Annotated in this window: 114 protein-coding genes, 1 other RNA gene, 1 riboswitch and 1 other annotated feature (1 of these 117 only partly in view); of the genes, 9 read left to right on the top strand and 106 right to left on the bottom strand. The window is 52.2% G+C overall.

The window, feature by feature from the left end:
- Positions 1–295: 295 nt before the first annotated feature.
- The 37 genes from DEALDRAFT_RS16855 to ssrS form a co-directional block, all read right to left on the bottom strand.
- A complete protein-coding gene (locus tag DEALDRAFT_RS16855; protein WP_153246590.1) occupies positions 296–442 on the bottom strand; it encodes a hypothetical protein in 147 nt (48 codons plus the stop codon).
- Positions 439–1,398 (bottom strand): HlyD family efflux transporter periplasmic adaptor subunit, encoded by a 960-nt coding sequence (locus DEALDRAFT_RS06540; protein ID WP_008515996.1) that lies wholly within the window; start codon positions 1,396–1,398, stop codon positions 439–441. Before DEALDRAFT_RS06540 ends, DEALDRAFT_RS16855 begins: the two co-directional genes overlap by 4 nt.
- Before the next feature lie 8 nt (positions 1,399–1,406).
- Positions 1,407–2,213 (bottom strand): peptidoglycan editing factor PgeF, encoded by an 807-nt coding sequence (pgeF, locus tag DEALDRAFT_RS06545; protein ID WP_008515998.1) that lies wholly within the window; start codon positions 2,211–2,213, stop codon positions 1,407–1,409.
- Positions 2,206–2,778 carry an anaerobic ribonucleoside-triphosphate reductase activating protein gene (gene nrdG / locus DEALDRAFT_RS06550; RefSeq protein ID WP_008515999.1) on the bottom strand — a complete coding sequence of 191 codons (573 nt, stop codon included), beginning with the start codon at positions 2,776–2,778 and terminating at the stop codon, positions 2,206–2,208. Before nrdG ends, pgeF begins: the two co-directional genes overlap by 8 nt.
- 11 nt (positions 2,779–2,789) lie before the next feature.
- A complete protein-coding gene (nrdD, locus tag DEALDRAFT_RS06555) occupies positions 2,790–4,811 on the bottom strand; it encodes an anaerobic ribonucleoside-triphosphate reductase (RefSeq protein ID WP_008516003.1) in 2,022 nt (673 codons plus the stop codon).
- A gap of 79 nt (positions 4,812–4,890) precedes the next feature.
- A complete protein-coding gene (gene nrdR / locus DEALDRAFT_RS06560) occupies positions 4,891–5,337 on the bottom strand; it encodes a transcriptional regulator NrdR (RefSeq protein ID WP_008516005.1) in 447 nt (148 codons plus the stop codon).
- An 80-nt stretch (positions 5,338–5,417) separates the two neighbouring features.
- Positions 5,418–5,672, bottom strand: a complete 255-nt coding sequence (locus tag DEALDRAFT_RS06565; protein WP_008516006.1) for a YlmC/YmxH family sporulation protein — start codon at positions 5,670–5,672, stop codon at positions 5,418–5,420.
- Positions 5,673–5,877: 205 nt separating this feature from the next.
- Complete coding sequence (locus tag DEALDRAFT_RS06570) at positions 5,878–6,075, bottom strand: hypothetical protein (protein WP_008516007.1); 198 nt, start codon at positions 6,073–6,075, stop codon at positions 5,878–5,880.
- 13 nt (positions 6,076–6,088) lie between these two features.
- The gene (gene sigG, locus DEALDRAFT_RS06575) at positions 6,089–6,922 is read right to left on the bottom strand and encodes an RNA polymerase sporulation sigma factor SigG (protein WP_008516008.1); all 834 of its coding nucleotides are present in this window, start codon (positions 6,920–6,922) and stop codon (positions 6,089–6,091) included.
- 60 nt (positions 6,923–6,982) lie between these two features.
- Positions 6,983–7,714: an RNA polymerase sporulation sigma factor SigE gene (gene sigE / locus DEALDRAFT_RS06580; protein WP_008516009.1), complete on the bottom strand. Its 732-nt coding sequence runs from the start codon at positions 7,712–7,714 to the stop codon at positions 6,983–6,985.
- Positions 7,711–8,607 (bottom strand): sigma-E processing peptidase SpoIIGA, encoded by an 897-nt coding sequence (locus DEALDRAFT_RS06585; protein WP_008516010.1) that lies wholly within the window; start codon positions 8,605–8,607, stop codon positions 7,711–7,713. Before DEALDRAFT_RS06585 ends, sigE begins: the two co-directional genes overlap by 4 nt.
- Positions 8,608–8,878: 271 nt before the next feature.
- Positions 8,879–9,529 (bottom strand): ABC transporter ATP-binding protein, encoded by a 651-nt coding sequence (locus DEALDRAFT_RS06590; RefSeq protein ID WP_008516011.1) that lies wholly within the window; start codon positions 9,527–9,529, stop codon positions 8,879–8,881.
- A complete protein-coding gene (locus DEALDRAFT_RS06595; RefSeq protein ID WP_008516012.1) occupies positions 9,519–10,529 on the bottom strand; it encodes an ABC transporter ATP-binding protein in 1,011 nt (336 codons plus the stop codon). The genes DEALDRAFT_RS06590 and DEALDRAFT_RS06595 overlap by 11 nt, the downstream gene beginning before the upstream one ends.
- Before the next feature lie 21 nt (positions 10,530–10,550).
- A complete protein-coding gene (locus DEALDRAFT_RS06600) occupies positions 10,551–11,417 on the bottom strand; it encodes an ABC transporter permease (RefSeq protein ID WP_008516013.1) in 867 nt (288 codons plus the stop codon).
- Positions 11,414–12,409 carry an ABC transporter permease gene (locus tag DEALDRAFT_RS06605; RefSeq protein ID WP_008516014.1) on the bottom strand — a complete coding sequence of 332 codons (996 nt, stop codon included), beginning with the start codon at positions 12,407–12,409 and terminating at the stop codon, positions 11,414–11,416. The genes DEALDRAFT_RS06600 and DEALDRAFT_RS06605 overlap by 4 nt, the downstream gene beginning before the upstream one ends.
- 18 nt (positions 12,410–12,427) lie before the next feature.
- On the bottom strand, positions 12,428–14,029 hold the full coding sequence (locus tag DEALDRAFT_RS06610) for an ABC transporter substrate-binding protein (protein ID WP_008516015.1): 1,602 nt from the start codon (positions 14,027–14,029) through the stop codon (positions 12,428–12,430).
- A 306-nt stretch (positions 14,030–14,335) separates the two neighbouring features.
- Entirely contained in the window at positions 14,336–15,367 is a 1,032-nt protein-coding gene (gene ftsZ / locus DEALDRAFT_RS06615) for a cell division protein FtsZ (RefSeq protein WP_276557945.1), read from the bottom strand.
- A gap of 47 nt (positions 15,368–15,414) precedes the next feature.
- Positions 15,415–16,638 (bottom strand): cell division protein FtsA, encoded by a 1,224-nt coding sequence (ftsA, locus tag DEALDRAFT_RS06620; protein ID WP_008516018.1) that lies wholly within the window; start codon positions 16,636–16,638, stop codon positions 15,415–15,417.
- Between the two features lie 74 nt (positions 16,639–16,712).
- Positions 16,713–17,510 carry a cell division protein FtsQ/DivIB gene (locus DEALDRAFT_RS06625; RefSeq protein WP_008516020.1) on the bottom strand — a complete coding sequence of 266 codons (798 nt, stop codon included), beginning with the start codon at positions 17,508–17,510 and terminating at the stop codon, positions 16,713–16,715.
- A gap of 53 nt (positions 17,511–17,563) precedes the next feature.
- Entirely contained in the window at positions 17,564–18,835 is a 1,272-nt protein-coding gene (gene murA, locus DEALDRAFT_RS06630; RefSeq protein ID WP_008516023.1) for a UDP-N-acetylglucosamine 1-carboxyvinyltransferase, read from the bottom strand.
- A 14-nt stretch (positions 18,836–18,849) separates the two neighbouring features.
- Positions 18,850–19,746: a UDP-N-acetylmuramate dehydrogenase gene (gene murB, locus DEALDRAFT_RS06635; RefSeq protein WP_008516025.1), complete on the bottom strand. Its 897-nt coding sequence runs from the start codon at positions 19,744–19,746 to the stop codon at positions 18,850–18,852.
- A gap of 59 nt (positions 19,747–19,805) precedes the next feature.
- Positions 19,806–20,906 carry an undecaprenyldiphospho-muramoylpentapeptide beta-N-acetylglucosaminyltransferase gene (murG, locus tag DEALDRAFT_RS06640; protein ID WP_008516027.1) on the bottom strand — a complete coding sequence of 367 codons (1,101 nt, stop codon included), beginning with the start codon at positions 20,904–20,906 and terminating at the stop codon, positions 19,806–19,808.
- A gap of 13 nt (positions 20,907–20,919) precedes the next feature.
- Positions 20,920–22,038, bottom strand: a complete 1,119-nt coding sequence (gene spoVE / locus DEALDRAFT_RS06645; protein WP_008516028.1) for a stage V sporulation protein E — start codon at positions 22,036–22,038, stop codon at positions 20,920–20,922.
- A 1-nt stretch (position 22,039) separates the two neighbouring features.
- Positions 22,040–23,404 carry a UDP-N-acetylmuramoyl-L-alanine--D-glutamate ligase gene (gene murD / locus DEALDRAFT_RS06650; RefSeq protein ID WP_008516030.1) on the bottom strand — a complete coding sequence of 455 codons (1,365 nt, stop codon included), beginning with the start codon at positions 23,402–23,404 and terminating at the stop codon, positions 22,040–22,042.
- Between the two features lie 22 nt (positions 23,405–23,426).
- On the bottom strand, positions 23,427–24,386 hold the full coding sequence (mraY, locus tag DEALDRAFT_RS06655) for a phospho-N-acetylmuramoyl-pentapeptide-transferase (RefSeq protein ID WP_008516031.1): 960 nt from the start codon (positions 24,384–24,386) through the stop codon (positions 23,427–23,429).
- Positions 24,383–25,774 carry a UDP-N-acetylmuramoyl-tripeptide--D-alanyl-D-alanine ligase gene (locus DEALDRAFT_RS06660; protein WP_040378636.1) on the bottom strand — a complete coding sequence of 464 codons (1,392 nt, stop codon included), beginning with the start codon at positions 25,772–25,774 and terminating at the stop codon, positions 24,383–24,385. Before DEALDRAFT_RS06660 ends, mraY begins: the two co-directional genes overlap by 4 nt.
- Entirely contained in the window at positions 25,755–27,263 is a 1,509-nt protein-coding gene (locus tag DEALDRAFT_RS06665; protein ID WP_008516036.1) for a UDP-N-acetylmuramoyl-L-alanyl-D-glutamate--2,6-diaminopimelate ligase, read from the bottom strand. Before DEALDRAFT_RS06665 ends, DEALDRAFT_RS06660 begins: the two co-directional genes overlap by 20 nt.
- Before the next feature lie 115 nt (positions 27,264–27,378).
- Positions 27,379–29,496: a PASTA domain-containing penicillin-binding protein gene (locus tag DEALDRAFT_RS06670; RefSeq protein WP_008516037.1), complete on the bottom strand. Its 2,118-nt coding sequence runs from the start codon at positions 29,494–29,496 to the stop codon at positions 27,379–27,381.
- Positions 29,497–29,550: 54 nt separating this feature from the next.
- Positions 29,551–29,931, bottom strand: a complete 381-nt coding sequence (locus tag DEALDRAFT_RS06675; RefSeq protein WP_040378638.1) for a septum formation initiator family protein — start codon at positions 29,929–29,931, stop codon at positions 29,551–29,553.
- Positions 29,931–30,893, bottom strand: a complete 963-nt coding sequence (gene rsmH, locus DEALDRAFT_RS06680) for a 16S rRNA (cytosine(1402)-N(4))-methyltransferase RsmH (protein WP_008516040.1) — start codon at positions 30,891–30,893, stop codon at positions 29,931–29,933. The genes DEALDRAFT_RS06675 and rsmH overlap by 1 nt, the downstream gene beginning before the upstream one ends.
- Positions 30,894–30,939: 46 nt before the next feature.
- Complete coding sequence (gene mraZ, locus DEALDRAFT_RS06685) at positions 30,940–31,371, bottom strand: division/cell wall cluster transcriptional repressor MraZ (RefSeq protein WP_008516042.1); 432 nt, start codon at positions 31,369–31,371, stop codon at positions 30,940–30,942.
- A gap of 255 nt (positions 31,372–31,626) precedes the next feature.
- Positions 31,627–31,806 carry a hypothetical protein gene (locus tag DEALDRAFT_RS06690; protein WP_008516044.1) on the bottom strand — a complete coding sequence of 60 codons (180 nt, stop codon included), beginning with the start codon at positions 31,804–31,806 and terminating at the stop codon, positions 31,627–31,629.
- Positions 31,807–31,982: 176 nt separating this feature from the next.
- Positions 31,983–32,483, bottom strand: coding sequence for a peroxiredoxin family protein (locus tag DEALDRAFT_RS06695; RefSeq protein ID WP_008516046.1), 501 nt, complete (start codon positions 32,481–32,483; stop codon positions 31,983–31,985).
- A 15-nt stretch (positions 32,484–32,498) separates the two neighbouring features.
- Positions 32,499–33,185 carry a cytochrome c biogenesis CcdA family protein gene (locus DEALDRAFT_RS06700; protein WP_008516048.1) on the bottom strand — a complete coding sequence of 229 codons (687 nt, stop codon included), beginning with the start codon at positions 33,183–33,185 and terminating at the stop codon, positions 32,499–32,501.
- A 66-nt stretch (positions 33,186–33,251) separates the two neighbouring features.
- The gene (gene mgtE, locus DEALDRAFT_RS06705) at positions 33,252–34,607 is read right to left on the bottom strand and encodes a magnesium transporter (protein ID WP_008516050.1); all 1,356 of its coding nucleotides are present in this window, start codon (positions 34,605–34,607) and stop codon (positions 33,252–33,254) included.
- Positions 34,608–34,627: 20 nt separating this feature from the next.
- Complete coding sequence (locus DEALDRAFT_RS06710; protein WP_008516051.1) at positions 34,628–34,891, bottom strand: metal-sensitive transcriptional regulator; 264 nt, start codon at positions 34,889–34,891, stop codon at positions 34,628–34,630.
- Between the two features lie 335 nt (positions 34,892–35,226).
- A non-coding RNA gene (gene ssrS, locus DEALDRAFT_RS16440) (6S RNA) lies at positions 35,227–35,412 on the bottom strand.
- Positions 35,413–35,539: 127 nt separating this feature from the next.
- Here ssrS and DEALDRAFT_RS06715 point away from each other — a divergent pair.
- Complete coding sequence (locus DEALDRAFT_RS06715; protein WP_008516053.1) at positions 35,540–35,833, top strand: hypothetical protein; 294 nt, start codon at positions 35,540–35,542, stop codon at positions 35,831–35,833.
- Here DEALDRAFT_RS06715 and aspS read toward each other — a convergent pair.
- Positions 35,830–37,602: an aspartate--tRNA ligase gene (gene aspS / locus DEALDRAFT_RS06720; protein ID WP_008516054.1), complete on the bottom strand. Its 1,773-nt coding sequence runs from the start codon at positions 37,600–37,602 to the stop codon at positions 35,830–35,832. The genes DEALDRAFT_RS06715 and aspS overlap by 4 nt on opposite strands.
- Complete coding sequence (gene hisS, locus DEALDRAFT_RS06725) at positions 37,603–38,874, bottom strand: histidine--tRNA ligase (RefSeq protein WP_040378676.1); 1,272 nt, start codon at positions 38,872–38,874, stop codon at positions 37,603–37,605.
- A 292-nt stretch (positions 38,875–39,166) separates the two neighbouring features.
- Between hisS and DEALDRAFT_RS06730 the strand changes: the two genes are divergently transcribed.
- Entirely contained in the window at positions 39,167–41,059 is a 1,893-nt protein-coding gene (locus DEALDRAFT_RS06730) for a methyl-accepting chemotaxis protein (RefSeq protein ID WP_243441145.1), read from the top strand.
- Here DEALDRAFT_RS06730 and tatC read toward each other — a convergent pair.
- The 3 genes from tatC to DEALDRAFT_RS06745 form a co-directional block, all read right to left on the bottom strand.
- On the bottom strand, positions 41,049–41,837 hold the full coding sequence (gene tatC, locus DEALDRAFT_RS06735; RefSeq protein WP_008516060.1) for a twin-arginine translocase subunit TatC: 789 nt from the start codon (positions 41,835–41,837) through the stop codon (positions 41,049–41,051). The genes DEALDRAFT_RS06730 and tatC overlap by 11 nt on opposite strands.
- Positions 41,838–41,860: 23 nt before the next feature.
- The gene (tatA, locus tag DEALDRAFT_RS06740; RefSeq protein WP_008516062.1) at positions 41,861–42,049 is read right to left on the bottom strand and encodes a twin-arginine translocase TatA/TatE family subunit; all 189 of its coding nucleotides are present in this window, start codon (positions 42,047–42,049) and stop codon (positions 41,861–41,863) included.
- A gap of 202 nt (positions 42,050–42,251) precedes the next feature.
- A complete protein-coding gene (locus DEALDRAFT_RS06745) occupies positions 42,252–43,421 on the bottom strand; it encodes a YeeE/YedE family protein (RefSeq protein ID WP_008516063.1) in 1,170 nt (389 codons plus the stop codon).
- 93 nt (positions 43,422–43,514) lie between these two features.
- Here DEALDRAFT_RS06745 and DEALDRAFT_RS06750 point away from each other — a divergent pair, with 93 nt between their 5' ends.
- A complete protein-coding gene (locus DEALDRAFT_RS06750; protein WP_008516065.1) occupies positions 43,515–44,441 on the top strand; it encodes a LysR family transcriptional regulator in 927 nt (308 codons plus the stop codon).
- Here the strand turns inward: DEALDRAFT_RS06750 and DEALDRAFT_RS06755 are convergent.
- The 14 genes from DEALDRAFT_RS06755 to DEALDRAFT_RS06820 form a co-directional block, all read right to left on the bottom strand.
- On the bottom strand, positions 44,438–44,665 hold the full coding sequence (locus tag DEALDRAFT_RS06755) for a sulfurtransferase TusA family protein (protein ID WP_008516067.1): 228 nt from the start codon (positions 44,663–44,665) through the stop codon (positions 44,438–44,440). The two genes, DEALDRAFT_RS06750 and DEALDRAFT_RS06755, sit on opposite strands and share 4 nt — an antisense overlap.
- Positions 44,666–44,787: 122 nt before the next feature.
- A complete protein-coding gene (locus tag DEALDRAFT_RS06760) occupies positions 44,788–44,970 on the bottom strand; it encodes a hypothetical protein (RefSeq protein ID WP_008516068.1) in 183 nt (60 codons plus the stop codon).
- 11 nt (positions 44,971–44,981) lie between these two features.
- A complete protein-coding gene (locus DEALDRAFT_RS06765) occupies positions 44,982–46,304 on the bottom strand; it encodes a YeiH family protein (RefSeq protein ID WP_008516069.1) in 1,323 nt (440 codons plus the stop codon).
- A gap of 216 nt (positions 46,305–46,520) precedes the next feature.
- Complete coding sequence (locus DEALDRAFT_RS06770; protein WP_008516071.1) at positions 46,521–46,760, bottom strand: sulfurtransferase TusA family protein; 240 nt, start codon at positions 46,758–46,760, stop codon at positions 46,521–46,523.
- Between the two features lie 23 nt (positions 46,761–46,783).
- Positions 46,784–47,710 (bottom strand): cysteine synthase A, encoded by a 927-nt coding sequence (gene cysK / locus DEALDRAFT_RS06775; RefSeq protein ID WP_008516072.1) that lies wholly within the window; start codon positions 47,708–47,710, stop codon positions 46,784–46,786.
- On the bottom strand, positions 47,710–47,988 hold the full coding sequence (locus DEALDRAFT_RS06780) for a MoaD/ThiS family protein (RefSeq protein WP_008516074.1): 279 nt from the start codon (positions 47,986–47,988) through the stop codon (positions 47,710–47,712). The genes cysK and DEALDRAFT_RS06780 overlap by 1 nt, the downstream gene beginning before the upstream one ends.
- 16 nt (positions 47,989–48,004) lie before the next feature.
- Positions 48,005–48,823: a HesA/MoeB/ThiF family protein gene (locus DEALDRAFT_RS06785; protein ID WP_008516076.1), complete on the bottom strand. Its 819-nt coding sequence runs from the start codon at positions 48,821–48,823 to the stop codon at positions 48,005–48,007.
- Positions 48,813–49,244: a M67 family metallopeptidase gene (locus tag DEALDRAFT_RS06790; protein ID WP_008516079.1), complete on the bottom strand. Its 432-nt coding sequence runs from the start codon at positions 49,242–49,244 to the stop codon at positions 48,813–48,815. Before DEALDRAFT_RS06790 ends, DEALDRAFT_RS06785 begins: the two co-directional genes overlap by 11 nt.
- Positions 49,241–49,480, bottom strand: a complete 240-nt coding sequence (locus DEALDRAFT_RS06795) for a sulfurtransferase TusA family protein (protein ID WP_008516081.1) — start codon at positions 49,478–49,480, stop codon at positions 49,241–49,243. The genes DEALDRAFT_RS06790 and DEALDRAFT_RS06795 overlap by 4 nt, the downstream gene beginning before the upstream one ends.
- Complete coding sequence (locus DEALDRAFT_RS06800; protein WP_008516083.1) at positions 49,467–50,324, bottom strand: 4Fe-4S binding protein; 858 nt, start codon at positions 50,322–50,324, stop codon at positions 49,467–49,469. The genes DEALDRAFT_RS06795 and DEALDRAFT_RS06800 overlap by 14 nt, the downstream gene beginning before the upstream one ends.
- 365 nt (positions 50,325–50,689) lie before the next feature.
- The gene (locus DEALDRAFT_RS06805) at positions 50,690–51,013 is read right to left on the bottom strand and encodes a 4Fe-4S dicluster domain-containing protein (RefSeq protein ID WP_008516085.1); all 324 of its coding nucleotides are present in this window, start codon (positions 51,011–51,013) and stop codon (positions 50,690–50,692) included.
- Positions 50,997–52,703, bottom strand: a complete 1,707-nt coding sequence (locus DEALDRAFT_RS06810; RefSeq protein WP_040378643.1) for an adenylyl-sulfate reductase subunit alpha — start codon at positions 52,701–52,703, stop codon at positions 50,997–50,999. The genes DEALDRAFT_RS06805 and DEALDRAFT_RS06810 overlap by 17 nt, the downstream gene beginning before the upstream one ends.
- A gap of 74 nt (positions 52,704–52,777) precedes the next feature.
- Positions 52,778–54,208 carry an SLC13 family permease gene (locus DEALDRAFT_RS06815; RefSeq protein WP_008516089.1) on the bottom strand — a complete coding sequence of 477 codons (1,431 nt, stop codon included), beginning with the start codon at positions 54,206–54,208 and terminating at the stop codon, positions 52,778–52,780.
- A 9-nt stretch (positions 54,209–54,217) separates the two neighbouring features.
- Complete coding sequence (locus DEALDRAFT_RS06820; protein WP_008516090.1) at positions 54,218–54,829, bottom strand: hypothetical protein; 612 nt, start codon at positions 54,827–54,829, stop codon at positions 54,218–54,220.
- A 221-nt stretch (positions 54,830–55,050) separates the two neighbouring features.
- Between DEALDRAFT_RS06820 and DEALDRAFT_RS06825 the strand changes: the two genes are divergently transcribed.
- Complete coding sequence (locus DEALDRAFT_RS06825; protein ID WP_008516092.1) at positions 55,051–55,794, top strand: cytochrome c biogenesis CcdA family protein; 744 nt, start codon at positions 55,051–55,053, stop codon at positions 55,792–55,794.
- Here the strand turns inward: DEALDRAFT_RS06825 and phnC are convergent.
- From phnC to phnD, 3 genes are read right to left on the bottom strand one after another with little or no spacing between them, the layout of a single operon-like run.
- Complete coding sequence (gene phnC, locus DEALDRAFT_RS06830; protein ID WP_008516094.1) at positions 55,754–56,500, bottom strand: phosphonate ABC transporter ATP-binding protein; 747 nt, start codon at positions 56,498–56,500, stop codon at positions 55,754–55,756. The two genes, DEALDRAFT_RS06825 and phnC, sit on opposite strands and share 41 nt — an antisense overlap.
- An 8-nt stretch (positions 56,501–56,508) precedes the next feature.
- Complete coding sequence (phnE, locus tag DEALDRAFT_RS06835) at positions 56,509–57,264, bottom strand: phosphonate ABC transporter, permease protein PhnE (RefSeq protein WP_008516096.1); 756 nt, start codon at positions 57,262–57,264, stop codon at positions 56,509–56,511.
- Positions 57,251–58,126 (bottom strand): phosphate/phosphite/phosphonate ABC transporter substrate-binding protein, encoded by an 876-nt coding sequence (phnD, locus tag DEALDRAFT_RS06840; protein ID WP_008516098.1) that lies wholly within the window; start codon positions 58,124–58,126, stop codon positions 57,251–57,253. Before phnD ends, phnE begins: the two co-directional genes overlap by 14 nt.
- Positions 58,127–58,416: 290 nt before the next feature.
- On the opposite strand from phnD, the gene DEALDRAFT_RS06845 reads away from it, so the two are divergent.
- Positions 58,417–59,571, top strand: coding sequence for an N-acetylmuramoyl-L-alanine amidase (locus tag DEALDRAFT_RS06845; RefSeq protein WP_008516100.1), 1,155 nt, complete (start codon positions 58,417–58,419; stop codon positions 59,569–59,571).
- A gap of 84 nt (positions 59,572–59,655) precedes the next feature.
- Here DEALDRAFT_RS06845 and DEALDRAFT_RS06850 read toward each other — a convergent pair whose 3' ends face one another.
- The 26 genes from DEALDRAFT_RS06850 to bshC all read right to left on the bottom strand — a co-directional run bounded on the left by DEALDRAFT_RS06850 (position 59,656) and on the right by bshC (position 85,855).
- Complete coding sequence (locus DEALDRAFT_RS06850) at positions 59,656–60,411, bottom strand: transposase (RefSeq protein ID WP_008516102.1); 756 nt, start codon at positions 60,409–60,411, stop codon at positions 59,656–59,658.
- 215 nt (positions 60,412–60,626) lie between these two features.
- Positions 60,627–61,079 (bottom strand): D-aminoacyl-tRNA deacylase, encoded by a 453-nt coding sequence (dtd, locus tag DEALDRAFT_RS06855; protein WP_008516104.1) that lies wholly within the window; start codon positions 61,077–61,079, stop codon positions 60,627–60,629.
- Between the two features lie 216 nt (positions 61,080–61,295).
- Positions 61,296–63,461, bottom strand: coding sequence for a RelA/SpoT family protein (locus tag DEALDRAFT_RS06860; RefSeq protein ID WP_008516106.1), 2,166 nt, complete (start codon positions 63,459–63,461; stop codon positions 61,296–61,298).
- The gene (recJ, locus tag DEALDRAFT_RS06865) at positions 63,458–65,824 is read right to left on the bottom strand and encodes a single-stranded-DNA-specific exonuclease RecJ (RefSeq protein WP_008516108.1); all 2,367 of its coding nucleotides are present in this window, start codon (positions 65,822–65,824) and stop codon (positions 63,458–63,460) included. The genes DEALDRAFT_RS06860 and recJ overlap by 4 nt, the downstream gene beginning before the upstream one ends.
- Complete coding sequence (locus DEALDRAFT_RS06870; protein ID WP_008516111.1) at positions 65,814–66,254, bottom strand: LapA family protein; 441 nt, start codon at positions 66,252–66,254, stop codon at positions 65,814–65,816. The genes recJ and DEALDRAFT_RS06870 overlap by 11 nt, the downstream gene beginning before the upstream one ends.
- Positions 66,255–66,292: 38 nt before the next feature.
- Positions 66,293–67,219, bottom strand: coding sequence for a cation diffusion facilitator family transporter (locus DEALDRAFT_RS06875; protein WP_008516113.1), 927 nt, complete (start codon positions 67,217–67,219; stop codon positions 66,293–66,295).
- Positions 67,220–67,276: 57 nt separating this feature from the next.
- Positions 67,277–69,409, bottom strand: a complete 2,133-nt coding sequence (locus DEALDRAFT_RS06880) for a protein translocase subunit SecDF (protein WP_008516114.1) — start codon at positions 69,407–69,409, stop codon at positions 67,277–67,279.
- A gap of 118 nt (positions 69,410–69,527) precedes the next feature.
- On the bottom strand, positions 69,528–69,899 hold the full coding sequence (locus DEALDRAFT_RS06885) for a hypothetical protein (RefSeq protein WP_008516116.1): 372 nt from the start codon (positions 69,897–69,899) through the stop codon (positions 69,528–69,530).
- 13 nt (positions 69,900–69,912) lie between these two features.
- On the bottom strand, positions 69,913–70,614 hold the full coding sequence (locus tag DEALDRAFT_RS06890; RefSeq protein ID WP_040378645.1) for a PP2C family protein-serine/threonine phosphatase: 702 nt from the start codon (positions 70,612–70,614) through the stop codon (positions 69,913–69,915).
- A complete protein-coding gene (gene aroB / locus DEALDRAFT_RS06895; protein WP_008516120.1) occupies positions 70,604–71,719 on the bottom strand; it encodes a 3-dehydroquinate synthase in 1,116 nt (371 codons plus the stop codon). The genes DEALDRAFT_RS06890 and aroB overlap by 11 nt, the downstream gene beginning before the upstream one ends.
- Before the next feature lie 12 nt (positions 71,720–71,731).
- Positions 71,732–72,895, bottom strand: coding sequence for a chorismate synthase (aroC, locus tag DEALDRAFT_RS06900; RefSeq protein ID WP_008516122.1), 1,164 nt, complete (start codon positions 72,893–72,895; stop codon positions 71,732–71,734).
- A complete protein-coding gene (gene lgt / locus DEALDRAFT_RS06905) occupies positions 72,892–73,665 on the bottom strand; it encodes a prolipoprotein diacylglyceryl transferase (RefSeq protein WP_008516124.1) in 774 nt (257 codons plus the stop codon). Before lgt ends, aroC begins: the two co-directional genes overlap by 4 nt.
- 11 nt (positions 73,666–73,676) lie before the next feature.
- Positions 73,677–74,144, bottom strand: a complete 468-nt coding sequence (locus tag DEALDRAFT_RS06910) for a methylated-DNA--[protein]-cysteine S-methyltransferase (protein ID WP_008516126.1) — start codon at positions 74,142–74,144, stop codon at positions 73,677–73,679.
- 249 nt (positions 74,145–74,393) lie between these two features.
- A complete protein-coding gene (locus DEALDRAFT_RS06915; RefSeq protein WP_008516128.1) occupies positions 74,394–74,843 on the bottom strand; it encodes an RrF2 family transcriptional regulator in 450 nt (149 codons plus the stop codon).
- 35 nt (positions 74,844–74,878) lie between these two features.
- Positions 74,879–75,706, bottom strand: a complete 828-nt coding sequence (locus DEALDRAFT_RS06920; RefSeq protein ID WP_008516130.1) for a histidinol-phosphatase HisJ family protein — start codon at positions 75,704–75,706, stop codon at positions 74,879–74,881.
- A gap of 5 nt (positions 75,707–75,711) precedes the next feature.
- Positions 75,712–76,344 (bottom strand): bifunctional phosphoribosyl-AMP cyclohydrolase/phosphoribosyl-ATP diphosphatase HisIE, encoded by a 633-nt coding sequence (gene hisIE / locus DEALDRAFT_RS06925; protein ID WP_008516132.1) that lies wholly within the window; start codon positions 76,342–76,344, stop codon positions 75,712–75,714.
- A complete protein-coding gene (hisF, locus tag DEALDRAFT_RS06930; RefSeq protein ID WP_008516134.1) occupies positions 76,322–77,101 on the bottom strand; it encodes an imidazole glycerol phosphate synthase subunit HisF in 780 nt (259 codons plus the stop codon). The genes hisIE and hisF overlap by 23 nt, the downstream gene beginning before the upstream one ends.
- Positions 77,102–77,830: a 1-(5-phosphoribosyl)-5-[(5-phosphoribosylamino)methylideneamino]imidazole-4-carboxamide isomerase gene (hisA, locus tag DEALDRAFT_RS06935; RefSeq protein ID WP_008516135.1), complete on the bottom strand. Its 729-nt coding sequence runs from the start codon at positions 77,828–77,830 to the stop codon at positions 77,102–77,104.
- Positions 77,824–78,432, bottom strand: coding sequence for an imidazole glycerol phosphate synthase subunit HisH (gene hisH / locus DEALDRAFT_RS06940; protein ID WP_008516136.1), 609 nt, complete (start codon positions 78,430–78,432; stop codon positions 77,824–77,826). The genes hisA and hisH overlap by 7 nt, the downstream gene beginning before the upstream one ends.
- 73 nt (positions 78,433–78,505) lie before the next feature.
- On the bottom strand, positions 78,506–79,096 hold the full coding sequence (gene hisB / locus DEALDRAFT_RS06945; protein WP_008516137.1) for an imidazoleglycerol-phosphate dehydratase HisB: 591 nt from the start codon (positions 79,094–79,096) through the stop codon (positions 78,506–78,508).
- Positions 79,071–80,369, bottom strand: a complete 1,299-nt coding sequence (hisD, locus tag DEALDRAFT_RS06950) for a histidinol dehydrogenase (protein ID WP_008516138.1) — start codon at positions 80,367–80,369, stop codon at positions 79,071–79,073. The genes hisB and hisD overlap by 26 nt, the downstream gene beginning before the upstream one ends.
- Positions 80,363–81,016: an ATP phosphoribosyltransferase gene (hisG, locus tag DEALDRAFT_RS06955; protein WP_008516139.1), complete on the bottom strand. Its 654-nt coding sequence runs from the start codon at positions 81,014–81,016 to the stop codon at positions 80,363–80,365. The genes hisD and hisG overlap by 7 nt, the downstream gene beginning before the upstream one ends.
- Positions 81,010–82,245 carry an ATP phosphoribosyltransferase regulatory subunit gene (gene hisZ / locus DEALDRAFT_RS06960; RefSeq protein ID WP_008516140.1) on the bottom strand — a complete coding sequence of 412 codons (1,236 nt, stop codon included), beginning with the start codon at positions 82,243–82,245 and terminating at the stop codon, positions 81,010–81,012. Before hisZ ends, hisG begins: the two co-directional genes overlap by 7 nt.
- Before the next feature lie 87 nt (positions 82,246–82,332).
- Entirely contained in the window at positions 82,333–83,469 is a 1,137-nt protein-coding gene (bshA, locus tag DEALDRAFT_RS06965; RefSeq protein WP_008516141.1) for an N-acetyl-alpha-D-glucosaminyl L-malate synthase BshA, read from the bottom strand.
- Positions 83,469–84,218, bottom strand: coding sequence for a bacillithiol biosynthesis deacetylase BshB1 (gene bshB1, locus DEALDRAFT_RS06970; RefSeq protein WP_008516142.1), 750 nt, complete (start codon positions 84,216–84,218; stop codon positions 83,469–83,471). The genes bshA and bshB1 overlap by 1 nt, the downstream gene beginning before the upstream one ends.
- Before the next feature lie 11 nt (positions 84,219–84,229).
- Complete coding sequence (gene bshC / locus DEALDRAFT_RS06975; protein ID WP_008516143.1) at positions 84,230–85,855, bottom strand: bacillithiol biosynthesis cysteine-adding enzyme BshC; 1,626 nt, start codon at positions 85,853–85,855, stop codon at positions 84,230–84,232.
- Positions 85,856–86,003: 148 nt separating this feature from the next.
- Here bshC and DEALDRAFT_RS06980 point away from each other — a divergent pair, with 148 nt between their 5' ends.
- Both DEALDRAFT_RS06980 and DEALDRAFT_RS06985 read left to right on the top strand, forming a co-directional pair.
- Entirely contained in the window at positions 86,004–86,282 is a 279-nt protein-coding gene (locus DEALDRAFT_RS06980; RefSeq protein ID WP_008516144.1) for an AbrB/MazE/SpoVT family DNA-binding domain-containing protein, read from the top strand.
- The gene (locus DEALDRAFT_RS06985; RefSeq protein ID WP_008516146.1) at positions 86,282–86,740 is read left to right on the top strand and encodes a type II toxin-antitoxin system VapC family toxin; all 459 of its coding nucleotides are present in this window, start codon (positions 86,282–86,284) and stop codon (positions 86,738–86,740) included. Before DEALDRAFT_RS06980 ends, DEALDRAFT_RS06985 begins: the two co-directional genes overlap by 1 nt.
- 50 nt (positions 86,741–86,790) lie before the next feature.
- Here the strand turns inward: DEALDRAFT_RS06985 and DEALDRAFT_RS06990 are convergent, their stop codons facing one another.
- The 19 genes from DEALDRAFT_RS06990 to DEALDRAFT_RS07080 form a co-directional block, all read right to left on the bottom strand.
- Positions 86,791–88,734, bottom strand: a complete 1,944-nt coding sequence (locus tag DEALDRAFT_RS06990) for a cytochrome c3 family protein (protein WP_008516147.1) — start codon at positions 88,732–88,734, stop codon at positions 86,791–86,793.
- A gap of 237 nt (positions 88,735–88,971) precedes the next feature.
- Entirely contained in the window at positions 88,972–90,270 is a 1,299-nt protein-coding gene (aroA, locus tag DEALDRAFT_RS06995) for a 3-phosphoshikimate 1-carboxyvinyltransferase (RefSeq protein WP_008516148.1), read from the bottom strand.
- A 2-nt stretch (positions 90,271–90,272) separates the two neighbouring features.
- A complete protein-coding gene (locus tag DEALDRAFT_RS07000; protein WP_008516150.1) occupies positions 90,273–91,373 on the bottom strand; it encodes a prephenate dehydrogenase in 1,101 nt (366 codons plus the stop codon).
- Positions 91,373–92,398, bottom strand: coding sequence for a 3-deoxy-7-phosphoheptulonate synthase (aroF, locus tag DEALDRAFT_RS07005; protein ID WP_008516151.1), 1,026 nt, complete (start codon positions 92,396–92,398; stop codon positions 91,373–91,375). The genes DEALDRAFT_RS07000 and aroF overlap by 1 nt, the downstream gene beginning before the upstream one ends.
- Positions 92,399–92,570: 172 nt before the next feature.
- Positions 92,571–92,817, bottom strand: a binding site (T-box leader).
- 114 nt (positions 92,818–92,931) lie between these two features.
- On the bottom strand, positions 92,932–94,191 hold the full coding sequence (gene dapG, locus DEALDRAFT_RS07010) for an aspartate kinase (RefSeq protein WP_008516153.1): 1,260 nt from the start codon (positions 94,189–94,191) through the stop codon (positions 92,932–92,934).
- A gap of 11 nt (positions 94,192–94,202) precedes the next feature.
- Positions 94,203–95,240 (bottom strand): aspartate-semialdehyde dehydrogenase, encoded by a 1,038-nt coding sequence (locus tag DEALDRAFT_RS07015; RefSeq protein ID WP_008516154.1) that lies wholly within the window; start codon positions 95,238–95,240, stop codon positions 94,203–94,205.
- A 371-nt stretch (positions 95,241–95,611) separates the two neighbouring features.
- Positions 95,612–96,799 (bottom strand): LL-diaminopimelate aminotransferase, encoded by a 1,188-nt coding sequence (locus tag DEALDRAFT_RS07020; RefSeq protein WP_040378648.1) that lies wholly within the window; start codon positions 96,797–96,799, stop codon positions 95,612–95,614.
- A 1-nt stretch (position 96,800) separates the two neighbouring features.
- A complete protein-coding gene (gene dapF / locus DEALDRAFT_RS07025) occupies positions 96,801–97,673 on the bottom strand; it encodes a diaminopimelate epimerase (RefSeq protein WP_008516156.1) in 873 nt (290 codons plus the stop codon).
- Between the two features lie 12 nt (positions 97,674–97,685).
- Complete coding sequence (gene lysA / locus DEALDRAFT_RS07030) at positions 97,686–99,026, bottom strand: diaminopimelate decarboxylase (RefSeq protein WP_008516157.1); 1,341 nt, start codon at positions 99,024–99,026, stop codon at positions 97,686–97,688.
- A gap of 138 nt (positions 99,027–99,164) precedes the next feature.
- Positions 99,165–99,350: riboswitch (Lysine riboswitch) on the bottom strand.
- 229 nt (positions 99,351–99,579) lie between these two features.
- Positions 99,580–100,146 carry a flavodoxin family protein gene (locus tag DEALDRAFT_RS07035; protein WP_008516158.1) on the bottom strand — a complete coding sequence of 189 codons (567 nt, stop codon included), beginning with the start codon at positions 100,144–100,146 and terminating at the stop codon, positions 99,580–99,582.
- Entirely contained in the window at positions 100,140–100,589 is a 450-nt protein-coding gene (locus DEALDRAFT_RS07040) for a SoxR reducing system RseC family protein (RefSeq protein ID WP_008516159.1), read from the bottom strand. Before DEALDRAFT_RS07040 ends, DEALDRAFT_RS07035 begins: the two co-directional genes overlap by 7 nt.
- A 216-nt stretch (positions 100,590–100,805) precedes the next feature.
- Positions 100,806–102,209 (bottom strand): cytochrome c3 family protein, encoded by a 1,404-nt coding sequence (locus tag DEALDRAFT_RS07045; RefSeq protein WP_008516160.1) that lies wholly within the window; start codon positions 102,207–102,209, stop codon positions 100,806–100,808.
- A gap of 5 nt (positions 102,210–102,214) precedes the next feature.
- On the bottom strand, positions 102,215–103,222 hold the full coding sequence (locus DEALDRAFT_RS07050; protein ID WP_008516161.1) for an NHL repeat-containing protein: 1,008 nt from the start codon (positions 103,220–103,222) through the stop codon (positions 102,215–102,217).
- Positions 103,223–103,234: 12 nt separating this feature from the next.
- Positions 103,235–103,864 (bottom strand): tetratricopeptide repeat protein, encoded by a 630-nt coding sequence (locus DEALDRAFT_RS07055; RefSeq protein WP_008516163.1) that lies wholly within the window; start codon positions 103,862–103,864, stop codon positions 103,235–103,237.
- Between the two features lie 179 nt (positions 103,865–104,043).
- Positions 104,044–104,697 (bottom strand): hypothetical protein, encoded by a 654-nt coding sequence (locus DEALDRAFT_RS07060; protein WP_008516165.1) that lies wholly within the window; start codon positions 104,695–104,697, stop codon positions 104,044–104,046.
- 190 nt (positions 104,698–104,887) lie between these two features.
- The gene (locus tag DEALDRAFT_RS07065) at positions 104,888–106,090 is read right to left on the bottom strand and encodes an FAD-binding protein (RefSeq protein WP_008516167.1); all 1,203 of its coding nucleotides are present in this window, start codon (positions 106,088–106,090) and stop codon (positions 104,888–104,890) included.
- A 13-nt stretch (positions 106,091–106,103) separates the two neighbouring features.
- Positions 106,104–106,892 (bottom strand): electron transfer flavoprotein subunit beta/FixA family protein, encoded by a 789-nt coding sequence (locus DEALDRAFT_RS07070; protein ID WP_008516168.1) that lies wholly within the window; start codon positions 106,890–106,892, stop codon positions 106,104–106,106.
- A 212-nt stretch (positions 106,893–107,104) separates the two neighbouring features.
- A complete protein-coding gene (locus tag DEALDRAFT_RS07075) occupies positions 107,105–108,232 on the bottom strand; it encodes a M20 metallopeptidase family protein (RefSeq protein ID WP_008516170.1) in 1,128 nt (375 codons plus the stop codon).
- Between the two features lie 581 nt (positions 108,233–108,813).
- Complete coding sequence (locus DEALDRAFT_RS07080; protein ID WP_040378650.1) at positions 108,814–110,559, bottom strand: cytochrome c3 family protein; 1,746 nt, start codon at positions 110,557–110,559, stop codon at positions 108,814–108,816.
- Positions 110,560–110,955: 396 nt separating this feature from the next.
- On the opposite strand from DEALDRAFT_RS07080, the gene DEALDRAFT_RS15945 reads away from it, so the two are divergent.
- Positions 110,956–111,321 (top strand): helix-turn-helix domain-containing protein, encoded by a 366-nt coding sequence (locus tag DEALDRAFT_RS15945; RefSeq protein ID WP_008516173.1) that lies wholly within the window; start codon positions 110,956–110,958, stop codon positions 111,319–111,321.
- Between the two features lie 129 nt (positions 111,322–111,450).
- A complete protein-coding gene (locus DEALDRAFT_RS16865) occupies positions 111,451–111,606 on the top strand; it encodes a hypothetical protein (RefSeq protein ID WP_008516177.1) in 156 nt (51 codons plus the stop codon).
- Between the two features lie 496 nt (positions 111,607–112,102).
- Here the strand turns inward: DEALDRAFT_RS16865 and DEALDRAFT_RS07090 are convergent, their stop codons facing one another.
- Positions 112,103–113,203, bottom strand: coding sequence for an ABC transporter substrate-binding protein (locus DEALDRAFT_RS07090; RefSeq protein ID WP_008516179.1), 1,101 nt, complete (start codon positions 113,201–113,203; stop codon positions 112,103–112,105).
- Between the two features lie 95 nt (positions 113,204–113,298).
- Positions 113,299–114,888 carry the 3' portion of a hypothetical protein gene (locus DEALDRAFT_RS07095; protein ID WP_008516181.1) on the bottom strand. Its footprint extends 1,518 nt past the window's final position, so the window shows 1,590 of its 3,108 coding nt (coding positions 1,519–3,108); the start codon falls outside the window, past its right edge — the gene reads right to left on this strand; the stop codon is at positions 113,299–113,301.

Here is a 114,888-nt window from a genome sequence, read left to right on the forward strand (position 1 = left end):
AGAAAATTCCTGCAGTTCGGTGGGGGGAAATACCGCCCTTTTGCCCTTCTCCCCCCCACATTGACCAGAATCAGAGCCCTTGACCACCGTTTTCCTGCTCCCTGGGACCTGTTTTTTGCAAAGCCTGAACCAGCCGCCAGCCGTTCCACCGAATGAACCAGGGCAAAGTGCCCCCACCCCTTTCTTGGGCCTTTATTGGTTTTGCAGCCTTCCCGATAAAAAGCCCACTGGGCTCCGGGAAAAAGCGGCAACTTTGGGGCAGAGCCTCCTGAACGCGGTTTTTCACCGAATGTGTTCAGGCCCAACTCCAGAGCCTGGCCCGCCACCTCTGGGAGACCGTTTTTGTCACCGCAATGAGCCTGACATCGCTGCGGCCGGCCTTTGCTGAAGCCTGCTTCAGCCTGTTTTGGACTTTTATAATTCGTTGTTGCAAATTACTCATAAGCGCTGTCCTTCCCTGACCAGGCCGGGATTGGTGATAATGGGAAAACCGGGGCGGAGCCCGTCTACCACCACCTGGTCTCCCGCCACATCCAAGACATCCACACTGCGATAGCGGACAACGGACTTCTCCACAACATAGACGCCCGTTTCATCACCACGCAAAAGCAACGCCGAAGACGGCAGCACGATGCCGCTTGTTCCCCGCATAATGACGTCGGCCTCGGCAAAACGCTCGGTAAAACCGCCGTCAATATCCTGCTGCAGCGTAAACGCCACCGTTACCGTTTCATCGGTTTCACTGAGCTTAGCACTCTGAGAGCGCACCTCTTCCTTTGGAGCAAAACTGAAACGGAGGCGGGCTGACGCGGAGAATTCCCTGAAATCATTATACTCCTGGCGGGACATCCCGGCAACAAAGTACCAGGTATAATTATCCACCAGTTTAAAAATTATGGATCCCTGCTGCACATCCTCACCGGATTCGGCCTGCTGCGGTTTAACATCGTTTATTTTCTCCGGTCTGATATCCGCCAGCGCCTTGGGCTGCAATTCTCCTTCCAGCCCGTCTAACTGCTTAATCAGCATGCCTGGGACCGGCGCAGTCACCTTTTGCTGGATTCCGCCGGCGGTGGTGATGGTGGCAACCGTTGCTCCCAGGGGAACCCGCTCGCCCTGGGGCACCAGCCAGTGCAGTGTGCCCGTCAGCGGCGCCGCCACCACATGTTCATCACGAACCAGCACACCACTGGCGCTTACAGTATGCTCCAACACACTGTTTTCACTGGTTACGGTATCCACAAACAGGGAGGCAAATACACTGCGGCCCAGGGAGTAAGTAACCTGCAATACCAACAGGCCTAAAGCCAACATCAGCAGTATGTAGACGATTTTTTCCCCGGAACTCTTTTTTTTCTGCTTACCGGAAATTACTGCAAAGGGCCTTCTTTTACGCATTAGCTCACCTACTCCACAATGGACATCACACCGGCCATGCGGCCGGTTTTCCCCCCGGACGCCCGGTAGGAGAAAAATATGTTTGAATTACAATTGGTACAGTATTCACTTTGTATCAGATTATGCTCACTGATGCCTGCCCCAACAAGCTGCCGTGCCTGCAGGCCCGGCAAATCAAAATAAAGCTCGCCTTCACGCTTTGTCAGCACATGAGGGCGCATGCCGGGTTCAATTTCTTCTGCCACGTTATCGCCCACGCGGTAACAACAGGGCCTGATGCAGGGTGAAAGGGCGGCGCGGATATTTTCCCTCCGGCAGCCCGCCTCTTCCATGGCCTCCACCATTACAGGCCCCATACCCGCCACCGCACCGCGCCAGCCGGCATGGGCCAGGCCGATGCAGCGGGCCTTGGGGTCGTAGAAAAAAAGCAGTGTACAGTCGGCACAATGGGACATTAAAACGATGTTGGGTTCGGTGCAGAGCAGTCCGTCGGTCCGGGGAAAAGCATCTTCATAACTTAGACTTCCCCGCCCGGATAGCTTTGGCGTAACCCGGACAACATTGGTGGTGTGCACCTGCTGGGCCGTTGTGACCATTTCATTTTTATATCCCAGGGCTGCGGCCAGACGCCTGCGGTTTTCCAGGACAGCGGCAGGGGGGTCCCCTACGTGCAGTCCCATGTTCAGTGTATCGAAGGGCTGAGGGCTAACACCGCCGCTGCGCAGGGTAAAACCGTGCAGCACTCCGCTTTCTGTCAGATTATTAAAGACAAGATAGCGGATGCCGCCGGTTTCCCGAATCTCTTCACTAAGCATAGGCCTGCTCCTGGCCACGGAAATGAAGGGGAGAGAGAATCACACGCCCCTCTTCCAATGTAGCCTGCACATCAATGATACGTTGATTGTGCGAGCCGCGGTACAGCAGGGATAAGTCGCGCTGTGCCAGTATAAACGGTCCGTCAATGAGCAAATCGGTGAGGGACAACAAAGCTGCCACCGCCGAATCGCTTATGGCTTTTCTTTGCAGTTCTTCAAAGGTATATCCGCTATAAACCATAATGTGCATCTTTCTGGTCTTCAGACCCGCCGCCAACTGCGCCAAAGCCCGGGCCTGGGCAAAGGGTTCTCCGCCGGAAAAGGTGACGCCGCGCACACCGGTATCGGCACAAATGTCTGCCATCAGGTCAGACACATCCTCCCACCGGCCGCCGGCAGGATCCAGCGTCTGGGGGTTGTGACAGCCCGGGCAGTGATGGGGGCACCCCTGAGTAAAGATAACTGTACGCAGACCGGGACCGTCCACCACACTGTTATTTTGTACACCTGCCAGTTTCAGCTTCACACCGTCACCCCCTGAATCATTATATTCACCATGCTGCATACCGCAACCGCCTAGCAGTGCGGTTTGCGGTCACGCAGCTCCGCCTGTTTGGCGCCGTTGAACCGTTCTTCGGTGGAAAGATAACCGGTAATCCGGCGGATACGGCGCACATCAACTCCTCCGCATCCGGGGCAGCAGTCGTGCATAATGCCGCTGTACCCGCAGCTGCGGCACTCATCGATGGGATAATTGATGCCGCCATAGCCCACATCGGAGTCAGACATAATACGCACGATTTCCTCCACCGCCTCAAAGTTTTCCCCCGGCGGTGATTCCAGTTCCACATAGGCAATATGCCCGGCGTTACAGTATTTATGGTATTCACCTTCCACTGCCAGCTTTTCTGCCAGCGACATGCGGTAATTTACCGGCACATGGACGGAATTTGTGTAATATTCCTTATCGGTCACATTGGGAATGGCTCCGTAAATATCACGGTCCATGCGGATAAAGCGGCCGGAGAGGCCTTCTGCCGGCGTGGCCACCAGGGTAAAGTTCAGGTCGAACTCATCGGAAAACTGCTCCATACGTTTGGCCATATGGGAAACAATTTTCAGTCCCAGCTCCTGAGCTTCCCGGTCCTCGCCATGATGTTTACCAATCAGAGTTTGCAGCGTTTCCGCCAGCCCGATAAAGCCCACCGTCAGCGTGCCGTTTTTGATGGCCTCCTTAATGGTATCATCGGGAGCCAGCTCCGCCGAACCCATATAGAGCTTCTGTCCCATTAAGAACGGCAAATCACGCACGCGCAGGTTGCCTAAAATTTCAAAGCGGTGCAAAAGCTGCCGGGCAGACAGACGCAGCAGCCTGTCCAGCTCCACAAAAAACAGGTTCACATCCCGGGTCTGCAAAGCAAGCCGCGGTAAGTTCAGGGAAACAGGGGCGATATTGCCGCGTCCCACCGAAACCTCCTCGCCGTGGCGGTTGGCAATAACCCGGGTCCGGCAGCCCATATAAGCCACTTCATCGCCGAACTTACTGTTAAAGGTGGTATCCATGAAGCTGAAGGTGGGGTTGAGCCTTTTGGCTGCCACTTTCAGCGCATGCTGGAACAAATCGTAGTTGGGATCACCGGGCTCCAGGTTAACACCTTTTTTAGTTCTAAACACCAGGTTGGGGAAAATGGGGCTCTCACCGTTACCCAGACCCCGTTCAAAGGCCCGCAGAATGGAACGGGTCACAGCCCGGCCCATCTTTGAAGTATCGGTGCCCACATTAAGAGAGGAGAAAGGAACCTGGGCACCGGCACGGGAATGCATGGTATTTAAGTTATAAACCAAACCTTCCATGGCCTGAAACACTTCTTCTTCCGAAGGTTCGGAGGGCATGGTGGCGATTATATCCGACATAGAGCGGTCAAAATGGGGAAAGCTCTGGCCGCCAAACATATCGTTTTGGTTACTCTGCAAAATAATGGCCGCCTGTGCCGCAGCAGACGCTACCCGCTTGGGTGGACGGATAAAACCGTACCCTGTATTAAACCCTTCCGTTAACATGCGGGTTAAGTCAATTTGCAGACAGTTTAGCGTTTTGCCGTAATAATCCAGGTCGTGAATGTGAAAAGCACCGCTTGTATGCGCCTGAGCAAAATCTTCGGGCAGTAAATTGGTCAGATAGTAGCGCTTACTGGCGGCACTGGCAATCTGCAGCATCTTGGCGGACGGGGAATTGGAAACATTGGCATTCTCCCGGCTGGTTTCCACCAGAATGTCTTTAACCGAATCCATCAGATCGGATTTGCCTTCACGGATACGGCTGCGTCTGTGTCGATAAAGTATGTATGCTTTGGCAGTGCGGGCATGTCCGTTTTCAATCAGAACTTTTTCCACCGTATCCTGCACATCTTCAACAGCAGGGATAATACCGTTGTAACCCATCTTGGTCAACTCGGAAACTACCTGATTTGTCAGGCTCACGGCAATCTTTTTGTTCTCCCCGCCCACAGCCTTGGCAGCCTTTAAAATAGCATCGGTAATTTTTTCTGCATCAAACGGCACAACCCGTCCGTCACGCTTTTTAATCTCGATAAACATGTTTTGCTTTCCCTCCGGTTCTTAGGTCACTTAATTCTGCTTGGTCCATTCAATGGAAAACTGAGCCCTTTTGTCTTTATCAGGGCATCTCCGCCAAGGCTTTTCTGAAATCATCAATATCTCTGAACTTGTAGTACACCGACGCAAAGCGCACATAAGCCACCTCGTCTATGTCGCGAAGCTTGGCCAATACACGCTGCCCCACTTCATCCGAGGAAACTTCATGATTGTTGGCACTGCGCAACTCCCTTTCCAAATCATCCACCAGATTCTCAAAAACTTCCAACGGGATTTTGCGCTTGCCACCGGCATAAATCAGGCCGTTTAAAATTTTGGTCCTGTCAAACATCTGTCTGCTGCCGTCACGTTTCACCACAATCACCGGGGTCTCGTCCACTTTTTCGTACGTGGTAAACCGTTTTTCACACACCGTACATTCGCGGCGCCTGCGAATTGCGCCCCCCTCATCGGTGGAACGGGAATCGATAACCCGGCTTTCCACACAGCCGCAGTAAGGGCATTTCATTAAAAACAACCCCCTTTCAAATGAACACCATATCTAGTGTTGGTATAATTATACAACACCAGATATGGTATGTCAAAGGGTTATCGGCTGCGATATGACGGGACGGCCAGCTCCACCAAAATGGTATCAACACCGATTTTTATTATGTTTTCCCAGGGGATCACGTAGTCCTGCCCCCCACTAAAAAAGCTAAAAAATTTTGAACCTCCGGGAACAATAATGGCGCAGATCCGTCCCTGTTCCAGATCCAGATCCAAATCACAGATTACGCCCAGCCGTTTTCCGTCTACCACATTTACCACATCTCTGTTCCTCAGATCGGAAATTTTAATCATGCTGCACCTCGCTCTTTTCCCTTTTCCTACAGTATATGATAAACAGTTTGTCCGGCAGGACAAAAACAGGCAAAAAAAAAGACAGCCTTCGCTGCCTTTCTTGTACTGCCAGAATTATAACGCTTCGCAGATAGCGAAGCTGCTAATGTATACTGAAAAGCGCGCGCTGAGGAAACCGAAAGAGCGCGCTTTTCTTGTCTTAGCTTTAAGGATGAAAATCGTATACCGGAGCAACCCGCCTAAACAGGAATTCGCCGTCCACTTCATGTACTTCCGCTACCCGAATCAGGTTGGTTTTGTTAAACGCCTGGACTGTTTCACCGGCGGGAGACAGGAACACGGTTAACAGTGCAAGCATCATCAACAGGCCGGCCCCTGAGGTGATTATTCTTTTCTTGTGCACCTTCCCCACCTCCTTACTGTACATGTTTGCGTAAATGACTTAGCGCCGCTTTTTCCAGGCGGGAAACCTGGGCCTGTGAAATGCCGATCTCATCGGCCACTTCCATCTGTGTCTTGCCACGGTAAAACCGAAGCGTTAGAATCAGTTTTTCCCGTTCATTTAATTTATGCAGGGCCTCGTTTATAGCCAGTACTTCCAACCACTTATTATCATGGTTTTTATCATCGGAAATCTGATCCATGACAAAGATGGGATCTCCACCATCATGGTAGATGGGCTCAAAGAGCGACACCGGCTCCTGGATGGCATCTAAGGCAAAGACGATATCTTCCCGCTTGAGATTTAGCTCTTTGGCAATCTCGCTGATGGTTGGCTCACGGGCAAAACGGTTGGCTAAAGAATCCCGCACCTGCAGAACCTTGTAGGCAATGTCCCGCAAAGAACGGGATACCCGGATGGGATTATTGTCCCGCAGGTAACGCCGGATTTCACCGATAATCATTGGCACGGCGTAAGTTGAAAATTTAACATTCTGACCCAAATCAAAATTATCAATAGCTTTAATCAGCCCGATGCACCCTACCTGAAAGAGATCATCAACATATTCTCCCCGGTTATTAAAACGCTGAATCACACTGAGTACAAGACGCAGGTTTCCATTGACCAGCTTTTCCCGGGCAGATTCATCTCCCTCACGAAGTCGGGCAAACAGGCGACGCATTTCATCGTTTTTTAAGACCGGCAATTTGGCAGTGTTGACACCACAAATTTCTACTTTGTTAATCACGCCGTCCCCTCCCAGATCATAATGCAAGGAACAAAATTCCGCGTCCCCTATATTCTGCATTATTTCCTGAGCCGGGGTTTTTATACAGCTAATGATTGTCCGCCCTGCCAACTGTTGCATTTACTCCAGCTTGCGGATTTCCTTTTGTAACCTTTTAATAATCCGTTTTTCCAGGCGGGAAATGTAGGACTGTGAGATGCCAAGCATCACCGCCACTTCTTTTTGCGTTTTCTCCTCCTGGCCCAACAGCCCGAAGCGCAATTCCATAATCCTTTTTTCCCGACGGTTTAGTTTTTCAATGGCGTTGTATAAAAGTTTGCGCTCCACTTCCGCTTCAATACCTTTAATAACCAGGTCATTTTCCGTACCCAGCACATCGGAGAGCAGCAGCTCATTACCGTCCCAATCCACATTCAGCGGCTCATCAAAGGAAACTTCCGCCTTTACTTTATTATTCCTGCGTAAAAACATTAATATTTCATTTTCAATACATTTGGAAGCATAAGTGGCCAGCTTAATATTCTTGTGCGGGTCAAATGTATTCACCGCTTTAATAAGTCCGATGGTTCCGATAGAAACCAGATCATCAATAAGAATACCGGTATTTTCAAACTTTCTGGCAATATAAACCACCAGGCGAAGATTGCGCTCAATCAAAACCGCCTTAACGGCATAATCCCCTGTTTTCAGTTTTTCCAGCAAAAACCCTTCCTCGTCCTGCGACAGCGGGGGAGGCAGTGTTTCCGAACTGCCAACATAATAGACTTCCGGCAGAAACTCTATCCCCAAACGCCGCATGGACCGGATGATAAGTAAACGCAGCCTCAACCTCCAGTGGGACAGTACCTTCAAACACCCACACCTCCTATATTTTCTAAAACAGATGGATGAAGCAAAATTTCCGCGTCATTGTCCAAAGACAGCCCTTTGGCAGTGATGGCAAAGGCCAACCCGGAAAGCTCGCCACATGTGGCTCCCTCCTCCACAGTCACCGCGTCGGGGCGAAAGGTAACCAGCATTCCCGAATTCTCCAGAGAGCGAAAAGGCACAACGCCAAACCTTTCCGCCTCATCGCCGGACAATTCACCTAAGGCACAGACCGGGTCTTCTCCTGCCAGATATGCCTCCTGCAAAGCCTGTGGCAAGAGGTCACGGATGGCACGGAAACTGGCCACATTGAGGGGACGGCCGGAAACCGGATCGCGCAATTGGTTTCCCGTATCCACCAGCGCCCGGGCGGTGGCCCGGCGGTTCCCGCTGCGAAGCGTCAGGCGGTAACGCAAACCTTTGTTACGCCGCTGCCGTTCACTGAAGTGCCAGACACCTACCATCAGGATAAATGCGATTAGTACACCGGTAAAGAGCATGCCGGGACGGGGCGGTGTGATATAAAACACTCCGCCCTGTACCACTGCCGGTGTACTGCCAAAAAAGTATAGTGCAAATACAGTTCCAGCCAAAAAAAATGATGCCAGAAAAAATGCTCCGCACAGCCTGAGCAGCTCCATGATTCGCCCGGGGCGGAAAGTAAAGGCCACAATCAGCACACTGGCCACAACTTTTCCAACCCAGGAAAAGACAAAATAAGCCACCGGTAAAAATATTACCAGACTGTACAACGCCGCCAAAAACCCTCCCGACGCCAGTCGGAACATTTTCAGCTCCCTGCCTGTAAGACGTGCTGTCAGATAAAGCAGGGCTGTGTTCATCATAAAATTTAAGGCCAGGAGGTCTTCAATATACATCTTCTCACCTGCCCGGCAATTTGGACAAACCGCTAAATTATATGCAGGCCCATATGCATCTATGACTGATTATACTAAACTACTCCTGTAAAATTTGTCACAACCTTGTGTCGAATCAAGATTTTCTGAAGGGGGGGGGAGACCCGTGGACAGAGGGACAGGTTTATTTGTCCACACTTTATGTCAACCTAAGCAGGAATCTTCAGGTGTTTGCATCTCTCACTAAAAGAAGTGGGAGTCTTCTCCACTGGAATGAAAAAAGCGATGTCCGCTACTGACAGCAGACATCGCTTGGATGGTGGTGTTTTGTTGAATGATCACGAAAAGCCTCCAGGTCGATAACCCGGCTGCATAAACGTTCCAGCAGGGTCTGTTCGTGGCTGACCACCAAAACCCCCAGGTTTTGCTCTTTAACGGCGTCCAGCACCACATGCCAGATCTGCGCCTGGGTTATGGCATCAAGCATGGTGGTCATCTCATCGGCGATAAGAAAACGGGTCTGGGGTCCAAGAGCCCGGGCCACGCAAAAGCGCTGCAGTTCACCGCCGGAGAGCTCTTTGGGCCAGCGGGTCAGCCAGTCCGGCTCAATCCCCAAAGGGGTGAGTACCTTTTGTTGGTACCACCTGTTTTCCCGCAGGGTGTATTCCATGCGCCACCGGTCATTTACCGCTTTCTCCGGATGCTGAAAGACCAGCTGCACCGGATTGTAGCCTTTTTTAGGCAGCGGTTTACCGTCAAGGGTCACACTGCCTTCCAATGGCGGCTCATACCCGGCCAGAACACGGGCCAGGGTGGTCTTTCCGCAGCCGCTGTGGCCGGATAAGCCCACCACTTCCCCTGGTTTTAGGGAGAGGGAGACACCCCGCAGGACCCAGGGGCCCTCGCCGTAGCGAAAGCCGATGTTTTTGGCTTCAAGTAGCATGGATACACCTCACATTCCCACCGCGCAGGAGACGTGCCGGAGGACGCTCTGCTTCACACTCCGGTGTTTTATGTTCGCAGCGGGGAGCAAACAAACATCCTGAAGGCAGGTTGCCCGGAGTGGGTTGGAAACCGGCAATGGGTTTGAAATCATTTTGCGGCAGTGCCTGCCACAGTGCTTTACTGTAAGGGTGGCGCAGCGCCTGGCCTTTACCGTAAAAGTCAACAGACGGTGCTGTCTCCACCGTACTGCCGGCATAAAAAACGGCAATACGGTCAGCCATCTGCAAAGCAGAGGTGATGTCATGGGTAATAAGCATCACCGCACAACCCTCGTCTGCTAATTGACGCAAATGCCCCAAAGCTTCAGCCACCACCGCCGGATGCAGGCCCGGGGTGGGCTCATCAGCTATTACCAGTCGGGCACCGCTGACCACGGCGGTGGAAACCAGCACACGGCGTGCCATACCTCCGGAGAGTTGGAAGGGATACAAATCCTCTACTTTTTTCTCCAGGCCATAGCGGGCAAATACCTGGCGTACAATTGCATTTTTATCGCCGTTGTGCACAGAGATACCCACCTGCGGGCCTACCCGCATTAAGGGATCAAGGTAGTTTACAGACTGCGGGATGATGGCTATTTCCCGGCCGCGCAGCTTGGCCTGGCGCCTGGGAGTTAAAGCTTCACCTCCGTAGTGCATGGTGCCGCTTACTTTGGCGTTTTTGGGCAGGATACCAAGGATGGCATGGGCCAGCAGGCTCTTGCCCGAACCGCTGGAGCCTACCACTGCCAGCACCTCTCCCTTTTTTATGGACACATCCAGTCCGCTGATTACTTTCAGGTTTGTCTGGCGCAGGCCCCCGGCATACTGCACAAATGATACGGAAAGGTCCTTTACCTCCAGGACCGGTTTATCCCCGGCGGTGGAGGCGCCAGCAAAAACCTCTTCCTTGTCAGCAAATTCCGGCGCTCTTTTTTTCAGGGGTAAGGCGGGGCTCATCTGATGCACTCCCTTCTTGCTTTATTCATGCGCACTGTGCGGATCAACCAGCATCCGCAAATTGTCGCCTAAAATATCAAAGATACGCACCATTATCAACAGGGCAAGCCCTGGGAAAAAAGCCAACCACCACATACCGGTGGATAAATAACGCATGGATTCTGAGAGAATCACGCCAATGGCCGGCTGATGCGGTGAGAGGCCAAAGCCCAAAAAAGTAACGGCGGCCTCATGAAGCACGGCGTGGGGAAACAGTAAAATCATCCCCACAAAGAACTGGGGTACTAAATGGGGAAGAATATGGCGGGTGGCTATCCACCAACGGGAACGCCCCAAGCTGCCGGATACCTGCACAAATTCAGCAGAGCGGATCTGCATCACCTCGGCCCGGATTACCCTGGTTAAGCTGGGCCAGTGTGTTAGCGCCACCCCGATAATAACTCCCCGGGCCCCTCCTCCCAAAGCAAAGGAAATGAGAATGAGAGCCACCAGATGGGGGACGCCGAGAAACAGGTCCACAAGCCAGGTAACAGCAGCATCCACCACTTTACCCAGCGTAGCCGAAGCCATACCCAACACCAGGGCGATTAAAACACTGACCGATGTGGCCAGCATTCCTACCCCCATGCTAAGCATCAGCCCTTTAATGGTGCGGGTAAACATATCCCGCCCCATCCAGTCTGTACCGAACGGGTGGCTAAGGGAAGGGGCTAAATTACGGGCATCAAAGTTTGTGGCCAGGCCCACATCACTTATAAGAAAGCCTCCGGCCACAATGGCCAGCAAAAAGGAGGCGGCAAAGCCGGTCACCAAAAGAGTGCGCTGCCGACGGTTCATACTGGGCCTTACCCGTTTTATGTTTGTTCTCAGCACATGTATGGCACTCATGCAGACCCTCCTCTTAGCCGGATTCGCGGATCAACCACCTGATAGAGCAAATCGGCCACTAAATTACCGGTGAAGACAAACAAGGCGGAGAAGATCACAATACCTAACAGCAGCGGCACATCTCCACGCAAACCTGCTTCCACCGTGGCCTGCCCCAGTCCGGGATAAGAAAATACCTGCTCTGCTAAAACAGAGCCGCCAAACAGCTCACTAAAAACTGCAAATTGCAGTGTAATTGCCGGCAAAGCCACATTCCTCAAACCGTGCCGCCATAAAAGGCCCATGCTGCCCTCTCCCCGGGCCCGGGCAAAAAGCACATAGTCACTGGAGAGAACATCCACCATTTTCTGTCTGGTATGCAGCGCCAGATTGGCCACGCCAAAGAGACTTAAGGTCAGTGCAGGCAAGATCAAATGATACAGCCTGTTTGCCAGGGTGACCTGTTCTGCCAGCACCCCGGCGGGCACACCCAGGCCCACCGGAAACCAGCCCAAGTTAACAGCAAAAATTATCAGAAACAAAAGCCCAAGCCAAAATGTGGGCGTGGAGGCCAGTGTGAGACAGTACCACTTGATAATTTTATCTATCCAGGTACCCTGTTTCATGGCAGCCCAAATTCCCAAGGCAAAGCCCAGTATACCCGAGAGGATCCAGGCCACACCCATTAACATCATGGAGGCAAAGAACCTCTCCCGGATCACATCCACCACCGGGCGGCGAAAAATCATGGAGGTGCCCAGATCACCCCGCATCACAGCCTGGGCCCAGCGGCCAAACTGAACCAGGGGCGGTTGATCCAGTCCCCAGTATTCCACAATTTGCGCCTGCTGCTCCGGCCCGACCCGCATCATATCGGCACCCACATAGGCGCGGACCGGATCAACCGGCGAATAGTGAACAAGCAGAAACGATAGTACGCACAGAGCGGTAAGAAGTGTGAGAAACTTTATTCCTTTGTAGGCAAAAAACTTAAGCAGTTTTTTAGTACGCAATTGTATTGCCCCTTTGACTTAGTCGTCCCAGCGCCAGTCCACAATATTGTCGGTTACAGGCCAGCCGTGCCCGTGAGGGTGAATACGCTGCCGGCCGATATTTAGGCCCTCGCGGACCAAGTAGGTATGCTGCAGGTTAACAAGCCAGGCCCAGGGAGCATCGCCTAAGGCGCTTAAGCCGGTTTCCCCGTCCCACTGTGCCAACTGCCAGTAATTCATAGCTTCTTCCACAGTGGTGGCAGCCAGAGCCAACTCCATATACTCATCAACCTTTTCGTTACTGTAATAACCGGTGTTATACCAGCCAATCCCTGCGGTTTGGCTGCTGTAGAGATTGTAAAGCTCCTGCGGGTCATGGCTGCCCCAGCCAAACATTACCGCATTGGAGTACATATTGGCCTGAATCTCATCCCAACTTTTACCTTCCACTATAATATTGATGCCCAAAGGCTTTAACATATCGGCCACAGCAATGGCAAGAGACTGGCGAACCTGGTCAGAGGCGGGATAATACAGGCTAAACTCAGCTGTCAGTTCCCCTTTTTGCCAGATTCCGTCCACTTCAGTCCAGCCGCCCTCTTCCAGGATGTCCCGCGCCGCGTCAAAATCTCCGTCGGCAAACACAGTGTCCGGATTCCACCAGGGCATACCGTCACTGGCCGAATAGGCCGGTGTGCCAAAACCGTTTAATACGCCATCCACCAAAGCCTGCCGGTCCACCGCCACATTGATGGCCTGGCGCAGGGCTAAATCCGCAGTCACATCATTGCCCACAGGATACCCGTCATCGGTCTGGCCGCCCGCTTCCACAAAGGGAAACATGATGCCACGGTTATCAATACTTTCGATGGCCTTCAGGCTCATACCTGTCACATTCTGCTGTGCTAAGGCAGCGGGAACAGCAACCAGGTCCAAATCGCCCGCATTGGCGGCAGCAAAAGCGCCATCTTCAGACAAAAACAGGAATGTAATCTTTTGGAAATAAGGCTTTTGTCCATAATACTCCGGGTTGGCCTCCACAATCAGCTGCTGCCCGCGGTCCCACTGCACAAATTTATAGGGCCCGGACCCCACCGGGTCTTCAGCATATCCGGCACCGTGTGCGTGCGCCGGCACAATTCCTGTGGTAATCAGGTTATTAATAAAGGTAGACTGGGGGCGCGTCAAAGTAAATTCCACCGTTGTCTCATCAAGCGCCACCGCATCTGAAAGGACATTTAAGTCCACCACCGAGCCGCTCTCTTTGGCGGTCAGGAAGGTATAAACCACATCATCGGCAGTTAGCGGCTCCCCATCGGAGAACACCACATCATCCCGAATACTTACAGTCCACACCAGCCCATCCTCACTAACTTCATAATCTGTTGCCAGGTCGTTTTCCACGTTTAAATCATCATCACGACGCAAAAGGGTGCTTTGAAACAGCGGGGAGCCGTAACGCCCCCACCCAATAGTGGGATCAAAACCATCATCCGGTTCACCGCCAATAGCTAACACCAACTGGTCACTCTGCTCAAATTCAGCATCGGCGCCATTATTCTGCGGCTGCCCACACCCGGATGCCACCAAAGCAACCAAAACAACCAACAACACCAGTACAAACCCTCGTCTTTTCAACATGTTGTCCCTCTCCTCCGCCCAAGTGTTACTATTTATCTATTAGTAACACAGCAATGGCAAAAATAAATCGTATTACCAATATTTTTTCGGTAACACTACCAGTTCTATAATTATTCGCTAACAGCCCCAAATATCCTTTTTAAAACTAAAAGTTTTACAATTTATTCGGTACCGGGAAAATGGCATACTGAACTTACATTTTATGTATGGACAAATAAACCTGCCTGTCCTCGCAGAGGGTCCCTCTGTCCATAAAAAAACCAGACAAAGGGTTCCTTTGTCTGGTTTTGGTTAATTTTGCTTAGCTTAGCTCCGTTTGCGGCGGAGAAAAGCGGGTATATCAAGGTCGTCGGAGGAGAAAGACTTTTGGGTGAGTTCTTCGATCATTTGCTTGCGCTCGGAGACCTGATGGTCGAAACCGGTGGCAATTACGGTGACGCGCACTTCATCCTGCAGAGCTTCGTCGATGACCGCACCGAAGATGATATTGGCATCGGGGTCCGCCGCTTCGGCCACAATGTCGGCTGCTTCGTTTACCTCAAAGAGGCCCAGGTCGGATCCGCCGGTGATATTTAAGAGCACGCCGCGGGCGCCGTCAATGGATGTTTCAAGAAGCGGGCTGGCAATGGCCGCTTTAGCCGCTTCCACGGTACGGTTGTCGCCGTTGCCCACGCCAATTCCCATCAGCGCCGCACCGGTTTCCTTCATAATGGTCTTCACATCGGCAAAGTCCAGGTTAATAAGGCCCGGTACCGCAATCAAATCGGAAATACCCTGCACGCCCTGCCGGAGAACGTCATCGGCAATGCGAAACGCCTCCAGAATGGGAGTACGCTTTTCCACCACCTGCAGCAGGCGGTCATTGGGAATGGTAATTAAGGTATCCACTTTATCTTTTAGCTCAATAATGCCCTTGTCGGCAGAAGAGGAACGGCGCCGACCCTCAAAGGTGAACGGCTTGGTAACCACCCCCACGGTCAGGGCTCCCAGTTCCCGGGCAACTTCGGCAATAACCGGAGCGGCCCCGGTTCCCGTTCCGCCGCCCATGCCGGCGGTGACAAATACCATATCGGCGCCTTTTAGCGCCTGCATTATTTCGTCTCTGCTTTCTTCTGCTGCCTGATGTCCGATTTCCGGATTAGCACCGGCTCCCAGGCCTTTGGTCAGCTTTTCGCCGATTTGCAGCTTACATTCGGAGTCGGCCAAGTACAGGGCCTGTGCATCTGTATTTACGGATATAAATTCCACACCGCGCAGACCGGCGGCAATCATGCGGTTAACGGCGTTACTGCCACCCCCGCCCACACCAATGACTTTTATCTGGGCAAATTGCTCCATCTCAATATCAAACTCGATCACCGAAAAGTCTCCCCTTCCTCATACAATTAGTCAAACATTTCCACAAACCAGGATTTAACTTTGTTAAAGATTCCCGGCAGCGCAACGCGTCCTCCCCGGTACTCCTTAGGTGTAAACATATGCGCATGCTGCACATAATGAATAATTCCCACCGCAGTAGAATAGATGGGGCTTTTTACACCCACATAGGCCGGCTGGGCAATCCGCACCGAAGAGTCAAATATCTGTTCGGCCAAATCCACCAGGCCCGGCATCATGGACACGCCTCCGGTAAGCACCACACCTGCCGGCAGAGGCTCACGGAAACCCATTTTATTCAGTTCCTGCGCCGCCAACTGCAGCATTTCCACCAAACGGGGTTCAATAATCATGGCTAATTCCTGAGCCTTTATGGTTTGGGGTTCCTTGCCGGCCAGCATAGGCAGATTGATGGAGTCCCCTTCAGCAGCCATTGAGGGAAGCGCCACACCATGTTCCCGTTTTAACTTTTCTGCAGTTTCTATAGATGTTCTCAGCCCTACGGCTATATCGTTGGTTATGTAATCTCCGCCCACCGGAAGAACGGCAATATCTTTGATGTGTCCGTTTTGAAAAACAGAGACTTCCGTGGTACCGCCGCCGATATCAATGAGCACCGTGCCCAGTTCCTTTTCATCCCGGGAAAGTGCTATTTCCGAATTGGCCAGGGAATTGAGTACCATGCCGTCAATCTCCAGTCCGGCACGTTCCACACAGCGGACCAAATTACGAATAGAGGTGACCATGCCGGTGATAATCATGGCGTCCACCTCCAGGCGAACTCCCACCATGCCCACCGGGTCACGGATACCATCATATCCATCCACGATAAATTCCCGTGGAATAACATCAATTATTTCCCGATCCGGAGGCAGGGCAATGACCCGCGCCGCCTGCAGCACCCGTTCCACATCATCTTCGGTGATTTCCTTATCTTCTGCGGAAACAGCCACCACACCACGGTTATTTACCAGGCCTACCTGAGAGCCCACAATGCCCAGAAAAGCAGAGGGAATGGTAGTCCCCACCATTCGTTCCGCTTCTTCCACAGCCTGCGTAATTGCATCCACCGTTTTGTCCAGATCAACAATTACACCCTTCTTCAGGCCGTCCGACGGGCTTGTCCCTACTCCGATAATATTTATTGTGCCATCATTATTTATTTCTCCGACAATGGAACGGACGTGTGACGTGCCGATATCCATGCCGCAGACCAGATTCCTTTTTACCACGACTGCACCCCCTCGCCCGTGTTGTTCACATTATTTCTTAATTCAACGTATCTTACCATTTCCCTTTTTTTACTCTAATTGTTTTTTTGTGTTTTGTCATCATCCAAAACATGGAAGTTTGGGGCCCGTGTCACTCGCAAGTCCAGATATCCTTCCGCCGGATCAACAGGCAATTGTCCCATTATTTCTTTGAGCAGGCTGGCCTTTTGTGAAAATTCACCGCGGCCCAGCCAAACGGTCATGCCGTCCAGCGTAACCACCACAACGTTTTCCTCATCACCCAGATTCACTTCGGAGAGGGCAATTGCTTCCTCTTCCATGGACCTCATCACTTCCGCCGTTGCTTCCAGCTTAGAGTCCGACAATAACTCATTTCCCACAGCAAGCTCCACCGGGCCCAACCCGGTTAGAAGCGGGCGCCCGTAATCTTTGGGATCCTGTGTGGTGCCCAGCACCATGCCGTCATAGCCGATTTCCAGCAGATAATCCCGATAGGGGACAAGGGCCATGGCTTCCTTTTCCAGGATGTCCACCTCCAGACCGCGGGGCAGCCTGCGGGAGACCTCAGCTTCGGCAATACGGGGGATGGCCGCCACCTTTTCCTGCAGCCGGGCAGGATTAAGCTGCCAGATATTGATCCCTTCGGCCACAACCAGAGCATCCCGGATTTCCGACTCAGTGGTATGGGTGTTGCCGGAAATAATAATCTCCTCCAGCTGAAAAAAATCGGAGCGCACAAAACCTAAAATTAACCAGATCATCATTAATAAGAGCAAAAAACCAAGGAGGCGGCGTCTGACTTTTTTCACCTTTTCCGGCGAGACGGCCTGTTTTGCATTAAAAGTCCGTCTCTTGCGCAGCTGCTTGTCCATTACAATACGTCCTCCAAGTAACACGGAGTTGAAGCGGGCATAAGTGGCCCGCTTTATTCAACAATCCGTTTAATGTTTGCACCAAGTCGGATGAGGTCGCCGTCCAGATTTTCATATCCCCGGGAAATATGCTGCAGCTCCTCAACCCGGGTCTCCCCTTCAGCGCCAAGTCCTGCCAACACCAGCGCCGCGCCGGCCCTTAAATCAGTGGCAGCTACGGTGGCTCCGGTCAGCTTTTTTACACCATGCACAATGGCGGTGCGGTTATCTGAGGTTACCACAATATTGGCACCCATCCGCAAGAGCTCACCCACGTGCTTAAACCGTGACTCAAAGACATTTTCCACAACCATACTGCTGCCTGAGGCACAGGTCAATACCGCCATCATCTGCGCCTGTAAATCCGTGGGGAAGCCGGGGTAGGGCAAGGTACGCACCACTTCCACTGCTTTGGGACGACGGGGTGACAGAACATGAATCCGGTCATTATCTTCTCTGATCTGAATTTCTGCCTCCCGCATTTTGGCAATGACCGCATCAAGATGGCCGGCAATAACGCCTTCCAGCGTCACATTGCCACCGGTGGCTGCCGCAGCCAGCATCATGGTACCCGCCACTATTCTGTCGGGCATCACACGATGCTCCACACTGTGCAGCTGTGTTACCCCTTCTATGCGGATCTGATCTGTCCCGGCACCGCGGATACGGGCGCCCATTTTATTGAGGAAGTTTTGTAAATCAACAATTTCCGGCTCCTTGGCGGCGTTGTTGATGGTGGTCACTCCACGTGCATACACGGCGGCCAGCATGATGTTTTCAGTGGCGCCCACGCTGGGATAGTCCAGATGGATATCGGCGCCGGTGAGACGGGAACAGCTGGCAAAGAGATATCCTTGCTCCGTTGGCCGGATCTGAGCGCCCAATGCTTCCAGCCCTTTAAGGTGCAGCTCTATGGGGCGGTTGCCGATGGCACACCCGCCGGGGCGGGAGATACTGACCTGGCCACAACGGCCCAACAGCGCACCCATCAAAAATACGGTGGAGCGCATTTCCCGCATAAGTTTTTCATCCACCATGTAACTATGTACATTCTTGGTGGAAATGGCCATATCGCTGCCGCTCCAGTTAACTTCCGCTCCTAAACTGACCAGAATCTCTACCATTTTCACCACATCGTTAATGCGCGGCACATTGGTCAGGATCGTTTCTTCGCTGCTGTTGTTAAGCAGGACAGCGGCGAGTATAGGCAAAACCGAGTTCTTAGCTCCCCCGATACGGACATTGCCTTCCAGGCGGTTTCCTCCGCGAATTAAGTATTTCTCCATACTCCCACCTTCCGTTAGTAGCCGAGCAGCCGAACCTCCAGTTTGAGTTCCATGCCAAACTGCTCTGCCACTGCGGTTTTTGCCATGTTAATCAGAGTACACACGTCCTCCGCTGTGGCATTGCCGCAGTTGACAATGAAATTAGCATGAACTTCGGAGATCATCGCTCCACCCGCCCGGCGGCCTTTTAGCCCGGCCGCATCAATCAAACGGCCTGCTGCATCCTCCGGCGGGTTCTTAAAAATACTACCGGCATTGGGTAAGCGGGGTTGGCGTTCACGACGAACCTGCAAATTGTGGTGGCATTTGGCCAACAGTGCTTCCGATTCTCCCGGTTCCAGCTCCAGCCTCACACGGCAGACCACCGCCCCCGGGGCTAAATTGCTTCTGCGGTAGGACAGGCCAAGATCTTTGTGCCTTAAAGTGTGAACCTTCAAGTCTGTATCCAGAATCTCAGCTTCGGCAATCACACCACCGATTTCACAGCCGTGGGCACCGGCATTCATCATTAGCGCCCCGCCAATGGTGGCGGGGATACCGGCGGCAAACTCCAAGCCGCCAAGACCGCGTGCACTGGCTTCCCTGGCCAGCTTTGGCAGAGAAACGGCTGCTCCTGCGTCAACTGTGGTGGGTCCATAGTCTGTGCGCAAAAATTCTCCCGCCAGACGAATAACCGCACCCCGGTATCCGCTGTCACTGACCAAAAGATTAGAACCATTACCCATCACAAATACGGGGATACTTTGCCCGCGCAGAAATTCAAGGGACCTGATTAAATCCTCCGTTGTCTGGGGCTCCACAAACAAATCAGCAGGACCGCCGATTTTGAAAGTTGTGTGCTTAGACATTGGTTCTGCGGTTTTTACATCCCCCGTAATTTCTGCGGCCAACCTTTGGGCAATGTCTTTCATAAAACCTCCTGCGCTACCCTTTGCCGTATTTTATAGTATGCAAAGGGTGCGGTTGTGTGTTATTCAGAAATTATTTCACCAATCACCTTGGACATCCGTTCTGCGGCGTCAACCACGCCCAGAGAGCGGCAGGCATCCTGCATTTGCGCAAGTTTTTCTTTTTTGGTGAGCAGTGTAATTAATAATTCTGTAAGGTTCGGCTCACTAAGCTCACTTTCCCGCAGCAATACCGCAGCACCATTGTCGGACAGCGCCCGGGCATTATGCTCCTGATGGTTGTTTGTCACATTGGGAGAAGGAACAAGGACCGAAGGCACTCCCAAAGCAGTAATTTCTGCCAGCGTGGTTGCTCCAGCCCGGCTCACCATCAGATTGGTTTTGCCCATTAAAGCAGGCAGGGCCGGATGATAGGGCAATAGATGCAGCCTGTCAGGATAACTCTTTGCCACGCTCTGCAGCTTTTCTTCAATCTCAGGAAAGTAGCGCCTGCCGGTTACATAGACAATCTGCGCGTCGCAGCCGGCCAGAACCTGCTTCACACTGGCACTAAAAGCCTCATTTAGCTTCAGCGCCCCGTGACTTCCTCCCACACAGAGCAGCACCGGCACATCGGGCAAAAGCGCCACATCGTCTGCTTCCGCCCCACTGGCTGTCACCGCTTCGGTGGCCCGGGGATTACCGGTAAGCACGGTGCGCTCCGGCCGCGGGAAATAGGACTCACTGCCGGCAAAGCTCAGGCAGACCCGGGTGGCAAACCGGGAAAGAAGAACATTGGTTAAGCCGGGAATGGCGTTTTGTTCATGAATAACGGTGGGAATCCCGGACATGCGGGCAGCCAGAACCACCGGTCCCGCCACATAGCCACCGGTACCAACCACCACATCCGGACGAAAGTTTTTAATAATCCGTTTTGCCGCCCCCACACTGGAGGCAGCCAGGTACAAGGCTCGTCCAGTTTGCAGGGAAAGACGTCTTTGCAGCCCTACCACTGCAATCTTTTCCAGAGGGAAACCGGCGGCCGGCACTATTTCGCTTTCCATGCCGTGGGCCGTTCCCACAAACAAAATCTCCGCCCCGGCATGGCCCGAAAGATACCGTGCCAACGCAAGGGCGGGATAAATATGACCTCCGGTGCCTCCACCGGTAAACAGAACACGCATCTAATCCCCCCGCCTAAGTTTTTGTATACTTGGAAATGTTCAAAAGCACCCCAATACTGCACATGGTAAACAAAAGTGAGGAACCGCCCGCACTGATCAGGGGCAGGTTAATCCCGGTCACCGGAATAGAACCGGTGACAACCCCGATATTCATTAACGCCTGGATCCCAATCATGGCGGTAATCCCGGTGGCCAGTAAGCTACCGAATGAATCTGGCGCCATCAGGGCAATCTTAAAACCGCGCCACAAAAGCAGGGCAAAAAGGATTACCACACTGGCGGTACCTATAAAGCCCAATTCCTCACCGATGACAGCAAAAATAAAATCGCTGTGAGGCTCCGGCAGATAAAACATTTTCTGACGTCCATGGCCAAGTCCCACTCCAAAAAGACCTCCCGGCCCCAAAGCATAGAGAGACTGAATAATTTGGTAACCGGTGTCCAGCGGATCGGCCCACGGATCGCGAAAGGACAAGAGGCGCCGCAACCGGTAGGGCTCGCTGGCCATCAGATAAAAACCGGCGGGCAGAGCCACTGCGCCGATGGCGGCCATCTGCTTTAAGGGCATACCCGCCACAAAAACCACTACCATCACCGCGGCGGCCATGGCCACCGCCGTCCCTAAATCCGGTTGTCGCAAAATCAACAGAAAAAAGAATCCGGTAATGGCCAAAACGGGAAAAGCCCCCCGGAAGAAATCTTTTATCTGAATATCCTTGCGGGACAGATAAGCGGCAGCAAACAATATCAGCGCAACTTTAGCCAAATCAGAAGGCTGAGCGGTTAGACCGCCAACCCCGATCCAGCGGCGCGCGCCGTAAATTTCCATGCCCACTCCCGGGATAAACACGGCCAGCAGCAAAATTACGCTTAGTAGTAACGACAGATTAATCCAGCGCTTTAGCTTCCAGTAGCTGTAATTGCTAAAGAAAATCAGGCCACCCAAACCCAAAACTGCCCAGAATGCCTGGCGGCGTAAATGAAAGTATACGTCCCCCCGACTGGAGCTGACCATATACCAGCTGGCACTGAAAACCATCACCAGGCCAATGGCCAGCAAAGTCATGGTGGCAAACAACACAATGAAGTCCGCCTCATTCTTTTTCAGATTCCGGTTCCCCTTCACGGCCAAACTAAGCCCTCCCCAGTTCCCAGACTGCCTCTTTGAACGTGTTGCCCCGTTGTTCGAAATCCTCAAACATATCCCAGGAGGCACATCCCGGTGACAACAGGACCACCTCACCGCTTTGTGCCGTGTCCGACGCAATTTTCACCGCATCTTCCAATGAATCTGCAGTTGAGTACGCATGATAATCCACTTCATCCAACGCCTGAGCCAGTCTGCCGGCCACTTCTCCCAACAGCACCACATAGCGCGCATGTTTCTTAATGGCCGCAGCAAAGGAAGAAAAATCTCCACCCTTGTCGTAGCCGCCGGCAATGAGTAATTTAGGCGCGGCAAACGCTTCCAGCGCTTTGATGGCCGCATCGGAATTGGTGCCTTTGGAGTCATTTATATAAGTTACGCCGCCAAACTCGCGTACATGCTCAAGACGATGAGAAACTCCGGGAAAATTTTTGAGAGTCTTGGCAATAACTTCCACCGCCACCCCGCCAAGCCAGGCCAAAAGAGCTGCGGCCAGAGCATTTTCCAGATTATGAGCACCGGGGATACGGATTTCATCAACCCCACAGACCGTCTCTTCATTTTCTCCGTCCCGCACCACCACATGGCCGTTGCGCACAAAGGCGCCGCGCTCCACTTGACGGCGGCGGCTAAATAAGTATACCCGGCACCGAGGGCGCCCCCGCAGAGCATAAGTCCTGGGATCATCGGCGTTTAAAACCGTCACGTCCGAGGCTTTCTGGTTAGCAAAAATCTTTTCCTTGGCTTCCACATAAGCTTCCATGGTTTTGTGGCGGTCCATATGGTCCGGTGTGAGATTCAAGATGGCCGATATTTGCGGCCGGAAATCTATGGTAGCTTCCAGCTGAAAACTGCTTAACTCCGCCACCACCGCTTCATACTTTGTATCTTCCACCGCCACCGCAGAAAGGGGCAGGCCAATGTTACCCGCCACCGCCGTTTTCTTGCCTGCGGCCTGAAAAATCTCCCCGGTCAACGCTGTGGTGGTGGTTTTTCCGTTGGTTCCGGTAATGGCCACCATGGGCACAGAAAGAAACCCGGCGGCCACTTCCACCTCGGTTACCACCGGAATTCCCAGCTCAAGAGCCTTCTGTATGGGCTCCAGGTCCATGGGGACTCCCGGATTCTTTATGACCAGTGCCACATCCGGTGTAATCATCTCAGCAGGGTGCCCGCCGCCCACCAGGTGGGGCACCTCGATATTGTGTTTTTGTAGTTCAGCGGCCATTTCCGCCACAGGTTTGCGATCATTTAGCAGTACGCCGGCCCCTTCCCTGGACACCAACTGTGCTGCTGCCAGGCCGCTGCGGGCCAGACCGATGATCACCACCTGTTTTCCCATCAGGTCCATTGAAAATATTCTCCCTTTCTTTCTACAAAGCGCCTAACTGCAGCAGGCCGATGACGGCAAAGAGAAAGCCCAGGCCCCAAAAGCCGGTGACTACCCGCCATTCACTGTGCCCGCCCAACTCATAATGGTGATGCAGGGGGCTCATGCGAAACACCCTGTTGCCCGTCAGTTTAAAGACAATCACCTGAATAATCACCGACAGCGTTTCTATCACAAAGACGCCGCCAATGATGACCAGGTACAGTTCAGCTTTAGTTAATATTGCCATGGCTGCCAAAGCCCCTCCCAGGGCCAGCGAACCCACATCGCCCATAAAGACGCGCGCCGGGTGAAAATTATAAATTAAGAATGCAAAAACAGCCCCGATCATCGCTGCGCCAAACTGGGCCAGGCCGGCAAGACCCATAACGGTGGCCAGAATAGTATAAGAGAATAAGGCCAAAATTGCAGTGCCGGAGGCCAATCCGTCAATACCGTCGGTGAGGTTAACCGCATTGGTGGTGCCGATGACAAAAAAGATCAGAAAAGGCAGATACCAGGCCCCCAATTCCACGTAGAAGTCGGTGAAGGGGACGGACAAAGCGGTACTTTCCCCCAATCCCTGCCATAACAGGTAAAAAACCACCACCGTCAATAGCTGTCCCAACAGCTTACTGCGAGCCTTTAAGCCCAGGGATTGTTTACGGATTACCTTAAGATAGTCATCAATAAAACCCACCAGGCCGTTGCCCAGGGTAAGAATCAAAGCCAGATACAGAGGCATTCCCGCCGGAGCAAACAAAATCAGGGCAGGCACAATAGCCAACAGGAAGACAACGCCGCCCATGGTGGGCGTCCCCGCTTTTTTCAGGTGCTTGCGGGGCCCGTCTTCCCGGATTTGCTGCCCCAGCTGCAACCGGCGAAACATATTAATAAACAGCGGCCCTAAAATAATACCGGCCACAAAAGCAATTAATGCGGTTTGAAACAACGCCTGATTCATTTTTTCCCCTCCAACAATACAGCCAAGACATCTTCCATGCGCATTCCCCGCGACCCTTTTAAAAGTACCCAGTCACCGGCACGGGCAATCTTTGCAATAACTTGCGCCGCCTGGGCATGGCTTTCACAACGGTACACCCTCTGCGGCGGATAACCGGCGGCCACTGCGCCGTCGGCAATCAGCTGTGCCCGCTCTCCCAGCACCAAAAGGCCGGACAAATTATGCCGGGCCACCTGTCTGCCGGTTTGGCGGTGTCCTTCTTCCTCCCAGTCGCCCAACTCCAACATATCTCCCAAAACAGCAAAACGTGCCGCATCTTTGGCCAATTCCGCCAATACATCAAACGCCGCCGACACCGCAGTGGGACTGGCATTGTAAGCATCGTTTATCACCTGAATACCGGCCGGTGTGGTGACTGTCTCCAGCCGCATTCCGCTTAAGCGAACCCGGGAAAACCCTTCTGTCAATACACTGTCGTCTACTCCCAGCAGCCGGCCCACCGCCAGCGCCGCCATCAGGTTGTAAATATTGTGGCGGCCGGGAAGCGGCGGCACCACTTCCAGCGGTGCAAATCCCTCCTGCTCAATAATGGCGCGCTTACCCGCCTCATCATTTATAATGTCTGTACAGCGCACGGTGGCATGTTCGTCAAAACCAAAGGTAATCACCCGACAACCCAGACCTTTGATATGCGGCACCAAAAGCGGCTCGTCTGCGTTAACCACCGCCACACCGTCGGCTGCAAGATGGCCAAGCAGTTCGCATTTGGCCCGGGCAATTCCTTCCCTGCTGCCCAACATTTCCAAATGGGATTCTCCGATATTGGTAATTACCGCCACAGTGGGCAGGGCCAGTTTGGCCAAGAGATCAATTTCGCCATACCCGCTCATCCCCATCTCCAGCACCGCAGCTTCATACGTGGAATCCAGCCGGGTCAGCATCAAAGGCACACCCAGATGGTTATTGAGGTTGCCCTCTGTTTTTAACGTCTTCAGCTCAGGGGAGAGTGCTGCGGCAATCATGTCTTTGGTGGTGGTTTTGCCCACCGAACCGGTCACCGCCACCACCGGCAACTGAAATTTCCGGCGATAAAAGGCCGAGAGATCCTGTAGCGCCTGCTCCGGATCCTCCACGCTGATAACCGTCATGCCCTCTGGATGAGTAACATTCTTGGAGAAAGCGGCAAAACAGCCCGCTGCCCCTTTTTCGGCAGCAGCAGCAATAAATCTATGCCCGTCGGTGTGCTCTCCGGCCAGGGGCACAAAAAAGTCACCGGGGCCGATATCACGGGAATCAATACTTACCCTGCCTATTTTTTTATCCAGATCGCCGGCAGCGGGCAACTTACCGCCCACCGCTTCGGAAATCTCACGTAATGTCATCTCCATCCTGCTTTAACCGCCTCCGGATCAGTTCACCGGCAATCTGCCGGTCGTCAAAGGTAATGGTATGGTCACGAAAAACCTGTGTTGTTTCATGACCTTTGCCGGTGATAATCACCACATCGTCTTTTTGCGCCAATTCCATGGCGCGCCGGATAGCAGCTTTGCGGTCCGGCTCAATTTCATAGGCCGATTTATCAATTTGGTTTTCCAACCCGGGAAGAATCTCGTCAATGATTTTTTCCGGATCCTCACTGCGCGGATTATCCGAGGTCACAATGCAATAATCGCTGTATTTTCCTGCGGCTTCACCCATCAGAGGGCGCTTGGTCCGGTCACGGTCCCCGCCACAGCCAAACACCGTCAGCACCCGGGCCGGAGCAAATTCACGGGCCGCCTGCAACACATTCTCCAGACCGTCGGGAGTATGAGCATAATCCACAATAACGGTAAAGTTCTGCCCTGCATCCACCAGCTCAAAACGTCCCGGGACCCCCGCTACACTCTCCATAACCGCCTTAATGCGGGCCAGATCAATCCCCTCCAACAGGCCCACAGAAATTGCCGCCAGTGAATTATAGACAGAAAACAGACCGGTCATCTTAAGGGTAATTTCTGTACCACCCACAGGAGTCTCCAGCCTGAAATTAACGGCGTCCCGCTCCACTTTAACATCATTTGCCCGCACATGGCAATGGTTAGATAATCCGTAAAGCATAACTTCCCCGGGCGTCTGGTCCGCAAAGTGCTGCCAGTGCTTGTCATCACCGTTAATTACGGCCCGGCGCGGCCTTCCCCCCTTCAGAGGGAACGAACCCTGCCAGGAAAACAGCTTACTTTTGCTGGCCAGATAATGGTCAAAGGTTTGATGAAAATCCAAATGGTCTTCGGTAATATTAGTCAGCACCACCGTGTCAAAGTCACAGCCAATGGTGCGGTGCCAGGCCAGAGCATGGGAAGAAACTTCCATGGTGGTATATGTTACGCCTTCATCTTTCATACGCCGCAAAATTGCCTGCAGCTCACTGGCCTCCGGGGTGGTGGCCAAGGAAGGGAATTCTTCCCCGCGAATATGGTAGCGTACCGTGCCCAACAAGCCCGTTGCGGCACCGCTGTTCTGCAGAAGTGCGTCAATCAGGTAAGTGGTGGTGGTTTTACCGTTTGTGCCGGTAACCCCAATCATGGCCAACTCACGGGAGGGATAATCATAAAAACAGGCGGAAACAAGCGCCAGCGCCATGCGGACATCCGGCACCGTCACCACAGTGGCCGATGTCTCCAGCTCGGCCATATCACTTACCACAGCAACGGCTCCGGCGGCCACCGCTTCCTCCACATACCGCCTGCCGTGGGAACGGGTTCCCGGTAGACAGAAAAACAGGTCGCCCGGACGGACTTTTCCTGAATGGTAGGCAATGCCCGAAATTTCCAGGTCAGGGGACCCTGATATCTTCTTATGCAGCAGCACATCGGTAATTGACCCTAAAGTTTTCATTCTGCTAGTATTCCCCTTTCCATGGCCTCTACATTCTGTAAACTACTAAAAAGTTAGACAGTAATACCAAACCTGGTCTCATACGCGAAAAGGGGGCAGGCCACTGCCCCTTTTTCTAGTCCGTATCTCCAGTTTCACCGGGAGCTGCAAACTCCACATCAATAACGCTGTTGCGGGGAACATGGCTTTCGGCGGCGGGCTGTTGACCCACAGCCACCCCTGAGCCGCTACCGTTCATGCGCAAGCCCAGCCAGCCCAGAATCTCCCCTGCTTCCCGCATAGTTTTCCCAGTTAAATCAGGAACGATAACTTCCTCATCTCCCACGTCCTGCCCACCCAGATAGGCAAGCACCTGGGTCTGCAGCGGAACCTGAGCGCCCGCCTTAGGCGTCTGGTTTAGAATTTCATTGCCGCTACCGATAAAACGCATCATTAGCCCGGAAGTATCAATTACTTCGCTGGCCTGTTCCACCGACAGTCCGGTAAGATTGGGAACCTCCACCACCTGAGGCGGTTCATGCTCCGGCATCTCGGTGGGCGGAATATTCAAGTATTTAAGCATCCTCTCCGCCATCCGCTTAAACAGCGGGGCCGAAACCTGGGAACCCCACTGAGGCACTCCCTGGGGATTATCCACGGCAATGTAGAGGAGAATTTGCGGATCTTCGGCGGGAACAAAGCCGATAAATGACAAAATATACTCACCGGAGATATATACACCGCCGGGACCCACTTTCTGTGCCGTACCGGTTTTTCCGCCGATACGGTAGCCCTCCACATGGGCATTCATCCCGCTACCCTCGGTAACAACCAACTCCATTATGCGCCGCACTTCCTGCGATGTTTCTTCAGACACAACACGGCGCACAACCTGCGGCTCGGTTTTTCTCACCACATTCCCTTCGCTGTCGCGGATTTCATCCACCACGTAAGGGGTCATCAAATAACCGCCGTTTATCATGGCCGCCACCGCCATCAGCTGTTGGATGGGCGTTACGGATACACCCTGCCCAAAGGAGGTGGTGGCCGCTTCCACCGGGCCAAACTGCTCGGGAGTAAACATAATTCCCAGGCCCTCGCCCATCACATCAATACCGGTGCGCCGGCCAAAACCAAATGCTTCCAGGTAATGCATATGTTTCTCGGAGCCTATCCGCTGGCCCAAAGTAATGAAACCGGGGTTGCAGGAACCTAACACCACCTCGGTAAAATTGATGGCGCCATGACCGCCGCGGCTGCGGGTCCAGCAGCCAATGGTGCTGCCGGCCACCTGCATGGAGCCGCTGCAGAAGAAACCCTCTTCCGCATGGAATTCACCCTCTTCAATGGCGGCAGCCAGGGTAACCAGCTTAAAGGTGGAGCCGGGTTCAATGGAACTGGAAACAGGTGTTAACTGCCATTGTTCCGGCGGGTAATCTGCATAATTATTGGGGTCGAAATCGGGCTTGCCGGCAATGCCCAGAATCCCACCCGTATTAGGATCAACCGCTACCGCTATAATCTCTTCAGGCTCCCAGTCCAGCATGGCCCGCTCCATTTCCTGTTCCATGATAAACTGGATATTCTGGTCCACGGTTAAAATCAAATCATGGCCGTCTATGGGCGGATTAAAGGTTTGCACGCCCTGGGGTATCTGGCGGCCCAGGCCGTCGGTCTGAAACTCGGCCCGGCCGTCCCGGCCCTTAAGCTCCTCTTCATAGCGGTACTCCAAACCACTTAATCCTTCATCAATGCCGGAAAAACCCAAAAGCTGCGAGGCCAGCCTTTCATGGGGATAGTAGCGCTTAGGCTCCAGCGAAAAGCGAATGCCCCGTATTTCCAGCTTGCGTATCTCCAACACATCTTCTTCATCCATTTTTCTTTTCAGATAAACCGATGAGCTCTGCCGCTGCAGACGCTCCAGCACCGCTTCTTCCTCCATGTCCAGTACCGGCGCCAGCTTCCGGGCCGCTTCTTCCTTATCCTCAATTTGGGCCGGATAAGCAAGAATAGACACCGAGCTGGCACTCCCCGCCAAAAGCTGCTCATTTCGGTCGAGAATATCGCCTCTCGGTGCCCTGACAGGATCACCCCGCGTCCACTGATCCCATGCTTTTGCCTGAAGCTCGCCTGCCACCACAATCTGCAGCCAGAACAGCCGCAGCAAAAGGGCCACAATGGCCAGCACCATACAAAAGAAAAGGAAGATTAGTCTTTTTTTCACAGTGACATTAGATACGGTATTCCTGCGCAAAAGATAACCTCCCACACTGATGTCGCTATTTTATGTAGTCAAACATTATGTATACTAGTTTCCGGAAGCACCTGCCGTAAGATATACGAACTGGTCCTCACCGGGATACTGCAACCCGATTTCCAAAGCAGCCTGCTCCAGGCGCTGCGGCGACCGCAATGAAGCTATCTCTAATTGTAAATGCTTGTTTTCATCCTGTAAAGCAGCCAATTCCTGCTTTCTGGCACTTATTTGGTGATTTACGTCAACTACGTAGGCAAAATGAGCTACAAGGACGATTGCCGTCATAGCACACAACAACACAGCCCCCATCAAAGTAAGTTTGCGGGCAGCCAAACGCCGGTTGGTCATTTTTTTGTTGGCCACCTTTTGCCTGGCACGCTGTTGGTCGTAAAAAGATTGTTGCGGAACTCTTTTTTTTGCTACTAACAACACTATTCACCCTCTCTCCCATTTAGAACTTTAATCACCGCCCGCAGTTTTGCGCTGCGCGCCCGCGGATTTCTCTCCAGCTCGTCCTCTTTAGCCTGAACAGGCTTTCCTGTCAGAATTTTCACATGTGCCTGATTGCCGCAAGCACATTGAGGCAACCCCGGGGGGCACTGACAACCCGCCGCCCTGTGCTGAAAGATTTTTTTCACCATGCGGTCCTCCAGAGAGTGGAACGTAATTACCGCCAACCGCCCACCTGTCTTCAGACAGTCTATACCGTCGTTTACCGCGCGCTCCAAAACACCCAATTCATCGTTTACCGCAATGCGCAGGGCCTGAAACGTGCGGCGGGCCGGATGGGGACCTCTGCGTCGGGCCCTGGCGGGGATGGCCGCTTTAATTACATCCACCAACTGTCCCGTGGTTTCAATGGGGCCATGGTTTTTTCTTCTGGCAACCATAAACTCCGCAATGCGCCGCGCCCATAATTCCTCTCCGTAATCACGCAGAATCCTGGTCAACTCCTCCGCATCCAGTTCATTGACCAACTGCGCCGCCGTCACGCCTTTATCCCGGTTCATACGCATATCCAGCGGCGCCTCTGTATTAAAGGAGAATCCTCTCTCCCCTTCATCCAACTGATGGCTTGACACTCCGATGTCAAGGAGTATGCCGTCCACTTTCTGCACCCCTTCAGACTCCAGCACATCCTGTAGATTGGCAAAATTATTATGTACAAACGTTACATGCTCCCGCCATGGCGCCAGAGTTTCCTTAGCCGCCGCCAAAGCGTTCTTGTCCTGATCAATGGCAATCAGCCGGCCGTGGGGCGTAATTTTTTCCAGAATAGCCCTGCTGTGGCCGCCGCCACCCACCGTTCCATCCACGAAAACTTCACCCGGCCGGGGGGCCAGCGCAGACAAAGTTTCCTGCAGAAGAACCGGTTCATGGGAAAATTGCATCATTACACATCCTTCAAATAAGTGTTATTTGCTATTATTCCCAACCTGCTTACAACTCTATATCTTCAATTTTTTCAGCGATGTTTTCAAAGGAAAGGCCGGTTTCTTCACTGTATGAATCCCAAACTTCCTGGCTCCAGATTTCAACCCGGTTGGAAACGCCGATTACCACCGCATCTTTTAATAGCTTGGCATGATCCCGCAGGTTGTTTGGAACCAGCACCCTACCCTGCTTGTCCAGCTCGCACTCAGCGGCGCCGGAAAAGAAGAACCGCATAAAAGCCCGGGCATCTGAACGGGTAAAGGGCAGTGCCTTTAATTTTTTCTCCAGGATGGTCCACTCTTCCATGGGATAAACAAAGAGGCAGTTATCAAGCCCACGGGTCACAACAAACCGCTCACCCAGCGCTTCACGGAACTTGGCCGGCATTATAAGCCGCCCCTTTCCATCCACCGAATGTTGGTATTCACCCATGAACATGACATCACCCCCCACTTCCCACCACTTTGAACCACTTTTGGTACAATTCTGCGCATTTTTCTATATTCCTTCCTATCGACAAAAAAAATTACACAATTATTACAGAAAGTGGGACACGGGGACCCTCTGCGAGGACGGACCATAAATTGCATTACTGCAAAAAAAGGTCCGTCCCCAAATTGCACTGCAAAAAAAGGTCCGTCCCCAAATTGCACAAAAAAAAGACCCCATCACGGGGTCTTCTTTTTAAAAAACTTATACAGTTGCTAATACCGGTTCTTTCTTCACTTCCAAATGTAGAGTCGTCATTAAATGGTCACCGCACTTCGGACACAAAACAGCACTCTCACCAACGGAATCGGGTTCAGGGTCACACATACCTTGCAGGCCACATCCCAGACAAAGGAACTCAATTTTACCATCAAGCATCTCCATGAGCCGCCTCCTTAACCGTTGTATTCTGTTATCCTACCATTCGACACACCTGTTAGACGTACCTATATTAAGTTATATTCTTTACCCGCCACACTTTTCCTTGTGTACAAGGTAAAATTTTTCTTTATTTTTCTATATTTTTTGGCTTATAATTCCCTTCTACCTGCAGATTATTACTAAAGCCACTCCTGCACCAGGCTGCGCAGCTGATCTTCTTCCATTGCCCCCACCTGAACATGACGGACAACCCCGTCTCTGTCAATTAGCAATGATTTGGGAATAAACACCACTTCATAGAGCTCACTTACTTCTCCGTCATCCTTTAGCACCGGAAAGGTGAAATTGTTTTCATCAATGTAGGACTTTGCCATGCCGGGGATGTCATTCACATTTACCGCCAGAATAGTAAACCCTTCTTCGCCAAGTTCTTCATACACCCGCTGCATACGAGGCTTTTCTTCGCGGCAGGGCGGACAGGCTGCACTCCAGAAGTTTACCAGAACCACCTGCCCCCGCATATCCGTTAAAGAAATGGTTTCCTCCTCCATTAACACAGGCAGAGTAAAATCCGGTGCGGTCTTCCCTTCTGCCAGCCCTTCGGCCCGCAGCCGACTTAATACGGGTATGGAAACGCCCAACAAAACAATGGCCACAAAAACGAAAATATATTTTTTCATAGCTCCTCCTTGATGTCAGTAGAGAATAATGGCAAAACGCGCCAGAATGCCGGTAAATACAGCGATGCCAAAGAGCACCAGGATAAAACCGAAAATTCGCTGTAGCTTAGGCAGATACACGGCAAAGCGATCTACCCAGCGGCCCACCCGCTCCACCAGCAGGGCCGCCAGCAGAAAAGGCAGGGCCATACCCACTGAAAAAGCAATCAACAGCGACACGCCGGCACCGGTGGCGGCGGCATAAACCAAAATGGAGCCTAACACCGGACCGATACAGGGCGTCCAGCCGGCACCAAAGGCTACACCCATCAGCATGGCTGTGCCGGGCCCGGCGGTCTTAGGCATGTACTGCATTCTTTTCTCCCGCTGCAGCACAGACGGAGATAAAATGCCGGCCAGATGCAGCCCGAAAAGAATTATCAGTACTCCCGCCACCCGCTGCAGAGTCACCTGGTGGGCGGCAAAAAAAGCGGCAAACCAGCTGGCCAAAAGGCCAAGGAAAATAAAGACCACACTAAAACCAACCACAAAGTTCAAACTGTTAACAAACGCCTTGTTTTTCTGGGGCTTTCCATCCTCATCCGTCATGGAGCCGGCCAGAAAACCCAGATAAATAGGCAGGAGCGGCAGCTGACAGGGCGAGAAAAAAGAAATAACCCCGGCAAAAAAGGCGATCATGAGAGACATGGTTCCCTGCTCCATCAGATACCTCCTCGGGGTATTTTGCGTCTATTCTATTATCCTCATTTTCACCACTTCTGTCAACCGTCAAAGATTTACGAGCTCGGGCAATAATCTGATGGCAATGGAAAAATAGATTAAAAGCCCGGTAGCGTCTTTGATGGTGGTTACCAAAGGACCGGAGGCATAAGCAGGGTCAATCCCGAACTGACTAAACACCAGGGGAATCAGCGTGCCGATAATAGCTGCCACCGTCACCGTACCCGACATTGCTATACCCACAACCAAGCCCAACATAGGATCTCCCTGCCAGAAACTGGCGGCAACAGCCACCGTGCTTCCGCAAATGACACCCATCAAAACTCCGATTCTGATTTCCCGCATAAAATACCCCCACCGCTCTTCAACACTGATTTCCCCGGTTGCTACCCCGCGGACAAAAACGGTGGAAGACTGGGTGGCAACGTTTCCCCCCATGTCCATAATAACTGGGATAAAAAAGACCAGCGCAGCTACGGCCTCCAGCGCTTCTTCAAATACGGCAATCACACTACCTACAAATAAACCGCCGATAAGCGTAATAATCAGCCAGGGCAAGCGCCGCCCCAGGATACTGGGAACCGACGCCGAGACCAAATCCACACTTTCCAGTTCCGCCGCACCAACGCGCCGGTACATGTCTTCTGTGGCCTCTTCTTCCAAAACGTCAAGAATATCGTCAACGGTGACAATACCCAGCAACCGCTGACGTTCGTCCACAACCGGTACGGCCAGCAGGTCATACTTGGAGACCAGGCGCGCCACTTCTTCCTGGTCCATATCCACCGGCACACTGATTAGGCTTTTGCGCATAATTTCAGCAAGCTTGGTACCGTCTGCCGAGGCAATCAACTCCCGCAGCGATAATACACCGCTGACCTGCATTTCCTCGGTCACCACATACACATAATAGACAGTTTCCGCTTCCGGGGCAATTTCCCGCAAACGGCGAATGGCTTCCTCCACCGTCATGTTTTCAGGAAAGGCTATGTATTCGGTGGTCATAATGCCGCCGGCGGTATCTTCGGGGTACTTCATCAATCCGCGCAGCTCTTCGGCATCTTCATCAATGAGAGTGAGAAGCTCCCTGGCTTCATTTTCCGGCAGCTCAGACAAAAGGTCCGCTGCATCGTCGGAGGCCATCTCTTTTAATATAGCAGAAGCCCGTTTTTTGGTGAGCAGCTGAAACAGAACCACCTGATCCAGCTCTTCCATTTCCTGAATAACCATGGCCGCTTCTTCATCGCTGAGCAAATCAAAAAGCTCCGCTTTCTGCTCATCGGTTAAGTCGTCCACGATTTCCGCAAAGTCGCTGGGATGGAGATTCTGAAAAAACTCCTCCAGGTTGGTATCCCGCTCCTTGATCATCTTGATGATTTTTTGCAGTGATTTTTGGATGGACATTGGGGTACCTCCTTCAACTGCTAGCTAATATACTTAGAAAGCATTTTCATCACATCATCCACAAAATCCAGATCTTCCCCTTCAGCAATAGCCTTCTCCAGGCAGTCGCGGAAATGGGTTTCAAACATTACTGTGCCAACCCGGTTTACAGCAGCCTTTACCGCTGCAATCTGCATCATTACTTCCGCACAGGAATTCTCTTCTTCTATCATTTTGCGAATTCCCTTAATCTGCCCTTCAATGCGATTTAAGCGGTTAATTATATTCTGACGTTCTTCGTGCAATCTAAACACCTCTCAACAGTCATTTACCTTTCAATTATACCGCTTAGGCTTTTTGAATACAACAAGAAAGGGCGCTCTAATTCAGTTCCTTTAAACGCGCCCTTTCAGTACTGGCTACATATGCCGCTTCACATATGTGAAGCGTCTTTTTATTTTCCGGCCAGTGCAAGAAAGGCACGCACATTGGATTTCCACTGCGCGTGCCTTTCTCAATACCGATCTCCGCTGCAGCTTCGCTAACTGCGATGCGTTATTTTTTCAGACCGGTATAAAAAAGGCACTTATTCAGAGATAAGCGCCTTTTCAGAGCTATTGCATATTTAGCTTTACAAAAATAATACCCCACCATGCCGTGAGCGACCCTCAGTTTTGAACTGCTCTCCCCACAGGTGGGTGTCCTCCTGCCTGCTTTACATGTCCTTGGATTTAAGGCATATGCGCCGCAAGCAGAGACCAGACTCCCTCTTCAAAAGTGTTAGCTCAAAACTTTATAGGGTAATACACAAACATAGTAGGGCTCGTGTTTATTATTTGTTGTTTCACGAACATTATAGCAATTTTTTTCGACGTTAGCAAGCCAAGGTTATTCACATAAGCAGGCAATATACGCCATAAACTTAGAGTAAAACAGTAAAGGGGCGTGTATTAATGACTTGGGAGGCATTAACGACCATTCTTGTACTTGCAATTATCGTCGAATTTTCCACAGAAATAATCAAGTCGGTATTTCCATCCATCCGGGGTAAGCTCAGCAAGATCGCCGCCATCCTTTTGGGGATGATTCTCTGCGTAAGTACCGGAAGCGGTATTCTCGCTTCATTTAACATTATCCCCATCTATCCGCTGCTGGATTATTTGCTGACCGGCCTTTTGATTTCCCGCGGTTCCAACATCATTCATGATCTGGTTTCCCGGCTGGAAGTAGCCAAAGTAAACCCTTAGGCCTTAGGCGGCACATCCAGAGCAATATGCAGCTCTTTTAGCTGACGAGCATCCACCTCAGAAGGCGCCTGGGTCATCAGGCAGCTGGCACTGGCGGTTTTGGGGAAGGCAATTACATCGCGAATGGAATCTTTACCCGCCATGAGCATTACCAGGCGGTCCAGGCCAAAGGCAATGCCGCCATGGGGTGGTGTGCCATATTCAAAGGCATCCATCAGGAAACCAAACTGCTCCCGGGCACTCTCCGGGGTAAAGCCCAGCAATTTAAACATCTGTTCCTGGATTTCACGGCGGTAAATCCTAAGCGACCCGCCGCCAATTTCCACGCCGTCCAGCACCAGATCGTACGCTTTGGCCAAAACGTTTTGCGCTTCGGTCTCCAGCTTATCCAAATCCTCGTCCCGCGGCGCGGTGAAGGGGTGATGGTTGGCTACATAGCGCTTCTCGTCCTCATCCCAGAACAACAGCGGGAAATCCACGACCCACAGGAAGTTGCGCTTGCTTTTGTCGATGAGGCCGAGGCGCTCACCCAGATGCAGGCGCAGCGCACCCAAGGCATGATAAGCCACATCTAGCTTATCCGCCACAAACAGCAGCAAATCGCCCGGTTTTCCGTCCATTGCAGAAACAATTTCACTTAACACATCTTCACTGAAGAACTTGGCAATGGGGGACCGGACACCGCCTTCTTCCACAAACATATAAGCCAGGCCCTTGGCACCGTACTGGGCCACAAAGGCGGTAAGCTCATCCAACTCCCGGCGGCTGAAACCGCCACAGCCGGTGGCATTAATGCCTTTGACCACACCACCGGAGGAGAGCACCTGCTTAAAGACCTTAAAGTCCACATCTGAGACGAGCCCGGAGACATCCTTTAACTCCATGCCAAAGCGGGTATCCGGCTTGTCGCTGCCATAGCGTTCCATGGCTTCCCTGTAAGAGAGACGGGGAAAAGGAGTGGGGATTTGTTCATCCAGGACACCTTCAAAAAGGTGGGCCATCAGCCCCTCCATCATGCCCAGAATCATCTCCTGGTCACAGAAGGAAAGCTCAATATCAATCTGGGTAAACTCCGGCTGTCGGTCCGCCCGCAAATCTTCGTCGCGGAAACAGCGGGCAATCTGGAAATACCGCTCAGCACCACTTACCATCATCAGCTGCTTAAACAACTGGGGCGACTGGGGCAGTGCATAAAAACTGCCGGGGTTAACGCGGCTGGGCACCAGATAGTCCCGGGCCCCTTCCGGAGTACTGCGGGTCAGCATGGGAGTTTCCACTTCCAAAAACCCTTCCCCGTCCAGAAAATCCCGGGTCAGCTTGCTCACCTTATGGCGCATAATCATGCTCTGTTGCATCTCCGGCCGGCGCAAATCCAGATAGCGGTATTTCAGCCTCACATTCTCATCCACATCCACACCGTCCTCAATATAAAAGGGCGGTGTTTTTGCTTTATTTAAAATCTCCAGAGATTCGGCCTGTACTTCAATTTCCCCGGTGGGGAGTTTGGGATTAATGGTTTCCTCGGAACGGTTTACCACCTGTCCGCGCACTGTAAGCACAAACTCACTTCGGATTTCTTCGGCCCGGGCAAACATCTCTTCATTTTGCTCAAAGTTAAAAACCACCTGAACCAGGCCACTGCGGTCCCGCAGGTCCAAAAATATCAGCTTACCATGGTCGCGCCGCCGCTGTACCCAGCCGTTTAGGGTTACGGTCTGGCCCACCATCTCTTTTTTTACTTCGCCACAATAAATATCACGAAACTGCATCTATTTAGCCTCCTTAACCTGTCCGGCCAAGTACCCTACAAGATCCGCCAAAGCCACGTCCTGCTGTGACCCGTCTTTCATATCCCGTACGGTAGCCTGCCCGCGCTGCATTTCTTCGTCTCCCAGAATAACCAGGAATTTTGCTTGTTTCTTATCGGCATACTTCATTTGCGCCTTCAGGCTGCGCCCCAGATAATCCTTTTCCGCAGCAAGGCCCGCACCGCGCAAATCCATGGCCAACCTAAGGGCCACCGGAGCCGGCACAGCTCCTGCTGTGGCCACATACACATCCAGTACCCCACCGGCCTCAGGCAGTGTTCCGGCGGCCTCCAGGGCCAAAAGAACCCGCTCTATGCCAATGGCAAAACCGATACCCGGCACATCCGGGCCGCCAATGGTGGAAAGCAGCTGGTCATAACGGCCGCCGCCGCCAATGGAGCTTTGTGCTCCCAGCACCGGGGACACAATCTCAAAAGCGGTCTTGGTGTAATAATCCAGGCCGCGGACCAGGCGGGGATTAACCACATACTGCTCACCAAGGGCGTCCATGGCTTCCTGCACCGCAGTAAAATGCTCATCACATTCGCCGCAGAGCGAGCCCAGCATCAGCGGAGCATCACCGGTGATGTCCTGGCACTTATTATTCTTACAGTCCAGAATACGCAGCGGATTTTTGTCATATCTGTCGGCACAGTCGGGACAAAGTCCGTCCACCTTCTCTTTTAATTCTTCCTGCAGCTTGTCCCGATATGCACGCCGACACTGTGGACAGCCCACACTGTTAATTTCCAGGGTAAATTCCGTCAGGCCCAGGGAGCGAAAGAATACCAGAGATAGAGCCATGACCTCTGCGTCCAGCGTCGGTTCACTTGTGCCAAACACTTCCACGCCAAACTGATGAAACTGACGGTAACGCCCGGCCTGAGGCCGGTCATAGCGAAACATGGGTCCTATGTAATAAACCTTGATGGGCTGGGCATCTCCGTACAGCTTATGTTCCGCATACGCCCGGGCCACAGATGCGGTCCCTTCCGGGCGCAGTGTAAGGGACCTGTCCCCCCGGTCGGTGAAGGTGTACATCTCTTTGGCCACAATATCTGTAACCTCACCCACTCCACGCAGAAAAAGTTCCGTATGCTCAAAAATCGGGGTGCGAATCTCGCTGTAGCCAAACAACCGGCACAGCTCCCTGACTTTCTCTTCAAAAAACTGCCAGGTTTCTATATCTCCCGGCAGTATGTCGCGGGTTCCCCGCGGCACCTTGGTCAGCACAATAACACTCTCCTTTACAGTACAAAAACCTGAATCTTCTACAGTGCAAAAAAGCTCCCGTCCCCAATGCCGGCCGGGAGTCTTATTTTCCATTTTAATTCTAGCCAATACACCGGGGCTTGTCAACCTGGATAAGCCCTGCATACTTGTCCACCCATCCTCTAATCCTACAGGAATTCCTAAGGAAATATTGGGGAATACAGGAGGATATTGCATATATCTGTCGAATTCAATTACAGTTTTCTTACATAGTCGTAGTTTCAAAGCCCAACAGGAGGGGAATCAATTGAAAATGAGCCTTAAAATGAAGCTTCTTCTAATCATCAGCATCCTTATTATTATTACCGTATCAGTTTTGCAGTTAATGTCGGTCCGGCTTTCCGGACAGGCGCTGGAAGAACAAAAAGAAACCGAACTGCGCAGCCTGGTGGAAAAAACCGCTGGCGCCATAAATCTCAGCATTGACGGTGCCCGGCGTGCCCTAGACGCCATTACCCTTTCTCCGGAACTGCAGGCAGTATTGGGGCAAACAGCTGCCAACGGCGAAGAACCTGTGGAACCGGAGGCACTTTTGCAGTTTTTTGCGGGCTTTGAAGAGTCTCAGGAAGACATCGAAACAGTTCTATTCCTGGACCGCCGGGGGATTGTGGTGGCCGATGATGAATACGGCAATCTTGTGGGCATGGATTTAAGCGACCGGGGCTATTTCCACGGCCTCACATTTGGTAATCAGGATTATTTCCTGGATGAGGTTATTGTATCCCGCACCACAGAAAACCGGGTTATTCCCTACGCCAAGAGGCTGACAGGGGAGACCGGCGGCTTTGCCGGGGTGGTGGCGGTGGTTCTTAATTTTGATACCTTTATTGAAGACTTTGCCGCTGAACTGGCGGTGGGCGAAACAGGTGAAGCCACCCTGATCGACCGCCGGGGAGAGATAATGTACCATTCCGACCCGGAACTGGTGGGGGAAAACCTGCTGGAGCTGGCCACCGAAGAAATGCGGGAGCAGCTGGCAGATATGATTCGCACCGGTCAGGCTACCAACGGTTACTTCACAGAGCACGGCACTGAGCATATTTTCTTTGCCGAACCGGTTGGAAACTGGTACTTAATCTTGGAAATGGAAGAGACCGAATACCTGGCGGCCAGCATCGCCATTCGTAATTCCGGACTGCTTTTGGGCCTCCTCTTTATCCTGCTGGGCGCCCTGGCCGCATTCTTCTTTGCCAACCGCATTACCTCCCCCATCATCAGGGTCTCCAAGGTGCTCCACCGTGCCGGCAAAGGTGATTTAACCGAAAGCATTGAAGTACAGAGCCGGGATGAAGTGGGCAGGTTGGCCGAAAGTGTTAACACCATGATTTCCGGCCAACGCAATATCCTGCAGCAGGTGCTGGCAGCATCGCAAAATGTGGCGTCCCATTCCGAGGAACTCTCCGCTTCTGTGGAAGAGAGCAATGCCTCCATGCAGCAGGTAGCCTCCACCGTGGACCTGGAGGTGGCACAAAAGGCCCAGGAAATTGTCCACGCCTCCGCCGATGCGGTTCAGCGGGGACAAACCATGGAGCAGCAAGCCAGTGAAGGGGAAATAGCGGTACAGGACGCCGTCCGGTCCATGGAGGAAATCAGTCAGGCTACCGGAGAAGTACACAGCGTCATCCACCAGCTAAATAACGCCTCGGAACAAATCGGCTCCATTGTGGTGACCATCACAGACATTGCCGAACAGACCAACCTCCTGGCCTTAAACGCCGCCATTGAAGCGGCCCGGGCCGGTGAACAGGGGCGCGGTTTTGCAGTGGTGGCAGAAGAAGTAAGAAAACTTGCGGAGCAAAGCAGCAGTGCCGCCGGGGAAATCGGCGAACTGATTATAAACATCCAGACAAAGACCGGTAACGCGGTAACTAAAATTGCCGATGCGGGCAAAATTGTGGAGGCCGGCACCAGCCGCGCCTCCCGCGCCGGGGAGCGCTTAGAAGAAATTCGCAGCGCCGCAGCCGAAGTAAAAGGCCAAATAGAGCGCATTGTGGTGCAGGCGGAAGCACAATCTGCCTCAGCACAGGAAATAGCCGCCGGCACAGAAGAGCAAACCGCGGTGCTGGAGGAAATCTCCGCCACATCAAACCAATTGGCGGCCATGGCTGAAGAACTTAACGTGATTGTCGCCAACTTTAAACTATAACACAAAGCCGCGCAAAAAAATGCGCGGCTTTGCTTTTAACCAGGCTTATAACCGGCTCTCTGCCGTATTTTTCTTTCGCTGGCTTACAACCACCAGGAAAATCCCCAATTCGTACAGAACCATCAGTGGGCCGGCCAGCATAATCTGGGAGACAATATCCGGCGGGGTCAGAAAGGCTGAGAGCAGAATAATCACCAGCAGGGCATGCTTTCTGAATTTGCGTAAAAAAGGCGCCCCCACAATTCCCAGGCTCCCCAAAAACAAAAAATACAATGGGCAGCTGAAAAACCACGCCGAAAGCAAAAATGAAGTTGGTGGCAAAGGTGAGATAGTTGGAAATGGTAAACATAGGGGTCACCGTATCACTGGCAAAACCCATGAAAAAGCGAATAGCAAAGGGAAACACCGTAAAATAAGCAAAGGATACGCCCAGAGCAAAAAAGAATACCATGGCCAGGATGGCAGGGATAAGCAGCTTTTTTTCCTGTTTATGGAGGCCGGGCACTACAAACATCAGTAGCTGATAAAGAATTAGGGGCATGGACAAAATGAGCCCGGCGATAAAGGCCAGCCGGATATTGGCCATCAGCGCCTCCGGCGGCGTGACAAAAATCAAGTCCAGATGCCCGGCAGGCCGAATCAGGATCCAGCGGAGCAAGTCCACCAGGGAAAAAGACATTACGGTAGCCACAAAAATGCAGACTACACAAATTATCAGCCGCTTTCTGGCCTCTTCCAGATGTTCGGTTAACGTGACTGCCATGTCTTTACGGCTCATTACACTCCCTCGCTCCTAAATTGTTATGTCTTGTTCTCTTCTGTGTCCGCCGCGTCACTTACTGTTTGCGTCATCTCTTTGGTTGCCGCCCTGAATTCCCGGATTCCCTTGCCAAAAGACTTGCCGATTTCAGGCAGCTTGGCGGGGCCAAATATTAACAAGGCAAGACCTAAAACCAGTAAAATTTCCAACGGGCCGATTTTGGAAAACATTTTTACACCTCCAAAGCTTGTGAAAATTATGCCTCTCTCTTCTTTATAACTAAGGAAACAGCATTTGCCAACCCTTTACGTGCCGCCAAAAAAAAGAAGGCACAAAGGCTCTTTGCTGTAAAGCACTGTATTTAAACTGCTCTGTAGCTTTTGCGTTATAAGAAAGATGAATAACCATATGTGAAAACTATAACACCATAGCCTATGACATAACATAGCGCAGCAGAACCTTGCCTCCCAGCGCCGCGCCAAGCAGGACGGCAAAAAAGAATGCCCAGGCATGCAGCGACAATGAGGGAATGCCTGAAAACAAAGCCCCGATGTTGCACCCAAAGGAAAGCCTGGAACCATAGCCCATGAGAATACCGCCGGTTAAGGCAAAATAACTGTATTTGGCCCTGCGGGGACGCCGCAGGCGAAACTCGTTGTTAAGGACAGCAGCCAGAAAACCTCCCAACACCATGGCCAGGGCAAGGCAAAGCAGGGGGTGCTGCAAAAACGATGAGTCGGCGGCCACACCGCCTGGCACCGCTGCTGAGAAAAACTGCCAGTCCAGTACCGGCAACCCCAGCTGCCACCCAGCCCAACCGGTTAAGTGTGTCAGTCCGCTGGTGATCCCCCAGGGGCGCCCCCATAGGTACAATAGCGCCATATTGCCCACAGCCAGCAACACAGCACCTGTTCCATAGGGCCATGAGGAACCTGTCACCGCCGCAGACTTAAAAATCTGCCATGGATTTTTGCTCTGTTCAATTCTTTGGGCCAGAAGAAACAGCCCGGCCAGGAGCATAAACTGCAAAAGAAGTGCATCGGGCCAGCCCAAAGATGCCGGCAGAAAAACTGCGGGCAGGCTCATAGCCTGGGGACGCAGCCACCAGTTCAGATGCCAGGCCCCCAGCACCGAGCCCACAAGCAGCCCACCGAAGGTGCCCCACTGCATCAGATACCCTTCACCCATCCTTACCAGACACCCGGACACGCAGCTGCCGGCAATCACCATGCCAAACCCAAATAAAACGCCTCCCAGCAGAGTATGCAAGCCCAGCGGATAGATTCTGCCTCCCGCCTCCAGCAATGGATTTCCTGACAAAATACTAATAGCAGAAAAGCCTGCCGTTGCCAGCGCCAGCCCTACCAAAAGGGCCCGCGTCAGGGCGGTGTTGCCCAGGAGAAAAACATCTCTGAAGCAAGCCGCAAAGCAAAACCGGGAGCGCTGAATTACATATCCGAAAAACAGTCCGCCCATAAACGGCAAAAAGACAGGCGAATCATTCACAAATAACAACAGTGCCACGCTGCCCACAAACGCCGGCAGCAGGACCCGGGGCGCACCTTGCTGATAATATTTCAAATCCCTTACAATTTGAGCCATAAAAGCCCTCCTCTCTGCCGCTTTGCAGGAAAAAAACCTTTTGTCGTCAAATATAATACTAGTGAACGCAATAACAAACAAGGAGTGGGGAATATGGACTTTAGCAGCCTGAGGGCGCTTTGTGTGGTCATAGACTGCGGCAGTATTTCCAAAGCGGCCCGAAAACTGTTTGTTTCCCAACCTTCACTGAGTGTCAAAATCAGGGATTTGGAATCACATTTCCAGACCACCCTGCTGGAGAGGACCAATAAAGGAATCCGCCCCACCGAAGCAGGATTGATGGTATATCAGCACGCCCAGAAAATGCTCTCCCTGGAGGAAAGTATCGAACGGAAACTGGACAAAACAAAAAGCCAGGAACAACAGCTAACGGTGGGAACATCCACCACTCTGGGAGATTACGCCCTGCCGTGTACCGTATACAACTTCCAGGAAAAATACCCCCACTATAAAATATTGCTGGAAATCACCGACTCAGAACAGGTGATTAACATGGTCTTGGATCAGCGCGTGGAACTGGGCTTAATCGAAGGTCCCATCTCCGCAGAAATGCGGGAAAAGCTGCGCCAGGAAGGGATTAAAACAAGAAGGGTTGCCACCAGCGAATTAATTGTGGTTGTACCCTATAATGAATACTGGCAAAACATTGACTCCATTTCTATGGAAAAAGAATTTACATCTCTGCCGCTAGTCATCCGCAAAAAAGGCTCCGGCATCCGCACCACCCTGGAAATGGCTCTGCATAAATACGGGCTGAGCTTAGACCACTTAAACGTGGTTTTAGAGCTAAACACCACCAACGCCATGGTTGCAGCGGTGGAAGCAAACAAAGGAGTTACCCTGCTACCGGAAATGGCCATCCGCAAAGAGCTGCATTATAAGACATTAAAGAAAATAACCATTGAAAACGTAACCTTGCGCCATCACTTTACAACCCTTTATTACCCCGGCAAATCAGAGAAGGAAGTGCACAGCATCTTTTTGAACTTCCTTCATTCCCGGGAACGGGGATTTTGCTAGCAAACCTTTTCGATGATAATTTCCCAGATACCATATTCCAGCTGCCGGACATTGCAGGGATAGTTGAATTTAGAGGTAAAATGGTTGGCCACACTGCTTGAGGAGCAGCTGTGGTCAGTTTTTATAATCACACGGTCCCGATTCTGAACCTGCTTTAACTTTAGTTCGGCGCGGATAATGGGAATCGGGCAAAACTCACCAATGGCATCAATCTCATAATCCAAAACAATCCCCCCAAAAACAGTATATATTTATCATAATAGCAAGTTCAAAAAAACACAACCGGTTTGTAAGGGGAAAAAGAAATGCCGTGCGTCGTTGTAAACAGTGACGCACGGCATTTAACTTATTTATTTTGGGTTAAATTTTGATAGCTTTGTTCCACTTCTTCTGCATCGACCCACCAGATATCTCCGGCACCGCTGCCCTGAGAGGCGGAGGAGCCTGCATCAAAAACTGCAATCAGTACAGCTGAAAATATGGCCACGGCCAGAATCAGCCAGGTCAGGTTCTCTTTTACTTTAATCATACTAGAGCCTCCTAAAACGGGAGTGGGAAAAAGCGGCCACTAAAGAAGATATACGCTGCCAGAAGTGTCAGTCCCAGGTTCATGGTCTGGCCAACCAGGTACAGCACCACCGGGCTGCCGCCTTTAACCAGTGCGGCCATTTTCTTAAAGTTGGACTCCAGGCCGATGCTGACAAAAGCCAGGGTAAAGAAGAAATTACGGAAACCGTTTATGGCACCGGATGCCTGAGAAACTGTGGCATCGGGGAGTACAAACGAGAACACCAGGGAAGCCAGGATAAAGCCGATAATGAATTTGGGCAACCTGTTCCAGATTTCCATGGGGCTTACCTTAGCCTTTTCTGTGGTAGCTACCCCTTTGCTGTCCACACTTACCCAGACAACGGCGATGGCAAAAGCGATTACGCCAATGAGGATATTCTGAATCATCTTAATGACGGAGGCAATTTCCACTGCCTGCTCACTGAGCATGGAGGCGGATGCCACCACAGCACCGGTGGCATCGATGGTGCCGCCTAACCAGGCACCGCCCACCACATCAGGAATGCCGGCTAAGCGGATTACAGCGGGCATGGCAACCATCATGATGATGGTAAAGATCAGGGTGACGGAAATAGCCAGGCTGATTTCCTCTTTTTTCGCCTTGGCAGCGGTTCCGGCGGCAATGGCGGCGGAAACACCGCAGACAGATGTGGCAGAAGCCACGGCAATGGCCAAACCCCGCTGTTCCTGCATCTTCAGATATTTCTGGGAGAACCAGTACATAAACACCAGAACAATGGGGGTTACCATCCAGGCCACGCCCAATCCCAGCGCTCCCAGAGCCAGCATCCGGTTAAACAAAATGGATGTTCCCAAAAGCACCAGGCCGGTTTTAATGTATAATTCTGTGCGAACCGCCGCTTTAATCACCTGCGGTGTCTGAATGGTATTACTGATAATCAGGCCCAACAGCAGCGCCCAGATAACGTTGTTAATCCCATAATGCCTGAGGGGTTCGTAGCCGCCTAACAGTTCTGCGGCGATTGCCAGGACAAAAACCATGGGGAAAGCCACCACAAACTGGCCCAGGCTTTTACGGCCATAGAAATAAACAGCTATGGCAAATACCACAAAAGAGACCACTCCGGTAATCAGGATGCCGGTTAACATCTCCGGGGGTATGGCAGAGAGTATTCCGTTACCGTTTTGCCCCCAGCGTCCGGGCAGCACCGGTGATGTCAGCCTGCCGGCAACCACGGCCACAATCACAATCAACCCCAGCCAGACTGCCCACCAATCCTCCAGATGTAGTAACTTCTTCCATCCATTGCGCTTCTCTTCTACTTGGCTCATCCTGACATCCTCCTCGTTCTCTTCCTCTATGTTCGGGAAATCTAATTCCTATTAATTCTATTGGATTAATAGTATTATACTACCCCCCCCTCCATTCGTCAACGGTAAATCTATAAAAAATTACATGTTTTTATTTATTTCATCACATTATTCTAGGAATAAAAAAAGGCCAGCCTGCGCGCTTAGTGCGCAACTACTGACCTAAAGCCTACTTTATTATCGGGGTTTAGCCCCGTCCTTTTCCACCAGGAGCAGGTATGAGCCGTCAGGCTGCTTTTCCTTAGACAGCACAGCGTGTCCGTCACCCTTTAGGGTTTTTGGCACATTTTTTATGGGAGTGCCGTCGTCCAAAAGCACCTCCAGCTGTTCTCCGGAAGCCATATCTTCTAGCTTCAGCTTTACTTTAATAAAAGTAACGGGACAAACTTCACCGGTTATATCAAGCCGGTTAACCACAGCAGCCACCTCCGGTTAAAAGGTTATCCTTCTCGGGCAAACAGGTTAGTGGACAGGTACCGCTCTCCTCCATCGGGGCAGACGGTCACCACCAGCTTCCCTTTATTTTCTTGCAGGGAAGCCACTCGCAGCGCTGCAGCTACCGCCGCACCGCTGGAGAAACCGCCGAGAATCCCTTCGGCCTCCGCCAGCCTGCGGGCCGAAGCCATGGCCTCTTCATTGCTCACCTTCTCAATGCGGTCAAAGATGCCCTCGTCCAATACATCGGGTACAAACCCGGCACCGATGCCCTGAATGACATGGGGGCCCGGCTTTCCGCCGGAGAGCACCGGAGAGGCCTCGGGCTCCACAGCGATAATTTCCACCGCCGGGTTCTGAGAGCGCAGAAAACGTCCCACTCCCGTTAAGGTACCGCCGGTACCCACACCAGCCACAAATATATCCACTTTACCGTCGGTGTCCCGCCAGATTTCCGGCCCGGTGGTTTCAAAATGAATCTGCGGGTTGGCGGGATTTTCGAACTGGCCGGGTATGACGGCCTGGCGTTCTTTGGCCAGCTCCTCGGCCAGCGTCAACGCACCATACATACCGTCTTCCCTGGGGGTCAGGCGCACCTGCGCTCCCAGGGCGCGCAGAAGCTGCACGCGCTCCGAGCTCATGTTTTCCGGCATGGTCAGCGTCAGATTATAGCCACGCACCGCACTGATATATGCCAGCGCAATCCCGGTATTGCCGCTTGTGGCTTCCACAATATCACCGCCGGGCTTTAACTTGCCCTGCTCTTCTGCGGCACGCACCATGGCCCAGGCCGTCCGGTCTTTGACACTGCCTAAGGGATTGCGGCCTTCAAGCTTTGCCGCCACCCGGGCGGCCAGCCCTGCTGCCAGACGGTCCATTGCCACCAGCGGCGTATTACCGATGGAGGCGGTGATATCAGGTAAGATATTCATTACCGGCTACCGCCGGCAATGGCGGGGATCACGGAAATCTCGTCCTTTTCTCCCACAGGGGTATCCGGGCCCTGCAGATTGCGGACATTTTCGTCGTTTAGAAACACACTAAGGTACTTTTTCAGATCATCAGCTTCGTCATCCCACAGCTGTGATGCCAAATCGGGATAGTTTTCCTTTAACCCGGTAAAAACCTCACGAATGGTGCTGCCGCTTACTTCAACTTCACGGGCACCGCCGGCATGACGGCGCAGCGGTGTTGGCAGATAAATTGTCATATCTTTCTCCTCCTCTTTATTCTTCATCCAGGTCCACGCTGCAGGTGGCCTGTTGGTAATTCTCTGCTAAAAGTTCGGTGATGGTGGGCTCGTCGCCGCACACCGGACATTTGACGTTACGCTTAACTTTACCCTGCATAAACTCCATGCCCAAAGCGTCCACCAATAGCAGGCGGCCAATGAGGGGATCACCCACGCCCAGAATCACTTTCAGTGCTTCGGTGGCCTGAATTACACCCAAAAGGCCGGGCAATACGCCCAAAACCCCTGCTTCCTGACAGCTGGGCACAGCCCCTGGGGGCGGCGCTTCCGGGAAAATGCAGCGGTAGCAGGGTCCTTCCGGCGGGTTAAACACCGAGGCCTGGCCGTCAAAGCGCAGGATACTGCCGTAAACGTAGGGTTTTTTATACATCACAGCGGCATCACTTACCAGATAACGGGTGGCAAAATTGTCACAGCCGTCCACCACCACATCGTACTGCGGCAGAATCTCCGGAATATTATCCACCGTGGCAAACTCGGGGTAGGTAATAACATTTACATCCGGGTTAAGCTCTGCAATGGTTTCTTTAGCCGATTCCACCTTCAGCTTACCCACATCGGGGGTGGTATGGATAACCTGGCGCTGCAGGTTGCTCACATCCACCGTATCCGCATCCATAATCCCCAGGGTTCCCACCCCGGCTGCGGCCAGATAAAGCGCTGCGGGAGAACCCAGGCCGCCGGCACCGATTAACAGCACCTTGGCGTTTAACAGCTTTTCCTGACCCTTGCCGCCCATCTCAGGCAGCAGGATATGGCGGGAATAACGCAATATTTGCTCATCATTTAACATCAGCTTCGCCTGCCTTCTCCACAATTTCCACCGGGACTTCCGTCACTTCCCCTTCGTCAATGTAGAACCCTTTTAATACCGGCTCATCACCGGCCAGCGATAAAATCAAATACACCACCTGCATATAGGCCTGGGCAATATCCACCTTGGAGGGCCTGGACGGCGTGGCGGGATGGGAGTGGTATATGGCATTTAACTCCATATCATTCTCATCCAGCGTCTTCATCACAGACAAGACCGCCTTAGGGTCCATTTTATACGACTCGGCACAGGCATCCAGGTTTTCCAGAGGAAAAATCCGGGTACCGCTTAGGTCGTCGGCTCCGCCCAACAGGCCGCAGGCTTCCGCCGGAGCTTCCTTCTCACACTGCTTAAGCATCTGACGGTACAGGTGGGCATCCAGCTTATATACCCCGCTCACTGTCCGCCCTCCTTTTCCACCAACAAACGGTAAGTGCCGTCGTCCTGCTTCTCCAGGGCCACCACTTTATGCCCTTCGTTTCTTAAGCTGCGAGGCACATTCTTTACCGGCTCACCACTGTTTAAAAACACTTCCAGAAACTGGCCCGCTTCAATACCTTCCAAAGCCAGCTTGGTTTTTACAAAAGTCATGGGGCACTGATCCCCGGTTATATCCAACGTTTTATCTGGCTGCACGGTCAATCACCTCCTGGTAACGGTCCCAGCCAATTCGTTCAATCACTCTTCCGAAACGCTCTTTGGTCTCACCATGCTCACGGTAAAACTCGATGCTGGCCTCAATTACCGCCGGGATTTTATCTAAAGACAGAAAATCAATCACTGTTTTACCCAGCTTGGGATCCTGGCCGATGCGGCCGCCGGCCAGCACCCGCACACCCCGTTCACCAACCTGCCACGCCTCGGTGGGGCAAACCGCCACACATTCACCGCAGTGAATACATTTTTCCCGGTCAATGGCCGGGTAGCCGTCCTCCATGGTGATGGCGCCGCTGGGGCAGGTATCGGCACACAAACCGCAGCTGATGCAATCATTTTGCTTAAATTTCGGCTTAATTACCCCGATAAATCCAAAATCGTTTTCCTGCGGCTTGGCACAACTTCTGGGACAACCGGTCACCCCGATTTTAAACTTACCCGGTGTGGGGGCAGCAAAGAACTTTTCATCAAGCTGTGCTGAGAGTTCTTTGGCATCAATGCGGCCGTGGGGGCACATATGTGAGCCCTGGCAGGCATAAATTCCCCGCACCGTGCCGCCGCAAACACCCATTTTCACGCCGCCGGCCAGCAATTCTTCCCGCACTGCGTCCAGATTATCGAAGTGAACGAAGGGAATTTCCATCCCCTGCCGGGTGGTGATATGCACATAACCCTGGCCGTACTTTTGGGCCACTTCCTGAATGGTGGCAAGCTGCTCCAGCGTCAGGTTACCGCCGGCCACCCGCAGGCGCACGGCAAAATAGTCTTTTTGAATCTGCTTCATAAAGCCGCCTTTTTTCAGTTCGGCAATATTCATTTCCATTGGTCTTCCTCCTGTATTGTGCCCCGCAATAAAGCGGGAAATAATTATTTAGTGCGCATCGTTGTAAATTTTCGCCGAAACTCAGGCGCACCCTCCCCGGAAAATATAACGTTTCTATTAAAATGATGCCTGCCGGCAGGAGCCAAAGCAGCTTATAGTAATTCCTATAAAAACATAGGATTACTATGCATTTAATTCTCATTATAAAAGGGGACCTCCCCCCTGTCAATAGAGGGGGGAGAAAAAGTGCTGAAGGCATTCTAAAGTTTGAGTTAACTTACCTGGTAGCGCACATTCTCCTTCTCCGCCCCTTGCCGCAAGCTCCGCTTTAAACTGCTGCTAATCGGAGGTATTAAAAACCGGTTTCAGATAACCTTTTTTCCCGCAGTAAAAATCCTGGTCGTTTTTCCCTTCCGGTCTGTGAGTGTCCACTGCACACCGTCGGTTTTTTTCCGGGCCACAAGGGTACTTCCCCGGCCCCCTGCCTCAGTGGGCAAAAAGAGGGAAATGGCATCCCGGGGACATTCCTTGACACAGGCCGCACAGTCCCAACAATCCTCCGGCATGGCAATGGCCGCCTTACCGCTAGAATCCTTAGTCAGTAAATCCCCCGGGCAAACCCGCATGCAGGGGGCTTCTTTGGCGTGGGGACAGCCGTCACAGACTGTGCCGTCAATCCGAACTGTCATCAAAAGCACCTCCCTCATACGGCCTCTCCATTACCACCACCGTGTCACCGGCATTGTCATAACGGGAATTAACAAATTTCAGCCACTTTTCATCGTCACGCTCCGGATAATCCAGCCGCTCTTGATAACAGGGCCAGCGACTTTCCCGCCGGTGCAAAAGATGCTCCACCACAACCCGGGCAATGAGCACCCGGTCGGCGGTTTCATGGGCCGCCGTTAAATCCCGGGGATTTTTCGCCTGCAAAAGAGCCACATCCTCTGCCAATTGCCGCAGTTTTTGCCGCGCCTGCATTAAGGACGGCTCCGCCACGCGGTAGCCCGTACTGATGCCGCCGGCATATTCATCCATCACCTTCTGCAGCCTCTTTTGCAGCGCTTTGGGAGTAAAGCCGCTGTCTTGCCCAAGGGGCAAAAGCACAGCTTCCGCCTCCGCCTCCAGGGCCTCGCGGGCCTCCCGCTCGGAAAGCGGTGCTAAGTCTTCGCCCAAATCGGCCAGTGCGGCAAGGGCTGCCAGTTCCCCTTCGGCCATACTGCCGGTCACATATTTTTTCGGTGCCCCGCCGGCCACATCACCTGCTGCATACAAACCCGGCAGCGTGGTGCGCCGTCCTGCATCCACCCAGAAGCCGGCCATGCCGTGGCCGCCCACAATATAGGGCTCGGAACCGCAGATTTCCACCGGCTTGTCATGGGGCTCCGCTTCCTCGTCGGCCCATTTGAGCAAAATGGAGGGCGACATATTCAGGTAAGCATCTTTTAGCATGGAGGAAGCTTCTTTATCCAGTCGCGCCGTGTCCAGGTAACAGGGGCCCCGGCCCGCCATGTTTTCTGCCAGGGTAGCCGCCAGACGCTCCGGCGTGGTGCGGGCCCCATAGCGGTGCAGATACTCCTCCCCCAGGGCATTTACCTGCGGCACCCGCACACCCTGAGCGATGGTTCCGGTGGGGGAAATGGTATCTTTGGTGCGAAGCGCAATGAAGCGCATCTCAAAGGAGGTCATCTCTGCCCCGGCTCTTAACCCCATGGCATAGCCGGCACCGGTGTTAAACGGACAGTACCACATCTTGTGTCGTGCCGCTCCGGGATTGTTGGGCTTATAGATTCCCGCCGCACCGCCGGTGGTACAGATCACCGCCTTTGCCAGCACCAGATACATCTTCTCCTCCCGGGTACTGCAGGCAAACACTCCCCGCACCCGACCGTCCTTTACAAACAGATTTACGGCATTAACCCGGTTTAGCACCTGGGCGCCGCTTGCCCGCAGGGCCTGAGCCATGATGGGTTTAATCCGTTCTCCGTTGGCCCGCACACTGCGTTTGCCGCGGGCCAGATACCGGCCCGCTTCATCCTTTAAAAGCGGCAGGCCCCAGTCATATAAACGGTCTGTGGCGCTGTTTAGTCCCTGGGCCATGGTCAGCACCAGATCATCGCGCACCAGCCCGTGATTTTCCTTTTTCACATAATCCAGAAAACTCATTGCTGTTTCACCGGGATTTAGGTACGCGTTAATGGCATTAATCCCGGCGGCCAGGCAGCCGCTGCGGCTAACGTGTGCTTTTTCCAGCACCGTCACAGATAACTCCGGGTTGCCTTCCCGGGCGGTAACGGCAGCATAAATACCGGCAGCACCGCCGCCGATTACCAGCACATCGGTCTTTTTCACTTCCAACTCCCAGCGGTGTGTACTCAAACTAGATCATCCCCTTTTGCTCCAGCAATTTCTCCCGGTACTTTTTATCCACATTTTCTTCTTCCCTTTCCTTATCACACCAGCTGCAGGCCCAGAAGCGGCCAGTAAAGTGCGGCCATCAGCACAAAAATGGCCCAGGCAGCTAAATTAAGAATAAGTCCGTAGATTGCCGATTCCCGCAATGTGTAAAACCCTGATGAATAGGCAATGGCGTTGGCCGGAGTCCCCATGGGGAACATGAAACTAAGCCCCGAGGGAACCGCCACCATATAAGCCGACAGGCGCGGATCAAAGCCAAAAACCGCACTGTACTCCATTACAAGCGGCATAAGCATCCCTACCACCGCGGCATTGCTGATACCCTCGGTGAGGATAATGCTGGCTGCGGCCACCAACATAAGCAAAAACAGCGGCCCCAGCTGCAAGGAAACCAAATGCGTCTCCAAAAGCCACTCCAGCACCCCGCTGCCGGTGAGCGACTTGCCCAGGGTAATGGCGCCGCCGTACATAAACACCGTTCCCCAGTTAATTTGCTGGGCCATCTCTTCCCAGGTTACAGCCCCCAGCACAAAAAACATGGCGGCGCTGATTAAGGCAATATTGGCAATCCCCACGGTGGAACCGTGAAAAACCCACATATAAAGGGTAACTATAAGAATCACCGCTGCCTTGGCCTCGTTAAAAGAGAATTTCCCCAACAAACTGATTTCCTGCCGCACCGCCGACAAATCCAGAGTCCGTTTCTTTAGCTTCGCTGCGCGATGGAGAAGGACAACGGCAAAAAGCATCATCCCCAGGGCAATGGGACCCACCGCCACAAACCATTGGGTAAAACCGATTTCAATACCGGTACGGCTTTGCAGCATCCCCACCGCCAAAGGATTGCGGGCACCGCCCAAAAATGTGGCCACCCCGCCGATTACCGCTCCCCAGCAGAGGGCAAAAAACATAAACTTGCCCAGCCGATCGCCTTTTTTCAAATTCAGAGCTTTAGCTATTTCCATAAGCAGCGGATACATTAAAGCGGCCACAGCGTGGGTTGGCATAACCAGCGACATAACGGCCGCAAGAAGAAAAACATTCAACACAATGCGAAACGGAGTCCGGCCAAAGCGCCCCAGAACCACGTAGGCCACCCGGCGGCTCAGCCCGGTGGAAGAAACGGCGGCGGTAATCATAAACGCTCCCAGAATAAAAAAGATGGCCGAATCGCCGAAAAAACTGTAGATGGTATCATTATCCAGCACCTGGTACGTGGAGAGCAATCCCATCACAAGCAGGCTGGTAATGGCCAGTGGCAGCACATTGGTCACCCACAGGATTACGCTGAGCACAAAGATGACCAACGCAAAGTACCCTTGTTGAGTCAGGCCGTCAATTGGGCTCTGCAGGGACATCAAATGGAGAAACACCCCTCCCAGTACCAGCAGAAAAAGAAAAGCTTTATATTTTAGCAAAAACAAAACGGGTAATGGCCGGGTATCTATGTGAAAGTTTGTATCCATAACTTCTCCTTATAACGAGCTGGACTGATAGGACTCCTCTACCTGGCTTACACGGAGGGAATGCTTAAGATTAGCGGTCTCCAACAGGACCTTCTTAACGATTTTATCCTTCATGCCCAAACCGGCACCTTTGCGGTAAAAGCCCAGAAAATACAGCCATTTATCATCCAAACCCTGACCGGCAAGCAGCGGCTGCACCACTTTCCAGGGGGCGTCGCACAACGGAACAAGGCCGGCGGCCACCACCTGAGCCAGCTTCTCCTGGGCCACAGGGTACTCCAGAGAAAGAAAGACGGCGCCGGAGGGAAACATCTGCGCTGCAGCCTGCGTAACCGCATTATCCAGCTTCGCCGGCAGTTTATCTGCTGCCAGAATCAAGGCATGAAACCCGGCGGAAAATGCTTTCTCCACCTGCTGCCGGGACGCATCCAGGGAGACTCTGGCCACAATCATGGCATCGCACAAACACTTTATCCGGCGTACAAGCCGGCTGTAACGGTCTGTATCCAAATCCGCCGCCAGATCAACCACCACACTTAGCAAAGCCGCCCCCCTGCGGCCCATAATCTCCCGCACCACCACATCCTCATCACAATCCTCCGTCAAACTGACCAAATACACGGGCTCACCCCTCCCTTCTTGTCGCTTGCTATTCCCACTAATAATATAGGATTACTATGTATTTGTTTAATTATATTCACCCACCCGCCCCTCTGTCAACCCACAAAACACAAAAATAATACGCATATCCCACCCGCCCCTACTATACACTGTAGTAACCAAAGTGGGACACGGGGACAGGTCAACTGTCCCATTTTCCACCAAACTACAGGAGTGATCTAATGGAACAACTTTTTCACAACTTGCTGGACGCCATCACGTCCAGCGCCGGAATCCACCCGCTCTTTGTGCTCTTACCGTTGGCAGCGGGCTTTATTGCTTTTTTTAACCCATGCATGCTGGGTATCGTCCCAATTCTGGCCCACCGCGCCCAACATTGGCAACAGGCAAAAAAAATAGCCCTCCTGGGCCATATCAGCGTTTTTTCCGGCGGTTTTCTGCTATCCTTAGCCGGTTGGACTGTTGTATTTACCGCCTTTCTCCGGCTGGCCGGCCTGTGGGCCGGATTATGGCCCAAGGCTCTTGGCGTGGTATACCTGGGCCTGGCGCTCTACCTGCTGGGTTTAAGAGTGCCGCGCAAACTCCTGCCGCAGGCCGTAGGGTTTTATCAGCGACCCAAACCACTGCACCCCTATGTGGCCACAGCATTTTTAGGCGCACTTTTTGGCGCGGTCCCTTCCCCTTGCACCACCCCCTTGGTCATGGGAGTAACTACCATGGTGGTGCCCAATCTGGGCTTTTCCACCGGGCTGTTAGTGGTTTTACTCTACGGCCTGGGCCATACTATCCCACTGGTGCTCATTGCCCTGTTATCCAATAGATTTAAGATTACCACACGTTTGCGGCACGTCCACGGAGTATTTCGCACCGCAATGGCCCTGCTGCTTTTTGCCCTGGCCATTTACTTCTTCCTTTATCAGGCACCTATGCTTCCGGTGGATATACACGGGCCAACACTTCATTAGTGAGGCCGTCGGCAGGACCGTCATAAACAATGCGACCGGCATGAATACCGACTATACGGTGGGCAAAAAACCTGGCCAGCTCCACGTTATGAAGGTTGAGCAGGACGGCAATGCTGTCCTGCTCACTGATTTCACGCAATAAAGACAGCACTGAGCGGGCAATAACCGGATCCAGGCTGGAAACCGGTTCGTCACCCAATATCAGTCGGGGCTTTTGCATTAGCGCCCGGGCAATGCCCACCCGCTGCCGCTGACCGCCGCTGAGTCGGTCGGCACGGGCGGCAGCTTTATCCGACATCCCCACCCGTTTTAGGGCATCCAGCGCCATTGCCACCTCTTCTGCACTATAGCGGCCCAAAAGCGGGCGCCACCAGGGCTGACGGCCAAAGCTGCCTACCAACACATTGTGCAAAACATCAAGCCGATCTACCAGAGCGAAGTTCTGAAAGATCATGCCCACATCGCGTCGGTAGCGCTTTAACTGCTCCGGCTTCAAACCCAATACATCCTGTCCGTCCCAGGCTACCCGACCGCTCTGGGGCTCCACCAGCCTGTTGATGCAGCGCACCAGAGTGGATTTGCCCGAACCGCTCTGCCCCAGCACCGCCACCCGTTCACCGGCGGTCAGGTTAAGGGCCACATTGTCCAGAGCACAGCTCTCTGCTCTGGGATAGCGCATAGTTAAATTATCTATCGTTAACAGCATAGCATCACCTATATTACACGGGAGCGCACAAAGGCTCCCAGATAATCAATCAAAACCACCAGTGCCATAATGGCCAGCACATCCACAAACACCTTTTCATACTGAAACATACGGAAGTGAATAAACAGCTGCTGGCCGATGCCGCCGGCACCCACAAAACCCAAAACCAGCACTGAACGCACACTTACCTCCATACGGTAAAAGGCATGGGACAATACATTGGGCAAAATCTGCGGTAAAATTCCGTGGGTTGCCACCAGTATCCCCGGCGCACCCGATGCCGCCACCGCCTCCTGCGGCCCGCGCTCCGCCGCTTCCACCAGCTCGGCGATAAGTTTGCCCAAAACTCCCAGATTATGCAGGGTAATGGCCAGCACACCGGCCATGGCCCCCAGACTTACGGTGGGCACAAAAATCAGCGCAAAAACAATCTCCGGCACGGCTCTGATAAAACTTAGCACGCTGCGAACGCCGTTATAGACAACCCCGTTCGGCGCCGTATTCCATGCCGCCAGGAAGCTCAGGGGCAGGGCCAGGATTAGCGCCAGCAAAGTACCCAGGTAGGCAATTTGCAGAGTTTCTGCAATGGCAGAAACCGCAGGTCTCAGCACCGACCAATCCGGCGGCCAGGATCGGGCCAGAAAATCCAGGGAATTGCGAAAATCCAAAAATAGCAGCAGATTAAACCCGGTTCCCACCGCACTCCACACGGCAATGATTACCGCCAGCAAAAGCAGGGCGGTATTTTTATTAAATCCGCCCATCGGCCTCAGCCGCTTCTCTGATGGGCAAGTAGTCGGCGTCTTCAGCAATGGTAAAACCGGAAGCAGCAAAGGCATCCAAAATTACCGGATCATCAATGCTTAAAAAGGCCTCCTGCAGCGCCGTTATCGTCTCTTGGGGAGTGCCGCTTTTTACTGCCCATGGATACTGAAACAATTCCTCCGACTGCCAGATTACCTTAATCTTATCTGCATCCGCCTTGCCGTTTCGCACCAGCATATCATAAATCGCACTGTCAATGGCACCGGCATCCACATTCCCCTGCTCCACCGCTGCCGCAGTTACATCATGGGAGCCGGAATATTGTACATCCTTAAAGTCATGGTCATTGGGGCCACGAAAAACGCCTTTTTCTTTTAGCATTAATGCCGGCACCAAAGATCCGGAGGTGGAGTTTGGATCAGCAAAGGCAAAGGTAATATCCTGGGATTTTGCCAGCATTTCCTCAATATTGTCAAACGGCGCATCCAACGGAGCGATGATATAGGAATAATACCATGGCTCTCCATCCACCAACTGGGTAATAATGGCCTGCGCCCCACTTTGCTTATTTACAATCACATATGTAAGCGGACCGTAATAAGCCATGTCAATCTGGCCGTAATTCATGGCCTCCACCACACCGTTATAATCGGCGTATACACTCACATCAACCGGTCTGTCCAGTTCACGCTCCAAAACAGCAGCCAAGCGGGTAACCGCCTCCTGCATTTCGCCTTGGTTCAAAGAAGGGATAATACCAATCACAAAATCCTCTTCCCCTTCTTGGCCGCTACCGAAGCAGCCTGTCAAAAAAACCATTACAACCACAATAAATAAAGTTAATAGTCCCCTCTTTTTCATATTGCCGGTAACCTCCCTTAAAAAACAACAGAATAAATTTATTATAAGGCTGCTTACACCTTCCCCGCCAATAGCAATCACCAATAACCCGCACTCGCCTTATTTGTAAACCCTATAGCTATACTATGCTTACAAAAAAGGAGCCTCTGCAAAAAGCCGACTCTGTCCAGACCATAACAGGAAATTGGCAAACATTACAGCTAGAAGTAAGTTGTTAAGGAATGTTAAGATGTTAACATAATATCTTAACATGTTGCCTCTACATAGGTGACCGACAAAGGGAGAGTATTATGAAAAAACAAAGACTATTCAGACCTATTCTTTTTGTAATTATAGCTTTGTTTCTGGGGACAAGCCTGGCATTTGGAATCGCTGCCAATGGCACAAATGATGAAATAAATAATGATTTGAGCGATGTTGCTACTTATTCCGCAGAGGAAGCACCGGCAGTTTTGCAAGAGGAAAACTCCCGGGAAGATACCGACAGCAAAGGTGACGATTTAGAAGAAGAAGAAACTGAATCCCAGGAATCAGTTGATGAAGCTGAGGAAACCAGTGAAGAAGAGGAACAAGAAAAGCAGAAAGCTGAAAAAACAGTAGAAGCAAAAGAAGCAGAAAAAGCCAAAGAAACCATTGCCCCTGCTCCGGAACCGGCATCACAGGAGGTTCCCGAATCAGAGCAGATGGCCCGTGTTACAGCCAGCGGACTAAACGTACGTCCCGATCCGTCAACTGATAATGAACGCATAGATGTCCTGGCCCAGGGCCAAACAGTGGAAGTGCTGGCCAAACAAAATGATTGGCTGCAGGTAAGCCTCCCTGACGGCCGCGCCGGCTGGATTGCCGCCGCTTATGTAACAACCTTTTCCCGCAATGCTGCAAACGGCAATGGGTCCCTGGCTGGCAGAATAATTGCCATCGACCCGGGCCACGGAGGAACTGATCCCGGAGCTGTGGGTGTATCAGGACTACCTGAAAAAGATGTGGTACTAGACGTATCTCTGCGAGTAGCCGACAAGCTGCGTGCCGAAGGTGCCCAGGTAATTATGACCCGTGACACCGATGTATTTATTCCTTTGTCCCAACGGGTAAACATCGCCCAAAATGCGGGCGCTGAGGTCTTTGTAAGTGTTCATGCCAACGCCCATCCCAATCCCGCAACCGGGGGTACAGAAACATACTATTTCCGCAACAAAGCCTCAGCAAGTGCCTCTTTCAACCTGGCATCTTACCTGCAAAATGAATTGGTGCGAGGACTCGGGCTGCGTGATATCGGTGTAAAACACGGTAACTTCCTGGTAATACGGCAGACATCCATGCCCTCCGCCCTGGTGGAGTTGGGCTTCCTCTCCAACAGCCACGAAGAATCCCTGATGCGCACCAGCGAATTCCGCCAAAACTCCGCCGACGCCATAGTCCGCGGCCTAAAAAACTACTTCAACTAACCAAATATAAAAAAGCAGGCATCCAATTGCCTGCTTTTTCCATTTGTGGACAGAGGGACAGGTTTATCTGTCCACAAATGTGCTCTATATTTTACTTAACAAACTTTTTGAGAGTCCGGTTACTCTTGCAAGTTGCCGCAAAGGTACGTCAACTACAGCTTTGATTCTTTTAATAGTGGCATTCCTTTGGCACTTATCCATTTTTTTAATTTCACGTGCGCATACACCAATTATCCCTTCGATGATCTCTTTTACTTCATCGTCCGAAATTGAAGGCTTATCTTCATACTCCAGACATTCATCTTCGTTAGGTGTATTTACATATTCTTTAAATGATTCAAAAGAGTTATAGCCAGACTCTGCAAACAGGTTTAACGAATAGCTTCCTGTTAAAGTAGAGGCCCTCACATATTCGTTGTAGCTACTCCAACGGTATTCTGACACAAGTTTCACCATGCCTGCTTTTACAGGATTACGTAGGATATAGCGAAATACCGTGAGAAAATAGCGATTACTCTCTACAGGTTCGCTTCTGAATCTTTCCTGAAACAAATGCCCAATTCTCCCGTGCCTTTTGTTAAAATAGAGCACATAACTGCCACATATTCTTTTTATTATTGTTGCCAGCGGCTCGTCATTAACCTTAAGCAAAATATGGATATGGTTGTCCATGAGACAATAACAAAGAATTTCACACCCACTAACCTTCTCGATATACTTTAAAATCTTCAGAAATTGTCGCCTATCTTCATCATCAATAAATACAGCCTCACGATTTACTCCACGCAAGATGATGTGATAAAGTCCAGTTGAGCTCAATTTACGTGCTGTTCTGGGCATTTAACCACCTCACATTTCTACCGGATTAAAAAGTGGACAATTAAACCTGTCCCTCTGTCCACGGCAGTAATGCTATATCTTGCTGTCGTCCTACTCTTTTCAGCACCACCTTAACACGAACGTGTGTTCCTGTCAAGACCCAACTCTTGATTTCATTCCCATTAATAAAGAGTACGTTCACGTTACGGTGTGTTCGTACTCTTCTCAAATTACCATTATTTTAATCGTTGTTCGCTGTCGATGATGATAGTCACGGGACCATGGTTTGTGAGGCTGACGTCCATCATGGCGCCAAAGCGACCGGTAGCCACCGTGATGCCTCGCACACGCAATTCCTCGCAGAACTTCTCATACAACTGCTGGGCCAAATCAGGGGCAGCCGCGCCCGAGAAGCCGGGACGCCGCCCTTTGCGCGTATCAGCATAAAGAGTAAATTGGGATACTACCAGCGCTTCGCCGGCAATATCCAGCAGAGAGAGGTTCATTTTGCCTGCATCATCTTCAAAGATTCTTAAATTAACCGTCTTCTCTGCAAGATATGCGATATCATCTTCGTTGTCTTCCGGGCTCACCCCCAGCAGGATCAGAAACCCTCTGTTGATTTTCCCGGTTATCTCACCGTCTACATCTACTCTGGCGGAAGAAACTCGCTGGATTACAACTCGCACTTATTTGGCCTCCTCTGGCTTCCATTGTTGCCTATAGAGCATTTGAAGCAAACAGCAATTGGATGGTGGCTAAAAAACATTTAAGGACACAAGCTATCGTGGAAACTGGGGGAAATGACCTCCCTCTGTCTCAAATGGCGAGAATAGATGGGACAAATTGACCTGTCCCCTTTGTCTCGAAAACGTGGACAAAAAAACCTGTCCCTCTGTCCACGGTTAGCCGCTGAGGCGGTGGACGCGGTAGACGTCTTTGACGCGATTGATGCGGCTGATGACGTTGTCCAGGTGGTGGCGGTCGGCAACGGTGACCGTCATGTGGATTTGTGACATGCGGTCTTTGGTGCTGCGGCCGTTTAGGGCGGTGATGTTTACTTTACATTCGGAGACGGCGTTGACCACATCCATGAGGATCTGGGGCCGGTCCATGGCGGTGACTTCAATATCCACAGGATAAGCGCCTTCGGGCTGTTCCTCCCAGTGGGCTTCTAAGTGGTGCGGTTTGTTCTCACCCCGCACCGATACGTTGGGACAATCGCTGCGGTGCACAGAAACGCCGCGCCCGCGGGTAACCACACCCACAATTTTATCGCCGGGCACCGGTGTACAGCATTTGGCAAAACGGATTAACAGATTATCAATGCCGGCAATGCTCACACCTTTGCCGGTTTTCTTTGCTCCGGGCTTCTGCGGTTTAAACTCCCGCACCTGCTCCGGTTCATCACCGGTGCCGTATTTTTTCCGGTACTCATCTTTGAGCCGGCTTACCGCCTGCTGCTGCGTTATCCCGCCCAGACCGATGGCCACATAAAAATCCTCTTCATTTTGGATGTTAAACTTTCTGGCAGCTTCCTGCAGCAAAGAGGTTTTCAGATATTGCTGTGGATCCAGTTCCTGCTTACGCAGCTCCTTTTCCAGCAGTTCTTTACCCTTGCTCAGGTTTTCATCCCGCCGCTCCTTTTTAAACCAGGTACGAATCTTGGCTCTGGCACCGGAGCTTTTCACCATCTTGAGCCAGTCCCGGCTGGGCGAGCCCTGCTTGGCGGTCATAACCTCCACTATATCGCCGGTTTTTAACTCATAATCAAGGGGTACCAACCGGCCGTTTACCCTGGCGCCGATGCAGCGGTGTCCGATGTCGGTATGAATTTTATAGGCAAAGTCCAGCGGGATGGACCCTGCCGGCAGGTCAATTACATCCCCTTTGGGGGTAAAAACAAATACTTCATCGGCAAACAAATCCAGTTTGACGTTTTCCATAAACTCGGAAGCATCCTTGGAATCCTGCTGCAGCTCCATTATCTGGCGCAGCCAGGTGAGCTTATTGTCGATGGAGTCATCATCCCGGATATCGCCTTCTTTGTATCGCCAGTGGGCCGCAATCCCGAATTCCGCCGTCCGGTGCATTTCCCAGGTGCGGATCTGCACTTCCAAAAGCTCATTTTTGCCCACCATCACCAGCGTGTGCAGCGACTGATACATGTTAGGTTTGGGCATGGCAATATAGTCTTTAAAGCGGCCGGGAATGGGCTTCCATAAAGTATGAACAATTCCCAGCGCACCGTAACAGTCCTTTAGTGAATCCACAATAATGCGGATAGCCGTCAGGTCATAGATTTCATGAAACTCTTTGCCCTGCTCCTTCATCTTCTGCGAAATACTGTACAAGTGTTTGGGGCGGCCGGAAATGTGCGCTTGAATCCCCACATCCTCCAGCTTGGGCTCCAGCGTGTCCATAATCTGCCCGATAAACTGCTCCCGCTCCTGGCGCTTTTTAGCCAGTTTATCCACCAGGGCATAGTAGCGATCCCGCTCCAGGAAACGAAACGCCAGGTCTTCCAGCTCCCACTTTATCTTGTAAATCCCCAACCGGTGGGCAAGCGGCGCATAGATCTCCAGGGTCTCCCGGGAGATGGCCTGCTGCTTAATGGAAGTCAGGTATTTCAGCGTCCGCATGTTATGGGTGCGGTCAGCCAGCTTAATTAAAAGTACCCGGATGTCTTTGGCCATGGCGATAAACATTTTGCGCAGGTTTTCTGCCTGATGCTCTTCCTTGGATTTATACTCCAGCTTGGACAGTTTGGTCACACCGTCCACCAGCATGGCAATCTCCTCGCCGAATTTTTCCTCAATATCTTCCAGGGTAACCTCGGTATCCTCCACCACATCATGGAGCAGTCCGGCCACAATGGTATCCATATCCATTTCCAGCTCCGCCAGAATATGAGACACCCCTAAAGGATGGGTAATATAGAGCTCGCCGGAAAAGCGCTTCTGACCCTGATGCGCTTCAACGGCAAACTTATAGGCTTCATTTAGCCGGCTCCAGTCCGGTTCCACCGGGTAATATAATTTAATTTTTTCTTTTAATTCTGCAAGACTCATGGTAAGTTTTCCCCTTCCGGGACAATCATGTCGGTGTCTTGTGTCAGGTGTCGTGCCAGATCCTTGGCAGGCGCTTCCCACCACAGGGCCTGAAACTTTCTAAATGCCGCCAGCGCCTCACAGCACTGACAAAAGGTCTCCGATTTCTCCAGATTGGCAAGCTGCAACCTTTGTTCCTGCCGTTTTTGGCCGGCCAACTCCGCAAACACAGTACGGGCCTGATTCACTAAGTATTGGGTTACAGGAAAAGATAACTCCTTGCGGGCCAGCTCCGGTGTCAGTGGGTCCTTGCTTTGTTCCAGGCAGGCTGCCAACTGCTGCAGCGTTTTCTCACTGGGAATGGTGGCGGCAAAAATACGCTCGTTTAAGTGCAGCTCCTCACTGCCATAACAGAGGCAGATCTCCGGTTCGCCGCTAAACTTTATTGTTCCCAAAAGCCGGCCCACCGCATTTTGGTCAAATGGCAAATGATAAAACACCAGCATATCACAGCTTACATGCTCTGCATTTCGCCCCAACTGGGTCACCTCAACCCGGCTGCCAAGCCTGGCCTCCAGGCTTTCCTTGGCCGCTTTGGTATTTACCCAAATCAAAAGCTTATGCTGCCCGGCAAGATTCTCCAGATACTTATCATTTCCGGCCACCCTTCGCCGGTCAATTATTTTCAATCCGGCGGCAGCCTGTGCCTGGCGCACATCACGCACATGCAAAGACAGGCTGGTACGGCCCTGCCAGGTGTTGGTGGTGGGAAACACCACCGCATCCACCTGCATTCCCCGGGCAATATCCGCCTCACCACCGCCAAAACAGATGCCGGCGTAAACCGGTCCCCCGTTTTTAAGCTTCATCTGCAGGTGTTTGCCGTTATTGCCGACCCGTCGCGCGGCAGCTACTTCCACATCCCGTACCAGAAACAGCGGTTCCGGGTTCCCCTGGCCAAAAGGCTCCAGGGCCGCCAACTCTTCCACCAACTCTAAAGACAGCTCAGCCAGCACCGCTTCCGCCGCCACCTGCTGCCGCTGCTCTTCCTTTGTCTTTTGGGTGGCCACCGCACGGCAAAAAGCTTCCCTGAACGCTTCCAGGCACTGGGTGTCCACCGTCAGCCCCGCCGCTTCCGGATGGCCGCCAAAGCGGGCCAGATGCTCGGTGCAGGCCTGCAGGGCATCCACCACATCACAGCCGGGTACAGAACGAATAGAGCCGTTACCCTGGGTGCCATCCACCGCCACCAGAGCCGATGGCTTGGCAAATTCGGAAGCCAATCGTCCGGCCACAATTCCCACCACGCCGGGATGCCAGGTATCACGCCACAAAACCAGGGCCGGCTTGTCGGCCTGCGCTGCCGCCAACTCCCTGGCCTCCGCCAGAATATCTTTTTCCACCTGCTGTCGCTGGCGGTTTTTCTCATCCAATTCATGAGCCAGGGCCTCGGCGTCGGCCTCGTCGGCCAACAGCGTCTCCACCGCCGGAGCCGCATCACCCAACCGGCCCGGCGCATTTAGCCTGGGAGCCAGCACAAACGCCACTTGGGTAGCAGAAAGTTTCTGCTCTCCCACGTTACCCACCCGGGCCAGGGCAGCTAAACCGGGCCGGGGCCTCTCCGAGAGTTTCTCCAGCCCGTACTTAACCAGTATACGGTTTTCCCCCAATAACGGTACCACATCGGCGATGGAGCCCACCGCCACCAAATCCAGATATTCGGCGGTTTCGGCAAAGGGCACTCCCAAAAGGCTGTGCAGCGCCCGGGCCAGATTCCAGGCTACCCCCACACCGGCCAGATTTCTCTCTGAATAGCCACATTCTTCCTGCTTGGGGTTTAATACGGCAAAGGCATTGCGCTGGCCGTCAAAGCATTCATGGTGGTCGGTGACAATTAAATCCAGGCCCAGCTCTTTTGCCAACTCCATCTCGGCAAAGGAGTTAATACCGCAGTCCACCGTCACCGCCAGCTTCCCGCCCCTGCCGGCAAACTCTTCCAGAACGCTGCCGTGCAGCCCGTATCCGTCACCCAAACGGCTTGGGATATAGTATTCCACCGAAACCTCTAATTTCTGCAGCACCGCCATTAAAAGCGCCGTGGATGTCACCCCATCAGCGTCATAATCTCCATAAATTAAAACCGGTTCCCGTTCTCTGACGGCCAGCGCCAGCCTCTCGGCGGCCTTGGCCATGCCCGCCATCTTAAACGGGTCCCCCAGATCGGATAAGCTGCCGGCCAAAAAAAGGCGCGCCGCCTCCGTGGTGGTCACGCCCCGCTGCGTCAGGCATGCCGCCGTCAGCCGGTGCAGCCCCAACGCTTCAGCCAGTTGCTGTACCGCCGGATTTTTCTCCGGTACGGTCCACGGCCATACTTTAGTTGTCATCCTTTTTTTCTTCCTCCACAATCTCCTGCTGGTCAGTGGCTTCAGCGGCCACTTCTTGTTGTGCCGCCTCCTCCTCACATTCTGCCAGCTCTATTTCCTTTTGCCGCAAAATTTCCTCACACTCAGCGTTAACATAGGAAAGATCGTCGGTCAAAGCTTTCTTCTGCTCCTGCAGCTGTGCCACTTCCTTGGCCAGCCGCTCCACTCTGTTTTGATAATCCCAGAAGGCAAAACCGGTGCGAATTTTAGTAACCAAACCAAACATCCCCACCGCCAAGGCGCCCGCCAGGGCAGAGCCCAGCACCACAATGGCTACGCTGGCGTAAACCTGTCCAAAAAAGTAATTTACAATAATGGTTTCCGTATTTAACATGGCAAAAAACGCAATTATCACGCCAAACACCAGGCCCACAATCACACCTAACTGCATCGCTATCCCCTCCGGTTTTAACCTTTCTCACAAATTCGTCAAACCCGGTCAAAATCCCTCTTTTCCTCACAAGCACGGCAGGGATTAACATGAATGAGGACGTTGGTGATTTCCTCTTGCTTTGCCAAAAGTTCCTGCTTTACCCGTCGAGCCACATCATGGCCTTCCCGCACAGAAATATCCCCGTCCACACCAATTTCCAAATCCACAAACTTATGGGGCCCGGCGGCGCGCACCCGGATTCCGTGCACCTCTAAAACGCCGTCCACTGCCAGAATCAGTTTTTCCAGCCCGGCGATAAACTCCGGGTCCTCCTGGGCATCCATCAGTTCACTGGCCGCTTCTATGGCAATATGCCATCCCATCCGCACGATAAACACCGACACAATAATCCCCGCCACCGGATCCAGATAGGCCAGCTGCGGCAAGCCATAGGCAGCACCCAACAGCGCCCCGCCAATTCCCAACAGTGCCGCCACAGAAGAGAGCGCATCGGTGCGGTGCTCAAAGGCGTTGGCCACCAGTGCTTTGCAGTTGGTCTCCCGGCCAATCCGGATGGTGTAGCGAAACAGTGTTTCCTTAACCACAATGGATATCAGGGCGGCATACAGGGCCATCTGCCCCGGCACCGGTAAATCGGCCTGAAACAGCGCCTGCAGGGAAAAGTAGCCGATATTTAGACCGGCCAGAATAACTATAATGGAGACAATTTTACTGGCTATGGATTCGGCCTTGCCATGCCCGTAAGGATGCTCATCATCCGCCGGCTTGCTGGCCACCCGAATACCCACATAAACCACACCGGAAGCCACAATATCGGCAAAGGAATGAAGTGCATCGGCCATCATGGCAAAACTGCCGGACATTATACCGGCGCCGGCCTTAAGCACGGCCAAAAACAGATTGACTATTATGCCTGCTCTGGCCCCGGACAGGCTGTTTTCAACGCGGTCGTGGGAAACCATTATCTCACCCCTAATAATCATTTTCAATATGTAAAGGAAAAGCCTAAAGCGGATGCTTTAGGCTGTTTTGGTACGAGTATTTTTCCCTGCTTCCGCCTCTTTCCAGGAAAGCCAGACCGGGCTGGCAATGAAGATGGAGGAATAGGTGCCGGCAAACACACCTACCAGCAAAGCGCTGATAAAGGCCTGCAGTGTTACGCCACCAAAAATGTACATGGTCAGCAGTACAAGCAGGGTGGTCAGCGAGGTAATAATGGAACGGCGCAGGGAAGAGCGGATGCTCATGTTCACCACTTCCGTCAGCTTGTCTTTATGACGGTTTTTCAGGTTTTCCCGGACCCGGTCAAAGATTACGATGGTATCGTTAATGGAATAACCGAGAATAAAGAGGATAGCCGCAATAAAGGGCCCGTTTACTTCTACCCTGAACACCGAGAAGAAAGCCAGCACAATCAGGGCATCGTGAAGCAGTGCCACAATGGCAGATAAAGCAAAGCGATACTCAAAGCGCAGTGTAATATAGGCAATCATGGCAATGCTGGCCAACAAAAGGGCAATCAGTGCCTGGCGGGTCAACTCGCCGCCCACCACAGCGCCTACACTTTCCACACTATAGTCATCTGTTGTAATGTTATATTGTTCCTGAAAAGCAGCTAACACCGCATCTTGCTCTTCAGGGGTCAGCTCATGGGCCTTAATCAGAAGCTCCTGGGCCTGACCTTCACCCAGTCCAGTGGCACCCACCTGCTGCAGCGTGGCACCTTCCAGACCCAGCGGCTCCAAGACTTCCCGGGCCTCTTCCAGGGTAAAGTCCTGGCCAATATTTAAGTGAATATTTGTCCCGCCGGTAAAATCAATACCGAAATTCATCCCGGCAGTACCCATGGAAGCAATCCCGACAATGATCAGTACCGCAGACAGAATAAAAGCAATTTTACGCATCCCCACAAAGTTTACGCCTCCGGCCAAAACACCTGCATCTTTAGCCGCATCGTTTTGCGGAGTCCTGAGGATTTCCGCCTTGTTAAACGAACGCAGCAGGTAGCGTGTGAGGAAAATGGCCGTTACCATGCTGGCCAGAATACCGATGCTCAGCGTTACGGCAAAGCCGCGCACCGGCCCGGTGGCAAAGTAGAAAAGGATAGCCGCCGCAATCAGCGTGGTTACGTTGGCATCCAAAATAGCGCTAAAGGCATGGTCAAAACCGGCTTCAATGGAAGTACGCATGGTGCGCCCGGTTTTAATCTCTTCCTTAATCCGTTCAAAAATAATAACATTGGCATCCACCGCCATACCCACCGACAAAATCAAACCGGCAATGCCAAACAAAGTCATGGTGGCATTAATGGCTGTCAAAAGCGAGAACACCAGTGCCAGGTAGGTAATCAGACTCACAGAGGCAATGATGCCAAACACGCGATAGTAAACAAGCATAAATACCAATACCAGAATCAACCCGGCAACACCGGCCTGCACGCTGCGATTCAGGGAATCCTGACCCAAAGTGGGGCCAACGGCACGGGTCTCCAACTCCACCAACTCCACCGGCAGTGCACCGGAGCGCAGCATCAGCGCCAGGTTGCTGGCCTCTTCTACATTCTCCTGATTGGTAATAATGGCATTACCGTCAGTAATAATGGTCCTTACCTCAGGGTTGGAGATCACTTCATCATCCAACTGAATATAGATGATTTGACCCAAATATTTTTCCGTAGCTTCGGCAAACTTCCGGGTACCTTCCGGGCTAAACTCCAGGGAAACTGCGGGCCGGTTACGCTCATCAAAGGTAACACCGGCATTACGCAGGTCGCCTCCGGTGAGAATAGTCTCACCATCGGGGCCCACAAAGGTTAACATGGCAGTACGCCCGATTACTTCCCGGGCAGCCTGCTGGTCTTCAATCCCGGCCAATTCAACACGAATCCGGTCGTCACCTTCCCGCTGGATTACCGGCTCAGCCACACCCAAACCGTCAATCCGGTTACGGATAACGCTAATGGCCCGGTCAATCCGGTCGGTGCCCACCGCACCCGTATCATCGGCTTCCACCGCCTGATACAACACATAAACGCCGCCACGCAGGTCCAGGCCAAGGTTCATATTATTTACAGCCTGGTTTACTGCCAGTCCGCTGGCGGCCAACAGTAAGACAACAACAACAACCAAAGTAAGGAGACGGTTGTTTTTCATCCGGTACCCTCCCTTAATAAGCAAAAGTAGAAAAAAAATAAGACATAAAACAAAAATAGGGCGCTTGTCCAGATCGCACCGGCGAGACTGGAACAGTCCCCTAAGTTATTATAAACGCTCACTGGGAGCTTGTCAATTTGTGTTTTTCATTCACAATCTCCACAACCGCCTGTAAAACCTCGCTTTTTGTCATTTCATCGGTGGCCAGAAACAGGTGGCAATTCGCCCGCGCATGGGCCAGGCGCTCCCACTGATCGTCCAGGCGCTGCTGGGTCCAATAAATCTCCCGCCTTTTTTTGGCAGTCTCCAGCGTACAGGAGAGGCACACCAAAAAGTCGGGATTTTTTCTCTGCCATAGCTTTTGCGCCGTGGAATGCTCCTGAGCAATATTGACGGCTCGATACCCAAGCTCATTAAGCCCTTTAACCAGCGTAGTCTTACCAGAGGCACAGTTTCCCACCACTCCAATGATTCCCTCATATTTGCTCAAAAACTTCCACCTCCTAAACCGGATAGGTCAGATGCAGCCTTCCTGTCCTTTCATTATTATTACCGTTAACTCCCAGCGCCAACAGTGTCATATCATCGCCGGGCCGGTTCTCTTCCCGTTCCACCGCCAGGGAGAAGACCTGGCCGGCCAGCTGCCGGACATCGGCCGCCGTGGCCTCCAACAGCATTTTTGTCAATGTTTCCATCTCCAACTGCCGCCCGTACTTACGCCCGGCATGGAGAATTCCGTCGGTAAATGTCAAAAGAATAGTTTCTTCTTCCATGGAAATTTCATGAATCACCGGTTTGACAAATTGGTGAAAACCGATGGGGTTCACCTTATCGGCCAGAACATGGACCCGGTCTCCCTGTTTCACCAGCACCGGACAATGGCTGTTGCGGGAAATGACAATGGTGCGGCTGTTTAAATCGGCAGACAGCATGGTAAGCGTTGCAGAAACTTTACCGTCCCGCAGCGCAAACAGGTAATCATGGGTGGCGCGGGCCACCGCACCGTCCCGGGTCCCGTCGGCCACCAGCGACATGGCTTTGCTGACCACCAGATTACTGATAATCTTTGCCGAGCGTCCACTGCCCTGGCCGTCCACCATCAGCGCCGTCACCCCGCCTTTGGGGCGCTCCACCACTTCCGCCGAATCGCCGCTTTCCCCCACCGCGTATTTTGATGTCTTGTTTACCGCCACTTCAATCTGCATCGGGCAACAAGCTCCCTTCCGCATCAAGATATGCCGCCAAAACATCGGACACCGCCTGTGGATCCACATCCTTAAACGAGCGTACCTTACCGATTGTTTCCGGCAGGATAAAGACAATATCGTCGCCTTCCCGCTTCTTGTCCTGCTTTAAGGCACCAAGCACCGCCTCCGCCTGCAAACCAGGCGGCGCCGGCTTCAGGCCCACCCGGGCAAACAGCCTTAAAAGCCGCCGGGCCTCCTCCTCAGTCAACAACTCCCGCCGCTGTGCCAGCTGTACCGCCAGCACCATCCCGGCCAAAACCGCCTCGCCATGTAAGTAATATTTATAAGAAGTGGCGGTCTCCAGCGCATGGCCCAAGGTATGACCAAAATTCAAAATAGCGCGCAGTCCGCCCTCCCGTTCATCCTCTGCCACCACCCGCGCTTTCAGCGCACAGCAGTCACCGATCACCTCTGTCAGCACCGGGGTTTCCCCGGCTATAAAGCCGTCCCACTGCTTTTCCAAAAGCGTAATAAGCGGTTCATGTAAAATAACACCGTATTTCACCACTTCCGCCGCCCCGGCCAGATACTCCCGCTTAGGCAGCGTGGAGAGTGTCTCCAGCTCAATCCAGACCAGCTGCGGCTGATAAAAGGCGCCGATCAGGTTCTTACCCAGACGGTGATTAACCGCGGTCTTGCCCCCCACACTGCTGTCCACCTGAGCCAACAGCGTTGTGGGCACCTGCACAAAGGGCACACCGCGCAAATAGGTGGCTGCCACAAAACCGGCCAAATCACCAACAACGCCGCCGCCCAACGCCACAATAAAGCCGCTGCGGTCAAGCCCAGCTTCAATGGCCGCCGTATACAGCGTATCGGCCCACTTTAGGGTTTTACTCTGTTCCCCCGCCGGCACCACCGCCGGCGTCACGGAAAAACCGGCCTCATGTAGTGCGGCAATCAGCTTGCCGCCATAGAGTCCAAACACATTCTCATCGCTGACCAGTAGAACCTGTCCCGGCTTAAGCCTCTGCGGCCAAATCTCGTTAATTGCCGGCCAGATATTTTCTCCGATATGGATATCATAACTCCGCTCACCCAGCGGCACCTGCACCATCCGCATTACGTTTCACTCCTAACGCCGTGCCAAAAGCTCCAGATAATTTTCCAGATTGGCTTTCATTTCTTCTGTGGAGTCGCCCCCCAATTTTTCCCGCAGCGCCACCGCCACTTCCCAGGCCACCACCGCTTCTCCCACAATCGCCGCCGCCGGTACCGCACAGGCATCGGAGCGCTCTACCGCCGCTTCAAAGGGCGCATGGTCGGTCATATCCACACTGCGAAGCGGCTTATATAAAGTAGGAATGGGCTTCATGGCTGCCCGCACCATCAGCGGTTCCCCGTTGGTAATGCCGCCTTCCAGGCCGCCGGCCCGGTTCGTCAGACGAAAATAGCCGCGCCCGTCCTCATAGCCGATTTCATCATGCACCAGAGACCCGGGGCGCACCGCCGCAGCGAACCCGGCGCCAATCTCCACCCCTTTAATGGCCTGAATGCTCATCAATGCCCCGGCCAGACGGCCGTCCAGCTTCTTATCCCACTGCACATGGCTGCCCAGGCCCACCGGCACACCCTGCACCACCACTTCAAAAACTCCGCCCAGCGAATCACCATCGGCCTTGGCCCGGTCAATTCGCGTCTTCATTTTCTCTTCGGCCACAAGATCCGCCGAGCGAACCGGCGAATTTTCCACTTTCTCATACTGTATGACCAACTCATCCGGCGACAGGGTATCTGCAGCTATCTCCCCGATGGAGACAACCTGCGAATATACAGAAATGCCAAACGCCGCCAACATTTCTTTGGCCACAGCGCCCACCGCCACCCGGGCCGCCGTCTCCCGGGCACTGGCCCGCTCCAGCACATCCCGCACATCGGCCAGATTATACTTTTGCGCCCCGGCCAAATCGGCATGGCCCGGCCGCGGCCTGGTCACCGCATCCAACTCCTCAGGCGCCTCGCCATCGGGAGCCATTTTGCCGGTCCAATTCTCAAAATCCCGATTATTTATCCTCAGAGTCAAAGGGCTGCCCAGCGTCCGCTTAAAGCGCAGGCCGGTCAACACCTCCACCCGGTCTTTTTCAATTTTCATCCGCCCGCCGCGGCCATATCCCTGTTGGCGCCGCGCCAACTCACGGTTCACCGCCGCCGGATCCACTCTCAGATTGGCAGGCAAACCTTCCACTATGGCACACAACGCGGGGCCGTGTGACTCCCCCGCCGTCAGAAATCGCATCATAGATAGATCCCTCCATCAATGTTTTTGGACTGCTTCGCCCGCCGTTTCAGATACCACAAGACCAACAGCCCGCCGTGAATCAAAATCAGGCTCACCACCTGCCCCGCAGGCATTCCACCCCAATAAGGCACGTCGGCTCGAATCCCTTCAATCCAAAACCGGCCCGCCGAATACCAAATCAGGTAACGCAGAAAAATTCCGCCGGCCACCGTTTCACCCTTACTCTTATACAAAAGAAAAGCAAAAACACCAAGATTCCAGATAAACTCATAAAAAAAGATGGGATGGCGCATGGCCCCGTCAATATACAATGCCCAGGGAACGCCGGTTTCAATCCCGTAGGCTTCCTGATTAAAAAAGTTTCCCCAGCGGCCGATGGCCTGCCCCAAAATCAACCCCGGAGCACAAACATCACCCAGGCGCCAAAACGATATCCCGGTCCGCCATGTATAGAGCACTGCCGCCAGAACTCCGCCCAAAATCCCGCCATGAATGGAGAGCCCGCCGCCACGCAAATCAAACATGGCCAGCCAGTCCCCCCCATAGTGAGATAAATTAGTCACCACAAAGATAAAACGGGCCCCGGCTATAGCCATTGGGACCGCCAAAAGTAAGAAACCCAGCACCCGGTCTTCAGCAATTCCGTACCGGGGGGCACGATTTTTTGCCACCAGCATTCCGGCAAAAATACCCAGGGTAATCATCACCCCGTACCAGTACACCGCCAAACCAAACAGGCGAAACGCCACCGGATCAATCTGAATATGCATGTCTTCCTCCCTTACGCCTGCTCCAGCTGCAACAACCGTTCTTTCCAGGAAAGGCCGCTGCTAAAACCGCCCAGGCCGCCGTCGCTTTTTACCACCCGGTGACAGGGAATCACCAGCACCGTCCGGTTGTTGGCCATGGCCTGCCCCGCCGCCCGTACCGCCTTGGGCGAACCGGCCTCCCTGGCCAACCAGCCATAACTGCGGCTCTCCCCATAAGAAATAGTCCTACAGGCCTCCAGAACCCGCCGAAAAAACGGCGGATACCCGCCATAGTCCACGGGACACCTAAAAGAAACTCTCTTGCCGGCAAAATAATCCTTTAAATCAGCGGCCAACTGCCTGACCCACTGAGGATCAGCCGCCGCCACAGCCGGACAATCACCGCTCTCCTGCCCCGGCAACCCCAACTGCAAAAGCCCGCCATCCCCATAAACCAAACAAACAACCCCGGCCACCGTCTCCACAAACCTCTTCTCCATCCCAACCTCCACATGAAACCGCGAAGTCTTAAGTATGCAAAAACCTGCAAAATCCTGCAAAAAAAGGACCGTCCCCAATTCGCACCCAATTCGCACGCTTCCATCCCGGCCGGGCCGGCTGTTTAGAAGCAAGCAGGTCGACGGGCGCAAAGGGTTCCGGCACCGGAGGCGTATATGTAATACGCTGAGGATGCCGGGTTCCTGCGGCAACCTAGAGATGCGCCGCTTATAAATAGCCGGACCTACTACCTAAATGTAGTACATGTATCCCTTGCCGCTCATTTTGCGTTGCTCTTCTACGATTTGGGCCAGGGTGATGCCGTCCAGGATTTCGTTGATCTGGTCGCGGACGTTGCCCCAGATGCTGCGCATGACACAGTCGGTGGAACGTTCGCAGCTCTCGTGGCCGTCGTCGTCAATGACACATTCGGTGGGTGCGATGGGTCCTTCCAGCACCCGGATAATATCACCCAGCGTAATTTCTTCCGGTGGACGGGCCAGGCGATAACCTCCCTGGGCTCCGCGCACACTGCGGATCAGTCCGGCCTTTTTCAGGCTGGCAAACAAATGCTCCAGATATTTTTCCGAGATATGTTCCCGCTGCGCCACACTCTTTAGTGCAATGGCTCCTTCGCCACTGTGCAAAGCCAGGTCAAACATGGCACGGACGCCATACCTGCCCTTGGTTGATAGCCGCATCGATTTCCCCTGCCTTTCAAAAATAATAGTAATCTCTAAAGCGAAATATTAGGTTCCACTGTCAGCTCCAGAGGACGCATGGTGCGCTTTCCTCCGGCAAAGGATGCAACTTCTGTGAATCCTATTTTATCTAAAATTAACGCCGCCCGCCGCAGGCCGCAGCCCACTTCCTTGGGCCGGTGGGCATCGGAGCCCATGGTAACGGGAATCCCTATATCCTGGCACTGGGCCAAAAACGCTTCCCCGGGATATGCTTCCCTCACCGGAGCCCGCCAGCCGGAGGAGTTTAACTCCACGCAGATATCCGCTTCTTTTAGGATGCGACAGGTTTCTTCCACCAGATGGTCCCACGATTTACGGGGAAAGAAGGAAAACTTTTTCACCACATCCAAATGGCCCACAATATCAAAGAGGCCGCTTTTTGCCATCCGGCAAACCTCAGCAAAATACTCTTCATAGAGTTTATCAATGTCGGCCCACTCATAGCGTTTGATATAGTCGGGATGGGTAAAGTCCCAGTCCTTTACAAAATGAATGGAGCCAATCACATAATCAAAGGGATATTGCTGTAAAAGCTGTGCCGTTAACTCTTCCTGTCCCGGCAGATAATCCACTTCCACACCCAGGCGCACCGGGATAGAGGCACTTTTTTGCAGCGCATGCACATCGGCAATGTATTCGTCCAGTTCATCAGGCTGCATGGATACCGGTTCATCCAGATCAACGCCCAGCATCCCCAACGGAAAGTGGTCGGCAAAGCCGATTTCCGCCAGTCCTTTTTTCTCCGCCTCCGCCAGATACTCCCTCATCTCGCCGGAGGCATGACAACACCGCCAGGTATGGATATGGTAATCTAGCATCATAATCTTTACTGCCCCTCCGCGGGTTTGGGACGATGGCGCCGGGCCAGCTCACTGAGCACCTCGGAAACCGCCACGTCTTTTTCCGCCAGTAATACAAGCAGGTGGAAAATCAAATCTCCGGACTCATAAATCAACTCATTCCGGTCTTCGTTTTTGGCGGCGATGATTACCTCGCCCGCCTCTTCCCCAACTTTTTTCAAAATCCTGTCCAGGCCCTTGTCAAACAGCTTGGCAACATAGGAGCCTTCCGGCTTGTTTACTTTGCGCTCCGCAATAATGCGCTCCAGCTCCGGCAGGAAATTACCGATATCCAGATTCTCCGCACCGGAGAGGGACTGGTAGAAACAGGTGGCCGCTCCGGTATGACAGGCCACTCCGGTCTGCTCCACCTGCACCAAAAGCGCATCTTTGTCACAGTCAAAATCTATGCGCCGCACTTTCTGGATATGGCCCGATGTGGCCCCTTTGTGCCACAGCTCATTGCGGCTGCGGCTAAAGAACCAGGTTTCACCGGTCTCCACCGTTTTCTTAAGCGATTCCTCGTTCATATACGCCAGCATCAGTACACGGCCCGTCTCTGCATCCTGAACCACTGCGGGGATCAGGCCGTTTTGATCAAACTTCAGGTTGGTGATCATACCGTACAGGCACCCCCCGCTCCACTAAATATTGTTTCACCTCGGCCACGCTAAACTCTTTGTAATGAAAGACAGAAGCGGCCAGTGCCGCGTCTGCGTTTGCCTCACCCAGCACAGTATGGAAATGCTCCATGGCTCCCGCACCGCCGGAGGCAATAACGGGAATTCTCAGCTCTTTGGCCACCGCCGCGGTTAGCGGCAAATCATAGCCGTCTTTACTGCCGTCGCAGTCCATGCTGGTTAAAAGAATTTCTCCCGCACCCCGCCGCTGCGCCTCCGCCACCCAGGCCAACACCGAACGGCCCGTGGGGGTGCGCCCGCCATGGGTATACACTTCCCAGTCTTTTTGCTCTTCACTCCATTTGGCATCCACCGCCAAAACGATACACTGAGAGCCAAAACGCTCTGCCGCAGCGGTGATTAATTCCGGGTTCTCCACCGCCGCCGTATTCAGTGACACTTTATCAGCGCCGGCCACCAGCATCTGCCGCACATGCTCCAGCTCACTGATGCCGCCCCCCACAATAAAGGGGATAAAGACCTGCTCGGCAGTGCGGCGCACCATCTCCAGGGTGGTACCCCGCCCCTCATGGGAAGCGGTTATATCCAGAAATACCAACTCATCGGCGCCGGCCCGGTCGTAAAACTTGGCCAGCTCCACCGGGTCTCCCGCATCGCGCAGGTTCACAAATTGTGTCCCCTTTACCACCCGCCCGTCTTTCACATCCAGGCAGGGGACAATGCGCTTGGCAAGCATTTAACGCTCCTCCGTAATCTTTAAGGCTTCGGCCAGGTTCACATTGCCGGTATAGAGTGCCTGTCCCATAATCACGGCGGTAACACCATACTGCTCCAGCTTCTGCAGATTAGAGATATCCTCCAGTGACGACACCCCACCGGAGGCAATCACGCCCAAGGGCACCGCTTCGGCCATTTCCTGCAGCGCTTCCAGATTCGGCCCCTGCAGCGTTCCGTCGCGATGAATATCGGTATAGACAATTTCCTTTACACCCAGCTCTGCCATGCGCAGCGCCAGGTCAATGGCTTTTTCCTTTGATTCCTCAACCCAACCGCGGATGGCCACATAGCCGTTTTTGGCATCAATGCCCACCACAATCTGGCCGGGATACTTTTTACACAGCTCCTGGACCACATCCGGCTCGGTTACCGCCACGGTTCCTAAAATAACCCGGGCCACGCCGCGCTTTAGCAAATCCGCCGCAGTCTGCACGTCACGAATACCGCCGCCCACCTGCACCGGAATCTTTACCGCCTGCACAATGCGCTCAATAATATCGGCATTTTTCATGGCGCCTTCAAAGGCTCCGTCTAAATCCACCAGGTGCAGCCGTCCGGCGCCCTCTTTTTCCCAGCGCTTGGCCGCCTCCACCGGATCTTCATGATAAACCGTTTCTTTATCCAATTCCCCGTGCACCAGCCGCACACAGCGGCCGTCACGGATGTCCACTGCAGGGATGATTAACATTCCACCAGCTCCCCGAAATTTTTTAGTATCAACAAACCCAGCCGGCTGCTCTTCTCCGGATGAAACTGAATGCCAAAGACGTTATCTTTTTGCACCACAGCAGAAAACTCACTGCCGTAATCTGCCGTGGCCAGATTAACCGCCGGGTCTTTGGGACGTACATAATATGAGTGCACAAAATAAAAATAGTCGCCATCCTTAATCCCATTTAACAAAGGATGCTTTCGTTTTATGGACAGCTGATTCCAGCCCACCTGGGGTACCTTCACCTCTCCGGTAAAGGGCACCACTTCACCGGGGATTAAACCCAGTCCCCTGTGTTCTCCCATTTCCTCACTGCTGTCAAACAACAGCTGATGACCCAGGCAAATTCCCAACAAGGGCACTCCTTTGGCCACCTGCTGATAAATAGCTTTGTCCAGCCCTTCTGCCTGTAAGCTCTCCCTGGCCTGACCAAAGGCGCCTACTCCGGGCAGCACCAAGCCGTCGGCTTGTACTAAATCTTTGGGGTCCGCAGACACCACCGTGGCAAAACCAGCTTGGGCAAACCCGTTTTGAACACTGCGGAGGTTACCCATGCCATAGTCAATGATGACAATCATCTCTTCTACCTCCACCTTTATCCTATTCCATAAACGCAGAAAAAAATCCTGCTAATTCACTAGGAATACATAATTATAATACTCCCTTGGTAGACGGAATTCCCTCTACCCGCGGGTCAAGCCCCACAGCCTCATCCAGCGCCCGGCCCAGCCCTTTAAAGGCCGCCTCCACAATATGGTGGGTATTGGTTCCCGTAAGTAACCGCACATGCAGCGTACATTTGGCCCGGTTCACAAAGGCCCGCAAAAATTCTTCCACCAGTTCCGTTTCGAAATTCCCCAACCGTGATGCGCCCAAAGGCAGCTCAAAGCCCAAATACGGCCGACCCGACAAGTCCACCGCCACCAGCACCAGCGCCTCATCCATAGGCAAAATCACCGAACCGTACCGCCGGATACCTGCTTTATCACCCAGCGCCTCATCAAAGGCATCGCCCAGCACCAGGCCCACATCTTCCACCAGGTGGTGAGCATCCACCGGTAAATCGCCCTCGGCGTTAATCTCTAAATCAAAAAAACCGTGACGGGAAAACAAAGTCAGCATATGTTCAAAAAACGGCACCCCAGTCTCCAGGTTTGCCCGGCCCTGGCCGTCTAACTCCAGCTTCAGCTCGATTTCCGTCTCTCCGGTTTTGCGATTAATTACCGCTTCCCTTTTCTTCAAGGTACTCCCTCCTGATCTTTACCGCCTGTCCATGGGCCGTGAGCCCCTCCACCCGGGCCAACCCTTCAATCTTTTGGGCCGACTTTAAAAGTGCCTGCGGCGAGTAATAAATTACACTGGTCTTCTTCACAAAATCATCCACCGACAGCACCGAGGAAAAACGCCCCGCTCCGGCGGTGGGCAGCACATGGTTGGGCCCGGCCCAGTAGTCACCCACCGGCTCCGGCGTATAGGGCCCCACAAAGACAGCGCCGGCATTTTTCACCTTACCCAGCGCTTCCCAGGGCTCTGAAAGCTGCAGCTCCAAATGCTCCGGTGCCAGCTCGTTTACTATCTCCAGCGCTTCATCCAAAGAATCCACAATCACCAAAGCGCCTTGCTGTTGCAGCGATTCCCGGGCCACATCACAGCGCTCCAGCTGTGCACACTGGCGCTTCAACTCCTTTTGCAAATCCAAGGCCAGCCTGGCTGATGTGGTCACACAGTAGGAAGCAGCCATCACATCATGCTCCGCCTGGGACAACAAATCCGCCGCCACAAAGTCGGCCCTCGCCGAGGCATCGGCCACCACCAGCACCTCACTGGGTCCGGCCAACATATCAATGCCCACCATCCCCGAGACTTCCCGTTTGGCCAGCGTCACATATAAATTGCCCGGCCCCACAATCTTATCCACTTTGGGCACCGTCTCCGTCCCGTAGGCCAGTGCCGCCACCGCCTGGGCGCCGCCGCACTTGTACACCGCATCGGCCCCGGCAATCTTTGCAGCCACCAGCGTATACGGGTTTATCTCTCCCCCGGCCTGCGGCGGAGTTACCAGCACCACTTTTTCTACCCCGGCCACCCGGGCCGGAATTACCGTCATCAAAACCGAGGAAGGATAGGCAGCCCCTCCGCCGGGAACATAGGCTCCGGCCTTCTCCACCGCCGTCACTCTCTGCCCCAGCGCCACCCCGTCAGCCTGGTGTTCCAGCCAGGAGTTTTGCACCTGCCGCCGGTGAAAGTCACGGATATTTTCCGCAGCCTCCACCAGGCTCTGCCGCACCTCAGGGTCCACCGCCTCTTCTGCGGCGGCAAACTCCTCTTCACTGACCAAAAGCGTTTCCAGCTCCACACCGTCAAACTTCCTGGTGTACTCCAGCACCGCTTCGTCGCCGCGCTGATTAACCTCAGCTAAGATATCCCTTACCGCCTGGGTGGCCTCGGGGTAATCATCAAAGCCGGCCCGGGTAAAGGTCTCCCGAAATGTCCGGCCGTCAAATTCCCTTAGCATGGTTTCACCTCATTTACGTCCAGCACCTGCTCCAGCCGGTTTACCAAATCCATAACCCGGCCGCCCTTTACCTGGTAACTGCCGGGGTTGGCCACCAGCCGGGAGGTAATATAGGCGATGGTTTCCGTTTCCACCAGGTTGTTTTCCACCAGCGTCTTTCCGGTGGACACCAAATCCACAATTACATCGGCCAGATTCAAAAGCGGCGCCAGCTCAATGGAGCCGTGCAGCTTAATCACCTCAAACTGCTTGCCCTGCCCCTGAAAATGCCGCTCCGCCGTCCGCGGATATTTAGTGGCCACATAACCGCCGCTAAAGTCCTCACACCCCGCCTTTCTGGCCACCGACAAACGGCAGGGCCCGATACCCAGGTCAAGGAGCTCATAGAGTTCCTTGTCCTGCTCCATCAATACGTCTTTGCCCACCACGCCCAAATCCGCCACGCCATACTCCACATAGGTGGGGATATCGGTGGGTTTGGCCATGATGAAACGCAGTTTATGTTCTTCCAGGGTAAAAATCAGCTTGCGCGATTCTTCCCGCACCTCGTCACAGTTAATGCCCGCAGCTTCAAACAAATCCAATGTGGGCGGCAGGATTCTTCCCTTGGCCAAAGCTATGGTCAACCAGTCATTGGCAGCTAACATCCCGCATTCCTCCCCTCGTCGGCCAAACGAAACGTCTCCGTGTTGTCCGCACTATGATATATTAGCTGAGCCGCACCCAGCTTTAGTCCCAGCTCTTTTGCTTCCTCTGCACTGCGCGGCGCCATATCCACCAGCACTTCATCTCCGGCCTGGCGCAGCCTTTGTGCCGCCAAAAGCGCCGCCGCCCGGCCGTCTTCACCGTAGCCCACAAACACCGGCCGGTTCTGTGGCGCCAGTTTTTTCAGCCGCTGCAGCTTGGTCAGCAGATGGTCAATGTTTAGAGCAAAGCCCACCGCCGGCAATTCCGGCCCGAAGTTTTCCAACAGCTGATCATAACGTCCGCCGCCGCAGATGGGATAACCCAAACCACCGGTATAGCCCTCAAAGACAATGCCGGTGTAATAGTCCATCATCCGCACCAGGCCTAAATCCAAAGTAATAAACCGGGTGACGCCGTAATCCTCCAGCACATCCCAGGCCTCTTCCAAGACCGCCAGCGGCCCCGCCGCCTCGCCAGCGGGCACCAGCGCCGCCGCAGCCTCCAGCACCTCTTTGCCGCCGCGCAAATGGGGAACGCGCAAAATGGCATCCTTGGCCTCCTGGCTAATGTCCAGCGACCCCACCATTTCCTTTAAGGACACAAAGTCCTTTTTATTAAAGTAAACAATAATATTTTCCCGGTCCTCTGCCTCCACCCCATGGGCATTAAGGAGAGTCTCCAAAAATCCGGCATGGCCCAGACACAGGGTAAATTCCTGCAAACCCAACTCCTGCAGCACATCGGCGGCCAGCGCCATCACTTCCGCATCGGCTCCGGCACCGGCAATACCTATAAGCTCCACTCCGGCCTGGGTCTGCTCCCGCTGCTTGCCCTGCTGCGACGAGGCGTAGCGGTAAATACTGCCGCCGTAACACAACCTCAGCGGCTTTGGCCCCCCCGCCAAATGGGTGGCCGCCACCCGGGCCAAAGGCAGCGTAAAATCCGGACGCAGCACCAAAGTGCGCCCCCGTTCATCAGGAAAACGATATACCTTGTCCTCCAGATCCGCCTTCATCTCCGCCACAAAGTTGGCACTATACTCAAAGGCCGGTGTGGCTACCTCCCGGTATCCCCATCGGCCAAAGATCTCCTGAATCTTTCCTTCCAGTTCCCGCTTCTGCCGCGCCAAACCGGGCAGCAAATCGCGGACACCTTCCGGCGTCAGCAGTCGTTTCATTTTATCATTCATGTAGATACCCCGCTTTAATACGTTAAAGTGATAACGTATTAAATTTTAACATGCACAAGGCGCCGTGTCAATAATTTTAGTACAAAGTTAACAACCTTTACCCCTGTTTTCCAGTACTTCCCGGTAAAACTCTTCATACTGCGGCACAATCCGTTCACTGTCAAACACATCTTCAGCCCGCCGGCGCGCCGCCTCACCCATCTTTTGCAGCTTCTCTTCACTTTCCAGCGCCTGCAGGGCAAAACCGGCCAGCGCCTCCACATCACCCACCGGCGCCAAAAAACCTGTCTCACCGTGCACCACCACTTCCGGCAGTCCACCGGCCTCCGAAGCTATCACCGGCACACTGCAGGCCATGGCCTCCAGCGCCCCCAGCCCAAAACTTTCCTTGGCCGAAGGCAAAAGAAACAAATCCGCCGCAGACAGTATAGGGATGATATTATCCTGGGTGCCCATAAAACGCACATCATCCTGCACCTGCAGCCGCTGTGCCGTTTCCTGCGCTTCCATTCGCTGCACGCCGTCTCCCACTAAAAGCAGCTTGGCATTCATTTCTTTTCGCACCCGGGCAAACACTTCCACCACGTCCGGCACCCTTTTTACCGGCCGGAAATTGGAGACATGCACCAGCACCTTACAGTCTGCCTGCGGGCAGCCCACCTGCTCCCGGCTGCCGGGCAGGCGAAACACCTGCCTGGTATTGATGAAATTATAAATGGGCCTAACCGGCTTGGTGACCCCGAATTTCTCCACCGTCTCGGCGCATAAACTCTCAGACACCGCCGTAACCCCATCGCTTTTTTCAATGCTGTAGCGGGTAATACGGTTAAAGGAAGGGTCGCTGCCCACCAGGGTAATATCGGTGCCGTGCAGCGTGGTCACCACCCGCACACCGCAGTCCTCCAGAATCTCCCGCGCCATATGGGCACAAAAAGAATGAGGTATGGCATAGTGGGCGTGAATGATATCCAGCCCCTCCCGCTCCACCAGCTCCGCAATCTTATTGACCAAAGCCAAAGTGTAGGGCGGATACTTAAACAAAGGATAGCCCAGCATGTCCACCTCATGGTAATAAACGTTTTGCTGGTAGCGATCCAATCTAAAGGGCAGCTGATAAGAAATAAAGTGCACAGTATGGCCCCGCTGCGCCAGTTCCTTACCCAGCTCCGTGGCCACCACCCCGCTGCCCCCATGGGTGGGATAACAGATAATCCCTATCTTCATCACTTCACATCCTTCTTGACCCTTTCCATGACCAACTTCGGCAGCCGGCCCCTCAGGGACATTAAGTCTTCCTGCTCCATGGGCTCCGACAGATATATACCTTCCCCATACATGACCTGAATCTTGGCCCCCACATACTGGTCCCGGCTCTGAATCATGCGCATAAACGCCGGATCATTGACCAGCGTCTTCCAGTCCGTATCCTCAGACATGCCAAACTGGCTCTCATGGGCACAAAGCGCCCCCATTTTCTTCTCATAATGATCACTGATGTCCACAATCACCGTGGGCTCATCATCAAGGGCCAGGAAAAACTGTGCCATCACCGGCGGCCGATGCGGCTCCCCGTCTGCGGGATACCGCCACAACCCCGCCAGATGGGCCGCTTCCTGCACCAACTGACTGGCCCGCAAATGGTCGGGATGCCGGTCCTTAAAGTACGGCCCGATCACCACTTTAGGCTGGTACTTGCGAATCACCTCAATTACCACCCGCAAGCTATCTTCATCCACCTTCAGCCTGGCATCGGGCAGTCCCAGGCAGTCCCGCACTTCCATACCCATAATCTCCGCTGCCTTAAGCGCCTCTTTTCTACGAATTTCCGGCGTGCCATTACTGCCCATCTCTCCCGCCGTCAGATCCACAATCCCACACTTATAACCCATGGCCGCATGCTTAATCAACGTCCCGCCAATGCCAATCTCCACATCATCGGGATGAGCACCAAAGGCCAATATATCCAACTGCATAAAAATACCTCCTATTTACCTGGATAAAACAGATGATGTCCCGGCTGCTCTGGAAACTCCTCTACCAGCTGCTCCCAAAAACCGGGCCCGTATTTCATCAGATATGTAAACACACAAAACACCCTCTCCTGCAGTTTGCCGTTGGGCTTTAAGCCTTGCTCCAACGCCGCAAAATGCCGGATCATCACTTCGTTTTTCTTCTTGTATTCTTCCTCTGCCTTATCTTCCAGATAACGCACCTGACTATAAACGTGCTGCAGGTTCTTCTCCGCCAGCTTCTCCAGCTGCGGATTGAGCTTAACCAGCTCTCTTTTTAAATGGTCATACTCCAGCTTTAAATGACTGCGCAGATGTTCAAAGACACTGTCAATGTCCATATCATTTTTTTTCTTTAGCTCCCGCTGGAGCACATCCCCTAAATCCCTCAACAATTCCCGCTCCGGCACGTCATACTTCTTAAGATACCTGGCCAGCCTGGGCTCCACCACCGTCACCCCCGGCCTGGGCCACAACACCGGCGGCTCAATGCCAAACACCGCATACATGGCCGTAACCTGAGCAAAGTACGACGTTTCCCCCGGCCCGGGAATAAAGGCCACCGTGGGAAAAATACTGTCCTGCACCAAAGGCCTTAAAAGCACATTGGGACTTAACTTCTCCGGCCTCTCAGCAATCAAAGCCAAAAGATCATCCTCACTGTAGGAAACGGCCCCGTCCCGGGTCGAAAAATACTCTCCCCGTTTATACAAACCGGTGCGCCGCCCCTCCACCAACAGCAAAAAGGAAGCATCATCCTCCCGCTCCACCTGCAGCGGATACCCTTCGGCCCGAAGCGCCGCTTCCCGCTCGGAAAGCGCAGCCTGCACCTCCTGGCGCCGCCGCACCACCTGTGCAAAAACAGGCGCAGCCAAAGCCCTGGCTTCCTCTAAAAGCGGATTAAACAGCACCAATCCCTCCGCCGCAAAAAGCTTTGCCATAATCCGGGCAAACCAGTCCGCCGGCGTCTGGGATTCCCTTCGCGTCTCCTCCAGCCAGGCCAGAATATCCGGCACAAATTCCGTCTGGGGCACCCGCGCCTTAAGCACCTCCAGCACCTCTTGACCCGCTTCGGCTGTAAGCCGCATCTGTCCCACCGGCTCTCCTTCATGTTCCAGGTCCAAATCGATACGCTGCGGCTTATTTTCCTTATCCAGCACATAACAATTGTTAGCTTCGGAAAAGTCATGGTCCTCGGCAGCTATCCAGAAAACCGGCACCACCGGCCGCGCCAGTTCCTGCTCCAGCCTGGCCGCCAGCTTCACCGCACCCAGCGCTTTATAAATGGTATATAGCGGCCCGCTTAACAAACCGGTCTGCTGTCCGCACAGCACAACCACCGCCTGCTCATCCAGTAATTTTTCAATCTGTTTTTCCGTTTCCTCCGAGCAATCCAAATCCCGGTTATAGTCCCAAAGCATACGAAAAAGGCGCTGCCGGTCTGTTTTATACCCGGCACAAACCCGCTGGGCCTTTTTGGCAAACACCCCTGACTCATTATAGTGCTCACCAAGAAACCGCACCGCCTGCGGCAAATTTTGCAGATAGTCTTTGTAGATTCCCGGCAGCTTTTCACCGGGCAGCATATAAGTTTTCAGCATATAGATTACTCCTGTTGGCAAGATTTACAATCAGTATTCCACAAAACCCGCGTTTATCCTTGTTAATAAAGGACATTGCATAATTGACCGTGAAATGTAATTATTTTATAATATAAGTAAGAATTCCTTACTGTAAGGAGGAGTAGTTGTGAATAAGGTTAAAATCACTTCCAAAGGACAAATCACACTCCCGAAACAGCATCGGGACCAACTTATGCTTCGTGAAGGAGACTACCTTAATGTATATATTGATAATGATAGTATTGTTCTAAAACCTGAATCTAATAAAAGTGAAAAGGAAGCAATTTATGAGTACTGCCGAAAGCACGGCAGCAAGAATACTGATTTAGCTGAGGCCAGGCGCATTCTTGCCAAAGTGCCTTATTCACTGTCCGAACAGGTTCGTAAACTTCGGGAGGAAGAATAATGTCCTGGTATTTTTTAGACACCAGCGCCCTTTTTAAGCGCTATATTAACGAACCAGGTAGTGAAGGTCTAAACCTGCTTTTCGGTAGTGATAATGTCCTTACAATTTCATCCCTGACAATCTGTGAAATAACTGCAAATTTACGAAGGCTCGTTGACGTGGATTACATTATTTCAGAAGATGAGTTTATAAGGTTAAAAGAAATATTCCTTGGTGAAATCGGCGCACAATTATACGATATTATACCGTTTGATAAAGATATCCTCTTCTCCTCTTTAGACATATGTGCTCAGCAGTTTATCACCCCGGTTGACTCAATCCAACTGGCTTCCGCCTTAACCATGGAAAATCCCCCAACCTTTGTCTGCTGTGATAAAAAATTATTACACCTGGCTCAGCACTATGGACTCCAAACACTAAATCCCATGGATACCGCTGCTGAGGACTTGGACGCGTAACAAAAAGAGGACTACAAAGAAAGCACGCCCTATTGAGGCGTGCTTCTTCATTACTCTTCGCTTTCAGTTTCGGTTTCATCCTTTTCAGAATCATCTTCCCGGAGGATGGCAGCCTCTCCGTCCGGATCATCCAAGGGTTCTTCTTCTTCCTTATCTCCCTCCGGCTCACCGTCGGATTCTTTCTTTTCATCGGTGCCGTTTTCCGGCTTATCGCCATCGGTACCATCTGGTTCCGTATCACTGCCGTTTTCCGGCTCAACTTCGCCGGAACCGTCAGGTTCACCTTCCGGCTCCTGAGGCGAAACATCATCACCTGTTTCTTCCTCAAAGGCCTCTTCACCTTCCGGTTCTTCACCGCCATCTTCGGTTAATTCTTCTTCTTCACCATCAGGAACATCCGGCTCTGAATATTCAACTCCGTCCAAGTCTGCATAATTACCGTAGGGCAACTGCAGCTCATCAACTTCATGACAAACAAAACACATTTCCCATGCGGTTTCATCGGCAGCGCGGCCAAAACGCAGATGATACGTGTTCTCCGGAATATCTTCTTCTTCACCGCTAGGATACATTATCTTCAGTTCCCGGTCCATCATTAACAGGGTATCGGTACCGTGAGCGAAGTGGCAGGTAAGGCAAACCAAGCGCTGCTCAAAGTCATCAGTTTCCCAGTACCGGCTCTCCTCCAGTTTCAGCATATTTCCCCTGCCGGAAATGGTAAACTCATCGTCACCATTTTCCTCCGTACCGTTATCTCCGTTATCTCCGTTATCTCCGTTATCTCCGTTATCTCCGTTATCCCCACCGTCACCATTATCACCAACATCGGCAAGGACCATATTTGCATCGTCAAAGAGATGGGCAAGATTCTCATCGATAACATGGGTCCACATCGTCTCCGGGTCTTCCCTGTCACCATGTACCACAACGGTCTGATCCTGGTAGTTTTTATCCACATAGCCAGTATGGCATGCTGTACAGTATGCTACCGTCCCACCGTAATAGACCGTATCTTCCCAAATTATATTGCCTTCTTCATCCAGTTCGCGTTCCACTTCCATATCTAAAACTGTGGCCTGGCTAAAGAAGATAATATACCGTCCGTCTTTCAAGCCGTCCTCAATTAGTTCCTGCTCTTCTGCCGGCAGGTCGTCACTGATTTGCACATAACCTTCCGCGTAATGGACAAAGAACAAATCGGTAGCCTCAACCAGTTCGGAAGCTTCTACAACCTCATATATTACCAGCCCGTATTCTTCAAAATAAGGTGATTCAGTGTCATAGTAAAGCCAGGGAGATGTCTCATCCAATAAATCCGGCCGATACTTCTCCTCATCATATTGGTCAGGCACCAGCAAAACACCCTCATGCCTCTCGGCGCTACCGTTGATATTCATATTAAAGTGCCGCTCGCCGTAGGCTCCGTGGGGAGCATGGCAGGAACCACAGGTAAAGGGCTGGTCCCACCAACCTTCATCTTCCTCCGGAGCCCCGGCTCCCGGGGCCTCGCCTACCAGAACAAAACCGGTTGCTAAATGAAATGAAACGCCTCTGCGGCTGGAATTAGGCTGATTATCGCCGTCATAAAACCGGCCGCCCGGCAAAGCTGTATCATCATGGATATTGTAAGTATTCATGGAAGAGTCAAAATGGCAGGTAGAACAGGTATTATAGATAGACCGCTGGAAAATAAGCCCTTTTCCCTGACCTGTATGGGTCATATGGCATGAGGCACAGGAGTTGGTATTGACCGAGAAACCGGAATGTACCTTTTGTCCCTCTACATTACGGCTGTACCCGTCAAAACCGGCCACTTCATCGTATCCGGTTCGGTTGGCATTATATATGCCTTCCTCAGCCAGCTTAATCCTGTCAACCGGGTTATATTTATCGCCCCAGGCTGAGCCGGCGGCCACGCCAACACTGAATTTCATAAACGGCAAAAGCACTGCCATGGTCAGTGCTAGAATCCGCAGAGTGTTTTTATTAACCATGCAAGCCTTGCCTCCCCCAGATGATATTAATCAATATGTCCCCCGAATGCTTACACATGTACCATTCGACATTTAGGCCAAATGTCCTGTTAGTACAAATTATTTTTTTAACAAACAGCCTTCAAAACAGCACTATTTACAGGATTTTCACATTTAAAACCCAATTGCCACATTATATACGCTTATAACGATATTAATTCCTAAAACTAAAAAAAGAGCGAAATATTTCGCCCTTTCTTAGAATCCTGACACCCTGCATCCCAGTTCTTGCAGCGTATCCCAGAAGTTCGGGTAGGAAATAGCCACGCTTTCCGGCTCCTCTACCGTAACCGCCCCTTGTGCGGCCAAAGCCGCCACACAAAGGGACATGGCAATGCGATGATCCCCGCGGCTGTGGGCGATAGCGCCACTTAGTGGCCGTCCACCTTCCACCACAAATCCATCCTCTGTGGCAGTTACCGCCGCCCCCAGCTTGTCGAATTCTTCTACCACCGCAGCAATCCGGTCGGTCTCTTTTACCTTCAATTCCGCCGCATCGCGGACCACCGTCTTGCCCTTGGCAAACATGGCCGCCACCGCCAGCACCGGCAGCTCATCTATCAGCCGCGGCACAATATCACCGCCGATTTCCACTCCTTGCAGCTCTTTAGCCCGCACGCGGATATCGGCCACCGGTTCACCGCTTTCCACCCGCTCGTTAACCAGCTCCAGGTCGGCACCCATATCTTTTAGTACCTCCAGCACACCGGTACGGGTGGGATTGACGCCCACGTTCTTCACCAGCAAATCGGAGCCGGGCACAATGCTTGCCGCAACCAGAAAAAAGGCGGCAGAAGAGATATCACCGGGCACCCGGACGGTCTGTCCCTGCAGCTTGGGCTTACCATGAACCCGCACCGTATTGCCGTCTACCTCTACCTCGGCACCAAAAGCCGCCAGCATCCGCTCCGAATGGTCGCGGCTTTTCTCCGGTTCGGTCACCGCCGTTACCCCGTCGGCAAAAAGACCCGCCAACAGCACCGCAGATTTCACCTGGGCACTGGCCACCGGCGAATTATAATGAATGGGGCGCAAACGTCCGTGCAGCACAGAAAGGGGCAGCAGCTTACCATCGTCTCTGCCTAAAATCTCCGCCCCCATCTGCTTTAGCGGCTTGGTCACCCGGCCCATGGGGCGTTTGCGCAGCGAAGAATCCCCGGTCATCACCGAGTAAAAGGGCTGACCTGCCAGCACGCCTAAAAGCAGCCTGGCGGTAGTTCCCGAATTACCGCAATCCAAAATATCCTCCGGCTCCCGTAGGCCCTCCAGGCCCACACCATTAACGGTAACATCTGAGCCGTTTACCTGCACCGGCACACCCAGCTTCTGCATGCAGCTTACGGTGGAAAGACAGTCTTCCCCGGTTAAAAACCCGGAAATCCTGGTTTCCCCGTTGGCCAGAGACCCCAGAAGCACCGCCCGGTGGGAAACCGACTTATCTCCGGGGACTGTAATCTCTCCCGTTAACGGCCCCGCTCCCTCAATGGTAACACTCATCTCTAGCCCTCCTGTAGTTCAGTACGATAGCCGTGCTTTTTCAAAACGCCTTCGGCCAGCCGTAAACTATCCTCTGTAATAAAGCCTAACCGAAGCGGCCCGCCTTCTTCTTCCCGGACCCGCAACAGTTCAATCTCAGCAATATTAATGCCGGCATCACCCAACAGGCCCGCCACTTCACCGATAACACCGGTCTTATCCGGCACATACACAAACAAATTATACACCGTGGGCAGAATCCCTTTGCCGCGGCCGGGCACCTGACGCCTAAAATCCCGGGCCCGCTCAAAGTGCTCCAAAAGGCCTGTGCCGTCACCTGACGCCACCAAATCCCGCACCTCTGTCAGCTCCTTAATGTAGGTATCCATCAAATCTGTAATATGCTCCTGATTTGTCAAACAGATATCCCTCCACATCTGCGGGCTGCCCATGGCCACCCGGGTAGTATCGCGAAAGCCACTGGCTGCCAGAGTCATAATCCGTTCCCGGTCCTCATCATTGGCCGCCACCGTCTCCGCCAGAGCAGAGGCCGCCATATGCGGCAAATGAGACACAGAGGCCACCACCCGGTCGTGCTGCCCTGCGTCCATCTTAACAGGTACCGCACCCAACTTTTCCACCAAAGTGGCAACCCGGTCGCCCTGACTGTCACCGGCACCGTAAGTTAGCACATAAACCGCATTTTCAAACAGGTTTTCATCCAGTGCTTCCACACCGTCTTTTTCCGAACCGGCCATGGGGTGCCCACCTACAAAGGTAACACTCCCCGGCAGTACTTCTGCCGCTTTATCCATCACCATGGCTTTGGTACTGCTCACATCGGTAACCACAGCCCCGCCCTTTAACAGGGATGCCAACTGCGGCAAAAGTTCCAGAACTGCCATCACCGGCGCCGCCAACACCACCAAGTCGGCATGGGCTACTCCCTCTTTTAAGGTAGCGGCGGTCTCTGTCACAGCGCCTAACTCCAATGCTTTATCTGCGCTGGCAGGATCAATGCCCACCACGTCTTTTACCAGGCCGCGCCCCAGCATGGCCCGGCCCAGGGAGCCTCCCACCATGCCCACGCCCACCAGGGCCGCACGCTCAAAGATAAACCCCATTAATCCACCTTCTTCAGCCGCCGCCCCAGCACCCGGGCCACCTTATCCAGATCCTCGGTCAACGCTTCAAATTTCTCCACCGTCAAAGACTGCGCCCCGTCACAGAGAGCTTCCTCAGGCCGGGGATGGACTTCCACCATCAACCCGTCGGCACCGGCGGCCACCGCCGCCCGGCTCATGGACGGTACCCAGCGCCAGTTGCCCGTACCGTGACTGGGATCCACAATCACCGGCAGATGGGTTAAATGCTTTACCACCGGAATAGCACTTAAATCCAAAGTATTTCTGGTAGCCGTCTCAAAGGTACGGATACCCCGCTCACATAAAATCACTTTACGGTTCCCGCCGGAAGCAATATATTCCGCCGCCATCAGCCACTCTTCAATGGTGGCCGACAAGCCCCGCTTAAGCAATATGGGCTTATCCAGCTTACCCAACTCCCGCAGCATGTAGAAATTCTGCATATTGCGGGTTCCCACCTGGATAATATCGGCGTATTCCGCCACCACACCCACGGTGTGCTGATCCATCACTTCCGTGACAATGGGCAGGCCTGTCTTTTCCCGTACCCGGGCCAAGATCTTTAGTCCTTCTTCCTCCAGACCCTGAAAAGAGTACGGCGAGGTCCGCGGCTTAAAGGCTCCACCGCGCAGAATCTGTGCCCCGGCAGCTTTTACGCCCTCCGCCGACTCCAATAGCTGCTCTTCACTCTCCACTGCGCAGGGGCCGGCCATTACCACCACTTCATCGGCACCGATGGTACAGTTGCCCACATTAAAAGAAGTACTCTGCTCCTGAAACTCACGGCTCACCAACTTAAAAGGCTTGGTAATGGGCAGCACTTTCTCCACAAAGGGCAGTGCATCCAAGGCCAACTCCCGTACTATCTTCTCATCGCCGATGGCGCCAATAATAGTTTTAAACTCACCCACCGAAAGATGGGTACCCAAACCTGCTTTTACCAAACGGTCCACCACCTGTTGAACCTGATCTTCTTTTACACCTGTTTCCATTACAATAATCATGGTTACATTTCCTCCTCAAATTTACAGACCAAAGCCTGTATTTCCTATTTTTCCAAACCAACCCACTAATTACTCACAACACCTGTACATTTCAGTTTGTTTGGATAATAATAGTCGGCATCCATGTAACCACCACCTAAATTTGCTTTAATAAAAACAAAAAACCGCCCCTGTAAGGGACGGATTCTATCCGCGGTACCACCCAATTTGGCCTAATAAAAGGCCCGCTTAAAAAGGCACGTCCTCTGTCAGGATTATGCCCCTTCCCTTTTAACGGCGGGAACCCGTCGGAGCCTACTAAACTTCGGTCCGCCGCTCAAGGGGGTAATTTCAACACGGCCCGGATACCGGTTCGCAGCTACCACCGGCTCTCTGAGATCCATCTGCCCTGCCTACTGTTTCCCTGTCATCGCGTTATTAAAACAATTCTATCGACTTCACCCGGTCCTGTCAAGCTTTTTTTAGACAGGAGACCCTGCTTAAAAACGCCCGCCTGTTTTTTATCAGGCGGGCGTCAGTATTTTTGTTAGTTATTAGGCCAGTACGCGTTCGTCGTCTCCTGGAGGTGCAGAAAGGCGGAAATGATCGTGCAGGATACACAGCGCCTCGGACAAGTCGCTTTCGGGAATAAGTAGCGAAATGGTAATGTTGGAATCTCCGGTCTGCAGGATACGAATACTCTTTTCGTTTAGGGCTTTAATGACCCGCGCCATTACACCGGGCAGGTTGCGCATACCCAGTCCCACCACAGAAACCTTGGCACAGCCGGAAGTAATCTTATAGTCCACACCCAGCTTCTTTAAGGTGGCTTCTGCCTGCAGTTGTTTTTCTTCTTCAATGGTAAAGTTCTTGCGTTCCGGGAAAATGGAAATCATATCAATGGAGATATCAGACTCCGCCAGCCGGTCAAACATGGCCAATTCCAGATCCGCATCGTCGGCACCCATATCCACCGTCACCTGAGCCAGGCCCGGAGTATGGGCAATCCCGGTAATAACATGGGAGTCACGCTGGCCAAAGCGGCCTTCCCCCATATAATTGCTTTCGCTGCCGATCATGGTGCCGTCGCCGCTCTCAGACAGGTGCTTTACCACCAAAGCCACGTTATGATGCATCGCCACTTCCACCGCCCGGGGGTGAATGACCTTGGCCCCTTCATAAGCCAGCTGACACACTTCATTGTAGGTGATGTTATCAATGATGCGAGCATCGGAGACCAGCTTGGGGTCCGCCGTCATAATACCGCACACATCGGTGTAGATCTCAACCCGGTCGGCACCCAGGCCGGCGCCCAGAATCACCGCACTGGTGTCGCTTCCACCGCGGCCTAAAGTGTTTAGCTCGCCTTCATGGCTCATGCCCTGGAAACCGGTTACCACCACAACTTCATCGTTTCGCAGATGAGCCTGCAAACGCTCCGGATTAAATTCGATCACCTGAGCATTGCCGTAGTTACCGTCGGTAACCATCCCCGCCTGACCACCGGTCAGCGCCAAAGAGGGAATATCGTTGGCACACAGGGTAGAGGACATCACCACAGAAGAAATAATCTCCCCGCAACCCATAATCAAATCCATATCCCTCAGCGACTGCTCCCCGCAGCCGCAGTTAGAAACCATTAAATCCTTAAGCGTATCGGTGGCATAGGGATCACCGGAGCGACCCATGGCCGAAACCACCACCACCGGCTTATAACCTTCAGCCCGGGCTTCTTGAACTCTTTTTACCACTTCTTCACGCAGAGCAGGATTGGCAACAGATGTGCCGCCAAACTTCTGTACAACTATCTTCACGTCGGTACCTCCTATAACAGGCCGCGCGCGATTAGTTCCTCTGCAATCTGAATGGAATTAGTCGCCGCGCCCTTGCGGATATTATCAGCCACCACCCAAATGTTCAAGCCATTTTCCACGGAACGGTCTACACGAATACGGCCTACAAAAACCTCATCGCGTCCATCCTGTGGAACAGGCATGGGGTAGCTCAACTCTTCTGGATTATCCATCACCACAACACCGGGAGCTTCGCTCAATACTTTACGGGCCTCATCGGGGCTAAGAGCTTTTTCCAGCTCCACATTAACCGACTCGGAGTGGCCGTTTACCACCGGCACCCGTACCGTGGTGGAGGTGATCTTTAATTCAGGCAGACTCATAATCTTCTTGGTCTCCTGCATAATCTTTCTTTCTTCTTTGGTGTAGCCGTCTTCCACAAACACATCCAGCTGCGGCACCACGTTAAACGCAATCTGATGCCCCACCTTGGCACCCCCATGGGGAATACGCTCCTTGGGGAAATCGGTCTTGCCGTCCAAAATGGCCTGTGACTGGTTCTCCAGCTCATCCACCGCTTCTTTACCGGCACCGGACACAGCCTGGTAAGTGGAGACCACCACCCGCTTTAAGCCCGCAGCCTTTTGCAGCGGCTGCAGAGCCACCACCAGCTGAATGGTGGAACAGTTAGGATTGGAAATCAACCCTTTGTGTCCTTCCACCGCTTCCGGGTTCACCTCCGGCACCACCAGCGGCACCCCTTCGTCCATGCGAAACGCGTTGCTGTTATCCACAACCACACATCCGCGGCGAACCGCCTCGGGGCCCAGTTCTTTACTGATGTCCCCGCCGGCACTGAAAAACGCCACATCCACGCCTTCAAATGCCTCCGGCTTTGCCTCTTCAATTTTGTAGCTTTGTCCGTTAACCTCCACAGTGAGTCCGGCAGAACGACTGGACGCCAAAAGTTTCAGATTGCCCACCGGAAAATTCCGCTCCTGCAGAACCTGAACCAATGACTGCCCAACCATTCCCGTGGCCCCTACAATGGCCACATTGAGCTTCTTCACTCAAATTCCTCCCTTAAATCAATTTTTTATATCTAAGTATAGCATAACGCTGAAAAACAAACCCCGTGCAAATATTCCCAACAATTGAACCACGGAAACGGATTGTCAAGCCCCCTTGAAAAAGAACCCGCCTCAGCCTGCACAATCTTGCACGGTTTGTGCGAAAAAAGGTCCGTCCCCGTTTCGTGCGTTTTGCACAATCTTGCATGGTTTGTGCGAAAAAAGGACCGTCCCTGTTTCGCACTCTTTCATCCCGGCCCGCCGGCCGTTCAGAAGCAAGCAGGTCGCGAAGCAAGGGGTTCCGGCACCGCAGGCGTATTACTAATACGTTGAGGATGCCGGGTTCCCGCAGCGACAAAGAGATGCGCCGCTTATGGACGGCCGGCAGCGAGTGCATCCTTGATGCGGCGCATGGCTTCTGCCATGCGCTCCGCATCAACGGTAAGCGCGATGCGGAAGTATCCTTCGCCATGTTCGCCAAAGCCGCGGCCCGGGGTGACTACTACGCCGGTTTCTTCCAGGATGTAGCTGACAAACTCGGTGGAGTCGGCAAAGCCTTTTGGCACCGGTGCCCAGACATAGAAGGTGGCTTTGGGTGCGCGCACATCGATACCCATCTCTTTTAAGGCATTAACCACCACATCACGGCGCTCTTGATACATCTTGCTTATCTCGGCCTGAAACTCATCCTTGGCGGGGTTGGTAAAAGCTTCTACCCCGGTATACTGAATGGCTTTAAATGTGCCGGAATCAATGTTTGTTTTGTAGCGGGAGAGCACTTCCACCACTTCGGCGCGACCCACCGCATAGGCCAGGCGCCAGCCGGTCATGTTAAAGGTTTTGGACAGGGAACCAAATTCAATGCCCACTTCCTTGGCACCGGGCGCTTCCAGAAACGACATGGGCTTGTAGCCGTCATAGGCGATTTCGCTGTAAGCCTGGTCGTGGCAGATAATAATGTTATTCTCCTTGGCAAACTGTGCCGCCTGGGCAAAAAACTCCGGAGGAGCCTCCGCTCCGGTGGGGTTGTTGGGGTAATTTAAGAACATTAACTTGGCTTTTTTAGCCACTTCTTTATCCACCGCCGAGAAATCCGGCAGGAAGTTGTTTTCGGCCAATAGCGGCATACGGTACACATCACCGCCGGCAAACATGGTGCCGATGCTGTACACCGGGTAGCCGGGGTCCGGCACCAGGTTTAAATCCCCGGGATTGACAAAGCAGGCGGAGATGTGGGCAATGCCCTCTTTGGAGCCCAGAAGCACACATACCTCTTTTTCCGGGTCCAGTTCCACATTGTGGCGCTCTTTGTAGTACGCCGCCACCGCTTCTTTAAATTCCGTCAACCCTTCATCGGGGGGATAGGTATGGTTGGCGGGCTTTTGCACCTCTTCTATGGCCCGCTTTACGATGTAGTCAGGGGTTGGCTGGTCCGGATCACCGATGCCCAGCTTAATCACATCCACCCCTTTTTCCACCGCCGCCCGGATTTTTTTATCGATCTCCGCAAAAAGATACCTTGGGAGTTTATTTATTCTGTCAGCTGGCTGGATATGCATTTTATGCACGCCCTTTCCTGAGATATTTGTTCTTGAATTGCTCATCGGTGACCAGCTCGCCGCGAAATACTTCGGCAGCCGGTCCGGTCATATACACATGGTTGTCATCCCGCCACTCAATCTCCAGAGACCCGCCGGGCAGATGCAGGGTGGCTTTGCGGTTTAGCTTATCGCTTAACACACCAGCCACCAGCACCGCACAGGCTCCGGAACCACAGGCCAGTGTGGCTCCCGCACCGCGTTCCCAAACCCGAAACGCAGCTTCATCTCTTGAACGGACTTCTACAAATTCCACATTGGTCTTTTTGGGAAAATCGGGGTGGGCCTCAAGGGCCGGACCCCAGGTCTCCAGCGGCACCGCCGCCGTCTCGTCCACAAAAATAACACAATGGGGATTACCCATGGAAACCGCCGTCATGACAAACTTTTCTCCGGAGGCAGTAACTTCTTCGTTTACTGCCTGCCGCCGCTTGCCGGCCACCGGAACCAAATCACTCTCTAAGATAGGCTCGCCCATATCCACTTCCACAGACTGCACAACGCCGTCTGTTACAGCCAGACGCAATACTTTAATTTTATCGTACATCTCCACCGGGATTACAGTTTCACCGGTGTGTCCTTTTTCATACAAATACTTTCCTGCACATCTGAGCAGGTTACCGCAAAGCTCCGCTTCACTGCCGTCGGGATTAAAAATCCTGACGCGAAATGCCGCCTGCTCTGACGGCTGCAAAAGTGCCAATCCATCGGCGCCGATGCCGAAATTACGGTTGCATAGCCCCATTGCCAGCTCCGCATAATTGGTAAGTCCAAGGTCAAAGTCTTCCACAATGACAAAATCGTTTCCCAGACCATGCATCTTCGTAAATCTCATCGGCTCTACCTCCTAATTGGCAGCTTTCTTAGCTGCCGGTGCCTGCATCCGGGCCGGAATTATGTCGTTTTGCACCAAATCGTCATACGATTCACGCGCCACAACCAAATCCGCCTGGCCGTCTTTTACAAACACCACCGGAGGTCTGGGGAACCGGTTATAGTTATTAGCCATGGAATAATGGTACGCCCCGGTGGAAAGCACCGCCATCAAATCGCCGCGCTGCAGTTTGGGCAGTTCAATATCCCAGATTAACATATCTCCCGATTCACAGGCCTTACCGGCGATGGAGACCTTTTCTTCCGCCTGGTCATTCATCCGGTTAGCCACAACCGCTTCATATTTTGCTTCATACATGGCAGGACGCAGGTTATCCATCATGCCGCCGTCCACCGCCACATACTTGCGCACACCGGGGATCTCCTTAACGCTGCCCACGGTGTAGAGGGTAATTCCCGCCTCCCCGATAATGGAGCGGCCCGGCTCCACCAACAGCTTTGGCAGTGGATAGTTATGCTCTGCACACTTATCCTTTACCGTCTTGGCAATCAACTCCACAAAGCCGGAGAGGGAATAAGGCGAATCTTCTCTGGTATAGCGGATACCAAACCCACCGCCTAAATCCAGCTCGCCAATCACGGTGCCGGTCTTCTTCTTAATCTCCTGCATAAAGTCCACCATCACTGCTGCGGCCATCTGGAAAGGCTTTAAGTCAAAAATCTGGGAGCCGATATGGCAGTGCAGGCCCTTTAGCTCCACATGCTTCATCTTAGCCGCCATTTTCACCGCCGTCATGGCTTCACCGTCGGCCAGACCCATACCGAATTTGGAGTCCACCTGCCCGGTCTGAATGTAGTGGTGAGTATGGGCTTCAACTCCGGGTTTGATGCGCAGGTACAGCCCGGCAACTTTTCCGGCCTCACCCGCCAGAGCATTTAATAACTCCAGCTCCGAGTAGCTGTCCACCACAAACCGGCCCACACCGTTTTCCAGCGCCATCTCAATTTCTTCCGGCGTCTTATTGTTGCCATGGTACAGCATCTTCTCCGCCGGGAAACCGGCTGCAAGCGCAGTATGAATCTCGCCGCCGGAAACCACATCCAGCGCCAGTCCTTCGTCATCCACCAGGCGGCACATGGCTTTGGTTAAAAAGGCCTTGCCGGCATAAGCTACCTGGCTGTTCGGATAGTGCTCCTTAAATGTGTCACGGTATTCAGCACAGTTCTTGCGGATCTGCTCTTCATCCATGACATACAGAGGAGTGCCGAATTCTTTTGCCAAATCGAGCGTATCACAGCCGCCCACCTCTAAGTGGCCTTTGCTGTTGACACGCATGGTGCCCGTCAAAAACATCTTCATTCCTCCCTTTTGTTCTCAGGCTTTACCGGAAAAACTTTTCTATACGTTGTTCTTAGCTTTCCCGCACAAAATAGAAATGCCGACAGGTTTGCTGTCGGCGACTAAGCCTGGACGCATACCCCAACACCCTTGTTGTGAGATAGTTCTCCACCGCATGTCAGGGTACATACGGTGACAGTCCGGCAGTTATTCACTGACGGCCCAGCTCAATGCCCTGAGGAAGGCACCGGCTTCGGCGGTGTCCCCTTTCTTACCTGATCATCAATCTCCCCGATTTCCCAGATAATACTCTTGGATCCCCGCGCCTCTACCCCACCCACGTTGGTGAGGTATGTGATTAAGTTTGCAAAGATTTTACCATAGACTGCCGAATCTGTCAAATGAGCCTGTCCCGGCCAAACACATAAGAAATGCACGTTTTTTCAGTTCCCTCAGCGCGTGCATTTCAATACTGGTTTCCTTAGCAGCTTCGCAAATTGCGAAGCGTTATAATTTCAAACCAGTGAAAGAAACCGGCGAATCCATGGGGAATTCTGCCGGTCTCCAATCATTTTTTTGCTGCTTGTGCCCCTAAAGCTCGGGCTTGATGTAAATATTCAGGTGAGTCCTTTACCACGCCTTTTTCATCCATGCCGCGCACCAACAGACTCCCTGCCAGATCAAAGCCCGCCGCATCATAATAATACTTTACCGTCAGTTCGGCACCGTCAAATAACTTAGCGCCTTTTGTTGCGCCCACACCGATAAAGTATCCGTTCTTCTTGGCGGTATAGCGCTCATCCTTTAAGACATACTTTCTGGCCCACAGAGCCTGGCCCCTGTCAATGGCACCTTTAGCCCAGGCAGATACCGCATAAAAGTAGATGGGTGAGGCAAAGATCAAAGCATCTGCAGCACCGATTTTATCATACAAAGCCTGCATATCATCATCAAAAACACAATCCCCGCTTTCTTCACAAGCACCGCAGGAAATACAGGGGGTAAAATCAAGCTCGCTGAGCATCACTTTCTCCACAGCAGCCCCTGCTTCTTTGGCACCTGCCAGGGCTTCATCCAGCAAAGTTTCCGAATTGCCGCCCCTCCTCGGACTCCCCGCAAAACCCAGAACTAACATTGTTCATCCTTAGGTCCCGCATCGGGCTCCTCAATAATCTCGATTACCGAGGCGGGCTTTTCACCTGCTGCCATCTTCTTATCGTAGCCGCGCACCACCAGATAGGAACCCACCAAAAAGATGATCCCCAAAACAATATCAAAGCGCGCCATCACACCGAATTCACCGTCGATGACCTGGCCCAGCCAGATACCCAACAGCAAAAACAGCATGGGTACGATATAAACTACAAAGGAAGCTTTCAGCACATTGCTGGTGTCGGTGGCCACCTTAACAGTCTGTCCCACCACCGCATTAACCACATTCTGTGCTTCAATGTAATTGTCGCCACGCCCGCTGACAGCCACACCACAGCCTCCGCATTTACTGCAGGTTTCATGGCGGCGCACTGCCACAATCGCTATATCATCTTTAACATCTACAACGGTTCCTACTTGTTCCATAATCTGCACCTCCCTATATGTAGTATTCCCAGACTATACCTTCTATGTTCATTATACAGACCACAGCAAATATTGCCAACAAGTACAACTAAAAAGCACAGTAGTTTAACGTTTCGTTAACAGAATAGCCATAAATAAGGCGCTTTTTATACCGCATACCTTGCTATAATTATTATACCCAGCAAAAAAAGCGGTTCGCTGAACCGCTTTTTCCTTTTACCACTGTGCTCCGGGAGTATTACCCCAAACCTGATCCAAATGGCATTCCAGGCATATCCCCATGCCTTCACGCCGTTTAAGCATGGAGCTGTAGGTCACTTCTGTTCCGTCATCCAGCCTGTCGTAGATCCGGTTGCCGTCAGCGTCATATTTGTAGCGGTCACGTTCGGCAAGACGTGGATCCTCCGCCAACTCCGGTGATGCCTGATCAGCATTGTGCAGCGCCGCACCATGGGCCACATGGCATGTTCCACACGTCATGTACTGCCGATTATTACGGTGCTCCAACGGCAAGGTGGTCTTTGGCGTTCCAATCCAATTGGTGATATCTATGCCGGTGGGATGACGGTAATAATCTCCTGCCTTTTGAATTCCCTCATACATGGTATGTTCTGTGTAACCCATGGGATTGTTTCTTGACCCGTAATCATATTCTGCATGGCACTGCCCGCAAAACTGGTTCATACCGTCCACATAAAGCACCCTGTATTCACCGCCGCGCACATAAGAATAGGCGTTAACCTCCGGGGCGCCTTCGGGAAACTTAAGCAGTCGGTACCGGCTGCTGGTGTCGGTGACGTGGGCGCTGTGGCAATTGGTACAGGTCAGGTTCATCCGGTCTCCGCCGCTACCCGGTGCATACAATAAGAACTGCTGATTCAGCGGGGTATCGAAAGCATCTTCCAGAAACACATTATGAAACGAAGTGCTGGGATTATCCTCAGTACCCACAAACGGCCCGGCCGGGGCCGCTACCCATCCCCCAGGAACCCGCGCTACCCCCCGGATCACATCATAGGAACTGGCGGAACCATCATGGCATTCAATGCACATCTCCTGCATAATCTTCCGACTCAAAAGCATGGGGTGCTCCGCATAGTGGGTCCGGTGGCATCCGCTGCAGGTATCGGAATTCTTCTGGTAGTTGGTATGGGCATTGGGAATGGGTGGATAAATCCGCGCTTGCTGGTACGGAGCAGAGCTCCCCACCTCAATAATATAATTTATGTAATTATTCAACTGCGCGTTGTTAGCTGTATGGCTTGCCGGATAACGGTAGTAGCCAATATAATTCTTTTCATATTCCCTGGCATTACCGGGCGTTACCCGCGCACCTCTGCCCAGATTTGTTCTGGAAATTCCGGTTTCACTGGTATTCACATTAACCTGATACACACTGTGCCTTGACTGTGACTGCGTATTCCCCGGCTCCTCCCAATAAATTACCACAAAAGATTTCCCGCTATCAGCGGTAACTGTTTGGGTAGGCGTCAGACGTAGCGTCCTCTCAATCATAACCTCCAAACGGGGAGGTGCGCTGCCGCTAGCTCCGGTTACAAAACCTATACTAAGAGCAACAACAACAATAAGGATGAAGGAAATTTTAATTAACCGATTCAATAAAATCACCTCCCGGAAGTAAGCGTGGGATAGCCAAACACACTGATCCTGCCTAACGCCCGCTCTGTAACATAAATGTTTCCGTTATCATCAAAATCCAGGCCATAGGGGAAATATAATTCCCCTTCTCCAATACCAAGGCCGCCAAAGGATGTCATTAACTGCTCCCCGTTAAACACAAATACCCGGTGACTAAAAGTATCAGTTATCCAAATATAACCGTTTCTGTCCACAGCTACATTACCAGGTCTGCTTAACTGTTCGTTGTCGGCACTCCCCCCGTAAATGACATAGAGCACTTCCGTTCCGTCGGGGTTAAAAACCTGGACCCGGGCATTATTGCCATCGGCCACATAAATGTTTTTATCAGCATCCAACGCTATTCCCCCGGGGTAGGCAAAGCTGCCTTCAGCCTCTCCGGTGCCGCCGAATTCAAAAAGCACTTCTCCGTCCCGGGTAGCGACAATTACCCGGTGTTCCGCAATATCAGTAATATATAAGTTCCCTGTATCCGGATCCGCTGTAATCCCTGTGGGCCTAAACAGCCCCAAATCCTCGTCACCGCTGGCCAGAATCGTGCCCATATGGGAGCCGCCAAAATTAAAGCGCTGCACCATTCCGGCAATATGATCGGTTACAAAAACAGCTCCGTTGTGCGCCACCAAATCAAACGGCGCCTCTAAATGTTCCTGGCCAAAATCATTGACTGCCCTGCCGTTTTTATCAAAGACACGAACTCGACGGTTACGGTTATCAGCCACATACACATTGTCAAAGGGGTCGGAAGAAACCCCCCGCGGCGTATCCAGGCCGGCCGAATCAAAGTGAAACAGAAAATCCGGAGTCAGCATCCGGTCCGGCAAAAGAGGTACATTCCACAGCAGTGGATTCTTTGTCAAAAACAAATACAAAAAGAGTAGTACCAAAGCAATTAACAACCCGAGGACAATCTGAATATACTTGTGCTTTTTGGGGTTCGACTTATTTTCCACAGGAATTTCTGCTTGCGTCATTTTTATCCCCCTCTACCGCTTCTGCTCTACTCTCCGTATTTCCCTGTTTAACTGGTCTACCAGTTCGGGGGAAAAGCGACCGGCATCTTCCAGCAATTCAATGGCCTCGTCTAGCATACCCTCGGCCTCATAAGCACCGGCCAGGCTGATTAACACATCGGAGGTATTAGGCATCCTTTCACGAGCCATCAGGTAATAATCTATAGCACTTTCATAATCGTTTTTGGCCATGGCCACATCACCCAGCGCATAATACAACTGGTCAGGATACCGGGCCAGGGACACAGCCTGTCGCAAATATTTCTCAGCCTCCTCATATTCCTCCAGGCCCATCTTAGATAACCCAAGGTAATAAGTAGCCTCACTGTTTTCCTCATCCATCTGCAAAGCATCTTTGAACAACTCCGCCGCCAAAGCATATTCTTTCCGGTAGTAGTACGCCTTGCCCAACACAATCTTGGCATCCCAGTTATAGGGATTGGCCTCCACCGTCTGCCTGGCCAGCTCAAACTCATAATCAGAACGCTCCATTCGTTCCACTGCAAACAAATCATCGTGAAAATAAACCGCCACATAAGCAGCTCCCAGCAGAATCACCAACACCGCCACCAAATACGTTGTTGCCGAACCTTTCTCACTCATTATACGTTACGCTCCTGATGTGAAATTAAGAACAACTACTCAATTTAAAAAAATAGTACATTTGTACTAATCCATATATTCGACGCACCGCTAAATAATTCCTCTACGGCCAGTCGCAAACAAGACATATTTTAGTAACAATTTATCCTCAATTAAAAAACAGGGCTTTATCAGCCCTGTCAGCCGCTTCTTTTCAAATCCGCCACCCTCGGCACAAAAAACCCCCGCAGTTTCTTTTGAAACTTCAACATATACTCATTCATCAAGCCCTCAATATCTTCTTCCACCTGTTCCAAAAGATCCATGGATACACTCTTATCACTAAGCGCCATATCAATCTTCAAATAGATATTAAGTAAATCCTTCTTTATCTCCCGAAACTCCTCTCTCATCTCCTTAGGATAGCGCACATCATACTCCACCAGTTCATACCCGTTTTCCTTCACCTTGTGGACCAGCTTCAACAATTCCATCCTGGCCCGGGCATCAAACTGAATATCCGTCTCCCTCAAAGCCTCCAGCTCTCCCGAGATCAAAACCAATGAGCGAATGGTCTTCCTTGAAGAAATTATCAAATCCCTTACCAGCTGCCGGTAGGACAAATAAACAGAAACCGAGACCCCCACCAAAACACCGGAAAATACAGAGATTAAAATATTGCCCACCTGCCGGGAAAAAAAGGCCACAAACAGCGGAATATCAAAAAACAAAACCGCCGCCGTAAACATAGCCCCCAGCACAAAGGAAACCAGCACCACCGGCAGCCTGTCCATCGTTTTATAAAAAATAATTATCACAATTTCAAAGATAAACTCTGTCATTCTTCTTAACATGGCCACATCTCCCTAAAAACCTGATCATTAATAGTTTTCTGCATTACCCTGCTAAAAATTCCCGCCTTAATTAACAGTGCAAACTAAACCACAAGATATAGGAAGATGTGAGACAACGAGAACCGTCCCGGGAGTCTCAGCTAAAAAAAGCCTGCCGACAGAATCGGCAGGCTTAGCTGTTGTATGCTAATTAGTTAGCTTCTTTTAATTCCTGGAACTTCTTGGTCAAGATGGGTACAACCTTGTGCAGGTCGCCTACGATACCGTAAGTGGCCACCTTGAAGATGGGCGCTTCCGGATCTTTGTTGATGGCGATGATTACATCAGAGGTCTGCATACCGGCCAAGTGCTGGATAGCACCGGAGATACCGCAAGCTACATAGATCTTGGGAGCAACGGTTTTACCGGTCTGGCCTACCTGACGGTAGTGAGGTACCCAACCGGCATCAACGGCGGCACGGGAAGCACCGGCAGCTCCGTTTAGGGCGTTGGCCAGCTCTTCAATCAGATGGTAGTTCTCGGGACCACCGATACCACGGCCACCGGATACGATAATATCGGCTTCGGCCAGGTTCAGGGTCTTAACAGCATGCTCCACGATTTCCTGAATCTTGGTGGAGATGTCTTCTTCTTTAACATCAGATTGTACACGTACAATCTCACCGGTCTTGTTGTAGTCCGGCTCGGCTTTCTTCATAACCTTGGGACGAACTGTTGCCATCTGCGGGCGATGCTGCGGGCAGATGATGGTGGCCATAATGTTACCACCGAAGGCAGGACGGGTCTGCCACAGTTCGCGGGTTTCGGGGTCAATGCTCAGCTCGGTGCAGTCGGCAGTCAGACCGGCATGAACGCGTACCGCAATACGGGCAGCGAAGTCACGACCGTTGTTGGTAGCACCAAAGAGCACGATTTCCGGCTTGTATTCGTTAATCATATCAACGATAACATCGGTGTAGGGATCGGTACGATAGTCCTTAAATACCGGGCCATCCACCAGATATACCTTATCGGCACCGTAAGCAAAGACATCTTTAGCCAGATCTTCCACGTCTTCACCCAGTACAACACCGGCCAACTCCACACCAAGCTCGTCGGCCAGCTTACGGCCTTCACTTACCAATTCCAGAGCAACACCGGCAATATGCTTATCGCGCTGCTCGATAAATACCCAAACGCCTCTGTAGTCTTTAATATCTACATCAACCTTGACTTCTGTTTCTTCCACTTCAATGGCATCGCTGGGGCAGGCATCTGCACAAGCACCGCAACCGGTACACTTGTCGGTCAGAACCGCCACATCATCTTTCATCTCAACGGCGCCAGGAAACGGACACGCATCTATACAGGCTTCACAGCCAATACATTCATCTACAATAATTTTTACACCCATTTCAAGTCACCCCCTATATAACTTTCTTATCCAATAATTTTTCAACTAACAAAGTGCATACTTGGTTCTCATCGTCACCCTCGATCATTTCGCCCTGGCTCTTGCGCTCCGGAGCAAAAATCCGCTTAACACGGGTGGGGGAACCGTTCATGCCCAGCTTATCTTCATCAGCTTCGATTTCAGCAGCACCCCAGGTGGGTACTTCTTTCTTATGAGCTTTCATGGTGCCCATCATGGTGGGGAAGCGCGGCTCGTTAATGGATTTCTCCACAGCAATCATAGCCGGCAGACCCACGGTCAGCACTTCATAACCGCCTTCGATGGCCCGCTCTACTACCAGACCGTCATCGTTGGTTTCACGGATCTTCTGTACATAAGTTACCTGCGGCAGACCGATATGCTCGGCAATCCCCGGGCCAACCTGGGCAGTGTCACCGTCGATGGCCTGCTTACCGCAAAGAATTAAGTCATAGTTGCCAATCTTTTCAATGGCCATGGCCAAAGTGTAAGAAGTGGCCCAGGTGTCGGAGCTGGCAAAGGCACGGTCGCTGAGCAGTACAGCTTCGTCAGCACCCATGGCCAGACACTCCCTTAAAGCATCCACAGCTTGCGGCGGGCCCATGGTAATTACAGTTACCTTACCGCCTTTTTCATCTCTTAGCTGCAGAGCAGCCTCCACCGCGTTCTTATCGAACGGGTTCACAATACTTGGTACCCCTTCACGCATAAGCGTACCTTTTTCAGGGTCAATTTTGACCTCTGTGGTGTCCGGTACCTGTTTGATACAGACAATAATCTCCATTCTCCAAACCCTCCCTGTTTTATTCTCTAATTAAAATAACCTATATTGGTTATAAGATATAAAACTATAGTTCGACAGTTTTTAGAATATTCCTTCTTGTCATATTATTTTTTAGAATTTTTATTTATACCTGTAAAATATTTACCCTATTAATTATATCTTATAACAAACATATGGTTAATGCTATAGAAAAATTCCGACAGGCGGAATTTTTACAGCCTCCCCAAAGCAACCTTGGTAATTTCCCTTAACAATTCCGCTCCCACAGACAAAACCTCTTCATTAAAGTCAAAGCACGGATGATGCAAAGGATAAGAATGCTGCTCATCACCGGTACCCAAAAACAAAAACGCTCCCGGCACCCGCTCCAACACATAAGCAAAATCTTCTCCACCCATCAGAGGCTTCTCCATCCGCACAATCTTATCTCCCACAACTTTCCCTGCCGCTTCCGTCACCACATCCAAACCACTGTTCCAATTCTTTAAAACCGGATACCCAAGCCTATACTCTGTCTCACACTCCGCACCAAACCCATCGCAGATACCTTTAGCGGTCCGTTCAATCCAACCCGGAAGCTTTCCCTGCAGTTCCGTACTCAAAGTACGCACAGTACCTTCCAGAATAACTTCATCGGCAATAACATTGGCCGCAGTACCACCACGAACCTTACCCACGGTAACCACCAAAGGCTCCAACGGGTTAGCCATCCGACTGGCCAAAGCCTGCAATCCGGTAACCACATGGGAGGCCACCAACACCGCATCCACCGCTTCATGGGGCATGGCACCATGTCCACCCCGGCCCCGCACAGTCACTTTAAAGTTATCCGCCGCCGCCATAACAATATTCTCTTTTATACCCACAGCACCAAAGGGCAGCCACGGCGCCACATGCATGGCAAAGGCCATATCCACCCCATCCAGGACACCGCTTTCAATCATACCCAAAGCACCACCGGGGGGACACTCCTCCGCCGGCTGAAACATGTACCGTACTCTTCCACCCAACTCTTCTTCCTTCATTAATAAAGAGCTGCCGTAAACCATGGACATATGCGCATCATGCCCGCAGGCATGACAGCAATCCTCATGGACAGATTTATAGGCCACATCCTTACCGTCTCTGACAGGCAGTGCATCCATATCCGCACGCAGCAGTATGCAATTCTTCCCTTCTCCCGACTCAGTCACAATACCGCCGGCCCGCTCCACAGGCACAAGCCCTTCCTGGACCAACAGCTGACTAATCAGGTTCCGGGTCTTATCCAGCGCAAATCCCGTTTCTGCCACAGCATGAAGCCGGCGTCTGGTCTCACTAAGTCTGACGTGTAGATTCATGCGCTGCCTCCTCACAAACAAGCAGCAACCGTCCAGGTTGCTGCTCTTTCTCTGTTAGTATTATAACGCGATTCATTATAGATAGTAAAGCATAATCACCAGATACAAACCGGTATTTTCTGCTATTTGCCAATCTGCCCCCAATCTTTCACTGCCATGAATTCACAGGCCTCTAGGCAAATAACCTGTCTTCTCACTTATAACCCTTTAGTTATTAAGCCAAGAAGCAAAAAAAGTGGCAGGCCGATGATATCAGGCCTGCCCAGCTTACATCATTCCCCCCATTAAGGAATGAATATTGACTGCAAATATCACGACCTGCACTCGTTAAAGTCAAATCAAGTCCCTGTGCTTTCAAGTACTTCCACTCTTCTTCCACGGCTTAACCCCCATTTGGTCAAAAAACAAAATACCTGTTCCCGGTGTGTGGACTTTGCCTCTCCGTTACCGCCGACGGCGCTTTCACTTAGACAGTCACCGGCTTACCTGCCGGAAAAGCGACGCCGCCTGCGGTAAGGGAGAGTGAGGTGCCCCGTAGGGGACACCTCACAGGGTTTGTTGCTATGCTTAATTTTAACTAGTTAGCGGGGGTTCCAGCCACGAATGTCTTCGAAGGTATCGTCATAGTCACCAATATCGTTCCAGAAATAGTCGGTGTTCACGAAGACATCATTTCTTTGGCCGCTATGACAGGCCCAGCAAACAGCCATGTTGGTATGGCGCTTCAGGGCGGAGCTGGTGTTGATGTCCATGTTGTCCTCGACGTACTCTTCGAAAGTCTTACCATTGAGCTCATATTCAGTGCCTGCTGCGCCGATAACTCTTTCGTCGGCAGTGCTCATGATCAGAGTGTCAGAACCGTGGACGAAGTGGCAGGAAACGCACATCATGTTGCCATTAACGTCAAGAATGTCCATGTTGTCGTAACCGCCGCGATAGGTGGTGTGACGGTGAGCATCGGAGTAGATACCGGTCAGTGTCATTGCACGGCCTTGTACCCATCTGTCACGCTCTGCCTGCCACGCTACGTCAGTATTATAGCCGATAGCGGCGTTTGTAAGCTCCATCTCGTAGTCGGTATGGCAGGCTGCGCAGAAGAAGTTATACTCCAAACCGGTCTTGTAGCGACCGTCTTCGTCTGTACCTTCAACTACCAGAACCAGTCCTACGTCGACAGTTACAGTTGATATATCACCATCATAAATAGCTGGGTCGATGGTGCCGGCTCCAAAATCAATGTATCCGGCTACTTCAGCAGGCGTAAGCCTGTCGCCACGACCATTTCCAATAGATTCTCCGTTGGCATCATAAATCCAAAGGGAATCTATGTCGCGGCGGAAAGTCTCATAGAGCAGAGGAGCGGTTACCATGTAGTCATCTCCCACTTCTTCAAAACCATAAGCCGGAGTAATTTCGGGATCTCTCAGCCACAGGTTACCGTTTTCATCAATCTCCAGTCCCTCAAACCAGAAACCGCCTTGCTCAGGTGTACGGTTGGAAATGTTGTTGGTGTTCCAGTGCAACAGACGGAAGCTGTAGGAACCGTGAGCAGCGTGGCAGCTGGTGCAGCTAAAGTCTGCGCTCCAGTCACCGACATCTTCCTCGTTACCAAACTTGTCAACGCCTACACGGTTACCGCCGGGGGCGGCAGCGTTGGCCACATCACCGGTTGCCAGGTGAACGGAGCCGTTCATGGCGGGGTCAACACCGAAAGTACCGGATGTTGTCCAGGTGCCGCCAAGCTGTTTACCCTCCTCATCGAAAGGAATTGCAGAAGAAGGTTTGAATACATTCAAGAAAGCGATACCCGAGCCGTCGTGACAGGCGGCACAGGTAGCGTAGTTGTTGGCCCTAAAGAGCAGGTTGGCGCCCTGGGCGGTGTGAGTCATGTGGCAAGAAGCGCAAGAGTTGGTGTTTGTGGAAAAGCGTGTGTGGACAGCCTGGCCCGAAATGTTGCGGCGGAAGTTGTTCCACTTGCCGGTCTTTTCGCCGGAGCGGTTGGCGTTAACTACGGGGAACTCATAAGTTTCGCCATTCTGATCCACATATTCGTAGACAAAAGCTTCTTCGTCAAGCAGGCGGGGATCCAGCATATTCTGGCCATCCCATACGCCTTGGCTAAGACCATCTCCGTCTTGATTATAGTACGGCGATGTATCCTGGCTGCGGGTATATCTGGTTACAGGTTCACCATCTGGACCTTCATCATATCCGTCGTACTGCCCGCCGAAGCCTTCCAGGGAGTCGGTGGGAGCTGCCATTGCATAGCCGGCAAATACCAGCATGGCAACCATGGTCAAAACCATAATTAAACTGAACTTTTTCATAAACCTTCCTCCTTTAATAGGGGTTGACTTTGTGATCTCGCATATACGCATTGCATGCACCTCCTTTCTCGCGCAGGTTATGGAGATATAGCAGCGGTTTCCCGCGTTGCTACCAATAGAGGTTAACGAAACAGTCAACATTACTGTATCTGTAAACGGCCACATAGGCACCGATGGATTCGGTGAAGAGAATGCGAACTGTACTGGTGCAAGACCCTCTTCAGCATGTGACCGCCTGCTGTTTGCTAATTCAGCAACCCAACCTCATTATATGTTGCCATTTCAGCAAAGTCAATACGAATTTGTACAAATTAGCAAAGCTAACTATTTTTTATCTTTTTTTAGTTATCAAAACGTGATATTATCATGAGAGTACCCACAAAGGGAGGCATTTTCATGGGCGTTATAACAGGGCAAAGAATTAAATTACTTCGTGAAGAACATGGCTATACTCAACGTGACTTTGCAAAAGTCATAGGCATAAATAATAGCGTCCTGTCAAGAATTGAAGCAGGAATAAGGCCGGTGGAAGATGAGCTTCTTTCTAAGTTCGCCAGTTTTTTTCATTGCACAGCCGACTACCTACTCGGCAGATCGGATTTCCGGCGTGGCCGCCTGGTAACAGATACCGAACTAAAAGAGTTCCTGCCCCCCGAAGTGGTAAACAAAAACAAAATAGAAATGTGGGTTGACGAAGCGGAGCTAAAGCCCGAAACAAAAAAAGAGATAACCGAGCTGCTAAAAAAGCACGGTTATCTATAAAAAAGATAGGACAATTGCCCTATCTTTTTTTGATTTGTGAAATTTTTCTCTATAGTCGACATTTTCCACTAAAAAGTCCCACCTAATTATGATAACCTTATTACAGACTCGCAGAAGGGGGATGATTCTTTGCTTCTGATGGGCCGGATTAATGGCGTGACGGTATTAGAAAAAGTTTCTATTAAAGGGCATTGCGAATCGGTGGTAGAGTTAGCTAAAAAACGGGAGCTGGAAAACAATGAGGGTAAGGGTAGAGAAAAAAAACGGGAATTGGTACGGAACTGAGGGACGAAAGATGGGATCGTCGTCAAAAGTTATTAAGCCCTAAAAATCTATTAAGGCTTGTGAAGCTGTTCACCATTTCACAGGCCGAAACTTTTTAAGTGGACAAGCTTCTGAGCTTAACAAGGGCTGTACTTTGAACCGTCACACTCTACATTGTAGTCCATATGGCTAAAAGGATTATTGCCGCCCAAACATGAAGCAGAACACCACCACACTAAAAGGGAATCATAACTTAGAATTTATGAACGGTAGAGTAAAAAAACGCGAACAACAAAAAAAAATCCGATAAAATTATCGGATCCGACTTTATAGAGCGGCGCCTTTCTGGCGGTAAAACAAACTGCCGGCGCCTTACTTAATCTGACGTTTAGATTCATGCACTGTCTACTCACAAACAAGCAGCAACCGTCCAGGTTGCTGCTTGTTCTTAGTATTATAACGCTTTTTGTCAAGCAAAACATAATGATAATTCCCATTTTGGAACCGGTATTTTCTGTTATTTCGTAACTTCCGCCAACCCTTCCTCTGCTAACACTTCATTAAGAAGGTTGTAATTCAGCATTTGCTCAAAGCTCTTATCCAAATGCCCGGCGGCAGACATATACTGGTACACATCTTCAAAAAATGCAATATCCGGATCATAAGTAGGCAAAGCATTTTGGTAGGTGCGGACAAAATGCTCCAGCGGATAAGAAGGATAATCTTCAGCTTCCAGCACTTCCTCAAAATAATAAGTATAGCGTTCCATTGATTTTTGCCCCAATACTTCTGCACCCGCCTGTTCTGCTGCCAAAGTAGCCCGCACATGAGCCCGTAGCATAGCTTTTACCACTTGCGGGTAGCTTTCAATGTAGTCCCTTCGCGCCAAAAGCATCACCTGGGGAACATATTCTCCAAACATATTTCCTTCATTTAGCCTAATAATCTCCTTTGCTTCCGGTACACGGTCCAGCACGTTGTCTAAGTTGGCAGCCCTGGTGGTAATGGCATCATACTCTCCCGCTTCAAAGTTTTCATTAAAGGTATGTATCCAGTCAGTATGTTCAACCTTTACCGTACCACCAATAAACTCCGTACTAAGGCCCACCGTTTCCAACTGCCTGTTTAGCATATACTCTTCAACATAGCTGTAATTAACAATTCCCACCGTCATACCGTCCAGCTCAACCAGACTGTCTACAAACGGCCCGCCCACAAGCACATTACCATCTTTGTTTAAAGCAGAGCCGGCTATAATCCTAAAGTTATCACTGCCGCCAAACTGGCTGGTTTCAGAAATATAAGAAGACGAATTGTTGGCCGGAATATAGATAAAATCCACTTCCAAATTGTCCATCAATGGCCCGGTGCCGTCACGGCCCCTTGTCTGCACCCACTCAACCGTCACACCCAGCTCTCCCAACAGCTCCTCAAACAGTCCCGTCTCTTCCTCCATTAAAGCCTGAGGCGAAGCTAAAGGCATGGCAATATAAGCTATCCGCACCTCTGTCAAATCTTCCAATACAGTACCGTCCTCTGCCCCCGCACCACTTCCGCCACAACCTGCCAAACTAACACCCAGCAGCACAACAACCAAGAATGCAAACCATTTCCTCATCCACCTGTCCCCCTCTCTTTTGTGTAAATAATGGTCTACCGGCAAAAAAAGGGCAGGCCGGTGATATCCGGCCTGCCAGATCTATCACTCCCCCATTAATTGTAGACTGTCATAATCCTGTAACCCTGCCCTGTGCCACTGGTTGGTGACATGCCCTGGTAGAACATAATCAGGCAATGCCTCCGGCCTTTCTTAAACATCAGGCTAAACGTACCGTCTTCTCCCGGCACTTCCTCAATTAAAGTCCAGCCATTCTCAGCCATCTCCGTCTTGTAGAACTGGTTAACAGCACTACTGCTTAACTGTGCCGCCGTACTGTATAACACCAAGGCCATCTCATTATTCAATTCATCAGGCAGCCAACCTTCACCAACCCAGACACTCACCGGATCCGGCTTAGACCAGCTCACCCCACCATACAGCGCAATATCATCCCGCACCACACTCATCCTCACACCATGCGGTTCTTCATGACAACCAAAGCAGGTCCGGTTCTGGAACTGAATGGCCCTCTGCACTCTGGGCTCCGCACTATCATGGCATTCCTTGCAACCTTCTCTCTCATGGTACACTTTTTCCGTCATCATGTTGCTGCCATGGCAGTCTCTGCATTGTCCACCCAAGTTCACTTCATGCATCTCCGCATGGCCCGAACCGCCGGCATCAATGCCATGACAGGCCCCACAATCCAGATTCTTCGTATCAATGGCAGTCTGCACATCATCTCTGGTACTCTCATGACACGTCACACAGGTTATGGGCCCACCGTTTTCATCACTTCGCCCATCCCGGGCATGCTCCCTGGTCAGCGACATGGCATGACACTCGGCGCAATTATCTGCATCAGCCCTGTGAAGCTGAGGAATATCGTGATTGTTAAGCGGCTCATATACCCTGTTGGTAATTTTACGCTGTGTACCTGCTCCGGGCTGGTGGCAAATGATACAATCCCAGTTTTCCCTGTTAGTAGTAACCCGTAGCGGTACAGAATCACTGAAACTCCGTGGCGAATATGTTTTATCCGGGTTATAACCGTGCGGAGGCCAATTCGGCGCATCGTACAACTCATGGTCAGGATTATGGCAATCATCACAGACATCAAGATTGGTCACATAGTTATGGCAGGAATAGCAGTCCACCCTGCCGTCATGGCCATCAAAGAGGAAACCGCGATGCACTGCTTCATAATGCTCCGGCCTGTTATTCTGGGTTTCATGGCAGGCAGTACAGTTACTGATATTGGAGTCAGCCATATCCGGCCAGGTATTGATATTGAAGGACCAAGTTCTTTCGGCAACCAAGCCAATACCGTCGGTGGCCGTCAACGTCACTGTATAATTCATCTCATTTGCCAACGGCTCAGCCGGCGTATAAGTCAACTTACCACTAACACTGTCATATTCATAATCCTCAATAACCTCTCCATTTAGCTCAAACACAATGGAAGCCAACATATCATTATCTTTAACCACAGCAGAGATAGTGGGCTGCATATCCTCTAAACCATACTTAAACGGCGATACATTGGAAATAGTGGGCGGTGCCTCAACTTCAAATGTCCAGGTCCAAGTCCTGTTATTGCCAAACTTATCCTCGGCATAAAGCTCTAAGGTATGCTGTCCGTCACCCACAAAGTCCTCAAAAGTTACAGTAGCTTCTTTTCTGGAAGTTACTATATATTTATC

The sequence above is a fragment of the Dethiobacter alkaliphilus AHT 1 genome, from assembly GCF_000174415.1.
GTDB lineage: Bacteria > Bacillota > Dethiobacteria > Dethiobacterales > Dethiobacteraceae > Dethiobacter > Dethiobacter alkaliphilus.

Excerpts from the sequence above, each read along its gene's own strand:
- DEALDRAFT_RS16855 (WP_153246590.1), bottom strand. The coding sequence starts at position 442 with ATGAGTAATTTGCAACAACGAATTATAAAAGTCCAAAACAGGCTGAAG.
- DEALDRAFT_RS06540 (WP_008515996.1), bottom strand. The coding sequence starts at position 1,398 with ATGCGTAAAAGAAGGCCCTTTGCAGTAATTTCCGGTAAGCAGAAAAAA.
- pgeF (WP_008515998.1), bottom strand. The coding sequence starts at position 2,213 with ATGCTTAGTGAAGAGATTCGGGAAACCGGCGGCATCCGCTATCTTGTC.
- nrdG (WP_008515999.1), bottom strand. The coding sequence starts at position 2,778 with ATGCAGCATGGTGAATATAATGATTCAGGGGGTGACGGTGTGAAGCTG.
- nrdD (WP_008516003.1), bottom strand. The coding sequence starts at position 4,811 with ATGTTTATCGAGATTAAAAAGCGTGACGGACGGGTTGTGCCGTTTGAT.
- nrdR (WP_008516005.1), bottom strand. The coding sequence starts at position 5,337 with ATGAAATGCCCTTACTGCGGCTGTGTGGAAAGCCGGGTTATCGATTCC.
- DEALDRAFT_RS06565 (WP_008516006.1), bottom strand. The coding sequence starts at position 5,672 with ATGATTAAAATTTCCGATCTGAGGAACAGAGATGTGGTAAATGTGGTA.
- sigG (WP_008516008.1), bottom strand. The coding sequence starts at position 6,922 with ATGCAGAATATAGGGGACGCGGAATTTTGTTCCTTGCATTATGATCTG.
- DEALDRAFT_RS06585 (WP_008516010.1), bottom strand. The coding sequence starts at position 8,607 with ATGTATATTGAAGACCTCCTGGCCTTAAATTTTATGATGAACACAGCC.
- DEALDRAFT_RS06590 (WP_008516011.1), bottom strand. The coding sequence starts at position 9,529 with ATGCTACTTGAAGCCAAAAACATCGGCTTTCGCTACGGCGAGGGCCCC.
- DEALDRAFT_RS06595 (WP_008516012.1), bottom strand. The coding sequence starts at position 10,529 with ATGAGCCCCGCCTTACCCCTGAAAAAAAGAGCGCCGGAATTTGCTGAC.
- DEALDRAFT_RS06600 (WP_008516013.1), bottom strand. The coding sequence starts at position 11,417 with ATGAGTGCCATACATGTGCTGAGAACAAACATAAAACGGGTAAGGCCC.
- DEALDRAFT_RS06610 (WP_008516015.1), bottom strand. The coding sequence starts at position 14,029 with ATGTTGAAAAGACGAGGGTTTGTACTGGTGTTGTTGGTTGTTTTGGTT.
- ftsZ (WP_276557945.1), bottom strand. The coding sequence starts at position 15,367 with ATGGAGCAATTTGCCCAGATAAAAGTCATTGGTGTGGGCGGGGGTGGC.
- DEALDRAFT_RS06625 (WP_008516020.1), bottom strand. The coding sequence starts at position 17,510 with ATGGACAAGCAGCTGCGCAAGAGACGGACTTTTAATGCAAAACAGGCC.
- murA (WP_008516023.1), bottom strand. The coding sequence starts at position 18,835 with ATGGAGAAATACTTAATTCGCGGAGGAAACCGCCTGGAAGGCAATGTC.
- murB (WP_008516025.1), bottom strand. The coding sequence starts at position 19,746 with ATGAAAGACATTGCCCAAAGGTTGGCCGCAGAAATTACGGGGGATGTA.
- murG (WP_008516027.1), bottom strand. The coding sequence starts at position 20,906 with ATGCGTGTTCTGTTTACCGGTGGAGGCACCGGAGGTCATATTTATCCC.
- murD (WP_008516030.1), bottom strand. The coding sequence starts at position 23,404 with ATGGACCTGATGGGAAAACAGGTGGTGATCATCGGTCTGGCCCGCAGC.
- mraY (WP_008516031.1), bottom strand. The coding sequence starts at position 24,386 with ATGAATCAGGCGTTGTTTCAAACCGCATTAATTGCTTTTGTGGCCGGT.
- DEALDRAFT_RS06660 (WP_040378636.1), bottom strand. The coding sequence starts at position 25,774 with ATGGAGATGACATTACGTGAGATTTCCGAAGCGGTGGGCGGTAAGTTG.
- DEALDRAFT_RS06665 (WP_008516036.1), bottom strand. The coding sequence starts at position 27,263 with ATGAAAACTTTAGGGTCAATTACCGATGTGCTGCTGCATAAGAAGATA.
- rsmH (WP_008516040.1), bottom strand. The coding sequence starts at position 30,893 with ATGATGCAATTTTCCCATGAACCGGTTCTTCTGCAGGAAACTTTGTCT.
- mraZ (WP_008516042.1), bottom strand. The coding sequence starts at position 31,371 with ATGTTCATGGGTGAATACCAACATTCGGTGGATGGAAAGGGGCGGCTT.
- DEALDRAFT_RS06690 (WP_008516044.1), bottom strand. The coding sequence starts at position 31,806 with ATGGAGATGCTTGATGGTAAAATTGAGTTCCTTTGTCTGGGATGTGGC.
- DEALDRAFT_RS06695 (WP_008516046.1), bottom strand. The coding sequence starts at position 32,483 with ATGAAAAAATATATTTTCGTTTTTGTGGCCATTGTTTTGTTGGGCGTT.
- DEALDRAFT_RS06700 (WP_008516048.1), bottom strand. The coding sequence starts at position 33,185 with ATGGAGCAGGGAACCATGTCTCTCATGATCGCCTTTTTTGCCGGGGTT.
- mgtE (WP_008516050.1), bottom strand. The coding sequence starts at position 34,607 with ATGTCCATCCAAAAATCACTGCAAAAAATCATCAAGATGATCAAGGAG.
- DEALDRAFT_RS06715 (WP_008516053.1), top strand. The coding sequence starts at position 35,540 with ATGACTTGGGAGGCATTAACGACCATTCTTGTACTTGCAATTATCGTC.
- aspS (WP_008516054.1), bottom strand. The coding sequence starts at position 37,602 with ATGCAGTTTCGTGATATTTATTGTGGCGAAGTAAAAAAAGAGATGGTG.
- DEALDRAFT_RS06730 (WP_243441145.1), top strand. The coding sequence starts at position 39,167 with ATGAGCCTTAAAATGAAGCTTCTTCTAATCATCAGCATCCTTATTATT.
- tatC (WP_008516060.1), bottom strand. The coding sequence starts at position 41,837 with ATGAGCCGTAAAGACATGGCAGTCACGTTAACCGAACATCTGGAAGAG.
- tatA (WP_008516062.1), bottom strand. The coding sequence starts at position 42,049 with ATGTTTTCCAAAATCGGCCCGTTGGAAATTTTACTGGTTTTAGGTCTT.
- DEALDRAFT_RS06745 (WP_008516063.1), bottom strand. The coding sequence starts at position 43,421 with ATGGCTCAAATTGTAAGGGATTTGAAATATTATCAGCAAGGTGCGCCC.
- DEALDRAFT_RS06750 (WP_008516065.1), top strand. The coding sequence starts at position 43,515 with ATGGACTTTAGCAGCCTGAGGGCGCTTTGTGTGGTCATAGACTGCGGC.
- DEALDRAFT_RS06760 (WP_008516068.1), bottom strand. The coding sequence starts at position 44,970 with ATGATTAAAGTAAAAGAGAACCTGACCTGGCTGATTCTGGCCGTGGCC.
- DEALDRAFT_RS06765 (WP_008516069.1), bottom strand. The coding sequence starts at position 46,304 with ATGAGCCAAGTAGAAGAGAAGCGCAATGGATGGAAGAAGTTACTACAT.
- cysK (WP_008516072.1), bottom strand. The coding sequence starts at position 47,710 with ATGAATATCTTACCTGATATCACCGCCTCCATCGGTAATACGCCGCTG.
- DEALDRAFT_RS06780 (WP_008516074.1), bottom strand. The coding sequence starts at position 47,988 with ATGACAATTTATCTGCCAACACCGCTGCGCCGTCATGCCGGCGGTGCC.
- DEALDRAFT_RS06785 (WP_008516076.1), bottom strand. The coding sequence starts at position 48,823 with ATGTTAAATGATGAGCAAATATTGCGTTATTCCCGCCATATCCTGCTG.
- DEALDRAFT_RS06800 (WP_008516083.1), bottom strand. The coding sequence starts at position 50,324 with ATGGAAATGAATATTGCCGAACTGAAAAAAGGCGGCTTTATGAAGCAG.
- DEALDRAFT_RS06805 (WP_008516085.1), bottom strand. The coding sequence starts at position 51,013 with ATGACAGTTCGGATTGACGGCACAGTCTGTGACGGCTGTCCCCACGCC.
- DEALDRAFT_RS06815 (WP_008516089.1), bottom strand. The coding sequence starts at position 54,208 with ATGGATACAAACTTTCACATAGATACCCGGCCATTACCCGTTTTGTTT.
- DEALDRAFT_RS06825 (WP_008516092.1), top strand. The coding sequence starts at position 55,051 with ATGGAACAACTTTTTCACAACTTGCTGGACGCCATCACGTCCAGCGCC.
- phnC (WP_008516094.1), bottom strand. The coding sequence starts at position 56,500 with ATGCTGTTAACGATAGATAATTTAACTATGCGCTATCCCAGAGCAGAG.
- phnE (WP_008516096.1), bottom strand. The coding sequence starts at position 57,264 with ATGGGCGGATTTAATAAAAATACCGCCCTGCTTTTGCTGGCGGTAATC.
- phnD (WP_008516098.1), bottom strand. The coding sequence starts at position 58,126 with ATGAAAAAGAGGGGACTATTAACTTTATTTATTGTGGTTGTAATGGTT.
- DEALDRAFT_RS06845 (WP_008516100.1), top strand. The coding sequence starts at position 58,417 with ATGAAAAAACAAAGACTATTCAGACCTATTCTTTTTGTAATTATAGCT.
- DEALDRAFT_RS06850 (WP_008516102.1), bottom strand. The coding sequence starts at position 60,411 with ATGCCCAGAACAGCACGTAAATTGAGCTCAACTGGACTTTATCACATC.
- DEALDRAFT_RS06860 (WP_008516106.1), bottom strand. The coding sequence starts at position 63,461 with ATGAGTCTTGCAGAATTAAAAGAAAAAATTAAATTATATTACCCGGTG.
- recJ (WP_008516108.1), bottom strand. The coding sequence starts at position 65,824 with ATGACAACTAAAGTATGGCCGTGGACCGTACCGGAGAAAAATCCGGCG.
- DEALDRAFT_RS06870 (WP_008516111.1), bottom strand. The coding sequence starts at position 66,254 with ATGCAGTTAGGTGTGATTGTGGGCCTGGTGTTTGGCGTGATAATTGCG.
- DEALDRAFT_RS06875 (WP_008516113.1), bottom strand. The coding sequence starts at position 67,219 with ATGGTTTCCCACGACCGCGTTGAAAACAGCCTGTCCGGGGCCAGAGCA.
- DEALDRAFT_RS06880 (WP_008516114.1), bottom strand. The coding sequence starts at position 69,409 with ATGAAAAACAACCGTCTCCTTACTTTGGTTGTTGTTGTTGTCTTACTG.
- DEALDRAFT_RS06890 (WP_040378645.1), bottom strand. The coding sequence starts at position 70,614 with ATGCAGATTGAAGTGGCGGTAAACAAGACATCAAAATACGCGGTGGGG.
- aroB (WP_008516120.1), bottom strand. The coding sequence starts at position 71,719 with ATGCGGATGGTGCAGGTGCCGCTGGGTGAGCGGAGTTATGATATCCAT.
- aroC (WP_008516122.1), bottom strand. The coding sequence starts at position 72,895 with ATGATGCGATTTCTGACGGCGGGGGAGTCACACGGCCCCGCGTTGTGT.
- lgt (WP_008516124.1), bottom strand. The coding sequence starts at position 73,665 with ATGCATATTCAGATTGATCCGGTGGCGTTTCGCCTGTTTGGTTTGGCG.
- DEALDRAFT_RS06910 (WP_008516126.1), bottom strand. The coding sequence starts at position 74,144 with ATGGAGAAGAGGTTTGTGGAGACGGTGGCCGGGGTTGTTTGTTTGGTT.
- DEALDRAFT_RS06915 (WP_008516128.1), bottom strand. The coding sequence starts at position 74,843 with ATGCGGCTATCAACCAAGGGCAGGTATGGCGTCCGTGCCATGTTTGAC.
- DEALDRAFT_RS06920 (WP_008516130.1), bottom strand. The coding sequence starts at position 75,706 with ATGATGCTAGATTACCATATCCATACCTGGCGGTGTTGTCATGCCTCC.
- hisIE (WP_008516132.1), bottom strand. The coding sequence starts at position 76,344 with ATGATCACCAACCTGAAGTTTGATCAAAACGGCCTGATCCCCGCAGTG.
- hisF (WP_008516134.1), bottom strand. The coding sequence starts at position 77,101 with ATGCTTGCCAAGCGCATTGTCCCCTGCCTGGATGTGAAAGACGGGCGG.
- hisA (WP_008516135.1), bottom strand. The coding sequence starts at position 77,830 with ATGTTAATCATCCCTGCAGTGGACATCCGTGACGGCCGCTGTGTGCGG.
- hisH (WP_008516136.1), bottom strand. The coding sequence starts at position 78,432 with ATGATTGTCATCATTGACTATGGCATGGGTAACCTCCGCAGTGTTCAA.
- hisD (WP_008516138.1), bottom strand. The coding sequence starts at position 80,369 with ATGCTAAGGGAATTTGACGGCCGGACATTTCGGGAGACCTTTACCCGG.
- hisG (WP_008516139.1), bottom strand. The coding sequence starts at position 81,016 with ATGTTAGCTGCCAATGACTGGTTGACCATAGCTTTGGCCAAGGGAAGA.
- hisZ (WP_008516140.1), bottom strand. The coding sequence starts at position 82,245 with ATGAATGATAAAATGAAACGACTGCTGACGCCGGAAGGTGTCCGCGAT.
- bshA (WP_008516141.1), bottom strand. The coding sequence starts at position 83,469 with ATGAAGATAGGGATTATCTGTTATCCCACCCATGGGGGCAGCGGGGTG.
- bshB1 (WP_008516142.1), bottom strand. The coding sequence starts at position 84,218 with ATGCAGTTGGATATATTGGCCTTTGGTGCTCATCCCGATGATGTGGAG.
- bshC (WP_008516143.1), bottom strand. The coding sequence starts at position 85,855 with ATGCTGAAAACTTATATGCTGCCCGGTGAAAAGCTGCCGGGAATCTAC.
- DEALDRAFT_RS06985 (WP_008516146.1), top strand. The coding sequence starts at position 86,282 with ATGTCCTGGTATTTTTTAGACACCAGCGCCCTTTTTAAGCGCTATATT.
- DEALDRAFT_RS06990 (WP_008516147.1), bottom strand. The coding sequence starts at position 88,734 with ATGGTTAATAAAAACACTCTGCGGATTCTAGCACTGACCATGGCAGTG.
- aroA (WP_008516148.1), bottom strand. The coding sequence starts at position 90,270 with ATGAGTGTTACCATTGAGGGAGCGGGGCCGTTAACGGGAGAGATTACA.
- DEALDRAFT_RS07000 (WP_008516150.1), bottom strand. The coding sequence starts at position 91,373 with ATGGGGTTTATCTTTGAGCGTGCGGCCCTGGTGGGCGTGGGCATGGTG.
- aroF (WP_008516151.1), bottom strand. The coding sequence starts at position 92,398 with ATGATTATTGTAATGGAAACAGGTGTAAAAGAAGATCAGGTTCAACAG.
- DEALDRAFT_RS07020 (WP_040378648.1), bottom strand. The coding sequence starts at position 96,799 with ATGCATATCCAGCCAGCTGACAGAATAAATAAACTCCCAAGGTATCTT.
- dapF (WP_008516156.1), bottom strand. The coding sequence starts at position 97,673 with ATGAGATTTACGAAGATGCATGGTCTGGGAAACGATTTTGTCATTGTG.
- lysA (WP_008516157.1), bottom strand. The coding sequence starts at position 99,026 with ATGTTTTTGACGGGCACCATGCGTGTCAACAGCAAAGGCCACTTAGAG.
- DEALDRAFT_RS07035 (WP_008516158.1), bottom strand. The coding sequence starts at position 100,146 with ATGTTAGTTCTGGGTTTTGCGGGGAGTCCGAGGAGGGGCGGCAATTCG.
- DEALDRAFT_RS07040 (WP_008516159.1), bottom strand. The coding sequence starts at position 100,589 with ATGGAACAAGTAGGAACCGTTGTAGATGTTAAAGATGATATAGCGATT.
- DEALDRAFT_RS07050 (WP_008516161.1), bottom strand. The coding sequence starts at position 103,222 with ATGACGCAAGCAGAAATTCCTGTGGAAAATAAGTCGAACCCCAAAAAG.
- DEALDRAFT_RS07055 (WP_008516163.1), bottom strand. The coding sequence starts at position 103,864 with ATGAGTGAGAAAGGTTCGGCAACAACGTATTTGGTGGCGGTGTTGGTG.
- DEALDRAFT_RS07060 (WP_008516165.1), bottom strand. The coding sequence starts at position 104,697 with ATGTTAAGAAGAATGACAGAGTTTATCTTTGAAATTGTGATAATTATT.
- DEALDRAFT_RS07065 (WP_008516167.1), bottom strand. The coding sequence starts at position 106,090 with ATGGGTGTAAAAATTATTGTAGATGAATGTATTGGCTGTGAAGCCTGT.
- DEALDRAFT_RS07070 (WP_008516168.1), bottom strand. The coding sequence starts at position 106,892 with ATGGAGATTATTGTCTGTATCAAACAGGTACCGGACACCACAGAGGTC.
- DEALDRAFT_RS07075 (WP_008516170.1), bottom strand. The coding sequence starts at position 108,232 with ATGAATCTACACGTCAGACTTAGTGAGACCAGACGCCGGCTTCATGCT.
- DEALDRAFT_RS07080 (WP_040378650.1), bottom strand. The coding sequence starts at position 110,559 with ATGAAAAAGTTCAGTTTAATTATGGTTTTGACCATGGTTGCCATGCTG.
- DEALDRAFT_RS15945 (WP_008516173.1), top strand. The coding sequence starts at position 110,956 with ATGGGCGTTATAACAGGGCAAAGAATTAAATTACTTCGTGAAGAACAT.
- DEALDRAFT_RS07090 (WP_008516179.1), bottom strand. The coding sequence starts at position 113,203 with ATGAGGAAATGGTTTGCATTCTTGGTTGTTGTGCTGCTGGGTGTTAGT.